84 protein-coding genes, 4 tRNA genes and 1 pseudogene are annotated in these 85,370 nt (G+C 66.8%); 40 read left to right on the forward strand and 49 right to left on the reverse strand.

Features of this window, described 5'->3' with window-relative positions; genetic code table 11:
• Both N5C88_RS24765 and N5C88_RS24770 read right to left on the reverse strand, forming a co-directional pair.
• A pseudogene (locus tag N5C88_RS24765) lies at positions 1-330 on the reverse strand (hypothetical protein); the annotation flags it as partial.
• Between the two features lie 24 nt (positions 331-354).
• Complete coding sequence (locus tag N5C88_RS24770; protein ID WP_118934123.1) at positions 355-1,143, reverse strand: 3-hydroxybutyrate dehydrogenase; 789 nt, start codon at positions 1,141-1,143, stop codon at positions 355-357.
• Between the two features lie 130 nt (positions 1,144-1,273).
• Between N5C88_RS24770 and N5C88_RS24775 the strand changes: the two genes are divergently transcribed.
• From N5C88_RS24775 to N5C88_RS24785, 3 genes are all read left to right on the forward strand, one after another.
• The gene (locus N5C88_RS24775; protein WP_059371955.1) at positions 1,274-2,164 is read left to right on the forward strand and encodes a LysR family transcriptional regulator; all 891 of its coding nucleotides are present in this window, start codon (positions 1,274-1,276) and stop codon (positions 2,162-2,164) included.
• 87 nt (positions 2,165-2,251) lie between these two features.
• Entirely contained in the window at positions 2,252-3,160 is a 909-nt protein-coding gene (locus N5C88_RS24780; protein ID WP_280016430.1) for an aldose 1-epimerase, read from the forward strand.
• A 75-nt stretch (positions 3,161-3,235) separates the two neighbouring features.
• Positions 3,236-3,592, forward strand: coding sequence for a hypothetical protein (locus N5C88_RS24785; RefSeq protein WP_054453246.1), 357 nt, complete (start codon positions 3,236-3,238; stop codon positions 3,590-3,592).
• A gap of 60 nt (positions 3,593-3,652) precedes the next feature.
• On the opposite strand, the gene N5C88_RS24790 is transcribed toward N5C88_RS24785, so the two are convergent.
• The 3 genes from N5C88_RS24790 to N5C88_RS24800 all read right to left on the reverse strand — a co-directional run bounded on the left by N5C88_RS24790 (position 3,653) and on the right by N5C88_RS24800 (position 5,874).
• Entirely contained in the window at positions 3,653-3,898 is a 246-nt protein-coding gene (locus N5C88_RS24790) for a hypothetical protein (RefSeq protein ID WP_280016431.1), read from the reverse strand.
• 152 nt (positions 3,899-4,050) lie between these two features.
• Complete coding sequence (locus N5C88_RS24795) at positions 4,051-5,064, reverse strand: zinc-binding alcohol dehydrogenase family protein (protein ID WP_059371962.1); 1,014 nt, start codon at positions 5,062-5,064, stop codon at positions 4,051-4,053.
• A gap of 15 nt (positions 5,065-5,079) precedes the next feature.
• On the reverse strand, positions 5,080-5,874 hold the full coding sequence (locus tag N5C88_RS24800; RefSeq protein WP_059371964.1) for an SDR family NAD(P)-dependent oxidoreductase: 795 nt from the start codon (positions 5,872-5,874) through the stop codon (positions 5,080-5,082).
• Between the two features lie 111 nt (positions 5,875-5,985).
• Here N5C88_RS24800 and N5C88_RS24805 point away from each other — a divergent pair, with 111 nt between their 5' ends.
• Positions 5,986-6,888: a LysR family transcriptional regulator gene (locus N5C88_RS24805; RefSeq protein WP_118934129.1), complete on the forward strand. Its 903-nt coding sequence runs from the start codon at positions 5,986-5,988 to the stop codon at positions 6,886-6,888.
• Between the two features lie 16 nt (positions 6,889-6,904).
• Here the strand turns inward: N5C88_RS24805 and N5C88_RS24810 are convergent, their stop codons facing one another.
• The gene (locus N5C88_RS24810; protein WP_280016433.1) at positions 6,905-7,411 is read right to left on the reverse strand and encodes a DUF6496 domain-containing protein; all 507 of its coding nucleotides are present in this window, start codon (positions 7,409-7,411) and stop codon (positions 6,905-6,907) included.
• Between the two features lie 188 nt (positions 7,412-7,599).
• Between N5C88_RS24810 and N5C88_RS24815 the strand changes: the two genes are divergently transcribed.
• Positions 7,600-7,815 carry a dodecin gene (locus tag N5C88_RS24815; protein WP_042794506.1) on the forward strand — a complete coding sequence of 72 codons (216 nt, stop codon included), beginning with the start codon at positions 7,600-7,602 and terminating at the stop codon, positions 7,813-7,815.
• Between the two features lie 868 nt (positions 7,816-8,683).
• Here the strand turns inward: N5C88_RS24815 and N5C88_RS24820 are convergent.
• Positions 8,684-9,238 (reverse strand): NAD(P)H-dependent oxidoreductase, encoded by a 555-nt coding sequence (locus N5C88_RS24820; protein ID WP_059371972.1) that lies wholly within the window; start codon positions 9,236-9,238, stop codon positions 8,684-8,686.
• 130 nt (positions 9,239-9,368) lie between these two features.
• Positions 9,369-9,743, reverse strand: a complete 375-nt coding sequence (gene hpxZ, locus N5C88_RS24825) for an oxalurate catabolism protein HpxZ (RefSeq protein WP_059371974.1) — start codon at positions 9,741-9,743, stop codon at positions 9,369-9,371.
• A gap of 213 nt (positions 9,744-9,956) precedes the next feature.
• Here hpxZ and N5C88_RS24830 point away from each other — a divergent pair, with 213 nt between their 5' ends.
• Complete coding sequence (locus N5C88_RS24830) at positions 9,957-10,496, forward strand: antibiotic biosynthesis monooxygenase (RefSeq protein ID WP_059371977.1); 540 nt, start codon at positions 9,957-9,959, stop codon at positions 10,494-10,496.
• Between the two features lie 20 nt (positions 10,497-10,516).
• Here N5C88_RS24830 and N5C88_RS24835 read toward each other — a convergent pair whose 3' ends face one another.
• From N5C88_RS24835 to N5C88_RS24860, 6 genes are read right to left on the reverse strand one after another with little or no spacing between them, the layout of a single operon-like run.
• On the reverse strand, positions 10,517-11,224 hold the full coding sequence (locus N5C88_RS24835; RefSeq protein ID WP_280016434.1) for a GntR family transcriptional regulator: 708 nt from the start codon (positions 11,222-11,224) through the stop codon (positions 10,517-10,519).
• 22 nt (positions 11,225-11,246) lie between these two features.
• Positions 11,247-12,635 carry an AtzE family amidohydrolase gene (locus N5C88_RS24840; RefSeq protein WP_280016435.1) on the reverse strand — a complete coding sequence of 463 codons (1,389 nt, stop codon included), beginning with the start codon at positions 12,633-12,635 and terminating at the stop codon, positions 11,247-11,249.
• Complete coding sequence (locus N5C88_RS24845) at positions 12,632-12,814, reverse strand: DUF4089 domain-containing protein (RefSeq protein WP_059371982.1); 183 nt, start codon at positions 12,812-12,814, stop codon at positions 12,632-12,634. The genes N5C88_RS24840 and N5C88_RS24845 overlap by 4 nt, the downstream gene beginning before the upstream one ends.
• A gap of 24 nt (positions 12,815-12,838) precedes the next feature.
• Positions 12,839-13,660, reverse strand: a complete 822-nt coding sequence (locus N5C88_RS24850) for an ABC transporter ATP-binding protein (protein WP_280016436.1) — start codon at positions 13,658-13,660, stop codon at positions 12,839-12,841.
• Positions 13,660-14,475 (reverse strand): ABC transporter permease, encoded by an 816-nt coding sequence (locus N5C88_RS24855; protein ID WP_059371988.1) that lies wholly within the window; start codon positions 14,473-14,475, stop codon positions 13,660-13,662. The genes N5C88_RS24850 and N5C88_RS24855 overlap by 1 nt, the downstream gene beginning before the upstream one ends.
• 3 nt (positions 14,476-14,478) lie before the next feature.
• Positions 14,479-15,486 (reverse strand): ABC transporter substrate-binding protein, encoded by a 1,008-nt coding sequence (locus tag N5C88_RS24860; protein ID WP_059371990.1) that lies wholly within the window; start codon positions 15,484-15,486, stop codon positions 14,479-14,481.
• A gap of 293 nt (positions 15,487-15,779) precedes the next feature.
• On the opposite strand from N5C88_RS24860, the gene N5C88_RS24865 reads away from it, so the two are divergent.
• The 3 genes from N5C88_RS24865 to N5C88_RS24875 all read left to right on the forward strand — a co-directional run bounded on the left by N5C88_RS24865 (position 15,780) and on the right by N5C88_RS24875 (position 18,854).
• Positions 15,780-16,691, forward strand: coding sequence for a LysR family transcriptional regulator (locus N5C88_RS24865; RefSeq protein ID WP_059372806.1), 912 nt, complete (start codon positions 15,780-15,782; stop codon positions 16,689-16,691).
• A 126-nt stretch (positions 16,692-16,817) separates the two neighbouring features.
• Complete coding sequence (locus N5C88_RS24870) at positions 16,818-17,489, forward strand: DUF4286 family protein (RefSeq protein ID WP_118934134.1); 672 nt, start codon at positions 16,818-16,820, stop codon at positions 17,487-17,489.
• Between the two features lie 45 nt (positions 17,490-17,534).
• Complete coding sequence (locus N5C88_RS24875) at positions 17,535-18,854, forward strand: MFS transporter (protein WP_118934136.1); 1,320 nt, start codon at positions 17,535-17,537, stop codon at positions 18,852-18,854.
• Positions 18,855-18,909: 55 nt separating this feature from the next.
• Here the strand turns inward: N5C88_RS24875 and N5C88_RS24880 are convergent, their stop codons facing one another.
• The 4 genes from N5C88_RS24880 to N5C88_RS24895 all read right to left on the reverse strand — a co-directional run bounded on the left by N5C88_RS24880 (position 18,910) and on the right by N5C88_RS24895 (position 22,791).
• Positions 18,910-19,905, reverse strand: a complete 996-nt coding sequence (locus N5C88_RS24880; protein ID WP_280016438.1) for an NAD(P)-dependent oxidoreductase — start codon at positions 19,903-19,905, stop codon at positions 18,910-18,912.
• 10 nt (positions 19,906-19,915) lie between these two features.
• Positions 19,916-20,875, reverse strand: a complete 960-nt coding sequence (locus tag N5C88_RS24885) for a tripartite tricarboxylate transporter substrate binding protein (RefSeq protein WP_059371999.1) — start codon at positions 20,873-20,875, stop codon at positions 19,916-19,918.
• 81 nt (positions 20,876-20,956) lie between these two features.
• Complete coding sequence (locus N5C88_RS24890; RefSeq protein ID WP_280016439.1) at positions 20,957-21,757, reverse strand: class II aldolase/adducin family protein; 801 nt, start codon at positions 21,755-21,757, stop codon at positions 20,957-20,959.
• Between the two features lie 107 nt (positions 21,758-21,864).
• Complete coding sequence (locus tag N5C88_RS24895) at positions 21,865-22,791, reverse strand: LysR family transcriptional regulator (protein WP_118934140.1); 927 nt, start codon at positions 22,789-22,791, stop codon at positions 21,865-21,867.
• A gap of 219 nt (positions 22,792-23,010) precedes the next feature.
• On the opposite strand from N5C88_RS24895, the gene N5C88_RS24900 reads away from it, so the two are divergent.
• The 5 genes from N5C88_RS24900 (at position 23,011) to N5C88_RS24920 (ending at position 28,992) form a co-directional block, all read left to right on the forward strand.
• The gene (locus N5C88_RS24900; protein ID WP_059372005.1) at positions 23,011-24,309 is read left to right on the forward strand and encodes an imelysin family protein; all 1,299 of its coding nucleotides are present in this window, start codon (positions 23,011-23,013) and stop codon (positions 24,307-24,309) included.
• Entirely contained in the window at positions 24,306-25,814 is a 1,509-nt protein-coding gene (locus N5C88_RS24905; protein ID WP_280016440.1) for a di-heme oxidoredictase family protein, read from the forward strand. Before N5C88_RS24900 ends, N5C88_RS24905 begins: the two co-directional genes overlap by 4 nt.
• Positions 25,814-26,902, forward strand: a complete 1,089-nt coding sequence (locus N5C88_RS24910; RefSeq protein ID WP_118934144.1) for an imelysin family protein — start codon at positions 25,814-25,816, stop codon at positions 26,900-26,902. Before N5C88_RS24905 ends, N5C88_RS24910 begins: the two co-directional genes overlap by 1 nt.
• Complete coding sequence (locus tag N5C88_RS24915; protein WP_280016456.1) at positions 26,892-28,007, forward strand: DUF1513 domain-containing protein; 1,116 nt, start codon at positions 26,892-26,894, stop codon at positions 28,005-28,007. The genes N5C88_RS24910 and N5C88_RS24915 overlap by 11 nt, the downstream gene beginning before the upstream one ends.
• A gap of 151 nt (positions 28,008-28,158) precedes the next feature.
• Positions 28,159-28,992 (forward strand): mechanosensitive ion channel domain-containing protein, encoded by an 834-nt coding sequence (locus tag N5C88_RS24920; RefSeq protein ID WP_280016441.1) that lies wholly within the window; start codon positions 28,159-28,161, stop codon positions 28,990-28,992.
• Positions 28,993-29,065: 73 nt separating this feature from the next.
• On the opposite strand, the gene N5C88_RS24925 is transcribed toward N5C88_RS24920, so the two are convergent.
• Positions 29,066-29,827, reverse strand: a complete 762-nt coding sequence (locus N5C88_RS24925; RefSeq protein WP_059372016.1) for an IclR family transcriptional regulator C-terminal domain-containing protein — start codon at positions 29,825-29,827, stop codon at positions 29,066-29,068.
• A gap of 159 nt (positions 29,828-29,986) precedes the next feature.
• On the opposite strand from N5C88_RS24925, the gene N5C88_RS24930 reads away from it, so the two are divergent.
• Complete coding sequence (locus N5C88_RS24930) at positions 29,987-30,976, forward strand: tripartite tricarboxylate transporter substrate binding protein (RefSeq protein WP_013395179.1); 990 nt, start codon at positions 29,987-29,989, stop codon at positions 30,974-30,976.
• A gap of 66 nt (positions 30,977-31,042) precedes the next feature.
• Here the strand turns inward: N5C88_RS24930 and N5C88_RS24935 are convergent, their stop codons facing one another.
• Positions 31,043-31,834, reverse strand: coding sequence for an RNA methyltransferase (locus N5C88_RS24935; RefSeq protein WP_118934149.1), 792 nt, complete (start codon positions 31,832-31,834; stop codon positions 31,043-31,045).
• A gap of 130 nt (positions 31,835-31,964) precedes the next feature.
• Here N5C88_RS24935 and N5C88_RS24940 point away from each other — a divergent pair, with 130 nt between their 5' ends.
• Complete coding sequence (locus tag N5C88_RS24940) at positions 31,965-32,750, forward strand: inositol monophosphatase family protein (protein WP_059372021.1); 786 nt, start codon at positions 31,965-31,967, stop codon at positions 32,748-32,750.
• A gap of 67 nt (positions 32,751-32,817) precedes the next feature.
• Here the strand turns inward: N5C88_RS24940 and N5C88_RS24945 are convergent, their stop codons facing one another.
• The 7 genes from N5C88_RS24945 to N5C88_RS24975 are packed head-to-tail and all read right to left on the reverse strand — an operon-like array spanning position 32,818 to position 41,547.
• Positions 32,818-33,816 (reverse strand): FAD:protein FMN transferase, encoded by a 999-nt coding sequence (locus tag N5C88_RS24945; RefSeq protein WP_280016442.1) that lies wholly within the window; start codon positions 33,814-33,816, stop codon positions 32,818-32,820.
• Between the two features lie 25 nt (positions 33,817-33,841).
• Positions 33,842-34,342 (reverse strand): nitrous oxide reductase accessory protein NosL, encoded by a 501-nt coding sequence (locus N5C88_RS24950; RefSeq protein ID WP_251881966.1) that lies wholly within the window; start codon positions 34,340-34,342, stop codon positions 33,842-33,844.
• Positions 34,339-35,169, reverse strand: coding sequence for an ABC transporter permease (locus N5C88_RS24955; protein ID WP_059372027.1), 831 nt, complete (start codon positions 35,167-35,169; stop codon positions 34,339-34,341). The genes N5C88_RS24950 and N5C88_RS24955 overlap by 4 nt, the downstream gene beginning before the upstream one ends.
• Positions 35,166-36,068 carry an ABC transporter ATP-binding protein gene (locus tag N5C88_RS24960; RefSeq protein ID WP_280016443.1) on the reverse strand — a complete coding sequence of 301 codons (903 nt, stop codon included), beginning with the start codon at positions 36,066-36,068 and terminating at the stop codon, positions 35,166-35,168. Before N5C88_RS24960 ends, N5C88_RS24955 begins: the two co-directional genes overlap by 4 nt.
• Positions 36,065-37,336, reverse strand: coding sequence for a nitrous oxide reductase family maturation protein NosD (locus N5C88_RS24965; RefSeq protein ID WP_251881971.1), 1,272 nt, complete (start codon positions 37,334-37,336; stop codon positions 36,065-36,067). Before N5C88_RS24965 ends, N5C88_RS24960 begins: the two co-directional genes overlap by 4 nt.
• A gap of 29 nt (positions 37,337-37,365) precedes the next feature.
• Positions 37,366-39,282 carry a TAT-dependent nitrous-oxide reductase gene (gene nosZ / locus N5C88_RS24970; RefSeq protein ID WP_059372033.1) on the reverse strand — a complete coding sequence of 639 codons (1,917 nt, stop codon included), beginning with the start codon at positions 39,280-39,282 and terminating at the stop codon, positions 37,366-37,368.
• Positions 39,283-39,336: 54 nt separating this feature from the next.
• Entirely contained in the window at positions 39,337-41,547 is a 2,211-nt protein-coding gene (locus tag N5C88_RS24975; RefSeq protein WP_280016444.1) for a NosR/NirI family protein, read from the reverse strand.
• Positions 41,548-41,880: 333 nt separating this feature from the next.
• Between N5C88_RS24975 and azu the strand changes: the two genes are divergently transcribed.
• The 3 genes from azu (at position 41,881) to N5C88_RS24990 (ending at position 44,991) form a co-directional block, all read left to right on the forward strand.
• Positions 41,881-42,330, forward strand: coding sequence for an azurin (azu, locus tag N5C88_RS24980; RefSeq protein WP_059372035.1), 450 nt, complete (start codon positions 41,881-41,883; stop codon positions 42,328-42,330).
• Positions 42,331-42,525: 195 nt separating this feature from the next.
• Positions 42,526-44,109 (forward strand): TerC family protein, encoded by a 1,584-nt coding sequence (locus N5C88_RS24985; protein WP_059372036.1) that lies wholly within the window; start codon positions 42,526-42,528, stop codon positions 44,107-44,109.
• Between the two features lie 18 nt (positions 44,110-44,127).
• Positions 44,128-44,991 carry an undecaprenyl-diphosphate phosphatase gene (locus N5C88_RS24990; protein WP_059372038.1) on the forward strand — a complete coding sequence of 288 codons (864 nt, stop codon included), beginning with the start codon at positions 44,128-44,130 and terminating at the stop codon, positions 44,989-44,991.
• Between the two features lie 87 nt (positions 44,992-45,078).
• Here N5C88_RS24990 and N5C88_RS24995 read toward each other — a convergent pair whose 3' ends face one another.
• The 3 genes from N5C88_RS24995 to N5C88_RS25005 all read right to left on the reverse strand — a co-directional run bounded on the left by N5C88_RS24995 (position 45,079) and on the right by N5C88_RS25005 (position 47,172).
• A complete protein-coding gene (locus tag N5C88_RS24995) occupies positions 45,079-45,852 on the reverse strand; it encodes a UDP-2,3-diacylglucosamine diphosphatase (protein WP_059372039.1) in 774 nt (257 codons plus the stop codon).
• The gene (locus tag N5C88_RS25000) at positions 45,845-46,354 is read right to left on the reverse strand and encodes a peptidylprolyl isomerase (protein ID WP_059372043.1); all 510 of its coding nucleotides are present in this window, start codon (positions 46,352-46,354) and stop codon (positions 45,845-45,847) included. Before N5C88_RS25000 ends, N5C88_RS24995 begins: the two co-directional genes overlap by 8 nt.
• A 134-nt stretch (positions 46,355-46,488) precedes the next feature.
• Positions 46,489-47,172, reverse strand: coding sequence for a tetratricopeptide repeat protein (locus N5C88_RS25005; RefSeq protein WP_059372045.1), 684 nt, complete (start codon positions 47,170-47,172; stop codon positions 46,489-46,491).
• A 351-nt stretch (positions 47,173-47,523) separates the two neighbouring features.
• Between N5C88_RS25005 and cysS the strand changes: the two genes are divergently transcribed.
• The 7 genes from cysS to mnmH all read left to right on the forward strand — a co-directional run bounded on the left by cysS (position 47,524) and on the right by mnmH (position 54,571).
• Positions 47,524-48,978 (forward strand): cysteine--tRNA ligase, encoded by a 1,455-nt coding sequence (gene cysS, locus N5C88_RS25010; protein WP_280016445.1) that lies wholly within the window; start codon positions 47,524-47,526, stop codon positions 48,976-48,978.
• A 20-nt stretch (positions 48,979-48,998) separates the two neighbouring features.
• Positions 48,999-49,643, forward strand: a complete 645-nt coding sequence (locus N5C88_RS25015; protein WP_059372813.1) for a DNA-3-methyladenine glycosylase — start codon at positions 48,999-49,001, stop codon at positions 49,641-49,643.
• 36 nt (positions 49,644-49,679) lie between these two features.
• Positions 49,680-50,645 (forward strand): acetyl-CoA carboxylase carboxyltransferase subunit alpha, encoded by a 966-nt coding sequence (locus N5C88_RS25020; protein WP_059372051.1) that lies wholly within the window; start codon positions 49,680-49,682, stop codon positions 50,643-50,645.
• A gap of 151 nt (positions 50,646-50,796) precedes the next feature.
• Positions 50,797-51,771, forward strand: a complete 975-nt coding sequence (gene tilS / locus N5C88_RS25025) for a tRNA lysidine(34) synthetase TilS (protein WP_280016457.1) — start codon at positions 50,797-50,799, stop codon at positions 51,769-51,771.
• A 141-nt stretch (positions 51,772-51,912) separates the two neighbouring features.
• A complete protein-coding gene (locus N5C88_RS25030; RefSeq protein ID WP_059372055.1) occupies positions 51,913-53,178 on the forward strand; it encodes an aspartate kinase in 1,266 nt (421 codons plus the stop codon).
• A gap of 86 nt (positions 53,179-53,264) precedes the next feature.
• Positions 53,265-53,357, forward strand: a tRNA-Ser gene (locus N5C88_RS25035).
• Positions 53,358-53,509: 152 nt separating this feature from the next.
• A complete protein-coding gene (mnmH, locus tag N5C88_RS25040; protein WP_280016446.1) occupies positions 53,510-54,571 on the forward strand; it encodes a tRNA 2-selenouridine(34) synthase MnmH in 1,062 nt (353 codons plus the stop codon).
• A gap of 7 nt (positions 54,572-54,578) precedes the next feature.
• On the opposite strand, the gene N5C88_RS25045 is transcribed toward mnmH, so the two are convergent.
• Both N5C88_RS25045 and N5C88_RS25050 read right to left on the reverse strand, forming a co-directional pair.
• Complete coding sequence (locus N5C88_RS25045; protein WP_059372063.1) at positions 54,579-55,541, reverse strand: tripartite tricarboxylate transporter substrate binding protein; 963 nt, start codon at positions 55,539-55,541, stop codon at positions 54,579-54,581.
• A 24-nt stretch (positions 55,542-55,565) separates the two neighbouring features.
• Positions 55,566-56,447 carry a TauD/TfdA family dioxygenase gene (locus N5C88_RS25050; protein WP_280016447.1) on the reverse strand — a complete coding sequence of 294 codons (882 nt, stop codon included), beginning with the start codon at positions 56,445-56,447 and terminating at the stop codon, positions 55,566-55,568.
• A 96-nt stretch (positions 56,448-56,543) separates the two neighbouring features.
• Between N5C88_RS25050 and N5C88_RS25055 the strand changes: the two genes are divergently transcribed.
• The 3 genes from N5C88_RS25055 (at position 56,544) to N5C88_RS25065 (ending at position 57,711) form a co-directional block, all read left to right on the forward strand.
• Complete coding sequence (locus tag N5C88_RS25055; protein WP_059372072.1) at positions 56,544-57,338, forward strand: IclR family transcriptional regulator C-terminal domain-containing protein; 795 nt, start codon at positions 56,544-56,546, stop codon at positions 57,336-57,338.
• A gap of 82 nt (positions 57,339-57,420) precedes the next feature.
• Positions 57,421-57,497 (forward strand) — tRNA-Arg (locus N5C88_RS25060).
• A gap of 137 nt (positions 57,498-57,634) precedes the next feature.
• Positions 57,635-57,711: transfer RNA gene (locus N5C88_RS25065), tRNA-Arg, on the forward strand.
• 80 nt (positions 57,712-57,791) lie between these two features.
• Here the strand turns inward: N5C88_RS25065 and N5C88_RS25070 are convergent.
• From N5C88_RS25070 to N5C88_RS25080, 3 genes are all read right to left on the reverse strand, one after another.
• A complete protein-coding gene (locus N5C88_RS25070; protein WP_059372074.1) occupies positions 57,792-58,568 on the reverse strand; it encodes a hypothetical protein in 777 nt (258 codons plus the stop codon).
• Between the two features lie 98 nt (positions 58,569-58,666).
• The gene (locus tag N5C88_RS25075; protein WP_118933683.1) at positions 58,667-60,109 is read right to left on the reverse strand and encodes a DUF1254 domain-containing protein; all 1,443 of its coding nucleotides are present in this window, start codon (positions 60,107-60,109) and stop codon (positions 58,667-58,669) included.
• Between the two features lie 81 nt (positions 60,110-60,190).
• Positions 60,191-60,880, reverse strand: coding sequence for a DUF3313 domain-containing protein (locus tag N5C88_RS25080; RefSeq protein ID WP_118933684.1), 690 nt, complete (start codon positions 60,878-60,880; stop codon positions 60,191-60,193).
• A 335-nt stretch (positions 60,881-61,215) separates the two neighbouring features.
• Between N5C88_RS25080 and N5C88_RS25085 the strand changes: the two genes are divergently transcribed.
• Positions 61,216-61,292: transfer RNA gene (locus N5C88_RS25085), tRNA-Arg, on the forward strand.
• 102 nt (positions 61,293-61,394) lie between these two features.
• Here N5C88_RS25085 and N5C88_RS25090 read toward each other — a convergent pair.
• The 4 genes from N5C88_RS25090 to N5C88_RS25105 all read right to left on the reverse strand — a co-directional run bounded on the left by N5C88_RS25090 (position 61,395) and on the right by N5C88_RS25105 (position 63,710).
• On the reverse strand, positions 61,395-61,625 hold the full coding sequence (locus N5C88_RS25090) for a DUF3079 domain-containing protein (RefSeq protein ID WP_251881982.1): 231 nt from the start codon (positions 61,623-61,625) through the stop codon (positions 61,395-61,397).
• A 212-nt stretch (positions 61,626-61,837) separates the two neighbouring features.
• Positions 61,838-62,065, reverse strand: coding sequence for a hypothetical protein (locus tag N5C88_RS25095; protein WP_054453154.1), 228 nt, complete (start codon positions 62,063-62,065; stop codon positions 61,838-61,840).
• A gap of 120 nt (positions 62,066-62,185) precedes the next feature.
• Positions 62,186-62,788 (reverse strand): helix-turn-helix transcriptional regulator, encoded by a 603-nt coding sequence (locus N5C88_RS25100; RefSeq protein WP_118933702.1) that lies wholly within the window; start codon positions 62,786-62,788, stop codon positions 62,186-62,188.
• A 109-nt stretch (positions 62,789-62,897) separates the two neighbouring features.
• Positions 62,898-63,710: an NAD-dependent deacylase gene (locus N5C88_RS25105; RefSeq protein ID WP_280016448.1), complete on the reverse strand. Its 813-nt coding sequence runs from the start codon at positions 63,708-63,710 to the stop codon at positions 62,898-62,900.
• Positions 63,711-63,877: 167 nt separating this feature from the next.
• Here N5C88_RS25105 and N5C88_RS25110 point away from each other — a divergent pair, with 167 nt between their 5' ends.
• Positions 63,878-64,504, forward strand: coding sequence for a cysteine dioxygenase (locus N5C88_RS25110; RefSeq protein ID WP_118933687.1), 627 nt, complete (start codon positions 63,878-63,880; stop codon positions 64,502-64,504).
• 61 nt (positions 64,505-64,565) lie between these two features.
• Positions 64,566-65,330, forward strand: coding sequence for an IclR family transcriptional regulator (locus tag N5C88_RS25115; RefSeq protein WP_118933688.1), 765 nt, complete (start codon positions 64,566-64,568; stop codon positions 65,328-65,330).
• Here the strand turns inward: N5C88_RS25115 and N5C88_RS25120 are convergent.
• Positions 65,239-66,879 (reverse strand): FAD/NAD(P)-binding protein, encoded by a 1,641-nt coding sequence (locus tag N5C88_RS25120; protein ID WP_280016449.1) that lies wholly within the window; start codon positions 66,877-66,879, stop codon positions 65,239-65,241. The genes N5C88_RS25115 and N5C88_RS25120 overlap by 92 nt on opposite strands.
• Positions 66,876-67,844 (reverse strand): tripartite tricarboxylate transporter substrate binding protein, encoded by a 969-nt coding sequence (locus N5C88_RS25125; RefSeq protein ID WP_280016450.1) that lies wholly within the window; start codon positions 67,842-67,844, stop codon positions 66,876-66,878. The genes N5C88_RS25120 and N5C88_RS25125 overlap by 4 nt, the downstream gene beginning before the upstream one ends.
• 284 nt (positions 67,845-68,128) lie before the next feature.
• Here N5C88_RS25125 and N5C88_RS25130 point away from each other — a divergent pair, with 284 nt between their 5' ends.
• The 5 genes from N5C88_RS25130 to N5C88_RS25150 are packed head-to-tail and all read left to right on the forward strand — an operon-like array spanning position 68,129 to position 73,115.
• Positions 68,129-69,298, forward strand: a complete 1,170-nt coding sequence (locus N5C88_RS25130; protein ID WP_059372117.1) for a CoA transferase — start codon at positions 68,129-68,131, stop codon at positions 69,296-69,298.
• Complete coding sequence (locus N5C88_RS25135; RefSeq protein WP_280016451.1) at positions 69,295-70,017, forward strand: enoyl-CoA hydratase/isomerase family protein; 723 nt, start codon at positions 69,295-69,297, stop codon at positions 70,015-70,017. Before N5C88_RS25130 ends, N5C88_RS25135 begins: the two co-directional genes overlap by 4 nt.
• 31 nt (positions 70,018-70,048) lie before the next feature.
• On the forward strand, positions 70,049-70,882 hold the full coding sequence (locus tag N5C88_RS25140) for a CoA transferase (protein ID WP_059372125.1): 834 nt from the start codon (positions 70,049-70,051) through the stop codon (positions 70,880-70,882).
• Positions 70,875-71,609 carry a CoA-transferase gene (locus N5C88_RS25145; RefSeq protein ID WP_059372127.1) on the forward strand — a complete coding sequence of 245 codons (735 nt, stop codon included), beginning with the start codon at positions 70,875-70,877 and terminating at the stop codon, positions 71,607-71,609. The genes N5C88_RS25140 and N5C88_RS25145 overlap by 8 nt, the downstream gene beginning before the upstream one ends.
• A 9-nt stretch (positions 71,610-71,618) precedes the next feature.
• A complete protein-coding gene (locus N5C88_RS25150) occupies positions 71,619-73,115 on the forward strand; it encodes a class I adenylate-forming enzyme family protein (RefSeq protein WP_280016452.1) in 1,497 nt (498 codons plus the stop codon).
• Between the two features lie 39 nt (positions 73,116-73,154).
• On the opposite strand, the gene N5C88_RS25155 is transcribed toward N5C88_RS25150, so the two are convergent.
• Positions 73,155-74,126: a tripartite tricarboxylate transporter substrate binding protein gene (locus N5C88_RS25155; protein WP_059372131.1), complete on the reverse strand. Its 972-nt coding sequence runs from the start codon at positions 74,124-74,126 to the stop codon at positions 73,155-73,157.
• 59 nt (positions 74,127-74,185) lie between these two features.
• The gene (locus tag N5C88_RS25160; protein ID WP_059372132.1) at positions 74,186-75,055 is read right to left on the reverse strand and encodes a fumarylacetoacetate hydrolase family protein; all 870 of its coding nucleotides are present in this window, start codon (positions 75,053-75,055) and stop codon (positions 74,186-74,188) included.
• A 188-nt stretch (positions 75,056-75,243) separates the two neighbouring features.
• On the opposite strand from N5C88_RS25160, the gene N5C88_RS25165 reads away from it, so the two are divergent.
• Positions 75,244-75,912 carry an FCD domain-containing protein gene (locus tag N5C88_RS25165; protein ID WP_280016453.1) on the forward strand — a complete coding sequence of 223 codons (669 nt, stop codon included), beginning with the start codon at positions 75,244-75,246 and terminating at the stop codon, positions 75,910-75,912.
• 75 nt (positions 75,913-75,987) lie between these two features.
• On the opposite strand, the gene N5C88_RS25170 is transcribed toward N5C88_RS25165, so the two are convergent.
• The 6 genes from N5C88_RS25170 to N5C88_RS25195 all read right to left on the reverse strand — a co-directional run bounded on the left by N5C88_RS25170 (position 75,988) and on the right by N5C88_RS25195 (position 83,211).
• Positions 75,988-76,878, reverse strand: coding sequence for a GntR family transcriptional regulator (locus N5C88_RS25170; RefSeq protein WP_059372136.1), 891 nt, complete (start codon positions 76,876-76,878; stop codon positions 75,988-75,990).
• Between the two features lie 5 nt (positions 76,879-76,883).
• Positions 76,884-77,936, reverse strand: coding sequence for a 4-hydroxythreonine-4-phosphate dehydrogenase PdxA (gene pdxA / locus N5C88_RS25175; protein WP_059372138.1), 1,053 nt, complete (start codon positions 77,934-77,936; stop codon positions 76,884-76,886).
• Positions 77,933-79,150: a D-threonate kinase gene (dtnK, locus tag N5C88_RS25180; RefSeq protein WP_280016454.1), complete on the reverse strand. Its 1,218-nt coding sequence runs from the start codon at positions 79,148-79,150 to the stop codon at positions 77,933-77,935. Before dtnK ends, pdxA begins: the two co-directional genes overlap by 4 nt.
• Positions 79,147-80,172 (reverse strand): 2-keto-3-deoxygluconate permease, encoded by a 1,026-nt coding sequence (locus N5C88_RS25185; protein WP_082400881.1) that lies wholly within the window; start codon positions 80,170-80,172, stop codon positions 79,147-79,149. The genes dtnK and N5C88_RS25185 overlap by 4 nt, the downstream gene beginning before the upstream one ends.
• 147 nt (positions 80,173-80,319) lie before the next feature.
• Positions 80,320-82,365, reverse strand: coding sequence for a TonB-dependent siderophore receptor (locus tag N5C88_RS25190; RefSeq protein WP_223283453.1), 2,046 nt, complete (start codon positions 82,363-82,365; stop codon positions 80,320-80,322).
• A 321-nt stretch (positions 82,366-82,686) separates the two neighbouring features.
• Positions 82,687-83,211, reverse strand: coding sequence for a MarR family winged helix-turn-helix transcriptional regulator (locus N5C88_RS25195; RefSeq protein ID WP_059372141.1), 525 nt, complete (start codon positions 83,209-83,211; stop codon positions 82,687-82,689).
• 166 nt (positions 83,212-83,377) lie between these two features.
• Here N5C88_RS25195 and N5C88_RS25200 point away from each other — a divergent pair, with 166 nt between their 5' ends.
• Both N5C88_RS25200 and N5C88_RS25205 read left to right on the forward strand, forming a co-directional pair.
• Positions 83,378-84,352: a Bug family tripartite tricarboxylate transporter substrate binding protein gene (locus N5C88_RS25200; protein ID WP_059372143.1), complete on the forward strand. Its 975-nt coding sequence runs from the start codon at positions 83,378-83,380 to the stop codon at positions 84,350-84,352.
• A gap of 10 nt (positions 84,353-84,362) precedes the next feature.
• A partial coding sequence (locus N5C88_RS25205; RefSeq protein WP_280016455.1) for a sulfatase-like hydrolase/transferase occupies positions 84,363-85,370 on the forward strand: 1,008 nt, incomplete at its 3' end.

Genomic DNA, 85,370 nt, shown 5'->3' on the forward strand with positions numbered 1-85,370 from the left:
ATTGCGGGTGGGGCCGGGCAAAGCCATCCAGTCGTTGAGCCTGCGCGCCGACAGCGCTTGGCGTGCGACCGGGTCCAGTCCGTCCAGCAGGCCCAGTTCCACGGCGGCCTGGACATCCAGCACCTGTTCGCCGATGGCGACGCCGATTCGTGGTGCGCCGCCATCGCGGCGGAACACGCCCATCGGCAGGTTCTGCACCGGGAAATCCGGATGGCCGTCGGCGCCGTCGACCCAGCTCTGGGCGGTGGGCGCGTGGGTGTGGTCCAGCATCGTGTACTCCTCGCGGGCATTGTCGGTATGGCTGCGCGCCGCTGCCCGGCCTGCGCGCATGTTCGTGAGGTCTTCGTCGCCGCTTCAGGCCGCGGTCGTGCCGCCGTCCATGGCCCAGGCCACGCCACGGACTTCGTCGGCGTCGGGCGAACAGAAGAACTCGCACAGCCCGGCGATCTGCTCCAGGGTGACGAACTTGCCCGAAGGCTGGCGCAGGCCCAACAGTTTGTTGGTGGCTGCGGCATTGTCCAGGCCGTCACGTTCGGCCAGTGCGTCGATCTGCTTCTGCACCAGCGGCGTGTGTACCCAGCCGGGGCAGATGGCGTTGCAGGTGATGGCGGTCTGCGCGGTTTCCAGCGCCACCGATTTGGTGAGGCCGATCAAGCCGTGCTTGGTGGCGTTGTAGCCGGTCTTGCCGGCGCGGCCGCGCAAGCCGCTGATGGATGCCATGTTGACGATGCGGCCCCAGTTGCGAGCGCGCATGGCAGGCAGTGCGGTGCGTATGGTGTGGAAGCTGGCGGACAGGTTGACCGCGATCATGTCGTCCCACTTGTCGACCGGAAAGGCTTCGATCTGGCTGACGTGCTGGATGCCGGCGTTGTTGACCAGGATGTCCAGCGCGCCGTAGGCCTGGTTCAACTCGGCCATCATGGCCTCGATCTCGGCCGGCTTGCGCAGGTCGCAGGGCTGGAAACGGACCGGCACGCCATAGGTATCGCGGAATTCGGCGCAGAGCGCGTCGGCCGCCGAAGCGTCGGCCAAGCCGTTGAGCACCAGGGTCGCGCCGGAGCGCGCCAGGCGCCGCGCTACCGCCAGGCCGATGCCGCTGGTCGAACCGGTTACCAGGGCCACCCGCCCCGAAAGATCAGCCATGCTTGTCTCCACGCTGTGTCGTTATGGAATGCGTGGCAGGTTAGGGCGTGGGGATTGAGTCGTCCAATTTATTATCGATGCATGATTTATATTCGTAGGATATTAATAACCGGCACCCTCAGAACCGCTCATGGAATTGCGCCATCTGCAGAGCTTCATGGTCCTCGCCACGGAGCTGAACTTCACGCGGGCCGCCTTGCGCCTGCACATCGCCCAACCGCCCTTGAGCCAGCGCATCCGCGAACTCGAAGACGAGCTGGGCGTGAAGCTGTTCGACCGCAGCACGCGCAAGGTGACGCTGACGGTGGCGGGCCGCGTGTTCCTGGACAGCATCCAGCCCATGTTCCGGCAGCTCGACGGCGCCGTGGAGGCTTGCCGCAAGGCTGGCCGGGGCGAGACCGGCAGCCTGCGGCTGGGCTATACCGGACGCGCCAGCCATGTGCGCCTGCCGGGGCTGGTGCGCGATTGCCGGCGCCATTACAGCGATATCGCGCTGGACATCCAGGGGCCGCTGCCCACGGGCGAGTTGCGCCTGAAGCTGCTGGACGGCACGCTGGATGCTGCGCTGTGCTTTCTGCCCCTGGAGGGCAAGCACATCGCGTCGCACGAGTTCATGCTCAGCGAGTTTTCCATTGCGCTGGCGGACGCGCATCCATTGGCCGCCAAGGCCGAATTGCGTGTCGCGGATCTGGCGCAAGAACCGTTCATCGCCTATCCCTCGGGCAAGGGCTTCCACTTGCGCGACGCCATGGATGCGATCTGCCTGGAGGCGGGTTTCCTGCCGCGCGTGCTGCGTGAAACGGAGGCTTCCCAAACCCTGCTGTGCCTGGTCGCGGCTGGCACCGGCGTGGCCATCATTCCGCGCGACATCGAATCCTTCAACATGGAGGGCGTGATGTTCCGCCCGTTGCCGGCGGACGCCCCTAAGCTGCAGCACGGCATTGCTTGGCTGGAGACCAACCAGAATCCGGCGTTAGGGCGTCTGTTGGCGTTGTGCGGCGTCGGGGGCGTGGCGGGATAGGGGGCCTGTCCGCGCTTGCTCCCGGCCGTCCGCAAACGGCACAATCGCAGCGCGCGGCCCTGTTTCCGCCGCCGGAGTCTCTTATCCATGCAGGTTCTATCCGTCCCGGCCACGCTGGACGCCAGCGAGCGCATCACCATCACCAGCGGCCCGCACCAGGCCGAATTCGCGCCGGGCGGCGGCGGCCGCCTGACCCGGTTGTCCACCGGCGCGCATGACTGGATCGTGCCCCTGACCGACACGCAGTGGCCCGCCGGACGCTGGCCGCGGGCGGGCTCCTATCCGCTGGCGCCTTACTCCAACCGCATCCGCGACGGCGTGTTCACCTTCAACGGCGCCAGGCACGCATTGCAGTCCGTACCCGGCCGGCCCCATGCGATCCATGGCGCAGGCCTGTATCAGCCGTGGCGCGTGCGCAGCCACAGTCCGGACAGCGTCGACCTGGTGCTGGAGCAGCCCGCCGGCGTGCTGGGCTGGCCCTGGCCCTTCGAATGCGTGCAGCGCTATCAGCTGGACGCGCGCGGCCTGAGCGTGGCGCTTGCCATCGTCAATCTCGGCGACACGCCCATGCCTTGCGGCCTGGGCCTGCATCCCTATTTCACGGCCGAGCGGGTCACGCTGCATGCGCGCCGCGAGTGGGCGGCGGACGCCGACGGCCTGCCCACCGGCAGCAAGGCCGTTCATGTGCGCGAACTGCGGCGTTCGGCCAGCGGCTGCGATACCTATCTGTCGCAGTGGGAAGGGCGAGCCACCCTGCATTGGCCCGACGGGCATCAGTTGTCGCTGCACGCCGACCCGGCGTTTGCGCATCTGGTGGTCTACACGGCGGGCGGTTCGGATTTTCTGTGCGTCGAGCCGGTCACCAACGTGGCCGATGCGTTCAACCTTGCGGCGGCGGGCGAAGCCCGTACCGGCATGCGGGCGCTCGAGCCCGGCGCGCGCTTTGCCGCGACCGCGCTGTTCGGCCTGGAGCCGCCGCGGGCTGCGCGTTCCTGATGCCTGCAAGCGGCGCTTTGAAAGCGCCGCCGCCTGCGGCGATAATCCGGGCAAACCAAGTCCAGGAGTCCTTCGATGAAAAAGCTCAGCACCGAACAATTGCAGGCTGCGGCCGAGACGCTGCGCCGCGTGCAGGCGAGGCTGGCGCGCGCCGGCAACTTGCCGCTTGAGCCCACCCTCTATGCCTGCGCGCAAGGATTCCGCCGCAATGTGCCCGACTATCTGTGGTCGTGGCTGTCAGGCCTGCTGGCGCCGCACAAAAGCCTGGGCGCGTGGATGGATGCGCACCAGCCTGGCTGGCGCACGGGCAAGACGCCCGCCGCGGTGGTCTACGCGCGCAGCGAAAACGGCTGGCTGGAATGGCTGATCGCCGAGCTGGAAGCCGAGATCAATGATCCCCACGCCCGCGCCAAGCGGGAAGGGCGCGCCTAGAACGGGCGCATTGCCGGCGCATCATGTGTCGCAGTTCGGACCGGATGCCGGCCCCACGCCTCAGGCCCGCTCGGCTCGCGAGCGGCGCACCAGAAGGAATAGCGCTTCCAAGACGGCGGCCGCCAGCAGGGCGGCCAGCACCGAACCCAGTACCTGCAAGTCCCATAGGCGCGGCGGACCCACGCGGAACTGCACGGTGTCGAAGACCAGTCCGGCCGTGATGCCGGCGACGATGGCGGCCTTCCATCCTTGCAAGGGAGCCAGCCGCAGCATCAGCAGGGTGAAGGCCACCATCCCCCAGAGCATGGGTTCAAGCGCCTGATTGAGAATGTGGTCGAGCAGAAGAGACTCCCGATGGTGTCGCGCATGCGTTTGCGCGCAGTCGAGTTTGTACTGCTTTCTGCCTGCAATTGCGAGACGCCCCGCCGCCGCGAGCGGCGAGGCATGGCCTACGCGCCTTAGAACCCTTCCAGCACGATCTTGCCCTGCGCCTTGCCGCTTTCAATGAAGGCGTGCGCCCGGCGCAGGTTTTCGGCGTTGATCTTGCCGTAGTGCGCGCCCAGGGTGGTGCGCAGGGCGCCTTCGTCGATCAGGCGGGCGGCCTGGTTCAGCAGTTCATGCTGCGCGATCATGTCGGGCGTGCCGTGCAGCGGACGCGCGAACATGAACTCCCAATGCAGCGAGGCCGACTTGGACTTGAGCAGGCGCACGTCGATGGCTGCGGGATCGTCGATCAGGGCGATCTTGCCTTGCGGCGCAATCGCTTCGGCCATCTGCGCGAAATGCTGGTCGGTCTGTGTCAGGCCGGCGATGTGGCTGACGTGTCCGAAGCCGATGCGCTTGAGTTCGGCGGCCAGCGGCTGGCTGTGGTCGATCACGTGATGCGCGCCCAGTTCCCGCACCCAGGCCTGGGTTTGCGGGCGCGAGGCGGTGCCGATCACCGTGAGTCCGGTCAACTGGCGCGCCAACTGCACCAGAATGGATCCCACGCCGCCCGCGGCGCCGATGACCAGCAGGCTGCCTTGGCTGGGGGCGGCGTTGTCCAGCACGCGCAGGCGGTCGAACAGCAGCTCCCAGGCGGTGATGGTGGTCAGCGGCAGCGCCGCGGCCTGGGCGTAGTCCAGGCTGGCCGGCATGCGGCCGACGATGCGCTCGTCCACCACGTGCAGCTCGCTGTTGGCGCCGGGGCGGTTCAGCGCGCCCGCATACCAGACGCGGTCGCCCGGCTTGAACAGGCTGGTCTTTGCACCCGCTGCGCGCACCACGCCGGCGGCGTCCCAGCCTATGACTTCGGGCTGGCCGTCTTTGGGCTTGCGATTGGCGCGGATCTTCACATCCACCGGGTTGACCGAAATGGCGCGGACCTCGACCAGCAGGTCGTGGTCGCCGGGCACCGGGTCGGCGATGTCGATGTCCTGCAGCGCCTCCGGGTGATCGGCGGGCAGGTTCTTGAAATAGGCGATGGCTTTCATGGTTGCTTGCCGGGATCAGATGATGGAACGCACCACGCCGCCGTCCACGCGCAGCGCCGCGCCGTTGGTGGCGGCGGCTTGCGTCGAGCTCGCGTAGACGACCATGTTGGCCACTTCTTCCACGGTGGCCAGGCGGCGCAGCAGCGAAGTGGGACGGTGCTGGGCGATGAAGTCGCGCTCCATCTGGTCCTGCGTGACGCCTTGTTCCTTGGCCATTTCGGCAAAGAAGTCCGACACGCCTTCCGAGCGCGTGGGGCCGGGCAGCACCGCGTTGACGGTGACGCCGGTGCCGGCGGTCAACTCGGCCAATCCGCGCGACACGCCCAGCAGGGCCGTCTTGCTGACGCCGTAGTGGATCATCTCCGCGGGGATCTGGACCCCGGATTCGCTGGATATGAACACGATGCGGCCCCAGCCGGCGGCCAGCATGCGCGGCAGGTAGTAGCGCGACAGGCGCACGCCGCTCATGACGTTGATGTCCAGCATGTACTGCCAGTCGTCGTCCGTGATTTCAGTGAAGGACTTGGGGGCGAAGTAGCCGGCGTTGTTGATCAGGATGTCGACGTCGGGATGGGCGGCCGAGATCGAGGCCGCGCCGTCGGCGGTGGCGAGATCGGCCTGCACGGTGCTCACGCGCGCGGCGGGAAACTGCTGGGCAAGCGAAGCGGCCGCCTGCGCCAGCTTGTCGGCGTTGCGGCCGTGCAGCACGACTTCGGCGCCGGCCTCGGCCAGGCCCGCGGCTATGGCCAGGCCGATGCCGCCGGACGATCCGGTGACCAGGGCCTTCTTGCCGTTCAGTTCGATTTTCATGGGGGACTCCTTGCGTGTCGGGGAATGGAGCCATGATTACCCAGTCCAAACCAGCGAAAAAGCGGCTAGCATCGCAGTCAGTTTCAATAATTTTTTGAAAATGAGGCCGGCATGGTGCGGTTCGAGGATCTGAGGATATTCATGGCGGCGGCGGACCAGGGCAGCTTTTCCGCCGCCGCGCGCGAGCTGGACCTGACGCCAGCGGTCGCCAGCGCCGCGCTCAAGCGGCTCGAGCAGGTCCTGGACGCGCGCCTCTTCGTGCGCACGACGCGCAGCCTCAGGCTGACGAGCGACGGCGCACGCTATCTGGAACATGCCCGCGCGGCGCTGTCGGCGCTGGACGCGGGCAGGAACGCCGTGGCGCGCAACAAGACGGAGATCTCCGGCACGCTGTCCTTGTCGATCCCGTCCGACCTGGGCCGGCACGTGCTGCTGCCATGGCTGGATGAGTTCCAGGAACGGCATCCACGCGTCAACTTCCAGGTGCGCATCAGCGACCGCCTGGCCGACCTGTACCGGCAGCCGGTGGATCTTGCGGTGCGTTATGGCACTCCGAACGACTCTGGACTGGTGGCCCTGCCGCTATCCGAGCACAACCGCCGCGTGGTGTGCGCCTCGCCCGCATACCTTGCGCGCCATGGCGTGCCGCAGGTGCCCGATGACCTGCGCCGCCACAACTGCCTGTCCTTCGTGCTGGGCGAAACCCTGCACGACCGCTGGGCCTTCCGGCACGAAGGCGCCGCGCTCACCATACCGGTCAAGGGCGACCGCGTCGGCGATGACGGCGAACTCGTGCGCCGTTGGGCCCTGGCTGGCCATGGCCTGGCCTACAAGTCGCGCTTTGACGTGCTGGCCGACCTGCGGGCGGGCAGGCTCATCGAAGTCCTGGCCGACTACACCAGCGAACCGTCGCCGCTATACCTGCTGTGCGTGCACCGCATGCTGCTGTCGCCGGCGGTAAAGCGGCTGCGCGAGTTCCTGCACGAACGCTTCAAGGCGTTCGAGGCGGGCTAGCCGGCCTTTGTGCGCTTCAATGCGCGTGGCTGGCCCGTTGGTTTGCCGCGCGCGTGCGGGCGGCTTTCTTCGCGGCTGCGGAACGGCCTGCGGCGCCCTTGGTGGCGGCAGCCTTCTTGGCCGCGGCCGAGCGGGCGGCGGCGCTGCGCTTGGAGGCCGATGCGCTGGCCTGCCGCGACAACGCGGTGCGTGTAGCGGGCTTGGCGCTTTCCTTCTTCAGGGCGGTGGTGGTGGCCTTGGCGCGTGTGGCGGACTTGGCATGCCCATCATGGGCTGCGTCGCTGTCCTGCTTTGCGCGGCGCTTGGTCGCCGCGCTGGCCTTCTTCGGCGCGGGCAGGGCCACGCCGGCGCGGCGCGCCTTGGACAGTCCGATCGCGATGGCCTGCTTGGTGGATCTCACGCCATGCTTGCCTTCGCGCACGTGTTCGATTTCCTCGCGCACGAATTCTCCGGCCTGCGTGGAAGCGGATTTTCCTTGCCGTTTGTCGTGCGCCGCTCGTTCCAGGGTTTTTCGTTCAGGCATGACGACACCTCCTTGCTTGCGTTGCGAAAACGCGCTCCGCCGCGCCGAGGCCGGTGCGACGGAACTCGTAACACCACTCTAGCGCCGTGGGCGTATGCTGTGTGTTCGAATGGATTGCCGGTCGTAAGCGCCGGAACACCGCCGCCAGACCGACGATGCACGACTCACCCCCTTAGCGGAGACGAGCTATGTCGAATCATGTCTACAAGCAAATCGAACTGGTGGGTTCATCCACCAAGTCCACCGACGACGCCATCAGCCAGGCCATCGCGCGCGCTTCCGAGACGCTGCGCAACCTCGATTGGTTCGAAGTGACCGAAGTGCGCGGCCACATCAAGGACGGCAAGGTGGCGTACTGGCAGGTCGGCTTGAAGATAGGCATGCGGCTGGAAGGGAACGAGTGAGTCCGCTTGCTGCTTCTTTATTGAGCACCCCTTCCAAGTGATTGTCGGATAAGGATTTTTCCCGCTTGTTATCCGACTGTTCAGAGGCTTGTCCACATTCGGTGGGGACAAGCTTGCTTGCCTTGCGCCTGCCGTCATCGCGATCCGCGTTGGCATCGTGAACCCGCCGGCATTGAGCTTTTCTTGAGCGGCTGCTTCAAGTGCTTGGTGCATAAGGCTTTTTGCATGCTGCCCTCATACTGTCCTCAGGCTTATCCACATTTGGCGGGGACAACCTGGGCGCTTCGATACGGCGTTTGAGCCATTCTTGACCACCCCTTGCAGGCGCTTGATATGCAAGGGAATTTTCGACCTGCCCTCATACTGTCCTCATGCTTCTCCACAGAACGCGGGGACAAATCCACATTTCGGCGCGGCTGCCGCGCAAGTCCGCGCGGTCATCCTGGTTTCAGTGGATAAGTGCGTCAAAATTCATCCAAAAGGATGATTGCGCAATTTTTGACCGGCCCTCGCAAGTGCTTGGCGGGACAGGGGAATTTCACTATGCCCCAAGGCTGTCCTCAACCTTCTCCACAGTTGGCGGGGATAAGTGAATGCCCCCACGCCGCGCACGCTGCGCGTGCTTGCTGCCCCCCCGAGGGGGCTGGCCCGCCTTGGGGCGGCCCGGCGGCGGGCCGGCGCTCGAGCTGCGCTGGCTGCGCTGGCTGCGCACAATGGCCGCCGCATTCTCCGGTCGAGGAAGGATGCGGGATTCATGGGAGGTCGCACGCAAAAAAAAGCCCCCCGACGTATCGGGAGGCTGGATCGCCCGGAGGTAGACGGGCGATCTCTGCCGGCCGGGAGGAGCCCGCGCCGGCAGCGGCGGCGATCAGGGGTTGAACTTCTTGATCCAGTCCACGTAGCGGTCCACCCAGCCTTGCAGGAACTTGCGGGTGCCTTCGTTGGTGATGTTGTACTGGTCGTCGACCAGGCCTTCGGTGTATTGCAGGAAGACTTCCGGCGTGGTCAGGGCGTTGGCGCCCTCGGCGGCCAGGATGTTGCGTAGGTGCTGCTGCATCAACGCGGTGCCGGCGGCGCTGGGCGAAGTGCCGACGATGCCGACGGCCTTGCCGGTCCAGGAGTTCTGGCCCCAGGGACGCGAACCCCAGTCGATGGCGTTCTTGATGGCGGCGGGCACGGAGCGGTTGTGCTCGGGCGACACGAACAGGATGCCCTGGGCGTCGGCGATCTGCTGCTTGAGCTTGGCGGCGGGGGCGGGCAGGTTGTTCTCGTTGTCCTGGTTGTAGAGCGGCACGTCGCCCAGGCTCACGTATTCGAACTTGAAGTCCGCGGGCACCAGCTTTTCCAGCGCGCGGGCCAGCCGCAGGTTGAACGAGGCAGCGCGCAGGCTTCCGACGAAAACGGCAATCTTGTAGGTGCTCATGGGGCGCAGGCTCCAAGGGGTGGACGGGATTGTCAGTGTAGACCTGTACGCAAGCCCGCTCAATCACGATCGCGGATATGTTTATTCATGATCATGACGCGCTGATGTCGGCGGCGCGCGGGTTGGCGCGTCAGCTCATCAGGCTGACATGGGCAGCGACCACGCGCCATCCTTCAGGCGTGCGCATCCAGGTTTGGCTTTGCCGGCCGATGCGGTCGCTGCCGTCGCGCTGGAATTCCAGATTGGCCGTTGCGAAATCCTGGCCATAGGTGGTGACGACCGCGCGCAATACGCGCCGGGCCAGCCCTTGCGGTGAACGCGCCGCGCGGAAGGCGCGGATGGCATCGTAGCCGTAGAGATTTTCGCCCGCGCCATAGCGCAGCGTGTGAGGGCTGTTCCAGAACAGCGCATCCAGAACCTCCACCTGGTTGTTCACCAGGGCGGTTTCGTAGCGGTCCAGGGCGGCGGTGACTTCCGCCACGACGTCGGGCAGATTGATATCCATGCGTGCTGCTCCAGTTGGCACCGTTATGGTGCGAAATCTAGGGGTAATCACCAATATGGTGTGTCCTGCGGTGCGGCGGCTCCGTCCCGTGAGCGGCGGTTTCTCGACCTCGTCGGGAGGAGCGCGGCGTGGCGATCCTGGCATGCCGCTTGCTAGGGTAAATACTGCATAGATGCTGCATAACAAGCTGCGCGCCGTCCCAGGAGTTCCGCCATGTCCAGTTCCGCCGTTTCCGCCCCGGTCACCATGTTGGTCACCCGGCACATCACCCCCGAACGCTATGGCGATTTCCTGTCCTGGATGCGCCAGGGGGAAATCCTCGCGGCAGGTTTCCCGGGCTTTCTCGGGTCCGGCGTGCTGCAACCCGCGGAAGGCGGCGACCAGTACCAGATCGTCCTGCGTTTTGCCGACGCGGCCAGCCTCGCCCGCTGGGAAAACTCCCTGCCGCGGCGCATGTGGCTGGAACGCGGCGCGTCGCTGGTGCGCGCCAGCCACGAGCGCCGCGTCAGCGGCACGGACGACTGGTTCGCGCCCAGAACCAGCGCGCCGCCGCGCTGGAAGCAGGCCGTCAGCATCTGGCTGGCCTACTTTCCGGTGCTGCTCGTTTTCTCCGTGTTGGCTAGCGAACCGCTGAGCCTCTTGCCGGTTTTCTGGCGTGTGCTGATCACCAGCGTAGCGCTCACGCCGGTGATGGTGTTCATCTGCATGCCCCTGGTGGCGCGCATGCTGCATCGCTGGCTGCGGGCGGGCTGAAGCAGGCAGGCGCGGCCGGTTCAGGCCGCGCGCGCGCCGCGGGAGGAATACAGCCGGTGCAGCGTGATCTTGCGCACCGCGGCCTGGCTGCCCTGGATATGCGCGTGCAGCAGCGCCACCGAGCGCGCCGCATCGCCGGCCAGCGCGGCTTCGAGTATGGCCGCGTGCTCTTCGTAGGTCTTGCCGATGCGCTCGGGCAGGGTAAAGTCCAGCCGCCGCACGATGCGGATGCGTTCGGTGGCTGCGCGGTGCACGCGGGCGATCTCCGGATTGCCAGCGGCGGTCACCAGATCGATGTGAAAGCGCTCGTCCAGATTCGCCAGCCGCTCGCAGTCGCCCGAACGTTCGCTTGGGTCCGCCAGCCAGATATCGGCCAGCGGGCGCAGCGCGCGCTGCCGCTCGGCGGCGCTGGCCGATGCGCACAGCGATTGCACCGCGGCTGCTTCCAGCACGCTGCGCAGTTCGTAGAAGTGGTCCAGCGTGTTGAAGTCCAGCGGCTTGACCAGCCAGCCATTGCGTTGCCGCACCTCCAGATAGCCTTCCCGCTCCAGGCGGAACAGGGCCTCGCGCACGGGCGTGCGGCTGACCTGCAGGCGGTCGGCGATCTCGGTTTCGGTGAAGCGGTCGCCCGGCGCCAGCCGGAAGTCCAGGATGTCGCGCTTCAGCGTGCCGTAGGCGGTGTCGGCGAGCGTGCGCGGTATGTCGATGACGGCGAAGGCGGTTTCCATGTGGTGGCCTCGGAGCGGTGGTTCAAAGGGGGCGCAGGCGGGCAATGCCGGCCTGCTGCAGCGCGTGCGCGGCGCGCAGGCAATCGGCTTCGCGCCATGGCGCGCCGATCAACTGCACGCCCAACGGCAGGTGATCGTCCTGTCCGGTTTCGGGCCAGACCGGCGCGGCGCAGACGGGCAGGCCGATGCATGACACCGGCTGCGTCAAGAGCCCCATGCTGGCGCGCGCCGGCAGCCGCTGGCCGGCCAACGTCAGCCAGTCCGAACCGATGGGCGTGGCCGGCACTGGCGTGGCAGGGGCGATCAGCACGTCGTAGTGTTCGAACAGCGTCAGCGCTTCGCGATAGACGCGGTGGCGGATGCGCTGCGCCTGCTGCGCCCACGCCGCGGGCACGAGGCTGCCTGCGACCAGCCGGTCGCGCGACAGCGGTTCGTAGTAGTCGTAGTGCGTGACGAGCCTGCGGCGATGCAGGGCGCCGCCTTCCGCCGCCGTGATGACGAAGGCCGCGGCGCGAGCTTGGGCGGCTCCCGCCAGTTCGACCACGGCCGTGGCGTCCAGCGCACGCGCCGCGATCTCGACGGCGCGGCGGGCCTGCGGTCCGGCCCATTCCGAAAAGTAGCCGCCCAGCACCGCCACCCGTAGTCCGCGCATGCCCGCGTTCAGCGCCGGCAACGCGGCTTCGGCGGGACGCCCGGCGCAGGCCACGTCCCCGGCGTCCGCGCCCTGCAGCGCGTCGTAGGCGGCGGCAAGGTCGCTGGCGCTGGCCGCGAACGGTCCCAGGTGGTCGAGGCTGCCGACGAACGGAAATGAGCCGGCGCGCGACAAGCGGCCGAAGGTAGGTTTCAGGCCGAACACGCCGCACAGCGATGCCGGCACGCGGATCGAACCGTTGGTGTCCGAGCCCAGCGTCAGCGGCACCAGGCCGCCCGCGACCGCGGCGGCGCTGCCGCCGGAAGAGCCGCCCGCGATGCGGGTGGTGTCGTGCGGGTTGCGGCAGGCGCCGTAGTGGCTGTTTTCCGTGGTGAAGCCGTAGGCGTGTTCGTCCATGTTCAGTGCGCCGACCAGCACCGCGCCGGCCTCGCGCATGCGCTCGACCAGCCTGGCGTCGCGCCGCGCGGGCGGGTTGGAGGCGTTGACCCGCGCGCCGGCCAGGGTGACTTCGTCGGCGATGTCGAACAGGTTCTTGACCGCATACGGCACGCCCGCCAGCGGCGGCAGCGGCTCGCCGCGGGCGCGGCGCGCGTCGATGGCCGCCGCTTCCTGCCGCGCTCGGCTTTCGGTGACGGCGGTAAAGCAGTTGTAGCGCGCGTCGCGTTCGCGCACGCGCGCCAGCGTGGCGTCCAGCACGGCCATGGCGCTGCGTTCGCCGGCGCGGACCTGGCGCGCGATATCCTGCGCGGGGCCGCTCACGGACGGAACACCGCGGCCGATTCCAGCTCCACGGCCAGCGGCTCGTCGACGAAGCCGGCCGCGATGTCCTGGATGCGCGCGAATTGCTGCGCGACGTCGGCCACCGTCTGCTCGCGCAAGGCATAGCCGGCCAGCGCCAGGGCGCTGCGTACGTATTGGTCGATGGTTTCCTGGGTCATGGCGGACTCTCCGGTACGGGTGATTTACTTGCGCACTTCGCGCTGGAAGATTTCCAGGCTGAGTTTCTTCATTTCGATGAAGCTGGGCTCCGATAGCGTCGCCACCGTGCGCGGACGCGCGTCGCGGTAATCCAGGATCTCGGCGACCCGGGTGGGCCGCTTGGTCAGCAGCAGCACCTGGTCGGCCAGGTACACGGCTTCCTCCAGGTCATGCGACACCAGCAGCATGGTGGTGCCGGTCTGCATGAAGACCTCCTGCAGCTTTTCGCGGATGAACAGCGTCATCTCGAAGTCCAGGGCGGAGAAGGGTTCGTCCAGGAACAGCACCTCGGGGCCAGGCGCCAGCGCGCGCATGATCGATGCGGTCTGCTGCTGTCCGCCGGACAGTTCGTAGGGGTAGCGGTTCAGGTCGAACTTGACGTCGAACGAGGCCACCAGCTCTGCGACCCGCGCATCCACCTCGGCCTTGCTGCGGCCTTCCAGGCGCAGCGGATAGGCGATGTTGTCGATGGTGCGCAGCCACGGGAACATGGCTTCGCGGTAGTTCTGGAAGACGTAGCCGATCTTGGTCTGCGCCAGCGACTTGCCGTCGAACAGGATCTCGCCCGAGTCGATGGGAACCAGGCCCGCGATCATGTTGATCAGCGTGGACTTGCCACAGCCGTTGGGACCGAAGACCGAGACGATCTTGCCCTTGGGAATGTCCAGGTTGAAGTCCTCGTACAACGGCCAGCCGGCGAAGTACTTGGTCAGCCCGCGTATGGTGATGTGGGTGCCCAGCGGACCGGGCTCGAACGGGGCGGCGGCGGGGCCGGGGGCGATGATGGGATTGAGGACGGTGGACATCAGCGGCCGCTCCAGTGGACCACGCGCTTTTCCAGCACGAGAAAAAGTATGTTCAACACATAGCCGAGCGCGCCGGCGGCAAGAATGGCCGCGTACATGTCGCGCACGTTCAGCACCTGCTGCGCGTTGATGATGCGATTGCCCAGGCCGCTGTCCGAACCGATGAACATCTCGGCCACGATCACGATGACCAGCGCCATCGACACGCCGCTGCGCAGGCCCACGAAGGTGGGCTGCAGGCTTTCCCAGATCAGCACGTCCTTGAAGATGCGCCAGCGCGACGCGCCCATCACGCGCGCCGCCATGACCCGCTGCTTGCGGGCGTTGATGACGCCATAGGCGCTGTTGAACAGGATCACCAGCACCGCCGCGAAGGCAGCAATGGCGATCTTGTTCATGTCGGTAACGCCGAAGATCATCAGGAACAGCGGGATCAGCGCGGAAGAGGGCGTGGAGCGGAAGAAGTCGATCAGAAACTCCACGCTGCGATACGCCTTTTCGTTGCTGCCCAGCAGCACGCCCAGCGGCACGCCGATCACGCCCGCGATGAGGAAGGCCTGCAGTGTGCGGTTCAGCGACGCCAGGAAGTCCGCCAGCAGCGGGCCGCCCGCCATGCCCTTGACCAGCGCCGCAAGCGCCGCGCTGGGCGTGGGCAGCAGCACGGGGCTGACCAGTTGCAGGCGCACCACCAGGTCCCACACCACGAAGAGCGCCAGCGGGCCGATCAGCGGCAGCAGGCGGCTTGTGTCGAATTTGCGTGGGGGCCGCGCTGTCGCGGCCGGGCCGGCCGTGGTTGTTGCAGTGGTTGCGGTCATGGCTCAGCCCTTGTAGAGCATGGTCGAGACATCGACCTTCTGGGCGAAGACGCCCTTGTCGGCGAACAGGTCGAAGAACTTCTGGAAGTGCTGGATATCGCCGGGCGTGAACTCGTTGTAGAGGGTGTAGGCGGCCAGCGGCACTTCCTCGGTCATCGGACCTTCGATGGCGGTGTAGCCCTTCAGGTAGGGACGCGCCTCTTCCGGCTTGCTGCGGATCAGTTCGATGCCGCGCGCATAGGCGGCGATGAATTTCCTGCTTTCCTCGGGATGCTTCTTCAGGAAGGCGGTGGTCAGCGATGCCGACCCGCCGAACCACGGCGCCATCGGATCGCCCAGCACGTACTTGGAGATGACGCCGGACTCCAGCACGCGGGTGGTGCCATTCAGCCTGCCTACCGTGCCCGTGGGCTCCAGCGTGTAGCAGGCGTCCAACTGGCCGGCGGCGACCGCGGCGACGTGCTGGCTTATCGCCAGCTCGACCACGGTCGCCCCGGTTGCGCCGGCGCGCTCCAGCACTGCTTTGGCCAGCGTGGCGTTCTGGATGCCGGGTCCAGATCCGACCTTTTTCCCCTTGAGGTCTGCGATGGATTTGATGGGACTGTCTTTCGCGACGATGAACTCGTCCAGCACGTGCTTGGCGTTGCTGGGATTGGACGCAAAAATCTTGAACAGGCCGGGCGAAGCGATCTCGCCGATGGCCAGATTGGCCGAGCCGGTGCCGTTGGCGCTGCCGTCCGCGCGGCCGGCCAGCATGGCTTCCATGACCTGCTGCGCGCCCGCGAATTTCAGCGGCTCGACGTTCAGCCCGGCCTCCTTGAAATAGCCTTTTTCCAGCGCCGCGTAGAACGGCAGGCCGGCCGCCACGGGCCAGAAGCCGATGCGGATCACGGGTCCCGCTTGCGCCCGAACCAGCGCCGGCGCGGCCAGCGTCGCGGCGCCCAGCGCGGCGCCCTGGATCAGCCGGCGGCGGGTGGCGTTGAAGGCATGGGGCGCGTTGCGGTAGATCATGGAGGAACTCCTGGTGTGCAAGGAAAGTGGCGCTTGTAGACAAGCTGGCATACCAGGCATCAAGCAAGAGCCGTGCCAACTTCTTCCGGGGCGGCATGCGCCCAGTGCGCCTGGCGGGCCGGCCTCGCGCTGGTGCCTCGCCTGAACCACATTGGTGCACGGCGCACCAATGAAGGGGACGTAACCGGCCCCCGTGTCGCGCTGCGCGCGATGGCGGTAGCATGTGGGCGGATCGGAGCGTGCCGCTCCGGACTTGTGAACCCTTGCGCGACGCCTGGCCGCGTCATACCGAGATGAATACGCGTTTTGTCGAAGCCTTTCTGTGGTCGGCGCGCCTGGGCAGTTTCCGGGCGGCGAGCGACCGCCTGCACATCACCCAGGCCGCCGTGGCCAATCGCATCGCCTCGCTGGAAGAGGACATAGGCGCGCGCCTGTTCGAGCGCGACGCCAAGGAGCTCAGGCTGACGGCCACCGGCACCCGGCTGCTGGACTATGGCGAACGGCTGCTGGAGATCCGCCAGCAGATCCTGTCGCTGGGCAAGGGCGGCGACGAGGTCTTCGGCCTGGTGCGTATCGGCGCCATCGAAACCGTGGTGCACACCTGGCTGATCGGCTTCCTGACCAATCTGCGCTCCACCTACCCGGGCATCGAGGTCCAGCTCACCTCCGAGACCACGCGCGCGCTGCACCGCGGCCTGCGCGAAGGCGCGCTGGACATCGCGCTGCAGACGGACCTGCTGAACGACAGCGGCATCATCAGCAACGCCTGCCTGCCCATGGAGATGGGCTGGGTCGGGCCGGCCGGCGACGAGGAGGCGCTGAGCGCGCAGCAACTGCTGAGCGAACCGGTGCTGACCATGAGCCCGGGATCGCAGCCTCACGAAGCGCTCAAGGCCCTGTACCGCGAAGTCGGCATGCCGCAAGGCAAGGTGCACTGCGTCAGCTCGATCTCCGCGCTGGCGCGGCTGGTGCGCAGCGGCTTTGGCCGGGCGCTGGTGCCGCTGCCGCCCATCTACGAATACGTGGCGCGCGGCGAGGTACAGATCATCCGCTGCGACATTCCGGTGCCGCCCCAGCTGCTGGTGGTGAGCTATCTGGAAAGCGCCGGCTCGGACGCGATCCGGCTGGTGGCCGAACTTGCCAGCCGCGCGTCGGACCAGTTCACGTCCTCGGTCGCTGCGCCGCGATTGGGTTCGGCGCAATAGTGTTATCCCTAGGGCGTCTTTCAGTAATTTTATTGCCGCGCAGAAGAATTACTCGTTTGTCCCGGGGCAACCGGCCGGCTGAAGATGGAGCCTTCCGTAATCGAAGGAATTTCCTGTCTTCCGCCCATGAGCACGCACACCGAATCCTCCCTCCCGCCGCACGGCCTGCTGTTCGTCGCCACTGACGCCGACCCCGCCCACGAAGCCGATTTCAACCGCTGGTACGACCGCGAGCACGTGGAAGAGCGCGTGCGCATTCCCGGCTTCCTGTCGGGCGCGCGCTACCTGTCGCGGGAAGGCGGCCGCAAGTATCTGGGCCTGTACCGCACCGAATCGCTGGCCGCCTTCACCACGGCGGACTATCGCAAGGCGTTCGAGCGCCAGACCGTATGGTCGGTGACCAACCTGGACCGCATGCGCGACCCGATGCGCCGCGTGTGCGCCGTGCGGGCCGTGACGGGCTTTGGCTCCGGCAGCGAGATCGCGGTCCTGCCTCTGCCGGCGACGAATGACAGCGAAGCGCTGGTGGCCCGGGCGCAGGCGCTGGGCGCTGAACTGGCGCAGGCGGACGGCTTCGTGCAGTCCTATCTGCTGGTGCCGGACGCGGGGCTCAGCACGCCGCTGCCGCGCGAGTCCGCCGACAACCGCGTGCTGGCGCCGCTGTTCGTGGTGGAAGCGAGTTCCGCGGCCGCCGCGCGCGTCCTGCGCGATCGGGCTTGCAGCGCATTCGATACCGATCCGTCACAGGCCTGGCTGCTGGAACTGGGCTGGAAACTGACGGCAGCCGACCTGCGCTGAGCCCATCGCGGCCAGTCACCAAACATCCAATTCAAGGGGAATCCCATGGCTGAAGAAACGCTATATGGCGCCGCGCCGGTGAAGACCGCGGCCGCGCCCAACAAGATGCGCAGGCTGGCCCTGGCCAGCTCGGTCGGCACCACGCTGGAGTGGTACGACTTCACCATCTACAACCTGATGGCGGCGTTGGTCTTCAATTCCATCTTCTTTCCGTCCTTCGACCCGCTGACGGGCACCATCCTGGCCTTCTCCACCTATGCCGTGGGCTATGTGTCGCGGCCGCTGGGCGGCTTCGTCTTCGGCCATCTGGGCGACCGGCTGGGGCGCAAGTTCGTCCTGGTCGCCACCCTGGTCATCATGGGCGTGTCCACCGGCCTGATGGGGCTGTTGCCGACCTACGCGTCCTGGGGTGTATGGGCGCCCGTGGCGCTGGTGGCCCTGCGCTTCGTGCAGGGCGTGGCCCTGGGCGGCGAATGGGCCGGCGCGGTGCTGCTGTCGATGGAGCACGGCAAGCCCGACCAGCGCGGGCGCAACGCCTCGTTCACGCAGATCGGTCCGTCCTGCGGCACGCTGATAGGCACGGGCTTCATCGCCGTGGTCTCGGCCTTTCTGAGCCCCGAGGACTTCCAGGCCTGGGGCTGGCGCGTGCCCTTCGTCTCCAGCGTGGCGCTGGTGCTGTTCGGCCTGTGGCTGCGCCGCGGCGTGGAGGAGACGCCCGTGTTCCTGGAAATGGAACAGAAGCGTGAAACCGCCGCCACGCCCATCAAGGAAGTGCTGGGCCAGTACTGGCGGCAGTTGCTGGTCGCGGGCGGCTCGCGCATCGGCTCCGACGTGCTCTATGCGCTGGTGGTCGTGTTCACGCTGACCTACGTCACCACGGTGCTGCACCTGTCGCGGCCCATGGCGCTCACCGCAACCATGCTGGGCGCCGCGCTGAATGCGATTGCGGTGCCGTTGTGCGGGCATCTGTCGGACAAGATCGGCCGCCGTCCGGTGTACCTGGCGGGCGCGGTGCTGGGCATGATCTGGGCCTTCGTTTTCTTCGTGCTGATGGACACCGCGCATCCCATCGCCATCTGCGCGGCCGTCGTGGTGGGCCTGCTGATCCACGCGCTGATGTACGGCCCGCAGGCCGCCTTCATCACCGAGCAGTTCCCGGGCCGCGTGCGCTATGCGGGTTCCTCGCTGGCCTACACGCTGGCCGGCATCGTCGGCGGCGGCTTCGCGCCGCTGATCATCGCCAGCCTGTTCAAGTCCTGGAATTCGACCTTCGCCATATCGCTGTACGTGGCGGCGGCTCTGGTCGTGACGGCGGTGGCGGTGCTGGCCGCCAGGGAAACGGCCAAGTCTCCGTTGCAGCGCTGAGGCGCGGCGCATGCCTGTCGCCGTCCGGCCTCGCGGCCGGGCGGCGACAGGCCATTCAGGCGATGCTGCGATTGGCCAGCGGCTCGCCGGCCAGCCAGCGGTTGAGGTTGTCGACGAACAGGGTCCGCACGCGCGCGGCATTGCCGTCCGAGAACCCGGCGCTGTGCGGCGTGACGATGACGTTGGGCAGGTCCCACAGCGCGGAATCCGGCGGTAGCGGCTCGTGCTGGAACACGTCCAGGAAGGCGCCGCCCAGGCGGCCGGCACGCAGCGCCGCGATCAGTTCGGGCTCATCGATCACGTGGCCGCGGGCCACGTTGACCACCATCGCATGCGCGGGCAGCGCGGCGAGCGCAGCGCGGCCGATCAGGTTGCGCGTGGCGGACGTGAGCGGGCAGGCCAATACCAGCCAGTCGGCCGCAGGCAGCAGGGACGGCAGTTCGCCGTAACCCACGGTGTGGCGGGCCTGCGGCACGGGCGCGCCGCTATGGCGCGCGACCGATATCTTCAGGCCGAGCGCGGCCAGCAGCGCGCCGATACGCTGTCCTATCCCGCCCCATCCCACCACCACGGCATGCTGGCCGGCCAGGTCCCTGGGCGTGCGCTCGTCCAGCAGCGGCCGCCAGGCGCGGTCGCGCTGATCGGCGGCCAGCAGCGGCAGGCGGCGCGCCAGCGCCAGCACGCCGGCGACGGCGCTCTGGGCTACCACCGGGTCGCTGGCGCCTTGCGAGGTCGTGACCGCGACGCCACGCGCGTGCAGGCGCTGGTAGATCTCGCGGTCGGCGCCGGCCGAGTGCACATGCACCCAGCGCAGCGCCGGCGCGTTCCGCATGGCCTCGTAGTACAGGGCGGTCGATGGCTGGATCTCGAACTTGGTCGAATGCCCCGTGATGTCGCGCGAGACGAACGCAGTCTCGGCCATCATGGGCTGGCCCGCAACGGGGTGGACCAGCGCATAGCGGCCCGCTGCCGGGCTGCGGTCCAGCGCCAGGCGCAGCGGCGCGGCTTCGGCGGGCGAGCACAGGATGCGGATGTCGGAGCCTTGCGTCATGGCGGCGGGTTCAATGGGCTTCGGGGGCGAACTTGCGCACCAGCAGCGCCCACTTGTCATGTTCGCGCTTGATGAAGGCGCCGAATTGCGCGGGCGTGCCGCCTACCGGTTCGGCGCCTTCGCGCAGCATCTGTTCATTGAGCCCCGGCAGTGCCGCGTTGACCTCGCGGTTGACGACGTCCACCACCTGCTGCGGCGTGCCCTTGGGCGCGAAGAAGCCGAACCAGGAACCCGCGTCAAACCCGGGGTAGCCGGATTCGGCGATGGTGGGCAGCTCGGGCAGGGTGGCGGAACGCTGCGACGTGCTGACCGCCAGCGCGCGCAGCTTGCCGGAACGGATGTGCCCGATCACGGAAGGGATGGTGGCGAACATGAAGTCGATGCGCCCGGCCAGCAGGTCGTTGACCGCGTCCGCGCCCTTGTACGGCACGTGCGTGGCGTTGACGCCCAGCTCGTCCATCAGCATGTAGCTGGACAGGTGGGAGGACGTGCCGACTCCAGTGGAACTGTAGTTGAGCTGGCGCGCGGTCTTGACGTACTTCAGGAATCCCTGGATGTCCTTGGCGGGCGAAGCCGGCGGCACTACCAGCACGTTGGGCACCGTGGCGATCTGCACCATGGGCACCAGATCGGTCAGCGGGCTATAGGGTAGCTTGTTCAGCGAGGGGTTGACGGCGATGGGCCCCACGGAGTTGACGATGAGCGTGTGGCCGTCGGCCGCCGCGCGCACGACGTACTCCGTGCCGATGTTGCCGCCCGCGCCCGGTTTGTTCTCGACCACGAAAGGCTGGCCCAGCTTTTGGGTCAGGGTATTGGTGACGCTGCGGGTGAGGGTGTCGGTGGTGCCGCCGGGCGAGAACGCCACGATGACCTTCACCGGCCGGTCGGGATAGTCCGCGGCCGCGGGCGGCGCCAGCGTACAGGCGCCAGCCAGCGCTGCGGAAGCGAGCAGGGCTCGTGCAGTGTTCATGATGTCTCCTCGCGTGGGCGTAGTGGTGTTTTCGATGGTGCCGTGCCGCCACGCCGGCCGGCGCCTGTTGAACCGAAAAACTCAGTCGCGGTAGCTCGGGTCCTGCCGGTCCAGCTTGCGCAGCAAGGCGGGCCACTCCATCACTCCATAGGGCCGGCGCGTGCCGGGCTGGTAGTTGTTCCAGGTTTCCTGCAAAACCGGCGCGGCCACGGCCTGCAGCGGCGATCCCGTCGCCATGGCCGCCAGCTGCGAACGGCAGGCCAGTTCCAGGCGGTGCATCCAGTTGAAGGCTTCGCCCACGCTGCGTCCCACGGTAAGGGCGCCGTGGTTGCGCAGGATGAGCGCTTCGCCCTGACCCAGGTCGGCCAGCAGCGAGGCCTGTTCCTCGACACCCAGCACAACGCCCTGGTAGTCGTGATAGCCGATCTTCAGGAAGCGCATGGCGGTCTGGGTCAGCGGCAGCAGCCCGCATTCCAGCGAGGACACGGCCATCGAGGCCCAGCTGTGGGTGTGGATCACGCAGTCCACTTCGTGGCGATGGGCGTGGACCGCGCTGTGGATGACATAGCCGGCCTTGTTGATGCCGTAGTCCAATTCGCCGAAGTCGGGCCGGGCCAGGATGGTGCCGTCCAGGTCCACCTTGATCAGGCTGGACGCCGTGATCTCCTCGTACATCATGCCGTAGGGGTTGATCAGGAAGGCGTTGTCTTCGCCGGGCACGCGCGCCGAGATGTGGTTGGCCATCATGTCGGCCATGCCGTAGATCTCGACCAGGCGGTAGCAGGCCGCCAGGTCGACGCGCGCCTTCCATTCCGCCTCGGTGCAATGCGGACGCATCGAGGCAATACGCAGGCGTCCCTCGGCGTGAGTGTCAGTGGTCATCGGAATTCGTGAAGCTCCATTGCCGCCGCACCATGCCGCAGCATCCATGCCTGGCAATTTATCGGCGGGATGGAGGCGGGCCTAGCCCCGGCCCAGGCATGGGGGCATCACGAATCGAGAAGGGTTGCCCCCGGCCAGCCGCCGTTGCGCACCAGGGCGCGCATCACGTCCAGCAGCACCACCCGCGCGGCCAGTGCCGCCGGCGAAAGTTCCTCGTCGTTGATGCAATACACCAGGTTGCGGCGGAACAGGAAGGGATCGTCGATGGGGTGCATGCTCAGCAGTCCGGACTCCACCCGGGCCACCGCCGCGCCGGGCTGGATGGTGGCCAGCGCGTTGGCCTGCACCAGATCCATCAGCGTGGTCAGGCCGTCGACCTCGACGCCGATCCAGGGTTCGACGCCGGCCCGTTCGAAGGCGGCCTCGACCCAGGCCCGCAGGCCGTGGGCCTTGCTGGTCACGGCTTGCGGCAGGCTGCCCAGTTGCGCCATGGTGATGGGCTCGCCGTCGGGCAGGGCGACCATGCCGCGGCGCGCCAGCAGGAACAGCCGTTCGTCCAGCACCGGGATGGCGCTGCGGCCCTGGCTGCTGTCGTTCTGGAACAGCACGGCCAGGTCGAGGCGCCGCCCCGTCAGCAGTTCGCCCAGGTTGCCCGACAAGCCCTCGACCAGATGCAGCCGCACGTTCGGATAGCGTTCGGCCATGGCCGCGTAGAAGGGCCTGGCCAGCACCGATGCGGTGGTCGGTGCGAAGCCGACGCTGACCATGCCGGCCAGCCGCGCCTCGCGCGCGGCCGTCACTGCGTTTTCCGCGTGCCGCAAGGTCAGTTGCGCCTGCCGCAGGAATGCCGTGCCCGCCGGCGTCGGCACCACGCCAGTGGGCGTGCGCACCAGCAGCCGCGTGGCCAGCTCGCTTTCCAGACGGCTGATCTGCTGGCTGAGCGCCGAGGCGACCACCTCCAGCTCGCGCGCGGCGCGGCCGATGCTGCCCAGTTCAGCGACGCGGACGAAGTAGCGGAGTTGGCGGAGTTCCATGGCGCATGACGGGAGGGGAGTAGGGGATAGTAGTCGCAGCGGCGCGCGCATGCGGCCTTGCCGCCTCCGGGAAAACGGGGCTGGCGGTTCAAAGAAATGTCAGGTATCTGACTTTATTCTGAATGACAAACGAAAATTGTTTACACTCTCATCCTCAAAATTCGAGGTTGAGCGGACCGCCGTGGGGGCGGGTGCCGTTCGAGTTACGGGAGAAAGTCGATGCGCAAGTTGCTGTTGGGAGCGGTTTTGGCCGCTGCGGTGTTCGGGGGGACGGCCCAGGCTGCGGCCGAGCCCAAGGCCGTGGTCGCCACGTATTCGGATCTGGCGCTGGCTGGCTACGAAGACTCGCTGACTTCCGCCCGGGCCCTGCGCACCGCCATCGACGCCCTGATCGCCAAGCCCAGCGCCGACACGCTGAAGGCCGCGCGCGAGGCCTGGCTGGCGGCGCGCGTGCCTTACCAGCAGACCGAGGCCTACCGCTTCGGCAACCCCATCGTCGACGACTGGGAAGGCCGCGTGAACGCCTGGCCGCTGGACGAAGGCCTGATCGACTACGTCGACGCGTCCTATGGCACGGAAAACGACGAGAACGCCTACTACGCGGTCAACGTCATCGCCAATTCCAAGATCTCGGTGGGCGGCAAGACCGTCGACGTCAGCAAGATCACGCCCCAGCTGCTGTCTGAAGTGCTGCACGAAGCCGACGGCAACGAAGCCAACGTGGCCACGGGCTACCACGCCATCGAATTCCTGCTGTGGGGCCAGGACCTGAACGGCACCGGCCCCGCGCCCGCCGACCGCAAGGGCACGCCGCAGGAACGCCACGCCGGCAACCGTCCGCACACCGATTTCGATCCCAAGCAGTGCACGGGCGGCCATTGCGAGCGCCGCGTGCAGTTCCTGAAGGCCGTGACCGACCTGCTGGTGACGGACCTGGAAGAGATGGTCGGCAACTGGAAGAAGGACGGCGCCGCGCGCAAGGCCGTCGAAGAAGATCCCAAGGCGGGCCTGATCGCCATGCTGACCGGGCTGGGCAGCCTGTCCTACGGCGAGCTGGCCGGCGAACGCATGAAGCTGGGCCTGATGCTGCATGATCCCGAAGAAGAGCATGACTGCTTCTCGGACAACACGCACAACTCGCACTATTACGACCAGATCGGCATTCGCAACGTCTACCTGGGCAGCTACACCCGTATCGACGGCAAGACCGTCTCGGGCGCCAGCCTGTCGGAACTGGTGAAGGCCCGCGATCCCAAGCTGGACGCCGAAGTGCGCGCCAAGCTGGACGCCACCGTGGCCGCCATGCAGGCGATGAAGACGCGCGCCGAAACGGTCGAAACCTACGACCAGATGATTTCGGACGGCAACAAGGAAGGCAATGCCGTGGTGCAGGCCGCCATCGACCGCCTGGTCGACCAGACCCGCAGCCTGGAGCGCGTGATCGCCTTGCTGGACCTGGGCAAGGTCGCCATCGAAGGTTCCGACAGCCTGGACAAACCTGACGCCGTATTCAAGTGAAACTCGTTTTAGCCGCCGTACTGGCGGCGTCGGCCCATGCCGGCGCCGCCGCCGCTCCGACCGGGCGTGACGACCTCACGCCCGAAGACCTGAAGCGCGTGACCGCCATCACCGCGCCCACGCGCGATTTCTCGAAGGTCGAGACCTTCGAGACCATGCAGGCGGGCGCCGCCACCACCAACAAGCTCATCAACGCCGACATTTTTTCGCAGCCGTCGGCCAACATGAGCTTTGAGGGGCGCCAGGAATTCCAGGTCGGCAACGGCCTGTTCCGCAAGGACTGGGTCTCGGCGCCGGCTTCCACGCAAGCCTCGGACGGCCTGGGGCCGCTGTTCAATGCGCGTTCCTGCCAGGCCTGTCATACCAAGGACGGACGCGGCACGGTGCCGGGCTTCGATCCTTTGGAACGTACCGACGCGGTGGCGCTGTTGCTGCGCCTGGCGGTGCCGCAGGGCGCCGATCGCGGTCACCCCAAGCTCGCGCCGGGCGAGATCGCGGCCTTGCCCGAACCCGTTTACGGCGTGCAGCTGCAGAACTTCGCGGTCGCGGGCCTGCCCGCCGAAGGCCGCATGGAGATCGAGTACCAGCCGGTCCCGGTCGCGCTCAACGGCGGTGAAACCGTCACGCTGATGAAGCCCGCCTACCGCATCGAGAATCTCGGCTATGGCCCGATGCGCGCGGACACGCAGGTCTCGCCGCGCCTGGCGCCGCCCATGATAGGCCTGGGCCTGCTGGAATCCATCCACGAGACCGACATCCTGGCCAACGTGGGCGCGGACAAGCGCGACGGCATCGTCGGCAAGGCCAACTGGGTCACCGACGTGCGCACCGGCGCGCGTGTGCTGGGGCGCTTCAACCTGAAGGCCGGCCAACCCACGGTCGAGCAGCAGAGCGCCGCGGCGTTCTCCAACGACATGGGGCTGTCCACGCCCTTGTTTCCCCAGCATTCCGGCGACTGCACGCCCTCGCAGAAGCAGTGCCTCGACATGCCGCACGGCGCGCAGCCGCGCTTCGGCCCCGAGGAAGTGCCGGCAAAGCTGATGGACTTCGTCACCATCTATTCCACCAACCTTGCCGTGCCGCAGCGCCGAGACGCCGACGATGCGCGGGTGTTGGCCGGCAAGAAGCTGTTTTACGAAGCCAATTGCGTCGCCTGCCACGTGCCCAAGTACGTCACCAGCCGCAACGCCAAGCAGCCCGAGCACCGCTTCCAGCTGATCTGGCCCTACACCGACATGCTGGTGCACGACATGGGCGACGATCTGGCCGACGGCGTGTCGGACGGCCTGGCCAACGGCCGCGAATGGCGCACGCCGCCGCTGTGGGGCATAGGCCTGACCAAGACCGTGAACCCCAATGCCACCTGGCTGCATGACGGACGCGCGCGCACCTTGCTGGAGGCCGTGCTGTGGCATGGCGGCGAGGCCAAGCCCGCGCGCGACCGCGTGGTGGCGATGACGCCGGAAGAACGCGCCGATCTCATCCGTTTCCTGGAGTCGCTGTGATGGCTGCAATAGCCCCGCGTGTATTGAAACTGGCCGCGGCTGCGGCGCTGGGCGGCATTACGTCCTGGGCCGCGCAGGCCGCGCCGCCCGCGGATCTTGGCGAGCGTCTGGCGCGCGATTACGCGCGGCCGGCGGTAGCGAAAATGGCGGACGCGGCCTCGGCGCTGGACGGCGCCTTGGGCGGCTGGTGCGCGCAGCCCGGCGCGGCCAGCGCGGCGCGCGTCAAGCAGGCGTTCGAGGACCTGGCGCTGGCCTGGTCGGGCGTCGAGTTCCTGCGCTTTGGCCCTCTGGTGCAGGCCAACCGCTACGAGCGCCTGGCCTTCTGGCCCGATACGCGCGGCGTGATGCCGAAGCAGGTGCAGGCGCTGATCGCCGCGCAGGACGGCGCCTTGCTCGTGCCCGGCGCCCTGGCGGGACGCAGCGTGGCCGTGCAGGGGCTGCCCGCGTTGGAATACGTGCTGTACGGCGAGCCGGCCTTGCTGCGGCAGGATGGCGGGCAGGTCGACGCCTACGCCTGCGATTACGCCCGGGCGGTGGCCGCCAACGTCAGGCAGATCACGCGCGATGTAGCCCAGGCCTGGAGCGCCGAGGGCGATTTCGGCCGGCAGTTCGCGCAACCCAAGGCGGGCAACGACCTGTACCGCGATCAACAGGAAATCGCGGCCGAGGCCATGAAGTCCCTATCCACCGGGCTGCAGTTTGCGCGCGACGTGAAGATCCTGCCCGTGCTGGGCGATACGCCGGAAGCGGCGCGGCCCAAGCGCGCTGCATTCTGGCGCAGCCAGTTGTCCACGCGCCTGCTGGCGGCCAATCTGGACGGGCTGCAGGCTTTCTATCAGGCGGGGGCCTATGCGCTGCCCAAGGGCGACGCCTGGATGGCCGAGTCCGTGCGCGGTGAACTGGCGAGCGCGGCGCGCGTGCTGCTGGACGTGCCGCAGCCGCTGGAGCAGGCGCTGGCGCAGGAAGAAGGGCGCCAACAACTGACTTTGGCGGCGTTGACCCTCAAGAACGCCAAGGCCATCGTTGACGAGAATCTGGCGCCGGCCCTGGGCGTCACGATCGGCTTCAATGCGCTCGATGGTGATTGACCGGCGCCGCTTCCTGTCGCTCGCGGCCGCGCTGGGCCTGGCCCCGGCGGCTGCGTTGGCGGCTGCGCCCAAGGACGGCGACGTCCTGTACCTGAGCGCGCGCAAGCGCGGCGGGCGCGACGAAACCGCGCTGCTGGATGAAGCGGGACACGATCGGCTGGTGGTGCCGATGCCCGCGCGCGGCCACAGCTTCGCCATCGATGCCGCGGGGGAACGCGCGGTCGTCTTCGGCCGCCAGCCGGGCTTCTTCGCGCTGGCGTTTTCGCTGCGCGGGGGCGAGCCCCAGGCCTTGCCCATGCACGAAGAGCGCCACTTCTTCGGCCATGGCGCCTACGTGGACGGCGGCCGGCTGCTGGCCGCCACCGAGAACGATTTTGTAGCGGGCCGGGGCGTGCTGGGGCTGTACGACGCCTCGCCCGGCGGCGCGTACCGCCGCATCGGCGAATTCGACAGCGGCGGCATCGGTCCGCACGAGGTCGTGCTGATGCCCGACGGCAAGACGCTATGCGTCGCCAATGGCGGCATCCTCACGCATCCCGACTACGGCAAGCTGGAACTCAACCTGGACACGATGCGGCCCTCGCTGGCCTATATCGACGCGGCCAGCGGCGAGCTGCTGGAGAGAGTGGAGCTGGAGCCCGCTTTGCATCGCCTGTCCATCCGCCACCTCGCGCTGGCTGCCGACGGCTGCGTCTGGTTCGGCTGCCAGTACATGGGTCCGGCCGCGGACCGGCCGGCGCTGGTGGGTCGGCACAGGCGCGGCGCGCAGCTGGAACTGTTCGAAGGGCCAGCGCCGGCCTTGCGCCAGATGCGCAACTACGTCGGCTCGGTGGCCGTGGATACCGCGGGCGGCGTGGTCGCGACGTCCAGCCCGGTAGGCGGACAGGTGATCTACTGGGACGCGGCCAGCGGCCGTTGCCTGGGCACGACCGAACTGGCCGACGGCTGCGGCGTGGCGCCGGCCGCCGGAGACGGCTTCCTGCTGAGCAGCGGCCTGGGAGCGATGCTGCGCATCGACGCGTCCGGCAAGGAGCAGCCCGTGCTGGCGCCGTCGCGCGAGGTGTCCTGGGACAATCATTTCCGCAAGATCCCGGCGCGGGTCTGATCCCGTTTGCTTACAAAGCTTGACACAACGGGGCCGCGATGCGGCCCTTATCGCAAGCGCCATCTGATAAAGTTTTCGGCTGCTTTTTTCAGGCCGCCAGGCGCCCGTTGCCGGGACGCTGCGCGGCCTCAACTTTTCCGCAGGAGTATCCATGGAAGAAGCCTTGAAAGAATTTAACGCCTGGGCTCCCAAGCTGGTCGACCTGGGCCTCAATCTGGCGGTTGCGCTGCTGATCCTCGTCATCGGCTGGTGGGTGTCATCGCTGCTGGGCAGCTGGGTGCGCCGCGCCGCGACGCGTTCCAAGAAGATCGATCCCACCATCGTGCCCATGTTCTACAGCACGGTGGTCTGGACGGTGCGCATCTTCACCGTGATTGCGGTGCTGGCGCGTTTCGGGGTGCAGACGGCCAGCCTGATCGCGGTGCTGGGCGCCGCCGGCCTGGCCGTGGGTCTGGCCTTGCAAGGCACGCTGCAGAATATCGCCGCCGGCATCATGCTGCTGATCCTGCGCCCGATACGCGCGGGCGAATACGTGGCGCTGAGCACCGGCGTGGACGGCACGGTGGAAGAGGTCGGTCTCTTCCTGACGCGCCTGATCCAGGTCGACGGCATTCATCTGACCCTGCCCAACAGCACGGTGTGGAACGCCACCATCACCAACTACAGCCGCAACAAGACGCGTCGCCTGGATATCCCGGTGCCGGTGCGCTATGGCGACAACCTGGAAGTCGTGGTGGCCAAGCTGCGCGCGATCGTCGATGCGCGTCCGGAAACGCTGAAGGATCCTGAACCGCTGGTGAAGGTGGTCGACTACAAGGAAAACGGCGTCGTCGTGAACGTGCGGGTATGGACCGAGTCTGCCAAGTACTGGGACCTGCGCTGGGGCCTGTACCAGGACATCCGCAAGTCGCTGGAAGATGCGGGCTTCCAGCCGCCGATCCCCATGCGCGAGATCCAGAACGCCAAGCCGGGCGCCGCGGCCTGAAGCAGGCCGGTCTGCACTGGAATGACAATGGGCGCCCGATGGGCGCCCATTTTTTTGCTGGCGGCAGCAGACCTCAGGCCTGCATCGACAGGCGCGCGAGTTCGTTCTTGATCCAGCCGGCGATTTCGCGCTGGCGTTGCGCAGGCATGCGGTCGATGATGGCCGTGACGCTGACCGCCAGGATCGGCGCGCCCTGGGCATCCAGCAGCGCGCAGCCTACGCCCAGCGCGCCGCGCACCGCGTGGTTGCCCACCACGGAATAGCCGCGGGCGCGGGTGTTTTCGATCAGGCGGTACATCTCTTGCGGTGTCATGCCGCCATATTCGTCCAGCCGGCCCGAGTTGCGCTCGACGATGCCGCGCGCAACGTCGTCGGGCAGGGCGGCCAGCAGGGCCATGCCGCCCGACCCCACGCCCAGCGGCTGGCGCTTGCCGGCGTAGGTGGCCAGGATCTGCACCGGATAGCTGCCGATCTCGCGATGCAGGCTGATGGAATCGTCATCTTCGCGCACGACCAGGAAGACCGCGTCGCCAGTGCGGTCGGCCAGGCGCCGCAGCACGGGCAGCAACTGGCGCACGCGCGGATCGCGCGAGCGCGTGTCCGGGTCCACCGCCAGCTGGGCGCGGTATTTCTTGGTGCCGGTCACGGCCAGCACCAGTCCGGCGTCCAGCAAGGCGGCCAGCAGACGGTAGATGGTGGGGCGCTGTATGCCCGTGAGGCGGGCGATATCGGTCACGCTCAGGCCATCGGGACCCTGGTCGCGCAGGGCGGCCAGGACGGCCAGCCCGCGCCGCAATGTGCGTGGACCCGCGGCCGCGGCGTCGCTATCTTGCATGAAAATCTCTGAAAACTCGGGTTATTACGGAATATTCAAGGGAAAACCACTGTCCGTGCTGTGGACTCTACCTTGATGCAGTGCATGTGTATAGCTCAGAATGCTGCATCGAACAATTCAAATCGTCCACTTGATGGACAGTACCTGCACGGAGACTCTATGACTACAGGTCAAAAGCCTGGACTGCGGCGTATCGCCGCCACCCTTCTGGCTACCGCCGCAAGCGCATTCGCAATGGGCTCGGCCCATGCCGCCTACCCTGACAAGCCCGTCCGCATCGTGGTCGGTTTTTCCGCCGGCGGCACTACTGACGTGATCGCCCGCATCATGGCCAAGGAACTGACCGAAAGCCTCGGCCAGTCCTTCGTGGTCGAGAACAAGCCCGGCGCCGGCAGCAACATCGCTACCGACCAGGTAAAGCGCGCAGACCCCGACGGCTACACGCTGCTGTTCGTGGCCGTGACCAGCGCCATCAACCAGACGCTGTACAAGAACGTCAATTTCGACCTGACCAAGGATTTCACGCCGGTGGCGCTGGGCGCCAAGGTGCCGAACATCCTGGTGGTGAACCCGCAAGTGCCCGTGAAGTCGGTGCAGGAGCTGGTGGACTACGCCAAGAAGAATCCCGGCAAGCTGGCGTTCGCTTCGTCCGGTAGCGGCACGTCCATCCACATGGCGGGCGAGCTTTTCAAGATGCAGACCGGCATCGACGTGCTGCACGTGCCGTACAAGGGCAGCGCGCCTGCCGTGACCGACCTCATCGGCGGCCAGGTGCAGTTCATGTTCGACAACATGCCGTCGGCCTGGCCCCACGTGCAATCGGGCAAGCTGCGCGCCCTGGCCGTGACCACCACGGAACGCTCCAAGAGCGCGCCTGACGTGCCGACCATGAAGGAATCCGGTTTCGCCAACTTCGACGTGTCGTCGTGGTTCGGCCTGATCGCGCCCGCCGGCACGCCGCCGGAAGTCGTGAACAAGCTCAACGCGGCCATGGTCAAGGCGCTGGACAAGCCCGAAGTGCAGCTCAGCTTCGAGAAGCTGGGCGCCGTGGGCGTGAAGACGACGCCGGCCGAATTCGGCCAGTTCATCAAGTCGGAAGTGGAAGGCTGGGCCCCGGTGGTCAAGGCCTCGGGCGCCAAGGTGGACTGATTTTCGATTTCCGGGCGGCAAGCCGCCCGGCAAACCTTGCTGGGGGACAGGCGTAAGCCTGCGCCCCTATTTTTTTGCCCCGCCGTTGCGGCGCGCCGTGGCCAGCATGGCGGTGCATACGCCGCGCATCATGTCCACCTCGTCGCGGCTCAGCGCAAGGCGGGAGTACAGGTGCCGCATGCGCGGCATCAGCTTCTTGGGGTGGGCCGGGTCCAGGAACTGCACGCCGACCAGCGCTTCTTCCCAGTGCGCCAGGAAGGCCTGCACCGCCTCGCTGGAAGCCGGCGCCGCGCCGCGGGGCGCCTCTTGCGCGGTGGAGGCCGGCAGCAGCGCCGCGCCCTGGTCCACCAGCAGCGCGTAGCGCAGCTCCCAGGCGGCCAACTGCAGGGCCTGGGCCACGTTCAGCGAGCTGTACTCGGGGTTGGCGGGGATATGGCAGATGCGCTGGCACAGGGCGATCTGGGCGTTGGTGAGCCCCGCGCGTTCGGTGCCCAGCACCACGGCCGCGACGCCCTCGGCCGTCTCGCCCAGGTGGGCGCGGGCCAGTTCGGCCGCCTGGCGGATGTCGCAGGGCGGGGGGCCCAGGTCGCGCACCCTGGCGGTCAGCGCGAAAGCCATGGTGACCGGCGCCAGCGCTTCTTCCAGGGATGCGTAAATGCGGGCATTTTCCAGCACGTCCAGCGCGCCGCTGGCAAGCGCCACGGCCTCCGGCTGGCTTGTTACATCTGGAAATTTAGGCTCGACCAGGACCAGTTCGGAGAAGCCCATGGTCTTGATGGCGCGGGCCGCCGAACCCACGTTTCCGGGGTGGCTGGGGTTCACCATAACGAAGCGAACACGTGAAAATGCTTGAGTCATTTAAAATGGCACGTTTGGCTTAGTGCCTTCCTGGTTTTTTGGGTCGATTTCCCCCTGTCGGGGAACGGCGGACCGGGGGGCGGCAAGCGGCCTATCATCAAGCCAACTCATCGCATTCGTACGGAATTTTATGCACCCGATGCTCAACATCGCCATCAAGGCGGCCCGGCGTGCCGGCACCATTATCAACCGTGCCAGCATGGATTTGGAACGACTCAGCGTGGCTCGCAAGGGGCCGCGGGATTATGTCACGGAAGTCGATCGCGCCGCCGAGGAGTCCATCGTCGAGACGCTGCGCGCGGCTTACCCGGACCACGCCGTGCTGGGCGAGGAATTCGGCCTGCAAGGCCCCGACCAGGCCGAATTCCAGTGGATCATCGATCCCCTGGACGGCACCACGAACTTCATCCACGGCCTGCCCAACTACGCCGTGTCCATCGCCCTGACGCAGCGCGGCCAGGTTACGCAGGCGGTCATCTATGACCCGAGCCGCAACGAACTGTTCACGGCCAGCCGTGGCAGCGGTACCTTCCTGAACGACCGCCGCGTGCGCGTCTCGGGCCGTACCCGCTACCACGAAGCGCTGCTGGGCGCGCACTGGCCCAACTCCGGCGATCCGGAACAAGGCTCCGCGCGTTTCCGCCAGATGGCCGAAGGCAGCACCGGCGTGCGCCGCCTGGGCTCCACCGTGCTGGACCTGGCCTACGTGGCCTGCGGCCGCCTGGACGGCTTCTGCGGCGTGGGCCTGAAGGCCTGGGACCTGGCCGCGGGCAGCCTGATGGTGCTGGAAGCCGGCGGCCTGGTCGCCGACTTCGACGGCGAACAAGGCTGGATGGACAGCGGCAACGTGCTGGCCGCCAGCCCCAAGATCTTCACGCAGATGCTGTCTTCGCTGAATCCGCCTTCGGCGGCTTGAGGCGGAACGCTGCCGCCAGAATGAAAAAACCGGCCATTGGCCGGTTTTTTCATGTGCGGGCGTAGGCTCAGCCAGCCTGCCCCTGCAATACCAACTGCCCATCCTCCATCACAAACCACGCACGCAGCCCCAGCTCCCGCACCACCGCCTGCGTCGTTTCCAGCGGCATGTGCGAGAAAGCCGTCGACAGGGCATCGGCCATGGTGGCGGAAGGCGCCATGACGGACACGCTCTGGTAGCGCGGCCGCGCGCGGCCGGTGCGGGGATCGAACAGATGCGTGTACCGGCCCGCCGGGTCGATGGCGGTGCCATAGCCGCCGGAAGTCGCCAGGGCCTGGTTCGTCATGCTTGCGCTTGCCAGCAGGCGCGCCGGGTCGCGCGGATCGGCGATGCCGACCTTCCACGCTTGCGGGCTAGCGCGGCTGTCCAGCCCCTGTATTTCGCCCATGTCCACCAGCGCCCGCTCCAGCCCGCCGCGCCTGAGCAGGTCGGTGACGCGGTCGGTGATGTAGCCCTGGGCAATGCCGTTGAGCGTGATGCTCATGCCGGGCCGCAGCAGTTCGATGCGGCTGCCATCCAGCATCACGTCGGCGTGGGATACGCGCGACAGCGCCTGCGCGATGGCCTGGGGCGGGGGACCGTCAGCAGCAGCGTCCGGCTGCGAGAAGTGTTCGGCATATAGCTGCCACAAGGGCTGCACGGTGGGATCGAACATGCCTGAGGTCAGTTCGCTGTAGCGCCGGCTTTCGCTCAGGAGCCGCAGCAGGTCGGCCGGCGGACTGTCCAGGAAGCCCTGGCGGTTCAAGACAGAGAGGGCGCTGTCGTCGCGATACAGGCTGAAGATGGCTTCCAGTCGCCGCAGTTCCTGCAAGGACTGGGCGATCAGGCGCTGGGCCGTGCCGGTGTCGGGATGGTAGAGGCGCAGCTCGGCGTCGGCGCCCAGCGCCGTGCCTTGCCAGGTGGCGGGTGCGATCGAGGCGGCGGCGCGGCGCGCGGCGACGGGCGTCAGCGCCAGCGCGCTGGCTGCGGCGGCGATGCCGATGAAACGGCGGCGGGTAGGGTTCATGGCGATAGGCCTGTAGAGGCGCGGACTATTGGGCGAAGACATAGCTTTCCGGCACGTCGGCAAAGGTGACGACGCGGCCGCCGTGGGTATCGGCGAAAGCCTGGGCATGATCGCGCCGGGAGAAGGGGATGGCGTCTTCGGCGCCCATGCCGCCGATATAGCGGCCTTCGATGACGTAGTAAGCCTGCCGCGCGTCGATCCAGGCGGACGGGTCCGGCGCGCCGCCCGCGCCCGCGGTGGACATGTCGTTGACGTAGATGGCGCTGATGCCCTTGGGTTCTTCGGGCAGCAGGGTGTAGGCGAAGACCTGCTTGATCGAAGAGAACCAGACCGGCGCGGCCTGTCCCTTGACGAATATCTGCCCCTTGGGGCCGTTGTGCTCGTTGAGCGCCATGCCGCAGTAATGGCCGACGGACTCCGTCGTCACGGCCTGCGGCGGGGGCGCGGTTTCTGGCGCGGCGCCGCTGCCGCAGGCCGCGGTCAGCAGCAAGGTGGAGACAGCCAGGAGGAGTCGCAGGCGTTTCATAGCGGTTTGTTCCTGAAGGCCGCAGTCGCCAGCAGGAACGGCACGGCGATCCACAGCAGCAGCGCGGCGACCAGCGCGGCGAGCGGCAGGCTGGCCTGGTCGCTCACGCCCGCCATGCCGGCATACAGCGAAATATTCTCGAAGCCCGTCAGGTTGAGCAGGCGGTATACGTCGGACGGGTTGAGCAGCAGCAGCGCGTTGAGCAGGCCGGGGCTGACGTGGCGGCCCTGGTCGGCCGCCAGCACGCCCAGCAGCGCCATGTCGTAGATCACCACGAAGAACAGCCAGACGCCGACGGCGATGCCGGCCGCGGTGGCGCGTTCGCGCACCAGGGAGCTGATCAGATAGCCCATGGCGAGAAAGCTCGCGCCCAGCAGCACGCTGGCGCCAATCAAGAGGGCGAACGGCTGCCATGCGCTGGCGTCCAGGCCGCCGTAGGCCCATTGCAGTGCCAGGCCTGCCGAACCGTAGCCCGCGCCCGTGGCCAGCGCCAGGATGGCCAGGTGGCCGATGAATTTGCCGATCAGCACCTGCCCGCGCGACACCGGATAGCTCAGCAGCAGCGCCATCGTGCCACGGTCGACTTCGCCGACCACGGCGTCATAGGCCAGCAGCATGGCGATGAGCGGCACCAGGAAGATGGACAGGCTGGACAGGCTGACTACCGTGACGGTCAGCGGTTCGGCCTTGACCGTGCCCGTGGGCGAGCTGCCCAAAAGACCCAGCGCCAGCGCCAGCGCGGCCAGCAGCAGGGCGGTCGCCAGCACCCAGCGATTGCGCAGGCCATCGCGGATTTCCTTGCCGATGATGGTGCATACCGCGTTCATACGTCTTCCCGTTCAAGCAGATGTGCATAGATGTCGTCCAGGCCCGGGACCTGGATGTCGAGGTCGGCGATGGCCGGCGACAGCGCGCCGATGCCGCGGATCGCTTCGACCTTGCCGCTCTCGGGGCAGGCGAGTTCAAAGCGTCCGGCATCAAGGCGGCGCCAATCGCCGCTGGGAGGCGGCGCGCTGGCATCGGCAAAGGTCAGGCGGATGCGGATGGGCAGCCCGGTGGAGCGCCGCAGCGCCGACATGGCGCCGTCGGCGATCTTTTTTCCGGCCTTCATCACGACGATGCGGTCGGCATGTCCGGCCAGCTCGGACAGGGCGTGCGTGCTCAGCAGTATCGTGGCGCCGGCCGCGCGCAGTTCGTGGACGATGTCGTAGAACATCAGGCGCGAGGCGGGGTCCAGGCCCGTGGTGGGCTCGTCGAACAGCAGCACGCGGGGTTGGCCCAGCAGCGCCTGGGCCAGCGCCAGGCGCTGCCGCATGCCCTTGGAATAGCCGCCCACGCGGCGGTGCGCGGCGCCGGCGATGCCGACCTTCTCCAGCAGCGCGGCGTTGCCCGACAGCGGCTGGCGCTTGAGCCTGGCGTAGAACGCCAGGGTTTCCTCGCCGGTCATCGACGGATGCAGCGCCACGGTCTCGGGCAGGTAGCCGATCCGGCCGCGCAGGCGCGCCGCGGCGGGGCTGTGGGCGTCCTGGCCGAAGATCGCGACGCGGCCGCGGGTGGGGCGTATCAGGCCCAGAATGAGCTTGATCATCGTGCTCTTGCCGGCGCCATTGTGTCCGGCAAGCGCGACGCATTCGCCTTCGCGCAGCTGCAGGTCCAGGCCGTCGATGGCCCGCTGCGAGCCATAGTGCTTGCTGACGCCGGTAAGCGCCACCAGGTCGGTGCTCATGGGGATTCCTTGGTGCTTGCGGTGGCCGGGGGCTGCATCAACGGGGCGCTGTCGATCACGCCGCCGGGCAGGATGGCGGGAAACTGCGATTGCGCCCAGCGCACGATGGAAATCGACGGGCTGTTCAGCAGGATGCGGGCCGCCGGCGCGCGCCACAGCAGCTGGTCGACCACGTCGTTGGGCCGGTAGGCGGTGTCGGCGATGCCGTCGCCGTCCAGGTCGAAGGCGGTGTTGTCGCTCCAGTAATTGCCGCGTCCGTCCACCGACCAGTCCAGCGTCCGGGTGCCCACGTACTTCACCTGATTGCGGTTGTTGATGAAGGCGTTGCCCGAGATCCGGTTGCCTTCGGACCCGGCGGTGAAATGCACGCCGATGTCGCAGTTGGAGAAACGGTTGTCCAGGAAGGTATTGCGGTTGGCGTTGTAGATGAACACGCATTTCCCGGCGCGGTCCACCGTGTTGTTGGCGATGGTGGAATGGTTGGCGTAGTTCAGCATCAGGCCCTGCTCATGGCTGTCCAGCGCGACGTTGTCGCGCACCACCAGCCGGTGCGAATACATGATGGCGTAGGCGATGTCGGTGCCGGTCGAAACGTTGCCGCTAATCTCGCTGTCGTTGGTGTACATGTAGTGCACCGCATAGCGCAGGTCGTGGAAGCGGTTGCCGCTGAACGTGTTGAGCTTGCTGGTGTTGACGAAGATGCCGTCGCGGCCGGCGGATATGTCGTTGTCCAGCACGCGTGTGCCGGGGGTGTTCCAAAGCGTCACGCCGTTGCCTCTCTCGGCCACGCGCAGCTCCTTGTTGCCCACGATGCGGTTGCCGCGGACGGTGGCGTCGGCCGGCCCCCAGACGTGCACGCCCACGAGGTTGTCCAGGACGTCGTTGCGCTCCACCAGTGCGCGGTGCGCCTCGCGGTCCAGGAAGATGCCGGCGTCCATGTCGGACAGGCTCAGGCCGGAACGCGTGACTGTCAGGTTGCGCAGCGACACGTCCGCGGCCGTGACCCAGACGGTGCGCCCCTGGCGCGTGCCGGCGATGATGGCAGAGCGGTCGGGCGGACCCTCCAGCGTCAACGGCTTGTCGATGACGATGCCGCCGGCGTAGGAGCCGGGCGCCAGCCGCAGCAGGTCGCCGGCCGCGGCGGAAGCGATCGCCGCCGCCAGGTCGGCGCCCGCGGCGATCTCCAGGGTCGCCGCGGGCGCCGCGCCCGGCAGCGCCAGCCCGGCGGCCGCCAGCAGCGCGGCGCCGACGGCCCTGCTTGCGCTCATCCCAAGGATTGCGGCGAGCTTCATATGCGCTACGCGGTCTTCTTGGGATGGACGACCATCTGGCCGGACATCTCCATGTGCAGCGCGTGGCAGAACCACTGGCAGTAGTACCAGTACACGCCCGGCCGGTCCGCCGTGAAGGTGACCGAGGAGGTGGCCTGCGGCCCGATCTCCATGGCGATGCCGTGGCCTTCGAGCGTGAAGCCGTGCGTCAGGTCTTCGATCACTTCCATGTTCGTGACAACCACCGTGACCTCGTCGCCCTGGTTGACCTCGAACTTCTTGAGGCTGAACATGGGCGCGACCGCCATCATGTACACGCGCACCTTGTTGCCGTCGCGCACGACCTTGGCCGCGTCGTCCAGCGAAACGCCGTCCTTCTTGGCCATCTGGCGGGCGTCTTCCCACATCGGGTCGTCGCGCTTCCAGACGCTCACGGGATGGACCTTGGAGCGGTGCACCAGGCACATGTCGTGCGGTTCGGCGAAGCTGGGGCCGTCATGCACCAGCTTCATCTCATCGCCGGAGATGTCGATCAACTGGTCGTTCTCGGGCTTGAGCGGGCCGACGTTCAGGAAGCGGTCCTTCGAGAACTTGTTCAGCGACACCAGCCATTTGCCGTCGGCTTCGCGGGTCTCGCCCATGGTCGAGTGGTTGTGGCCGGGCTGGTAGTGCACGTCCAGCTTCTGGATGATGGGATCGACCTTTTCGCCCTTGTAGGCGCGCTTGGCCTTATCGATGTTCCACTTGACCATCTGGCTGTCGATGAACAGCGTGGTGTAGGCGTTGCCGCGGCCGTCGAACGCCGTGTGCAGCGGTCCCAGGCCCAGCTGGGGTTCGGCCACCACGCAGTCGCGCGGCTTGATCTTGTCGTCGAACAGATCGTCCAGCGTGCGCACGTCCAGCACCGTGACGGTGGGCGACAGTTTGCCGTTGAGCACCAGGTGGATGCCGTCGGGCGCGGCGTTGCAGCCGTGCGGCGAGTTCGGCACCGGGATGTAGCGGGTGTACTTGGAACCATGGCGTCCGTCGACCACAGGCACGCCGCCCATCATCTTGAAGTCGCCATTCTTGACGGCTTCCTCGATGCGCTTGATGTTGAACACCACGACCCAGTCCTGCTCGTTGGCCGAGGCTTCCTCCACGGTGACGCCCTTCTCCGAGTTGTAGCAGGTGGAGAACGAGTACTTGCCCTGGTAGTCGGCGTCACCGTTGTCCAGGTTGCCGTCGACCAGCACCTGCCAGGCGACCTTCATGGTGTCGCCGTCCAGGGCGGTGTAGATGGCGAAGAAGTTCTTCTTGGGATCGTCCGTCACCTTGCCGTCGTTGGGCAGCGGGATGATGTGCTCGCCATTGGCGAAGACGTAGCCCGTGCGCGGGTAGCGCTGCGGCCGCAGGCCGTGCACGCCGGAGACGTTGGGCAGTTCGGTGATCTTGTCGGTCTTCATCACATCCAGACGGATGCGGGCGACGCGGTTGTTGGCCTTGTCGTTGATGTACAGGTAGCGGCCGTCGTAGGTGCGGTCGGTGAAGGACAGATGGGGGTGATGCGCATCGCCGTTGATGAAGACGCCGCCCTTGTCCTTCAGGTACTCGCGGGTTTCGGGCGTGAGGCCCTCGGTCAGGATCTTGCGGCTTTCGTTGGTGCGGCCCCAGCCGGTGGCGCTGCAATGGTTGAAGACGGGGATGCGCACCAGTTCGCGCATGGAGGGCAGCCCCAGCACGCGCACCTCGCCCGACTGGCCGCTGGAGTTGAAGGCATAGTATTCGTCCAGCTCGCCGGGCGCGACGTGGCCCAGCACGCCATTGGCGCCGCCCTTCGCATCCTTGCCGTGGGCGGTGGTGATCTGTGCGCCCGCCACCAGGCCGGCGGCGCCCGTGATGGCTGCGGTGCCGAGGAAGCTGCGGCGGGTGAGGCCGGCCTTGTCGGGATTCTTGTCTGACATGGATAACTCCTTGGTAGGAACGGCGCCCCGGGCGCCGCGGTGCGGAAAGCGGGATCAGGCGCCAGGTTCGCTATTCGGATTCGGCGCGCGGTGCATGACAATGACCTGCTCGGCGGGTTCGGCCGCGGGCGTGCGGCGGCGCTCCCGCTTGGCCTTCTTCTGGATCAGGTGCGGACATTTCTGCTCGTGGTGGTAGAGCATCTGGCAGTGCAGGCACTGGATGCACTCGTTCGGATTGATCTCGCCGGTGGGGTCGATCGCCTGCACCGGACATTCAAGGTTGCAGCGTTGACAGGGATTGCCGCAGTCGCGGTAGCGGCGCAGCCAGTTGAAGATGCGCAACCGCGCAGGGATCGCCAGCGCGGCCCCCAGCGGACAGAGATAGCGGCAGAAGAAGCGCTCCACGAACAGGCCGGCCGCCAGCAGCGCCACGGCGAACGCGACGAAGGGCCAGTAGCGCATGAAGCGCAGGATGATCGCGGTCTTGAAGGGTTCGACCTCGGACAGCTGCTCGGCCAGCGCCAGGTCGTACAGCGAAAATCCGAATAGCAGCAGGAAGATCACGTACTTCAGGGTCGACAGGCGCTGGTTCACGCCATGGCTGATCTTGAGCTGGCGCACACCCAGGCGGCGGGCGATGCGGTTGCTGAGTTCCTGCAGCGCGCCGAAGGGGCATAGCCAGCCGCAGAAGGCGCCCCGGTTCCAGAACACCATGGAGATGGCCGTGGCGCACCACAGGATGAACACCAGCGGGTCCATCAGGAAGTACTCCCAGCGGAAGTCGCTGCGCATTGCCGAAAAGAAAGTCAGCACGTTGACCACGGAAAGCTGGGCCTGGCCGTACCAGCCGATCCAGAACAGCGCGAACGCCAGGAACGCCATCCGCAGGCGGTCATGCAGCAGCGGACGGCTGGCGAGCTGGTCCTGGAAGAAGAAGACGCCCACCAGCACCAGCAGCGCCACCGTCAGCACGGCGACCTGGCCGGCCTTGCCGCGCCAGATCTGTTTCCATAGCGCGGGTGCGGCGTCTTCTTGCTGCGCAGCCTGGGCCGGGGCGGCTTGAGCGGCAGCCGGCGAGGGCGCGGCGGATGCCTGCGCGCCTGCCACCGGCCGGGTATAGGCCGCCGGCAGTTCATAGCTCAGATCGAAGGTCACGAAGGCCTTGTCGCTGACGCTGAGCACGCGCTGTACCATCAGCTGCAGGCGCCAGGGCGCGACCGGATCCAGCGCGGCGTCCTCGGGCACGACGAACAGGGCTACCTCGCGGAACGCGGGCGCGCCCTGCGCGGCCACGTCGGCCAGGCGCTGGTGGTTGCGGTCGCGGAAACGGAAGCTGCTTTCGTCCTGGATGATCTCGATGCGGTCGAAGATGCCGCCGCGCACGTAGCCCGAACCCTTGAACGAGTAGGCGCCGTTGCCGGCCACCAGCACGGCCTGCTGGCCGGGCTTGAGCCTTTCCTTCAGGCGCTGCCATTCCGTGTCGCCCAGCAGGCTGCGGCCGATGGCGGGCACGCTGACCAGCGCGGCGTACAGGTCGATGAAGCCGTCCGCGTCGGCGCTGCCTTCCGTATTGGCCGCGGCGTCGTTCCGTCCCGATGCGCGGAATGCCTGGTTCACGTCCTCCGGGCTCAGCCGCAGGTTGCGCACCGCGCCTGCATCCAGCAGATCCTGCCAGGATTGGACGGCATCGCGCGCATCGTCCACGACGCGGGCGGCAACGGGCGCGGCCTGCGGCGCCGCTGCGGCGGTCTTGTCGATGCCGTGGGCGCGGGCCACGGCGATGGCCGAGCGCGTGATGCTGTCGCCGATCACCATCAGGGTGACGGTCGCGCCGCTGATGATGTCCACCGGCGGCGGGGCGCCATGGCGGGGAGGGGAGTCGACGAAGTTCAGCCCCACATAGCCGCTGATGAAATGGTCGACCTTGGATTGCGGAATGCCGATGAGCACGATGGGTTCGTGGTGTTCCACCAGCCGGGCGCCCACGATGCGTCCATCGTTCGCCAGGCCGACCAGCACGTCGATGGGCTTGCTGGAGTAGCCGCGGGTGTTGACGACGTCGGAAGTCAGATAGACCACGCCCAGTTGGCGCGTGCCCGCATAGACCTTGGCAACCATGGGCTTGCCGGCGGGAGGATCGGCGCGGTCGGCGCCGGGGAAGATCTGTCCGATGGGGATGCCGCCCAGGAAGTCCGGCAGGCGCTGGGCCTGGGCGGCGCTGAAGACCTGCGCGCACAGCAGCAAGACTAGAAAGACTGCATGCACGAACCACTGGTACCGACTGAACCCGCGCCCCGCCGCTTTACTGCCTCGCATTTTCGTACTCTGCTGATTGTGTTTGTTTGCAGGCATCCTAAGAATGCTCGGCATCGGTCGTATTGCGGTTTGTCAATCGGCGTTCGCGCGCGGACCGCTGGCGGGCAATACCCGCATGCGGCGTAGGGGATATCCCCGTTTTGGAGGGGTTGAACGAGGCGCTATTGATGCCGGTCAATAGCGCGCTTTGCGCTGCGCCATAGACTTGTGCGTGGCGGCAGCGACGCGAGGCATGTGCCTCACGCGTGTCGGAAGAGCCGCCAACGTTTACGGAGAATCTCCATGCTGGCAAAAGCCACCCTCGCCATCGCTCTGTCCGCAGCCAGCCTGCCCGCGTTGGCCGCTCAGTGCGAAGCAACCATAGAAAGCAACGACGCCATGCAGTACAACCTGAAGGAAATGGTCGTCGACAAAAGCTGCAAGCAATTCACCGTTCACCTCAAGCACGTCGGCAAAATGCCCAAGGTCGCCATGGGCCACAACTGGGTGCTGACCAAGGAGGCCGACAAGACGGCCGTGGCCACTGACGGCATGAACGCCGGCCTGCCGCAGGACTACGTCAAGGCGGGCGACACCCGCGTCATCGCCCACACCAAGGTCATCGGCGGCGGCGAGTCGGATTCGGTTACGTTTGACGTCTCCAAGCTCACCCCGGGCGAGGCTTATGCCTACTTCTGCTCATTCCCGGGTCACTGGGCCATGATGAAGGGCACGCTCAAGCTCAGCGACTGATCGGCTGTCCCGGATGTGAAAACCGGCTGGGAGCCGGTTTTTTTTCGTCCGTTCCGACTGCGGCGCCAGACCTCGGATGTCCTGGTTCTACAGGCCTAAACCGCCTGCGTCTCAGGCATAAGGACGGGGTTCGTCACCGGCGTGTCACGGATTTTCCATGTACGATTACCGGTCGTGTAACTTCTGGAGCTCCTGATGGAGTGGCTGCTGGACCCTACTGCGTGGGTCGGCTTGCTTACCCTGGTCATCCTTGAGATCGTCCTGGGGATCGATAACCTGATTTTCATCGCCATCCTGGCGGACAAGCTGCCCCCTGCGCAACGCGACCGCGCGCGCATCATGGGCCTGAGCCTGGCGCTCATCATGCGTCTTGGCCTTTTGTCGGTCATGTCATGGCTGGTCACGCTGACCGCCCCTCTGTTTTCCATCGGCCCGCTGTCGTTCTCGGGCCGCGACCTGATCCTGATGATCGGCGGCCTGTTCCTGCTGTTCAAAGGCACCATGGAACTGCACGAGCGCCTGGAGGGCTCCCAGCACGGCGGCTCATCGGGGCCGCGCGTGTACGCCAGCTTCTGGGTGATCGTCACGCAGATCGTGGTGCTGGACGCGGTGTTCTCGCTGGACTCGGTCATCACCGCCGTCGGCATGGTGGACCATCTGGCCATCATGATGATCGCCGTGGTCATCGCCATCGGCATCATGCTGCTGGCGTCCAAGCCGCTGACGCGCTTCGTCAACGCCCACCCCACGGTGGTGGTGCTGTGCCTGGGCTTCCTGCTCATGATCGGCTTTTCGCTGCTGGCCGAAGCCTTCGGCTTCAAGGTGCCCAAGGGCTACCTGTACGCGGCCATCGGCTTCTCGGTCGCCATCGAGGCGCTCAACCAGGTGGCGCGCCGCAACCTGCTCAAGCTGGATGCGCGCCGGCCGATGCGCGAGCGTACCGCTTCCGCCGTGCTGCGCATGTTGGGCAAGCGCCCGCCCGCCGACGAACCCGACCTGCCCAGCGCGAACGGTCCGGCCATCCCGGCTTTCGGGGTCGAGGAGCGCAATATGGTCAGCGGCGTGCTGACGCTGGCCGAGCGGTCGATCCGTTCGATCATGACGCCGCGCACGGATGTGTCGTGGATCAATATCGACGACGACCCGGAAACCATCCGCCGCCAGCTGACCGAGGCGCCGCACAGCTTTTTCCCCGTTTGCCGGGGTTCCCTGGACGAGGTGCTGGGCATCGGCCGCGCCAAGGACCTGGTGGCCGACCTGATCACCGAGGGCAGGGTACGCCGCAACCGTCTGCGCGACCCCATCATCGTGCACGAGTCCATCGGCATCCTGCGCCTGATGGACACGCTCAAGCGTTCGCGCGGCCAACTGGTGCTGGTGGCCGACGAGTTCGGCGCCATCGAGGGCCTGGTGACGCCGATCGACGTCTTCGAGGCGATCGCCGGCGAGTTCCCCGACGAGGACGAACTGCCCGACATCGTCGCCGACGGCGAGAACACCTGGAAAATCGACGGCGCGGCCGACCTGCACCATGTCGAGCAAGTGCTGGAAACCGAGGGCCTGGTCGACGACGCCCAGGATTTTTCAACCCTGGCGGGGTACCTGCTGTCGCGCTTCGGGCACCTGCCCAAGCCGGGCGACGTCTGCGAGTACGAAATCCACCACGAGCATTTCCGCTTTGAAGTCCTGGAAATGGACGGCCGCCGCATCGCGCTGGTGCGCGTCGAAAAGCGGCCGCAGGAAATGCTTGCGGACGACGAATCCCTAGCCAACGACTAACTGGACCGACCTGCCATCGTGACCGAAAACACCCTATACCTGATCAAAGCTTTCGTCCTGGGCATCATCGAGGGCCTGACGGAATTCATTCCCGTGTCCAGCACCGGCCACCTCATCCTGGTGGGCGACTGGATCAATTTCGAATCCAGCCAGGGCAAGGTGTTCGAGGTGGTGATCCAGCTGGGTTCCATCCTGGCGGTGATGTGGGTGTTCCGCGCCCGCCTCCTGACGCTGATCCGCGGCACCCTGACCGGCGTGCCCAGCGAGGTGGCCTTCACCCGCAACCTGATCATCGCCTTCCTGCCGGCCGCCGTCATCGGGGCGATCTTCATCAAGGCCATCAAGAGCGTCTTCTACCACCCGGCCGTGGTGGTCGTGACCCTGGTGCTGGGCGGCCTGATCATGCTGTACGTGGAGCGCAAGACGCACCATACGCCGGGCGACATGCCGGGCGCGGCCGACGATACCGCCTCGGATGAGCGCGCCACGGCCCGCACGCTGGAGCAGATCTCCTGGAAGCAGGCGCTGGGCGTGGGCGTGGCGCAATGCCTGGCGATGATCCCGGGCACCTCGCGTTCGGGCGCCACCATCATCGGCGGCATGATCGCCGGGATCCAGCGCAAGACGGCCACCGAGTTCTCGTTCTTCCTGGCGATGCCCACGATGTTGGGCGCGGCGGTCTACGACATGTACAAGAACATGGATCTGCTCACGCAGCACGATCTGGCGGGCATTGCCGTGGGCTTCGTGGCCGCGTTCCTGAGCGCGATGGTGGTGGTGCGCGCCGTGCTGCGCTTCGTCGCCAACCATACCTATCGCGTGTTCGCCTGGTACCGGATCATCTTCGGCGGCGTCGTCGCAGCCTGGATCTTCACGCGCTGATGGCACGGCCGGCATGGCGCCGGCTGCAGCAATGACAAGGGCCGCTTGCGCGGCCCTTGCTGTTTTCCGTGGCGGCGCGCCCGAGGGCTACGCTTCCGTTTCCAGGTCGTAGAACTGCAGGCCGTCCTGGTCGATGACCAGCCAGCCGCCGCGGGCGGGCGAGACATGGTCGCAGTCCCAGTCGGGCAGGACCCAGCGCTCGCGCTTCTTGCCGTCCACTTCCAGCACGTGGCGGGCGGGGCGATGGGTATGGCCATGCACCAGCACGCGCACGCCGGTTTCGCGGAAGACGGATTCAATGGCGGCGGCGTTGACGTCCATGATCTCCATGGACTTCATCTGGTTGGCAGCCTGGCTTTCGCCGCGGGCCTGCTGCGCCATCGCCAGGCGTTCGGGGATCGTCTTGGCCAGGAATTCGGCCTGCCAGCGCGGATCGCGGACCATCTTGCGGAACTGCTGGTAGGCGGCATCGTCCGTACAGAACTCGTCGCCGTGGGTCAGCAGGATTTGCCCATAGTCTGTTTCCAGCAGCGCCGGTTCGGGCAGCAGCTTGGCGCCCAGGGCCTGGGCCAGTTCTTCCCCGATGAGGAAGTCGCGGTTGCCGCGGCCCAGCCAGACCGGAATCCGGCTGGCGGTGTCGCGCAGCGCCGTCAGCGCCGTGGCCAGCCACGGCGGCGCGGCGCGGATCACATCGTCGCCGATCCAGGCATCGAAGATGTCGCCCGGCAGCAGCAGGGCGCCGGCTTCCTCCCGCGCGGCCTCCAGGAAGGCCAGGAAGGCCTCCGAGGTGGCCGGCGTGGCCGGCCCCAGATGCAGGTCGGACGCCAGCCAGATGGGGCCGGACAGCGTGATCTTATTCAAGAACTTCGGCCTTCTCGATGATCACGTCGTCGTTCGGCACGTTCTGGTGGAAGCCCTTGTTGCCGGTCTTCACGCCCTTGATCTTGTCGACCACGTCCGTGCCTTCGGTCACGGTGCCGAACACGGCATAGCCCCAGCCGTTGGGCGTGGGCGCGGTGAAGTTCAGGAAGTCGTTGTTGGACACGTTGATGAAGAACTGCGCCGTGGCCGAGTGCGGATCGCTGGTGCGGGCCATGGCCAGGGTGTACTTGTCGTTCTTCAGGCCGTTGTTGGCCTCGTTTTCGATGGGGGCATGGGTCTGCTTCTGCTTCATGCCGGGCTCAAAGCCGCCGCCCTGGATCATGAAGCCATCGATCACGCGATGGAACACCGTGCCGTTGTAGAAACCTTCCTTGACGTAGGTCAGGAAGTTTTCGACGGTCTTGGGAGCCTTGGCGGCATCCAGGGTGATGACCATGTCGCCTTGGTTCGTTTGAAGCTTGACGCGGGGGTTGGTGCTCATGGCTTTTGTGCCTTCAGAGGTGGAGGTGGATGAATTGGCCGCAGGGGCGGCGCTGACGAGCGCTGGGGCGAATGCAGCCAGCGCGAACGAGCACGCCGTCAGGCGCAGCAGGTGTAGGGGGGAGTAGCGGGACATCATTTGCCGTGTTTATCCTTCAGCATGGTTTCGACTTCTCGGACCTTTTCCTGCATGCCGGGCACGCCGTCGGCGGCGGCCTTCTTGTAGGTGTTCAAGGCCTGCAGAAGCTGCAGATCGCCCATATTGGCGCGGGCGGCGGCATAGTTGGGGTCGGCGCGCAGGGCCATCGACAGGGCGTCCTGTGCGCGGTCGAGTTCGCCGCGCCCTGCATATAGAGCGCCCAGGTTGTTCCAAGGTTCCGGCAGCTCCGGAAAGCGGTTGGTCATCTCGGTGTAGACGTCGATGGCTTCGCTGGTGCGGTTTAGGGCCGCCAGCGCGCGGGCGTGCTGGAACATCAGCTGCACGTCGGTGCCGCGCTGGTCCTTGATCTGCTCCTGGCGCTTTTCGATCATGGCAAGCGCTTCCGCGTTGTCGCCGTGGTTCAGCAGGCGCTCGATGTGCGTCGTGATCTGCGAGGCCGAGGGCGTCAGGCGGGTGTCGACGCTGGGCTTGGCGGCTTCCAGCAGCTTGGCCAGGCTATCCCAGCCGCCCTCGGGCGGGATGGGATCCAGGGTGGTGCGGTTGGCGTTGGGGTTGGTTCCACCGCCGCCGGCCATCGACTGGGCCAGAGAGGCTCCAACCGGCGCGCCCGCAAGGGCCAGGGCGAGCAGGGCGACGCGAAAGCGCGGCTTGATAGTCACTTGGGCATCCGTTAAAAGTCTTGGCAGGCCGACGCTTACGCGCGCGACCGGGCCGCTTGCTATACTTGACGACCGCCATTTTAGCCCCGGTTGAGTTTTGGCTCGACATCGGGGACGAAGCCCCAGGATATCGTTGATGGAATGCGGGCTCGAAATGCGGGTTCGGAACGGCCGGCGCCAGTGAGATTATGGCCCGAAGCCGAGATCGGGATCGAAACCGCGGGATCGAAATCGCAGGATCGAAATCGGCGGGATCGACATCCGACCCGGCGGCACGCGCCGAAGGTATTTTCCTTCGGCAGCAACTTTCCGCAACCGCCACGGAAAACTTAGATAAAGCCTATAAGCGCCATGCTGCAAATCTACAACACGTTGTCGCGTACCAAAGAACCGTTCAAGCCGGCCCAGGCTGGTCAGGTGCGCATGTACGTGTGTGGCATGACCGTCTATGACTTTTGCCATCTGGGCCACGCCCGCATGCTGGTGTCGTTCGACATCGTGCAGCGCTGGCTGCGCGCCAGCGGCCTGGCGGTCGATTATGTGCGCAATATCACGGACATCGACGACAAGATCATCCGCCGCGCCGTCGAGACCGGCCGCCGCATCGGCGAAGTCACCGAGTTCTACATCGACGCCATGCACGCCGACGAGCGCGCGCTGGGCGTCCAGACGCCGGACCGCGAACCGCGCGCGACCGAGTACGTCGGCGAGATGCTGGACATCATCGGCAAGCTCGAGCAGAACGGCCTGGCCTACCAGGCCGACGATGGCGACGTGAACTACGCCGTGCGCGGCTTTCCCGGCTACGGCAAGCTGTCCGGCAAGACGCTGGACGACCTGCGCGCCGGCGAGCGCGTGGCGGTGGGTTCGGCCAAGCGCGATCCGCTGGATTTCGTGCTGTGGAAGTCCGCCAAGGCGGACGAGCCGGCCGACACCAAGTGGGAATCGCCGTATGGCCTGGGCCGTCCGGGCTGGCACATCGAGTGCTCGGCCATGAGCAAGTCGCTGCTGGGCCTGCCGCTGGACATCCACGGCGGCGGTCCGGACCTGAAGTTCCCGCACCATGAAAACGAGATCGCCCAGACCGAGGGTGCTTTCGGCGGCGTGCTGGCCAACATCTGGATGCATTGCGGCCCGCTCATGGTCGACTCGGACAAGATGTCCAAGTCCCTGGGCAATTTCCGCACCATCCGCCAGACCATCGCCCGGCAAGAGCCGACCGCCGACCAGGCCGTCTATGACGTCAACCCGCGCGAAGCGGAAATGGTGCGTTTCTTCATTGTGCGCAACCATTACCGCAGCCCGCAGAACTACACGCCGGACAATCTGATCGACGCGCAGAACGCGCTCGACCGCCTGTACCAGGCGCTGCAGAACGTGCCTGCCGACACCCAGGGCATCGATTGGAACGAGCCGCAGGCCCAGGCCTTCAAGGCGGCCATGGATGACGACTTCAACAGCTCGGGCGCGGTCGCGGCCTTGTTCGAGCTGGCCTCCGACGCCAACCGCAACAAGAGCGCGCGCAGCGCCGGCCAGTTGAAGGCGCTGGCGTCCCTGTTGGGCCTGCTGCAGCAGGATCCCGCAGCCTATTTCCAATCGCCCACCCGTTATTCGGCGGCAGCCATGGAGCAGGGCGAGCGCCGCGCGCTGGACGCCGAGGCGATCCAGTCCCTGATCGACGCGCGTGCGGCCGCCAAGGCGGCCCGCAACTTCGCCGAAGCCGATCGCATCCGCGTGGAGCTGCGCGAAGCCGGCATCGAACTCGACGACAAGCCGGGCGGCGTGACGCAATGGCGTCGCGCTTGAACCCGCAGGACCCGCCCGCCATGTCCACCGCCGACCTCGACATTCCCAAGCCCGAGTATTGGGAAGCCGCCGTAGCCCATCTGATGCGGCGCGACCGCATCCTGAAGAAGGTCATCCCCCAGCATCCCGAAGTCTGGCTGACTTCGCGCGGCACGCCATTCGTGACGCTGGCGCGGGCGATCATCGGGCAGCAGGTGTCCAGCAAGGCGGCCGACACCGTCTGGACCCAGTTCATCGAGGCCGTGGGCAAGCGCCCCACGCCCGTCGCCGTGCTGCGCGTCGGCCTGGAAGGCTTGCGCGCGGCCGGGCTGTCGCAGCGCAAGGCCGAGTACGTGCTGGACCTGGCCGTGCATTTCGGCGAGCGCCGGGTCCATCCCGAGAAATGGGCGGCAATGGACGACGAAGCCGTCATTTCCGAATTGACCGCCATCCGGGGCATAGGCCGCTGGACGGCGGAGATGTTTTTGATTTTCAATCTGCAGCGGCCTGATGTTCTGCCGCTGGATGATCCTGGGTTGCTCAAGGCAATCTCGCTACACTATTTCAGCGGCGAGCCTGTCTCTCGCTTCGAGGCTCGCGAAGTCTCGTTGGCGTGGCAACCCTGGCGTACCGTGGCCACCTGGTATCTGTGGCGCAGTCTGGATCCGACTCCGGTCCAATACTGACGCAAGCCAGGCAGCCCATCTACGGAACCACACTACATGCGCAATACATTTCTGGAATTCGAACAACCGCTCGCCGAGCTTGAGAACAAGATCGAGCAGCTGCGCTACGTGCAGGCCGATTCGGCCGTAGACATCTCCGACGAGATCGGACGTCTGCAGCAGAAGAGCCAGACCTTGGCCAAGGAAATCTACGCCAAGCTCACGCCCTGGCAGACGGCCCTGGTCGCCCGCCATCCCCAGCGCCCCTACACGCTGGACTACGTGCGCGAAATGTTCACTGACTTCCATGAACTGCACGGCGACCGCATGTACGCCGACGACCAGTCCATCATCGGTGGCCTGGCGCGCTTCAACGGCACGCCCTGCATGGTCATCGGCCACCAGAAGGGACGCGACACCAAGGAACGCGCCGCCCGCAATTTTGGCATGCCGCGTCCGGAAGGCTATCGCAAGGCCCTGCGCCTGATGCGCCTGGCCGAGAAGTTCGGCATTCCCGTGTTCACGTTCGTGGACACTCCGGGCGCCTATCCCGGCATCGGCGCCGAAGAGCGCGGCCAGTCCGAAGCCATCGGCCACAACCTCTATGCCATGGCCGAGCTCAAGGTCCCCGTGATCTGCACCATCATCGGCGAAGGCGGCTCGGGCGGCGCCCTGGCCATCGCCGTGGGCAATGCCGTGCTGATGCTGCAATACGCGACCTACGCCGTGATTTCCCCGGAAGGCTGCGCCTCGATCCTGTGGCGCAGCGCCGACAAGGCGCCTGAAGCCGCCGAGGCCCTGGCCATCATCGCGCCGCGCCTGAAGGACCTGGGCCTGGTGGACCGCGTGGTCAACGAACCCGTGGGCGGCGCCCATCGCGATCCGCGCGTCATGGCCCGCCTGCTGCGCCGCGCGCTGGGCGACGCCCTGCGCCAGCTCCAGGGCATGACGCCCGAGCAGCTCGTGGAGCAGCGCGTCCAGCGCCTGTTGTCCTACGGCGCCTACCAGGAAGTGCGCGCCTGAAGCAGGCAGGGCGCCGGCGTGCCTGCCGGCGCCGCGGCCTAGCGCCACGCGCCATCCCGCCATGAACGCCCGCCCAGCGTCCGATACTCCGCATCGGGCCGTGGCGGGCGTAGTTCATTCCCTTCCCGTGTCGGCCGAGCTGGCCGCGGCCTTGCGCCGCGCCTTGCAGGCCTTGCCCGAACGTCCGGCGCGCATCGCCGTGGCGTTGAGCGGCGGCGCCGATTCGGCCATGCTGGCCGTGCACGCGGCCGCCGTGGCGCGCGAGCTGGGCATGGATCTGGCGCTGTTCCATGTGCACCACGGCTTGCAGGACGCGGCCGACGCATGGACGCAGCATGCGCGTGCGCTGGCGGACATGCTCGCGCTGCCTCTGTCGGTCGCGCGCGTGCAGGTGGCGCAGGCGGCGGGCAAGGGCATCGAGGCGGCCGCGCGCGACGCCCGCTACGCGGCGCTGGCGCAATTGGCGCAAGAGCAGGGCGTGACGCATATCCTGTTGGCCCATCATCGCAACGACCAGGCGGAAACGGTCCTGCTGCGTCTGCTGCGCGGCACCGGGCTGGTTGGCATGGCTGCCATGGCGCCGCTGTCCCGGCGCGATGGACTGGTCTACCTGCGACCCTGGCTGGAAATCGGCCGCGAGGCGATCCTGCATGCGGCGGACGCGGTGGCGCGAGCCAGCGGCTGGCGTCCGGTGCAGGACCCCACCAACACCGATCCCCACTACACCCGCGCCGCCCTGCGCGAATTGCTGGCGCCGGCGCTCGATGCCCGCTGGCCCGGGTGGCGCGCCATCGTCGCGCGCCATGCGCGGCACATGGGCGAGGCGGCCGAGATCCTGGACGAGGTGGCGCGCGACGACTTCGCCACGCTCGATCCTTCCGCGGACGGCGCCAGCTTTTCGCTGCAGGCGTGGCGCGGGCTGTCCGAGGCGCGCCAGGCGCACGTGCTGCGCCATTGGCTGGAACGCAATGGCGCCCGCATGCCGACGGATGCCAGGATGCGCGATCTGCTGCGGCAGCTGCGCGGGCTGCATAGCCTGGGCCATGACCGCCAGTTGCGGGTGGAGCAGGCCGGCCACGTCATCCGCTGCCACCGGGGCAGGGTCTGGGTCGAACCCCGGGAATAGGCGGATCAGCGCCGCCGATGTCCCCAAAAAATCGCGGCGTGGACAGAATTTTGCACAAGCTGCGCAAATTTTTACCGCCGCGCTAGAATATACGGCTTTGCCCGTCAACCTTTTGCGGCGGGTTCCCAGCCAGAGTACGAGATGTCCCTGATCGTTCACAAATATGGCGGTACTTCGATGGGCTCGGTCGAGCGCATCAAGAACGTGGCGCGTCGCGTCGCGAAGTGGCACGCTGCCGGCCACCAGGTTGTCGTTGTTCCGTCGGCGATGGCGGGCGAGACCAATCGCCTGCTCGGCTTGGCGCGCGAGATTACGCCGCAGCCCGACAGCCGCGAGCTCGACATGATCGCCGCCACCGGCGAACAGGCCAGCAGCGGTCTGCTGGCCATCGCGCTGCAGGCCGAAGGCGTGCCGGCGCGCAGCTATGCCGGTTGGCAAGTGCCCGTGCGCACCGATTCGTCGTTCACCAAGGCGCGCATCACGTCGATCGACGACGAGCGCATCCGCGGCGATCTGGACGCCGGCCGCGTGGTCATCGTTACGGGCTTCCAGGGCGTCGACCCGGAAGGCCACATCACCACGCTGGGCCGCGGCGGTTCCGATACCTCGGCCGTGGCCGTGGCGGCCGCCATCAAGGCCGACGAGTGCCTGATCTACACCGACGTGGACGGCGTCTATACGACCGATCCGCGCGTGGTGCCCGAAGCGCGCCGCATGGCCGTCGTTTCCTTCGAGGAAATGCTGGAAATGGCATCGCTGGGTTCCAAGGTCCTGCAGATCCGTTCGGTTGAATTCGCCGGCAAATACCGTGTGCCGGTCCGGGTCCTGTCCTCGCTGACCGACCCGCTTATCCCGCTCGCAGAAGAAATGGTCTCGGGCACGCTGATTACTTTTGAGGAAGACGAAAAAATGGAAGCCGCCGTTGTCTCCGGCATCGCCTTCAGCCGCGACGAAGCCAAAATCACCTTGCTGGCCGTTCCGGACAAGCCCGGCATCGCCTTCTCCATCCTGGGTCCGGTCGCCGCCGCCAACATCGACGTCGATATGATCGTGCAGAACCAGTCCGTGGCTGGCACGACCGACTTCTCGTTCACGGTCAACCGCAACGAGTTCGCCCGCGCCGTCGATCTGCTCAAGCGCGAAGTCATCCCCGCCGTGGGCGCGCGTGAACTGTCCACCGACGAGAAGGTCGCCAAGGTCTCCATCGTCGGCATCGGCATGCGCTCGCACGTGGGCGTGGCCAGCCTGATGTTCCAGACGCTTTCGCAAGAAGGCATCAACATCCAGATGATCAGCACCAGCGAGATCAAGACCTCGGTGATCATCGACGACAAGTACATGGAACTGGGCGTGCGCGCGCTGCACAAGGCCTTCGGCCTGGACCAGGCGCCTGCCGAAAAGGCTTGATTCAAGACTCCGGCACGATTTTTTTTCAATAAGTGCCCGATAACGGGCAAGAGTGAAAAAAGTCGTGCTAGAATCTCGTTCTCTTCGGAGATGTGCCCGAGAGGCTGAAGGGGCTCCCCTGCTAAGGGAGTATGTGGCTAAAAACTGCATCGTGGGTTCGAATCCCACCATCTCCGCCAGATTCTCTCCGATCTGGCTTCGGTCAGCACCGGAGATAAAAAACCCGCAATCACGCAAGTGATTGCGGGTTTTTTCATGGGCGCCAAGCGCGCTCGTGAGCGAGCCTGCGTCGCGTGAGAAAATTCCCGATTCCCTTTGTGGCGCAGATCCCTTGAAGCACCTGCTTGCTCCCCTTGACCGGCTGCACGACTTCGATGAAGTCATCGACGTGCGCACGCCGCTCGAATTCGCCGATGACCACATTCCCGGCGCGATCAACGCGCCTGTGCTGAGCAATGAAGAGCGCGTGGTGGTGGGCACGCTGTACAAGCAGGTCTCGCCCTTCGAGGCTTCGCGCGTCGGCGCGGCGCTGGTGGCGCGCAACATCGCCGCGCATCTGGACACGACCTTCGCCGACCGGCGCCAGGGTTGGCGGCCGTTGATCTATTGCTGGCGCGGCGGCACGCGCTCCGGCTCCATGACGACGATGTTCAACATGATAGGGTGGCGCGCGCGGCAACTGGACGGCGGCTACAAGACCTATCGCCAGGCCACGCTGGACGCGCTGGATAGCCTGCCGGCGGGTTTGCGCTACATCGTGCTGGCCGGGCCCACCGGCAGCGGCAAGACGCGCTTGTTGAGCGCGTTGGAGCAGGCCGGCGCGCAGACGCTGGACCTGGAGCGACTGGCCGCGCATCGCGGGTCATTGCTGGGCGCCTGGGCTGGTGTCGCGCAGCCCTCGCAAAAGGGCTTCGACACGCGGCTGGCGCAGCGCCTGCGCGCGTTCGACGCGTCGCGACCTGTGTTCGTTGAGGCGGAGAGCCGCAAGATCGGCGCGGTCGCCTTGCCCGCCGCGTTATTGGCTGCTGTGCACGCCAGTCCGTGTGTCGAGGTCCGCTCCAGCCGCGAGGATCGCGCTGCCTTTCTGCGGCAGGATTACGCGCATCTGTTCGACGATCCCGAATCGCTCAAGGCGCAGTTGCAACGCATGATAGGCCTGCACAGCCGCGAGCGCGTGAACGGCTGGCTGGCCTTGGTCGACAGCGGCGCGCGCGCCGAGCTGGCGCAGGAGCTCATAGACCGGCACTACGATCCGGCCTATGCGCGCAGCTGCCACGCGCACTTCACGCAATTGCCGCAGGCGCTGCGGCTTGAGTTCCGGCCCAATGATGGCGACGTGGTGGAGCAGGCAAGGGCGCTGCTGGCGCGGCTGGATGGGGCGGGCAGCGCCTGAGCCGCGTTCAATCGATGCGCACGCCGGTCATGTCGACCAGCTTGCGCCAGTTCTTGACCTCGTCTTCCTGGTAGGTCTTGAGATCCGCAGGGCCGCCTCCGGCTGGCGTCATTCCGATCTGCGAGGAGAGTTGCCGCAGTTCGGCGGTGGCAAGCACCTGATTGACCTCGGCATTGATGCGCTCGACCACGGAAGCAGGCGTGCCGCGCGGCGCGAACATCGCGAACCACACCACCAGCTCATGCTGGTCCAGGCCGCTCTCGGCCACCGTTGGAATGTCGGCGGCGAAAGGGGCGCGCTGCGGCGTGGTCACGGCCAGGGCTCGGACTTTGCCCGCGGCGACCTGCGGCAATGAGGGGCCGACGTTCTCGAAGGCGTAGGAGATGCGTCCGCTCATGAGGTCGGTCATCATGCCGCCGACATTGCTGTAAAGCACGGTCGTCACGTCGATGCCCGCCATGCGCTTGAGCAGTTCCACCCAGACTCGCGCGGTGGTGTTGCTGGCGCCGAAATTGATCGCGCCGGGTTGCGCCTTGGCTGCGGCGACCAGTTCCGGAAGCGTCTTTGCCTGCGCGCCGTTGTTGCCGATCAGGATCATGGGCAGGCGGCCCATCAACGCGACGGGCGCGAAGTCCTTGACCGGGTCATAAGGCAAATGCTGGTAGAGGCTGGCGTTGGCCGCCATCGGACCGTTGGTGCCCATCAGCAGCGTATAGCCGTCGGGCGCGCTGCGGGCCACATACGCGGCACCTATGCCGCCGCCGGCGCCGGGCTTGTTTTCCACCGTGACGGGTTGGCCCAGCCTTTCGCTCAGGCCTTTGGCGACGCCGCGCGCCAGCGTGTCGGTTGCCGAGCCGGCGCCGAATGGAACCACCATATTGATCGGCTTGTCGGGGAATGCGGCGCTGGCGTTCAAACAGGCGGCCGCCATGGCGAACGCCGCGGCCAGTTGCTTCATCGTGTTGGACATTTTGGGGATCTCGCTGGTGTGGGTTCAGGCGACGGTCGGGCCGATGTCCTGCACCGTTGCGCGGCGCATCGAGCGGCGGTACTTCTCGTCGAAGCCGGCGCCGCGGTGCATGGTGCAGCGGTTGTCCCAAAGAACCAGGTCGTTGGCGCGCCAGCGGTGCCGGTAGACGAATTGCGGCTGGGTGGCGAAAGCCATGAGCTCGTCTATCAGTTCGCGGCTGGCGTCGTCGTCCATCCCTTCTATGCCGCTGATATGCGATGCGATGTACAGGGAGCGGCGTCCGGTGGCGACGTGCTGGCGCACCAATACCTGTCGCACCGGCGGTTGGAGTTCGCGCCACGCGGGTGGCACCGATCCCACGTCGAAGTCGGTCAGGCCGCGAGAGTGGAAGTAGTCGTGCACCGCAATCAGCGGGGACAGGCGTTGTTGTCGCGCTTCGTCCAGGGCATCCCATGCCGCCCGCATGTCGGCGAATTCGGTGGCGCCGCCGACGGGCGGAATTTCCTGGGCGGACAGCAAGGACACGCTGGCGGGTGTGCGCTTGAAGGAGCTGTCGGTATGCCAGAGCTGGTTGCTGAGGTTGATCAGGCGGCGGACGTCGCCCTGATCGAGAATGCCGCCGCGTTCATCGAGGTTGGATATGTCGGAGAGTTCGGCATGGTTCAGCCTGCGGGGACGATGGGCGTTGTAAACCGACGCGCCTACCGACGTTTCCAGGGGGCCGAAATGGCGCGCGATGGCCATCTGCCCGGCTTCGTCTAGCGGCTGGTCTGGCACCACGAGCACTGCAAATTGATCCAGGGCATCGCGCAACGCCTCGATGTCGTCTGCCGGCAAGGCAGTCCGTAAGTCGATGTTGGCCACTTCGGCGACAAAGCCGGCGTGGACGGGGGTGATTTCCATCATTCGATTCCTCCGATGGCATGCCATCTACGCAAATGCACCGACTGGCGTGCTATTATTTTTCGACTATCGAAAAATATTTCTTATATCGAAATAATCATGCCCAATAATCCGAGCGAACGAACCTGGGGTTTACCCAAGGGCAGCGATCAGTTCGTCGAGGCCTTCGCGCGCGGCCTGGCCGTCATCAGAGCGTTCGGGCCTGGCCATCAGGCGCTGACGCTGAGCGAAGTGGCGGAACGCGCGAACCTGACGCCGGCGGGCGCCAGGCGGCTGCTGTACACGCTGGTGACGCTCGGCTATGCGCGCAACGACGAGCGCAAGTTCAGCCTGGCGCCGGCTGTGCTTGAGTTGGGCTATGCCTACCTGTCGTCGCTGTCCTGGCGCGATATCGCGCGGTATGCGGTCGAGGAGTTCATGCGCGAGACGGGCGAAATCTGCACGGTGTCGGTGATGGACGGCGCAGACGTGGTCTATGTGGCACGCGCGGAAATGCCGAGCCCGCTTTCACGGCGTCTGGGCGTGGGCGAACGCCTGCCCACGCATGCCACGTCGAGCGGACATGTGCTGTTGGCGGGCGTAAGCGTCGAGGAGCGCGAAGCCTTCATTGCCAAGGCCCCATTCGCGCGGCATACGCAATACACCTTGGTCGAGGCCGCGCCTTTGCGTCAGGCAGTTGATGACGCGGCAAGGACGGGATACGCATTGGCCAGCGAACACCTGGAACTGGGCATTTGCGGGTTGGCGGTGCCGATCAAGGACGAGAGGGGGCGGGTGGTGGCTGCCTTGACGACCAGCCTGAACCTGGCAAGGCACGAGCGCGACGAGATTGTCGGCAAGTTCCTGCCGCAACTGCGCGACACCGCGGATCAGATCAGCAAGGCATTGGCGTGAATCATCATGCTTTGGATAGCCACTCGACTTGCGCGCTTCATGAAATAACGCTATTATTCAAGGCTTGCTTTTAAACGCAAATGCGCCCGTAGCTCAGCTGGATAGAGTACCTGGCTACGAACCAGGGGGTCGTAGGTTCGAATCCTGCCGGGCGCGCCAAGTTTGATTCCGCATTGGTTTTAATCAACCGGTGTTGAGTTGAACAACGAGACTGAATGTCCCGTCTGAATTGCAAAAGCAGCAAGAGTAGTAAAAACGGCAAGATTTTTCTGATATAATTTTGCCTCTTTGCCGGAGCGCCCGTAGCTCAGCTGGATAGAGTACCTGGCTACGAACCAGGGGGTCGTAGGTTCGAATCCTGCCGGGCGCGCCAAGTTCACTTGGCCAATACAGCAAAGAAAATGGAAAGGCCTTTGATCTTCGATCGAAGGCCTTTTTGTTTTGCGCCGCCATCTAGAAGCGGATCGTCAGGCCCGCCATGGGTCCTTGCAGCACCGCGTCGAACTTGAAGCCGCCGCTGCTGTAGTCCACGCCCAGTGCGCGATAGCCTATCGCCGCCGAGACATTCTTGCTGAAGTTGTAGCCGAGGCCCAGGCCCACATCCCAATCCGCCTCGGCGCCGCCCGCGCCGATCAGGCCCCAGCCGGTGATGTAGTACTTCGAACTCAGCATGTAGTTTCCGCGCACGCCCACCAGGCCGTCGACCCACGTGGCGCCGTCGCTGCGCGTTCTGCCATCCAGGTGCGCGCCCTTGAGCGTGATGTCGGTGTCGACCGACCAGACGCGCAGGCCTGCGACAACGTCGAGTTGATGCGGTGAGTTTTCCAGCAAGGAATAACCGACCCCGAGCAGTCCCGCGAACGTGGAGGCTTTCACGTCCGCGCTGGAGGCCAGGATGCCGCGCGGCGTATCTCCCTGCGTGCCGATCTTGGTGTAGATCAGGTCGCCGAACACGCTGTAGCGTCCTTTGCGCGCATCGCCGATGAGCATGGCGCCGAAGTCGAGGTTGTCGAACAATTTGTCGAAGCCCGCGTGGATATCGATGACGGGCGACCGTGATTGGGATGTCTTGCCGGACAGGCCGGCAGCCCAGAAGTAGGGCGTGACCGAGAATTGCCATTCGTTCGAAGGCAGGGTCCCCGCTGCGGGAGCAGGCTCCGCTTCGGCGCCCAGCGCGGTCCCGGCTTGCAGCAGTCCGCAGACCAGGCAGCCCGTGATTTTCTTTTTCATTGCAAACCCTCCCCAAACTGCAGGCGTGACGAAGCGCATCCATCACGCCTGCGGTGAGCGCAAAGCCGGCCAGGGGCCGGTGCGACGCAACCCAGGTGTCAGGTGACCCGCCTTACCGGAGGGATGGTCCAGGAGCCGTCGATGATGGACGGGTTGCTTTCGTTGGGCCAGTAAAGACGCATCATCAGGATGAATGGGCCCTTGGGCGCAGGCAGCCAGTTCGACTCCATGTCGGCGCCGGGCGATTCATGCTGTATGAGCAGGTCGATCGAGCCGTCGGGCTTGGCCTTCAGGGGCTGGCGCGCGCTGATCGAGTAGCGGTTCAGCGGGTTGTCGACGAAGAAGTAGCGCGCGTCATACATCGTCAGCGACCAGAAGCCGGAGACTGGCGGCGTAAGCCCTTTCTTGAAGGTCAGCACGTACTTCTCCGAGCCGTTGTAGGTGCGTCTGACGGCGCCGGTGTCTGACTTCAGGGAAGTGGGATAAATGGCGTCCTGCGGGCGGTTGGCGCCCAGGCCGATCGCGGTGATCAGGGCGCGCTGGACGTAGTTGGTGCCGTAGATGCCCGTCTTGGTCGTGTAGCCCCAGCCATCGACGTCCTGGATGTCGCCGCCGCTGGACTTGAAGTGCGTCATGATGCGTCCGAAGCCCACCTGCGGGACCCGCTTCGCGATGTCGGGGTCGAGCTGGCTCTTGTCGAAGTCCTGCCCCGGCACGATGCCTATCGCGGCCATCTTCGCGACGATGGCTGCGTCGGCGGCGTTGGGCGGATTGCGCTTGAGCAACTGCGCGAACAAGGTGAAGTACTCGACCGCGTCCATGTTGTTGACCTGCTCGCGTACCGCGGTCTTCATGTCTATGGCGGGGTCGACCTTGCCCGCGGGCGGGGTCCAGTCCTTGCCCCAAGCGCTCAAGGGACAGAGCTTCACTTCGTCCTGCAGCTTGTGCACTTGCGCATAGTCTTCCGGCGTGCCGGTGCAGTAGATGCGGCCCAGCAGCCAGACGATGCTGGTGGGGGATTTGTACTGGACCATGCCTTGCGGAATCGAGCCCTCCCATCCGGGGCCGCTGACCATGAAGGTTTGCGCTCCCGTGCCGGTGGTGCGCTTGCCGGGCACGTCGAACACCGTCGTCCAGCCGTCCAGCATCGGAAACAGGGCATAGCGTCCGTTCATGTCGGGCAGGCTGACGACCCAGGGCTCGTCGCCGACATCAAAGAAAGAAGTGGTGTAGAGCGTGTCGGCGTTAGGCGCGGTCACGTCGCGGAACTTGGCGTCGGGGTACTGGCGCAGCTTGATGAGATTCCCCATTGGCGCCCGCGTGCCCTTGGGTTCCGCGACGTTGGTGATGACTCTTCTGGTCATCTCCATGGTCACCAGGGGGTAGGCGTAGATGTAGACATCGGTTGCCAAGCCGAACTGCTCGTCGCCTTCGGGCAGATCGGCGATCAGACCATCGGCGGCCCGGGCGACTGCGCCCAGGGCGCTGGTGGCGAGCAGAGCAAGGCCACCTGCGTTCAATGTGCGGCGTGTTAGCTTCATGGGATCACTCCAACGGACTCATGGGTTGAAAAGCACGAAGTGCCGCGGCACAGGCCAGGCCGTGCCGCGTGATGCCTTGCTCTAGCGTGGTCGGACGTACTTGCCGATTTCCCGGGCCGCGCCGGCGGTCCATTCATCGATCAGGGGTTGCAGCTTGGACAGGCGAACGCCGCCCGCGCCTTGGGTGGCGTTGGCGACTTTCTCGCCCGTGCCGCCCCGCACTGACGCATATAGCAATTCGTCCGACATGCTGTCCGTGACCCGGGACTCGATGGCGACGCTGGCGTTGCGCGCCATGCCTCCTTCCAGGGCGGCGCGGGCTTCGGTCATTACCAACGCGACGGGGATGTATTGATAGGCCCGCAGCGCCTGCTCCGAGGTTCCCACCGCGGTGATGGCGATGCGTATATGGGCGACGCCAGGCCCGGCGCGATCGACCAGCCTCACCTGTTCGCCGACCTTGCGCCGCAGCGTTTCGTCGACCGCTACGCGTATCTCTGTGAGGGTTTCCATGGAAACGTCCGCGGTTGGCCGAGGTTCCGGGTAATACTCGATGGGATCGAGCCAGACTGCCGTATAGCGCGATGGGTTGAAGTCGGGATTCAGGTAGACCAGGCGGGTCCCGCCATCGGGGGCGGGGGCCTGGTGCAGCATCGAGTAATCCGGCAGAAAACCGGACTCTGTCGTTTTGGGAGCGGTGGAACAGCCTGTGGCCAGGATCGCGGCAGCGAGGCTCAGAACAAGCGCGCCCGAGGAATTCTTGATGTCCATGCAAGTTCCTTCTGACAGACAGGGGGCAGGAGAGCCCCGACTGCAGGCGTCGGCGAGAGGTCCCGTGCAAGAGCTGCTTTCCGCTCGTGGGCGCATTTTTTGACCTATATGCACAGGAAACCAATTATTTTTCCAAGCGTGAAATTTCGCAACGCGGACGAGTGAACCGGGTTTTCTGAACTATTCCCTTTGTGCGCGTTTTGTGGAAGGAATCGCGTGGCCGAGGTGGGGCACGCGGCCCGGGATCGCGATTCGGGCGCAGCGCGGGTGCGGGCTTCGGGCGGCCTGATTTGCGCACCCTTTATTTTTCATGGTATAAACACGCCTCTTTCGGAGCGCCCGTAGCTCAGCTGGATAGAGTACCTGGCTACGAACCAGGGGGTCGTAGGTTCGAATCCTGCCGGGCGCGCCAAGCTTCTTGCTTGGATGAAATCGAAAGAAAACGGAAAGGCCTTTGATCTTCGATCGAAGGCCTTTTTGTCTTGCGGCGCGGATTGCGCCGGTGCGTCGCGCTTCAGTGCGTCGGGGCTGGCTCCGCGGCTCGGACCTGGTCCCGGGTCTTGTCATCTTCGTCGTCGAATCCCCAGTCTCCGACCGTGTACCAATCGTCTCCCAGCGTCTCTGCGGGGTGCATGGTGCGGCCGGAGCCGTTGCCGCAGGCCATCGAGTCGGTGGCGCAATAGCGGTCGCAGCCCCAGCATATGCGTTCGGGGTGCTTCGGGTGCAAGGGAAACTTCTTGGCCATGCTGGATGCCTGCTGACGGAGGACGCCGCGACGGCAGCGCCATTCTTTTCAGATATGTGTCCAGCGTACTGCCGGGCGCGCGCGGAATTCCTTGATCTGGCGCAAGCGCCACGCCCGCGGCCCGACGCGCGCAGTGTCGCGCGTCGGGCCGCGGCTTTGAGGAATGCGGGAGGAGAGAGCGCCGCCCGGCCAGGCGCGGCGGCCCCGTGCGCCTAGTGGCGTCGTCGGTCCACCGCCGTCAAGGAGGTGCCGCTCTTGAGCAGCTGGTAGGTCTGTCCGCCCAGCCACGCGACTTTTTCGCCTGTGCTGGTGCGGCATACGCAATGCGTCTTCGGATCGAAGCGCGAGGTACCCAGCGCGGAATACGCGTCGGGGTCCGAGACGAAGCGTTCAATGCGGTAGAGCGTGCCGTCCGGCGCGGTGGCGAGGACGTCGGTCAATCGTCTTGCGGTGCCGAGCATATGCGATACCTCCATGCGCGGGCCATTGGATATACGGCGCCAAAGTCGTTCGGGCATTTCAGTATGCCAGGGCGGGAAGCTTGATGTTCCCGCGTCAGGCTAGTGAAGGTGCCCTCCAAACAATGAATCGTCGAGCTGGTCGGGAGTGACGCCCAGGGCTTCGGATACGCGGTCCAGGATAACCTGCCTGGGCCGCGGGCGCGGCCGTTCCAGTTCGATATAGATGGAGTGGTCCACTCCTAGCCGTGCAGCCATATCAGCGGTGCTGATATTGAGATGCTCGCGCCAGGCGCGTATCAGGCTCCAGTCGTTGCCGGTTTTTAGATTGACGACAGCTAATGGTAAATGACTCTGCCCCTGCGCGGGTGTTCTGCGCGGGGCGGATTTTCTGCGGGGGTCGTGCAGGCTGCTCTTGGCGGCAGCGCTCTTGCGGGAATCGGCCCGAGGCGTGGTGGTGGCGGCTTCGGCGGTGAAAATGGCGCCGCCATTCAATTGGCGATATTGGTTGTCGCCGATCCAGTGCAGGGCTTCGCCGTTGTCGAGCATGCACTCGCAGTCCAGGTGATAGTTGCTGGGCATGCTCTCGAGTTGGGCGATGGTTTCCGCGGTCGTGGCGTGGCGCACCACACGGTGCAAGACACCGTCCGGCGAGCGCACAAAGACGTCGGGAAGTCTCCAGGAAAACGGAATGATAATCTCCACGGCCAAACCTATCCCGCCAATGTATCCCGGGGTGCGGGTGGTGGGATTTGGGGTTTCCCCTCGCCTGACTTGAGTCGATGATTGTGCGCCACATCAGCCCCCGACATCTTCACGAATCTTCACTGCGCGCAGGGCTGTAATCGGTGGGGCCGAAGCCCGCGTCCGCAAGCAACCTGGGCATGATCGCTGCGGCCGCGCCGCGCACGTTGTGGTGTGCGTGCGCGTCCAGCGGCGTGGCGGCCGGATTGATCTGCGCCACGGTTGCGCCGTGGCGCAGTGCGCGTTGCGGCAGTTCTGCCGCGGGGTAGACCAGCGCCGATGTGCCTATGCTCAGCAGCAGGTCGCATTGCTCGACGGCCCGCATGGCTTTGTCCCACTCATCATGCGGCAGGCTTTCTCCGAACCACACGACGCCGGGCCGTACCGGCGCACCGCAATGCGTGCACGCTGGCGGATCGATGCGCCTTCCTTGCCCGGGTTCGTCGGGGAACGCCTGCGCAAAGGCATGAGCGGCGCCGCAGGCCGAGCAGCGCGGCGCGTGCAGGCTGCCGTGCAGGTGCGCGACATGGAGGCTGCCGGCGCGTTCATGCAGATCGTCGACGTTCTGCGTGACCACGAGCAGCTCGGGCACGTGCCGCGCCAGTTCCGCGATGGCGCGATGCGCGGCGTTCGGCGCGGCGCGCAGGGCCTGCGCGCGGCGCCATTCGTACCAGCCCCAAACGAGGTCGGGGTGGGAGCGGAACGCTTCGGGCGTGGCGAGAGCCTGTGCGTCGAAGCGCGACCACAGGCCTGTCAGCGCATCTCGGAAGGTGGCGATGCCGCTTTCGGCGGAGACGCCGGCGCCCGTGAAGACGACGACGCGCCGCGCCTGGCGCAGCGTCTGCGCCAGCGTGGGGGGAATATCGTGATGCGTGTTTTTCATTTTCAATCTTGAAGCCAGTCCGATACGCTGTACGCGCGGGCCTGGGCCTGTCAAGAAAAGCCAGGCGCGATTACCCGGGCGGAAGCAGGGGCAAGGATGCGTGTCCATCCTGAATCGTGGATACTGTTTTTTCAATCTGGGATTTCCAGAGTTCACGGAGAGACGCAATGCCCGAATCTCAAGGCGGCCTGGACAGGCTGCGCCGCTTCATCGCCGCCGCGACCCGGCTGGCCACGCCCACGGGCCTGGCGCAGACGCCGGAGCTGCAGGCCGCATTCACAGACCTGGTGCGCCATGACGATTGGCTGCCCGAGGCCTGTACCGCGCCCCATCCTCAGTACTACCAGCAATATCTGCTGCACTGCGATCCGCTGGAGCGCTTTTCGCTGGTGAGTTTCGTGTGGGGGCCGGGCCAGTTCACGCCGGTGCATGATCACGAGGTCTGGGGTTATGTGGGCATGCTGCGCGGGGCGGAGGTCAACCAGCGCTATGTTCGCGGCGAGGACGGCAGCGTTACGCCGGCGGGCGCCCCGACCACCTTGCAGCCGGGCGACGTGGAGCGCCTGTCGCCGGCCGAAGGCGACATCCACCGCGTGTCCAACGCCCACGCCGACCGCGTATCGATCAGCGTGCATCTCTACGGCGGCAACATCGGCGCCGTGTCGCGCCACGTATATGACCCGGCGACGGGGCAGGCCAAGCCTTTCGTGTCCGGCTATTCATCGCCCAGCCTGCCCAACCTGTGGGACCGCTCGGAAGCCGTGCGCGCGGCCATTGCCGGGGGCGCACGCTAGGGTCTGTTCGCGCGCGGCGTCCCATGCTATTTTCTTGTCCTAAATATTAGGAAAATAAACAATGGACAAGACGCTGCTCAAAGGTCTGATGGTGCTGGAGGCGGTGACCGACGTGGATAATCCGCCGCGCACCATCGACGCGCTCGCCGCCCGCGTCGGGCTGACCCGCAGCAACACGCACCGCACCTTGCAGACGCTGATCCATGCGGGCTACGTGACCAAGGACGATGACGGCGGCGGCTATCGCGGCGCGGTACGGCTGTTCGAGCTGGCGGCGCGTCAGCTGGCCCAGCTGGACGTGCGCAAGCTGGCCGCGCCCTACATGCGCACGCTGGCCGACCAGACCGGCGAAACCGTGCACCTGTCGGTGCTCGACGGCTTCGACGTGGTCTACGTGGACAAGATCGACAGCCCCCAGCCCATACGCGCCTATTCCATGGTGGGCGGACGCGCGCCGGCCTATGCCGTCGCCACCGGCAAGGCCTTGCTCGCCTACCAGGCGGAAGGCTATGTCGAGCGCTATGCCGACAAGCTCGTGCGCCACACGTCCTCGACCATCGTGTCCATGCCGCTTTTGAAGGACGAACTGCGCAAGATCGCCCGCACCGGCTACGCGGTCAACCGGGGCGAATGGCGCGAAGGCGTGGGCGGGCTGGCCGTGACCTTGTTCAACAGCCTGGACCAGCCTGTGGCCGCGATAGGCATCTCCGGCCCGCTGGACCGCCTGAGCGCCGCTAGGATGAAGCAGCTGGCGCCGGACGTGGCTGCCTGTGCCCAGTCCATCTCGCAAGGGATGGGCTATCGCCGGGGCTATCTGGATCAGTAGCGGACCGCGCCAGCGCCGCGCCGATGCGCTGCGCCTGGCCGCGAGCCAGCCGCGCATTCACGTCCATGGACGTGGTCCAGAAATACGTGCCGCCCGCCAAGCTGCCCAGCACCGAGATATCCGGCTCGATCCCGCCTGCGGCGTTCTTGAGGCATCCCGTGGCATAGTCCAGCGCCAGGCCGCCATGGGGATCGGGCTGCGCGTGGCCCTCGCGCAATAGCGCGGACACCAGCGGATCTTGCGTGCTTGCGGTGTCCACCGAGAAGCTGGTGGCATTGATCAGATAGCGGCTGGCGTGGGTGGACACGGCGCCCGCCGCGTCGCGCAAGCGCGTGTGGAACAGGCCGCTGGCGCTGTCGTGGCGGCTGTCCAGATAACCGCCGCTGACCTGCAACTGGCCGTTCTGGAGCAGGGCTTGCAGCTTCAGCGCGTTGCGCATCGGAAAGGTGGCGCGCCGCGCCATCCATAGCGAACGCCATTGCGACTGGAAGCGGCCGCGTTCGGCGTCCGGCATGAGATGCCAGATCAGGTCCACGGCGGCATTGGTTGCGGCCGCCACCGCCTGCCAGGGGCGCGCGGCTTGTTCGGACCGCCGTATCTCGTCGTCCAGCGCGGCGCGGGCCTCGCCGTCCAGCCCGAACACGTCTGCGGCTGCCAGACTGCCGTCCAGCGCCTGCACTTCTTCCCGCAGCGCCGCGGCAATGACCTCGAGCGAGAGGGCCCCGCCGTGCGTGGCGGCCAGGCGCGCAACGCCCTCCGGACTCAAGCGGCGCAGTGCGTCCGGAGCGCGATTGTGCGGACTGCGCACCGACGGCAGCCGGCCATTGCGCGACGCGCACAGGATGGGGCCGCGATGCGCCGCTTGCCGCAAGGCTGCGATGGCGTCCACGGCGCTCAGGCTGGTGCCGATGATGCAGACCGGGGCGTCGGCGGCGATACCGCGCGTCAGCGCCTGGACCGGGTAAGGGCTGTTGAAGTAGCCGGGCGCATCGCGCAATTCCGGAAAGGCCTGCGAGGGCAGGTTGCCGTTGCACAGCACGGCGTAACGCGCCAGGCAGGGCTGACCCGATTCCGGTTCGACCCGCGCGCCGCAGCCAGGCAGCGGCGCCACGCGTCGGACACGGCTGCGCACGTGTGTGAGCGTGACGCCCTGTGCGCGCGCGAGCTCGCAAGCTCGCGCATAGACTGCGCGCATGTAGGCGCCGAACAATGGCCGCGGCAGGAAGTCCGCCGGCGCTATCGAGTCCGCGCCTTGCGCGCGCAGCCAGGCGGGATCCTGGGCGCGCAGCCAGTCCACGAAATCCATCCTGTGGTCGGCCCGCGCCGACATGTTGCCGGCGGGGATATTGAGCAGGTTGCTGGGCAGATCTTCCTGGTAGGCCTCGCCCGCGCCCGGCTCGGCCTGCGGCTCGAACAGCGCGATCGTCAGCGCCCGGCCGCCGCCCGGTTCCAGGGACAGCAGGAATTGATACAGGAAGCTGACGGCCACCGAGCCGCCGCCGACGATGGCCAGGTCCGCCGCGGGCGGTGTCGTGCCGGGCGCCGTCATTTGGCCGCCGACAAACGCACGACGTCGGCCCAGCGGGCGACTTCCTGTTTGAGCACGCGGCTGGTGTCGGCAGGAGTGGTGGCCACGGCGTCGGCGCCCAGCTTCTGCGCGGCTTGCTGCACGGAAGCCATGGCAGCCGCCTTCTGCATGCCGGCCGAGAGCTTGTCCACCACGGCGGGCGGCGTGCCCGCGGGAGCCAGCAGCGCGTAGGTGGTCGCGACCGAGTAGTCCTTTACGCCCTGCTCGGCGAGCGTGGGGAGGTCCGGCAGCGCCGTGGCGCGCGTGGCGGTGGTGACGCCGAGCAGACGGATCTTGCCGGTTGCGACCTGCGGCAGCAGCGCCGGCAGCGTTTCGATCACCATGTCGATCTGGCCACCCAGCAGATCGGTGATGGCGGGCCCGCTGCCACGGTACGGCACATGCATGAGCCGCGTGCCGGTCACGACCTGGAAGAGTTCGCCCGCCATGTGTTGGGACGTGCCGGGGCCGGCCGAGCCGAAGGTGATGGTGCCGGGCTTGCTCTTGGCCAGGGCGATCAGCTCCTGCACGTTCTTCGCGGGAATCTTGCTGCTGTTCACCGCCACGGCCATGGGCATGCTGGTCGCCATGGACACGCCGACGAAGGCGGTGCCGAAGTCGTAGCCGGGCTTGTCCGGCATGGCCGCGTGGATCGCGTGGCTGCCCACGGCGCCCATCAGCAGGGTGTAGCCGTCGGCGGCCGACTTGGCCACATACTCCGCGCCGATTTCGCCGCCCGCACCCGCCTTGTTTTCCACCACCACGCTCTGCCCCAGGTAGTCGCCCAGGTGCTGCGCGTAGATGCGCGCGGCCGCGTCCGTCGCGCCGCCGGGCGGGAAGGGGACCACCATGCGCACGGGTTTCGCCGGCCAGTTGTCGGCCGCGGCCGCGCCGCCTGCCAAAGCCAGCACCATGCCTGTCAGGGCAATGCGCCACATTTTCTTCATGGAAGTCTCCTTGGTGTTGGTGCGGGCCGTCATATGCCGCGTCGCGGCCCTTTATAAAAATCCTACAATATAGGATTCGAGTTTCAATAAATGGTTTACTTAGAATTCCACACGGTGCTATGCTGGTCAACAATTAAGCACGCTACTTAGGGAATGCACTAGGATTCGCGCTAAAAATCGCAAACACACGCTAGAGATGGGCTGGATGATGCCAGTCTTGAAGGCCAACTCTTATAATGTTTTCTTTGTCCCAAATATTGAATTTTCATAACGAGAGGTCAGACATGACACCCAGTTCGGCGCTGGCCGGCATCACGGTGCTGGAGATTTGCAATGTTGCGGCGGGGCCTTTTTGCGGCATGCTGTTGGCGGACATGGGCGCCGACGTAATCAAGATCGAGAACCCCGAAGGCGGCGATACGCTGCGCAGCTGGCCGCCCATTTCCGACGGCTACAGCGAGAACTTCGCGTCCCTCAACCGCAACAAGCGTTCGGTGACGTTGAACCTGAAGGACCCCGGCGACCTGGCTCTGGCGCGCGAACTCGCGCTGTCCGCCGACGTGCTGATCGAGAACAACCGGCCGGGCGTGATGGACCGCCTGGGCCTGGGCTATGCGCAGCTGCGCGAGGCCAATCCCAGACTGGTCTATTGCTCGATCTCGGCCTACGGCCAGTCGGGGCCCCGTTCGCAGGAAGGCGGCTTCGACCTGACCATCCAGGCCATGAGCGGCATCATGAGCGTGACCGGCGAAGCGGGCGGCGAACCCGTGAAGTGCGGCGTGCCGGTGGCGGACTTTTCGGCCGGCCTGTACGGCGCCTTCGCCATTGCGTCGGCCTTGCGCGCGGCCCAGGCCAGCGGGCAGGGTACGCATATCGACGTACCCATGCTGGGCGCCACCCTGGGCATCGCGGCTCTGCAGACTTCGGAGTTCTTCGGCAGCGGCAAGGATCCCGTCAAGCTGGGATCGGCCCATCCGCGCAATGCGCCCTACCAGGCGTTCCGCTGCAAGGGCGGCTACTTCGGCATGGCGGCGGGCAACCAGGCCTTGTGGAAGGGCGTATGCGCAACGGTAGGCCGCGAGGATCTGTTGGCCGACCCGCGCTTCACCGACACCAGCGCCCGCGCCCGCAACCAGACAGCGCTGCGCGAGATCCTGGAAGCGATCTTCGAAGCCGAGGACGCGCAGACCTGGCTGGCGCGTTTCCGTGCGGCCGGCGTGCCGTGCGCGCCCATCAACACCTATTCAGAGGTGCTGGCCGACCCGCAGGTTGAGCACATGGGCTGGGTGCAGCCCGTGGACCTGCCCAACGGCGTGCGCACGCGCACGTTCGGCCTGCCGGTGCGCTTCGACGGCCAGACCACGGCCTTGCGCCGCCGTCCGCCCGCCCTGGGCGAACACAACGATGAAGTACTGGGCGCGCTGCGCGCCGCCAGGAAGGGGACGGCGGCATGAGCGAGGTCCTGCGCATCGACAAACAGGGCGCGGCGCACGTGTTGACGCTGGCGCGGCCCGACAAGATGAATGCGCTGTCGGCGCCGCTGGTGGAGGCGCTGATTGCCGCATTGGATGCGGCCGAGGCTGGCGGCGCCCAGCTCATCGTCTTGAAGGGCGAGGGCAGGAACTTCAGCGCGGGCTTCGACTTCGGCGGCTGGCAGGAGCAGAGCGAAGGCGATCTGCTGCTGCGCTTCGTGCGCATCGAGATGCTGCTGCAGCGGCTGGCGGCCTCGCCGTGCCTCACGCTGGGGCTGGCGCATGGCCGTAACTTCGGCGCGGGCGTGGACTTGTTCGGCGCTTGCAAGTGGCGGGTCAGCGCGTCCGACGCCACGTTCCGCATGCCTGGGCTGAAGTTTGGCCTGGTGTTGGGGACGCGCCGTTACGCAGCCTTGGTCGGCGCCGAGCGGGCGCGCGCGGTGCTGGAGCAGGCGGCCACATTCAGCGCAGAAGAAGCCTTGCGCGACGGCTTCGCGAGCCGCCTTGCCGACGTGCAGGACTGGCCGGCCGTCGAGCGCGAGGCGCTGGACGCCGCATCTGCTCTCAGCTGCGCGAGCCGCGTCCAGCTGTATGCGGCGCTGTCCTCGGAGGCGCCGGATATCGATCTTGCCCGCCTGGTGCGTTCTGCCGCACTGCCGGGCCTGAAGGACCGGGTAGCGGCCTATCTGCAGGCGCGTTGATCGAAGAAGAACACGCAGGGAAGGAGACATCATGGCATCGGGTTTCAATCAGAAGAACAAGCAGTGCTCGCTGGCGGAGCTGGCGGCGCTGGTGCCCAACGGCGCGTCGATCGCATTGGGCGGCAGCTTCCTGCACCGCGGACCGTTCGCCTTCGTGCGCGAACTGATCCGGCAGGGCCGGCGCGACCTGGAACTGGTCAAGCAGTCGCCGGGCTACGACGTGGACATCCTGTGCCGCGCGGGCGTGCTGCGCCGCGTGCGCGCGGGCATCGTCGCCATGGAAGGGAACTTCGGCCTGGCGCCCTGGTACCGCAAGGCGGTCGAGCGGCGCGAGATCGAGCTGGAAGAACACGCCTGCGCCAGCCTCACGGCCGGCCTGCGGGCGGCGGCGTTTGGCGTGCCGTTCCAGCCTTGCGGCGGCCTGCATGGTAGCGGCCTGCCGGAGCTGAACGGCTGGAAGTGCCTGGACGATCCGTATGGCAGCGGGCAGAAGACCTGGGTGGTGCCGGCGATCCGGCCGGACTTCGCCGTGATTCATGCTTCGGAGGTGGACGCGCTGGGCAATGTGCGCGTGCACGGCACGGCGCATTGGGACCGCATCATGTCGCGCGCCGCGGGCAGCGTGCTGGTGGTGGCCGAGAAGGTGGTCGACAGCGCGGTGTTCGAGGCCAATCCGGAATCCACGCTGGTGCCGTTCTTCATGGTGCAGGCCTATGCCGTCGCGCCGCAGGGCGCATGGCCGGGATCCTGCTGGCCGGACTACGCCATCGATTATCCGGCGGTGGAAGCGTACATGGACAAACACAGCGATCTGCAGGCGCACCTGGCTGCGGCGCCCGAAGCGCGGGAGGTGCAGCATGGCTGAGCAATGGTCGGGCTTTTCGTACATCGTCACCAATCTGGCGCGCTTCATCCGGCCGGACGAGATCACTTTCAGCGGCGTGAATTCCACCCTGCCGATGCTGGCCTGCCTGCTGGCCAAGCGCGCCTACGATTGGGACTTCGTCTACATCAACGTCGCCGGCGGCGTGAACCCGCTGCCCTCGCATGTGCCGATCTCCAGTTCCGATCCGGTGCTGGCCGAGCACACCGCGTCGATCTTCTCCAACGAAGACTTCTACGATCTGTGCACGCGCGGCCGCATGGACCTGACCTTCCTGGGCGCGGCGCAGATCGACGGCGAAGGCTGCGCCAACAATTCCTGCATCGGCGACTGGCACGAACCCAAGGTGCGCTTGCCGGGCGGCGGGGGCGGCGCGGTGATGCTGCCCACCGCCAGGCGCGCCTGCACCTGGCGCACCGAGCACTCGCGGCGCACCTTCGTGCCCAAGCTGGACTTCATGACGTCCTGGGGCGGATTCCATGGCGTGGTCACGCCGATCGCCGTGTTCGTCAAGCGCGACGGGCGGCTGGCTTTGCAGTCATGGCACCCGGAATCCAGCCTGTCTGAAGTGCGCGAGCGCACGGGTTTCGAATTCGACGCCAGCGGCGCCGAGCCGTCCGCGCTGCCGACGGCGGCCGAGATGCGCGCCTTGCGCGAGCTGGATCCCGATGGGCAGTTTGAACGCGACGCCGCCGTCGCGCTGCGCTAGGAGCTTGCCATGACGCTTGCCGACGCCACCTTGGTGGCTGCCTTCGCGCGCCTGTGGGCCCTGCCGCAATGGGCCGAACGGCCGGCTATCCTGACCGCGGACGGCATGCTGACGTATGCCGGCCTGCGCCAGGAGGTCGGGCGCATCGCGGGCGGCCTGCGCGCCGCCGGAGTGCGGCGCGGCAGTCATGTGGCCATCGCGATGGAGCGGTCGCAGGCCCAGGTGCTGGCGATCCTGGGCGTGATGGCGGCGGGCGCCTGCCCATGTCCGTTGGAGCCGCGCCTGTCGGATGCCGAGACTGCCAGGCGCGTGGCGGCGGTGGGGCTGGGCTGGATACTGCACGATGCGGCGAACGCGGCGACGGCCCGTGCCAGCGGCTTGGCGCCGCAACGCCTGCTGGACGCCGCTGCCGTGGCCCAAGGCCCGCTGGACTGGACGGGCAGCGGCGAGGCCGCGCCCGGCGACGCGGGCCTGCTGCTGTTCACCTCCGGCAGCACCGGCAATCCCAAGGGCGTGCTGTTGAGCCACCGCGGGCTGGCGAACAACGCGCGCGGGGTGCTGGCGCACACCGGCTTGACGCCGGCAGACCGGCTCTTGCACGTGATGCCGCTGCATCACACCAATGCGCTCAACAACCAGATTTTCGCGCCGCTGCTGGCGGGGGCCTGCGTGGCGCTGGCGGGGCGCTTCCGGGCCGAAGACATGCCGGGCTTGCTGCGTGAGTTCCGGCCCAGCCTGATCACGGGCGTGCCGACCATGTACGCGCGCATGCTGGAACTGGAGTTCGATCCGGCCAGCCTGGCTGCGTTGCGCTTTGCGCGCTGCGGCTCGGCGCCGATCACCGAAGCGCTGCACCGGCGCATCGAAGCCTTCCTGGGCTGCCCGCTGGTGGTGTCCTATGGCCTGTCGGAAGCCACTTGCACCTCGACCATGAACCCGCCTGCCGCGCGCCGCGTGGGGTCTGTGGGTACCGTGCTGGCCGGCCAGAGCGTGACCTTGCGCCTGCCGGACGGCAGCGAGGCCGCGCCGGGCGGCGAAGGCGAGATCTGCATCGCGGGCGACAGCCTGATGCTGGGCTATGTGGGCGTGGACAGCGCCGACACCGGCGCGCCGCAGCTGTTGCGCACTGGGGACCTGGGGCGTTTCGACGAGCAGGGCTATCTGAGCATCACCGGCCGCATCAAGGACGTGATCATCCGCGGCGGCGAGAACATCTCGCCAGCGCTGATCGAGGGGGTGGTGACGGGCCTGCCGGGCGTGGCCGCCTGCTGCGTGGTGGGCGCGCCCGACGAGGACCTGGGCGAAGTGCCGGTGATCTTCGTGCAGCGCGCGGGCGCGGCCGCGCCGGATGCGTCCGCCATACAGGCGGAGGTGCTGGCGCGCCTGGGCCGCATCTACGTGCCGCGCGAGGTGTTGTGGATCGAGCGCCTGCCCGAGAACGCGGTGGGCAAGGTCGACCGCAAGGCGCTGGCGCGGCAGCTTGCGCCCGCCAGCCTGCGTTCATGAACCGGCGGGACGCCCCGGAATCCCGGGCGTCCCGTTGGGCTATTCGACCTTGCCGATCCGGTTGACCGCGACCTCCAGCGAGGCCGAGTCCTTCTTCCAGTACTCGTCGAAGGCCGGCGCGTCCAGGTATTGCACCGGACTGCCGGTGCCGGCGATGCGGGCCTGGACCTCGGGGTTGGTGGCGACGTCCTTGACTGCCTGGCGCAGCTTCTCCACGACGGCCGGCGGCGTGCCGGCCAGGGCGAATACGCCCGACCACTGCACGAAGCTGATGTCATAGCCTTGCGATTTGAAGGACGGCACGTCCGGCAGGCTGTCGAGCTTGCCGTCGCCCCAATGCGCCAGCGCCTTGACGCGCCCCGCCTGGATCAGCTGCATGACGCTGGACGGCCCGGTGGCAAGGGCATCGACCTGGCCGCCCACCAGCGCCTGCACCGCGGGGCCGGCGCCGGTGAAGGGCACGTGCATCATCTTGATGCCAGCGGCGTTCTGCAGCATTTCCATCGGCACGTGCATGGTGCCGTAGATGCCGGAAGAGCCGTAGCTGAACTTGCCGGACTGCTTCTTCGCCGCGTCGACGAATTCCTGCAGCGTCTTGTACGGCGCGTCGGCGCGCACCACCAGCACGGTCGGATCGGCGGTGATGCGCGCGATCGGCACGAACTGGTCCAGCTGATAGGCCGGCTTGCGTTCCAGCAGGCGGTCGGCTGCGGGCAGGATGGAAATCGACGACAGGCTCATCAGCAGCGTATAGCCGTCGGGCTTGGCGCGGCCGGCCTGGCCGATGCCGATGGCGCCGCCCGCGCCGCCCTTGTTTTCGATGACGACGGCCTGGCCCAGCTTGTCGCCCATGGCCTGGGCCAGCGGCCGCGCGATCGTGTCGGCGACGCCGCCAGGCGGGAAGGGCACCACCATGGTCACGGGGCGTTCAGGGTAGCCGGCGGCCAGCGCATTCGCGGCTCCCAGCCATAGCAAGGCAGCCGCGGCCGCCCGGTAGCAACGCAGATTCATGTCTCACTCCTTGTGCTTCTTATTGCCGAGCCGCCCCGTGTTCATTCCGGGGCTTGTCCTCAGACGAAGCGGTTTTCTATGTGGCCGATGCCGTCGATCTCCACCCGCACCACGTCGCCGTGCTTGAGGAATTGCGGCGGGTTCAGGCCCTGGCCGACGCCGGCCGGCGTGCCGGTGGCGATGACGTCGCCCGGATACAGCGTGATGCCGCGCGAGCAGGTTTCGATCAGCGTGGGGATGTCGAAGATCAGGTCTTCGGTGTTGCCGTCCTGGCGCAGCTCGCCGTTGACCCAGCAGCGCACGCGCGTCTTCTGGCCGTCCAGCTCGTCGGCCGTCACCAGCCAGGGGCCCATGGGGCAGAAGGTGTCGAAGGACTTGCCCAGGTCCCACTGCTGATGGCGCATCTGCACGTCGCGCGCGGTAACGTCGTTGACCACCGTGTAGCCGATCACGTGGCTCATGGCCTCGGCGCGGGAAATGTTGCGGCCGCCCTTGCCGATCACCACCGCCAGCTCGGCTTCGTAGTCGATCTTGTCGGAGACGCCCACGGGCAGATGCACGTCGGCCCAGGGGCCGACCACGGTCTGCGGCACCTTGGTGAACACGATGGGCCAGGATTCGGGATTGGCGTCGTTGTCCTTGAAGACGGAGTCGCGCAGTTCCTTGGCATGGGCGTGGTAGTTGCGGCCCACGCAGAACAGGTTGCGCCGCTGCGCTGGCAGGGGCGCCTCATGCTCGACCTGGTCCCAGCGGTAGGACGAGCCGACCTTGGCCGGCAGGGCGCGGCCCTCGGCCAGCCATTCCACGGCGGTCAGCGCGCCCGCGGCCGCGAGTTCGCGCGGGAAGTCCAGGGCGGTCACGCTGCCACCGTCGTCGGACACCACGCCGATGCGGCGCTCGCCCTGGATCCGGAATACTGCAATCTTCATGCTTGCTCCCTGAGCGGTCCGGCCGCTCTTGTTTAATACCAAAAAATACCAATTTGGCGAATATCAAGGCCCAATTTCGGGAGAGGATATACCAAATAAACCAACTTTCCTAACGGAATCTCCAGGTTTTTCTTGGTTTATTGGTCTGTTTTGGTATCATCTGGCCGCTAGCTATTCTGGGACGGTCCATGGACAAAGCTTCCGCCTTGCGCGCGGTCATCATCGAGAATCTGCAATCCGGCGCCTGGCCTGCTGGCCATCGCCTGCCCACGGAACGCGCCCTGAGCGAACAATTCGGCATCAGCCGTTCAACGGTGCGCCGCACCCTGGCCGACTTGAAGAACGAAGGCCTGATTTCGCAGCGCGTGGGCAGCGGCACCTACGCCAATCCATCCTCGACGCTGGCGCAAACGGAAGGGCTGCTGCGCACCGAAGTGCTGTCCACCAGCCCGGCCGAACTGATGGCGGCGCGGCTGGTGCTGGAGCCGGCCATCGCGGCCCTGGTGGTGCAGCATGGCAGCCCTGCCGATTTCGCCGCGATGCAGGACGCCTGCGCGCGCGCAGAGGCCGCCGACAGCTTCGAAGCGTTCGAGATCTGGGACGCCAAATTGCACGAATTGATGGCGACGGCCACGCACAATCTCTTCATCGAAAAAGTGTTCGCGCTGATGACGGCGGCGCGCTCGCAAGCGACCTGGGGCGCCTTGAAGCGCAGGAGCCTGACGCCCGAGCGGCGCCAGGCCTATCAGGTGGAGCATCGCGAGATCGTTGATGCGCTGCATGACCGGGACGCGGAACGGGCCATGGAGGCCGTGCGGCGGCATCTGCTGCACGTGAGGGACAACCTGCTGGGCTAGGGGCTGCCGCGTCCGCAGGCTGCGGCGCGGCCGGGGCATGACGGGTGCAAGATCGGCCGCCGCGGGAAGCCCGCCTCAGGGCTGCGCGCGCAGCCTGGCCAGTTCGGCGGCAAGCTCGGCCACCAGGGCTTGGGCGCGCGCCAGCGGGTCGTGGCCCTCGGGCGAGGGCTCTGCGGGCGCGTCGGGCGTCTGCAGCCGTGGCTGCACGCTTTCATGGCCCATGCTGACGTCCACGTCGAACACCAGTTGCTCGGCGCGGTGCCAGGTGGTGAACCACTCCAGGGGGCGGCCATGCTGGTCCATGCCTTGGCCTTGCAGCATGAGCAACGGCGTGCCGGCTTGCGTGTCCAGCAGTTCCGCCAGCGTCTTGTCGGCCGCCACCGCCCGGATCTGGTTGCGCCCGGCGCCGGGGCGCAGGCCGAAGCGCCGTGTCAGCACGCCGTGCAGGGATGCGTCGGCGAGGTCTTCGGCGCGCAGGCCGGGTACCGCGCCGGCGGGCAGCCATGTGCGCACATAGGCCAGCGGCGCATCGGCCACATGGCGCAGGCGTTCCAGCATCAGCAATTGCGTGGTGCCGAAGAAGGCCGCCACATCGGCGGGCGGCTCGGCGCGCGCGAACGCCAGCACGCGGGTTTGCAAGGCCACGCCGGACTGCGCGAACTGCTCGTACAGGCCGGTGGATCGCTGCACCAGCCGGCGGTGTTCCTGGGGCGCCGCCACGGTGGCAGGACGCCCGGTTTCGCGCTGGATCAGGCCTTCGGTGGCCAGGGCCGCCAGCGCCTGGCGCACCACGCTGCGCGCTACGCCGAAGCGTTCGCACAGCGCGGCCTCGCTGGGCAGCACGGCGCCGGCCGCGAGCTTGTTCGTGCGGATGTATCCGCGCAGCAGGGTCGCCACCTGGGCGTGCAGCGGGATATCGCCGGAGCGATCAAGTACGGGCAATGCGTCGTGCGTGGCGGGCGCCATGGGAATCAACCTCCGGTTTGTGCCCGCGCAGTTTCCCACACATGCGTCCAGCCCGGGGCCAGATGCGCGGCGCGCTCGGCGGCCAGGATCAGGCTGTCTTCGCGGGCGATGCCGCGGCCGGCGATGTCGAAGGCGGTGCCGTGGTCCACGGACACGCGCACGACCGGCAGGCCCACGGTGATGTTGACGCCGTCGTCGCCGTAGACCGCCTTGAAGGGCGCGTGGCCCTGGTCGTGGTAACAGGCGATCACGAACTTCCACTTGCCGCGCACGGCTTGCGGGAACAGCGCGTCGGCCGGAATCGGGCCCGCGGCCAGGATGCCGGCGGCATTGGCTTCGGCCACCGCGGGCGCCAGGATGTCGGCGTCTTCGGTGCCGAAGATGCCGTTTTCGCCGGCATGCGGATTCAGGCCCGACACCGCCACCGGCTGGTCGCCGCGGCCCAGCGCCTTGGCGAAGGAACCGGCCAGGCGCAGCACCGCGCGCATGCGCGCCGGGGTCAGGTCTTCGATGGCCTGGCGCAGCGACACGTGGGTGGTGGCGTGGAAAATGTAGAGGTCGCCGGCCGACAGCACCAGCGAGAAGGTCTTGACGCCGAACTCGTGCGCCAGCAGTTCGGTATGCCCGGGCCACTTGTGGCCGGCCGCGTGCATGGCGGCCTTGTTCAGCGGGGCGGTGACGATGCCGTCAACCTCGCCGGCGCGCGCCAGGGCGCAGGCCGTGGTGACAAAGCGCACCGAGCCGTCGCCCGCGTCCGCGCTGATCTCGCCCAGCTTCACATGGGCCAGCGACGGGCCTGCCTGCAGCACTTCGATGGTGCCGGGCGTGTTGGCGCAGTCGGCGGCGCGGTCCAGCTTGCGCACGATGGCGGGGTCGCCGCCCAGGCTGCGCACGGCGTTGGCCATCACGTCCACGTCGCCGACCACCAGCAGGCGGGCCTTCTGGCGCAGTTCGTCATGGCCCATCAGCATCTTGGCCGTGATTTCCGGCCCGATGCCCGCCACGTCGCCCAGGGTTACGGCCAGCAGGGGCAGCTTGCCCGGTTGGGGTTGTGTCATCGCTTGAATCTCCTGTCGCGGATCGCGCGCACCGCGCGAACCAGTACATCTTCGGTGCCAAAGCCGCCGGCCTTGGTCACCACGGGCAGGCCGGCGGCCGTGCCTCCGGTCAGCGTGCCCAGGGGCACGCCGCCCATCACTTCATCCACCAGCGAAATGCCGCGGGCGCCCAGCGCCACCAGCACGCTGCGCGCCCCGTCACCGCCCGTGGCGACCACGCCGGCCGCGTTGGCGCTGGCGATCAATTGCGCGGCCAGGCCGCCCAGGCGTTCCGCGACGGTCTCGGAATCCAGGCCGTCCAGCTGGCCTTCGGGCGCCAGCAGCAGCACCGTGCCGGCTTGCGCCGGCGATTGGCCATGCGCTTGCAGCAGCGGCTGGCTCCAGGCCTGCCATGCGGCGTCGTCGGCCAATTGAGCCAGCGAGGGTGTCCAGGTGTCGGCGCCCGAGGCTTGCAGGGCGGCGGCTTGCGCGCGCGCCGCGCTGTGCTGCGAGGTCACCACCACCACGACCGGCGCGGTCTGGTCGGCGCCGGCCCAAACCCGAGCCAGCGGCACGGCCAGGCCGCCCGCGCCCACGGGCAGGGCGTGCACACCCAACAAGCCGATGGCGCGCGCCAGGCGCTCCAGGTCGGCTTCGGTAACCGCGTCGACCACCACGGTGTTGCCGGCCGCGCGGATGCGGGCCGCCAGCGCTTGCGGCGTGTCGCCTTGCTGCGCCGCCACATGGGCGCAACCCAGCAGGGTGGGGATATGGCTTTCGGTCACCGGCGTGACCGGATCGGTGGCCGCCGAGGTCTCGGTGACCGGGTTGCCGTTGACGTAGAGCACGCCTTGTTCGACGGTGCGGCCGGTGGCCGGGAAGGCCGGACAGATCACCGCAATGGTGTCCGGACCCCAAGCCTCGCGCGCCGCGTCGATCTCGGCCTTGAAGGCGCCGCGCAAGGTGGAGTCCACCTTCTTGTACAGGCGCGTGACGCCGGCCGCACGCAGGCGGCGCACGTTCTGCCAGACGGCCTCGGCCGCGTCGGCGGCCGACAGGGGACGGCTGTTGGTCGTGACTGCCAGCACTTCCACGCCGGCGGCGCCGGAACCCGACAGCGCCTCGTCGGCGCCGCCGATGGACAGATGGGTGTTCCAGCCGGCGCGCACGAACTGCACCGCCGTGTCGCCCGAACCGGTCAGGTCATCGGCGACGATGGCGATGGCGGGATTCAAAGCGCCTCTCCGCGCGCTTCACGCAGGGCGGGGGCGACCGTGGGGTCGGCGTCCTCGGACTTGAGCTCGCCCGCGCGCTTGAGGAAATACGAGGCCAGCATGGGCGCCAGGATCGAGCTGATCAGCACGCAGGCGGCGACCTGGGCGGTGGCGGTCGACACGTATTGCTGGAAGTTGGGATCGGCGGCCGCTACCACTGCAGGGGTGGCAATGGCGTTGCCGGCGGTGGTGCCAGCGGCGAAGCCCAGGCCGCTCTTGCCGCCGCGGCGCAGGATGTAGCGATAGCCCAGATAGACCAGGCCGCCGGTGATGGGGCTGATGATCAGGCCCAGGATCAGGCCGCTGACGCCGCCGGAAACCACGGCGCCCAGGTTGATGCCGGTGCCCAGGGCGAAGGCGAAGAACGGGATGACGATGTTGGGCACGGGCTTGAGCACGTCGCGCCACTTGGGGTCCAGGTTGCCGACCACCACGCCGAGCAGGAACGGCACCAGCGCCGCCACCAGGGCGATCATGGGGATGTCGGCCAGGCCCGAGGCGCCCAGGAACAGCAGGCTGAAGAAGGGGCCGTCATTGACCGCGCTGGCCACATAGGCGCCGCGGTCGCGGGCATCGCCGTACTGGCCGGTATAGGCCAGCCACAGGCCGCCGTTGCTGTTGTCGAAGGCGGCCAGCAGCGCCAGGATGGACACGCCCAGCACGCCGTCCAGGCCGACGTAGCTGCCCAGAATGATGATGAGGGTGGCGGGCACCAGGGTCTTCATCAACAGGATGGTGCCGGCGGTGGCCAGGATCGGGCCACCGGTGCGCGCATTGACCTGCGTGCCGGTGGCGAAGATCAGCAGCGCGATCAGGGGCAGGGCGCTATTCTTGAACAGCGCCGTGGTGAAGCCGCCGATCGCCAACGCGTCGGGAGCGAAGGTGCCGATCAAGGAACCCAGGATCAGCGGCACCAGCATCAATCCTCCGGGGATTTTCTGCATCGTGCCAAAAAAGGGCGAGCGGGAAGTTTCGGTCGACACTATCGGAGTCTCCAAGACGGTTTTTATGGGTTGCAGACGTTCGAGCGCGCGTCTGTCACACGGTTGATCAGGGATGAAAAACCGTAGTGTACACCTGTACGTACAGCATGTACGTACAGGTTGCCGGACCCGGAGGCAGTTCCGATTTTAGAAGCGGTAGGCGCCGCTCAGCATGACGGTGCGGCGTGCGCCATAGAAGCAGTCGCCGCGATCCAGGCAGACCACCTCATAAGTGCGGTCCGCGATGTTGTTCACGTTCAGCGCATAGCGCCAGGGACCGTTGTCGTAGCTGAGCATGGCGTCGAACAGCGTGACCGCCGGCGTTTCCGGAGCGCCGCCGTCGCGGAAGGCCGACAGGTAGCGCACGCCCGCGCCCACCGCGAAGCCGGGCTGGCCGGCCAGCGCGAAGCGGTACTTGCCCCACATGGAGGCCATGTGCTTGGGCTGGGCCTCAAGCTGCGGGTCCAGGTCGGTGTAGATGTAGTTGGCGATGACGTCCAGTTCCTTGGTGACGCGGCCGCGCAGCTCCAGCTCCACGCCGCGCGTGCGGGTCTTGCCGGCCTGGATCTGGTTGTTCGGATTGTCCGGGTCGTTGGTCTGGCGGTTCTTCTCGCGCAGGTCGTAGGCGGCCGCGGTGAATTCGATGTCGGCGTCCTTCGGCATGTACTTGATGCCGGCCTCCACCTGCTTGCCGCGCATGGGTTTCCAGCGCTGGTTGTAGAAGTCGGCGCCGGCGATGGGCGTGAACGACTCGCTGTAGCTGAGATAGGGCGACCAGCCGTTGTCCGCGGCATACATCAGGCCGAAGCGCTTGGTGGTGGCCATGTCGGTTTCCCGGTCCTGGCCTTCGGTGGTGCTGTCGGCTCGGTCGCGGCGGATGCCGGCGAGGAAGATCCAGTTCTTGTCGAACTTGATCTGGTCCTGCGCGTAGAAGCCGATCTGCTGCTGATTGATCTTGGGGGTGTCCGACAGTTCGTACTCGGGCGCGTTGCCGTATACGGGGTGGTACAGGTTCAACGGCGAACCCGCGCCGCTGGCCGTCTGGCTGGTCTCGCGGTAGCGCGAATAGTCCATGCCGAAGATCACCGTGTGTTCCGTGCGGCCCCAGTTCAGCTTGCCTTCCAGGTTCTGGTCCGCCAGCAGCGTGCGCATGCGCGGCTTGTTGACATAGAAAATGCGGTCGACGGTGGTCTGTTCCGGATCGATGTAGGAATCGCCCCGGCGCGCGCCGTAGACGTTGGGATAGAGCGTCTTGTAGTCGACGCTGCTGACCGTATTGCGGAAGTTCTGGCGCACTTTCCAGGTGTCGTTGAATTGATGCTCGAACAGCCAGCCCACGCTGAACTGCTCGGTGTCATAGGCGTCGAAACCGGGCTCGCTGGCGAAGCGCCGGGTGGGGATGCGGCCGTTGGGATTTTCCTGCACCGAGCCGCTCCACGGCAGGAAGGACTGCGTGGTGCCCGCGCGGTCCTTCTGCCAGGTGGCCTGCAGCGTCAGCGAGGTGGCCGCGCTGGGGCGCCAGGTGAGGGACGGCGCCAGCATCAGCCGGTCGTCCGGCGCGTATTGAACTTGGGTATCGCTGTCGCGTCCCACGGCGATGACGCGGTACAGCCATTGGCCGTCCTCGCTGGCCGGGCCCGTGAGGTCGGCCTGGATCTCGCGCCGGTTGTGGTTGCCCAGCACCACGCCGATTTCGCGTTGCGTTTCCTCCAGCGGGCGCTTGCTGACCAGGTTGACGATGCCGCCCGTGCTGCCCTGTCCGTACAGCATGGAGGAGGGGCCGCGCAGCACTTCCACGCGCTCCATCGCATAGACCTCGGTGCGCGGGTTGTTGAAGCTGAAATACTGGCGCAGGCCGTCCAGGTACTGCACCGGCTCCACGCCGCGGATGCGCACGTAGTCGGCGCGGTTGTCCACGCCATAGGCGTTGGGGCGCACGCCTGCCGCGTAGTTCATGGTGTCCTGGATGTTCTGCGCGCCCTGGTCCACGATCTGTTCACGCGGGATCACGGTGATGGCCTGCGGCGTTTCGGACAAGGGCGTGTCGGTCTTGGTCGCGGTGGCGCTGCGCGTGGCGACATAGCCTTCTACCGGGCCGGTCGCGGTTTCGCCGGTGCCGGTGACCTGCACGGCGGGCAGGATGGTGGCCGGCTCGCCGGATGCGGCGGGCTGGGCCTGCGCTGCGCCGCCCATGCAGGCGGCAAGCGCGGCGGCGACAGGCAACAGGACCAGCGGCCGCGCGCGCCGGGCGGCGGGATCAGGGTGGTGTTTCAACGGATTTCCCCCTCGGCCTGAATTCGGCCGATTTTGGATGCAAATGACAACGATAACTATTATTAATTTACTGCATCGAGAATGTCAGGAAATCCGCGGCCCGCAGATGTAAAAAAGCCGTGCAAAGCTTGCCGGGCGGTAAGGCCAACGACGAAAAGCGCCGTCCTATCAGTCGCTTGGCGACGTTTGGGGCAGGGGCGCGGGAGCCGCGCGCCTGTTGGCGAGGCGCTACAGAACGGCTCAGGCGTGGCGCGGCCGGCGGGTGCCGCCGTCGCGTCGGCTGGCCTTTTCCGAGACGATGTTGCCCTCGGCCATGCGGCGGCCGCGCTGTTCGATGCGGCCCAGAAGGTCGCGCAGCAAGGCGACCTCGTCGGCGCTCAGGTCCTGCACCAGCAGGTCGTTCAGGTGCGAGACTTCGGGCAGCAAGGCGTCGTACAGGGTGCAGCCTTCTACCGTGGCTTCCACACGCACCACGCGGCGGTCGGCGCTGTCGTGCAGGCGGCGCAGCCAGCCTTTTTCGCATAGCGCGCCCAGGGTGCGCGAGGTACGCGCCAGATCCAGTTTTGCAGCGGCCGCCAGTTCAGCCGAACTCATGATGCCGCCCTCGATGGCACAGGCCAGCACTCGCCATTCGCGCCGCGTGATGCCGAAGCGTCCTTCGCACAGGCGCAGGAATACCGGATTCGATTGCGACCATGCCTGGTACAGCCGGTACATCAGCATGTCCGAAAGCTGGCGTTGTCCGGACGCGGGATCGGTCGGCATGGCTTTTCCTCCTGGTGGCGTTGCAGTTCGCGCTGCATATCGTTATGGGAAGTCCTGGATTAGATCAACAAACATGCGCGTTGCTAAATTCAATTTCCCTATTTGGGTATCGGCCAGGCAGTGACAACCATCATCGACAGCGGGCCGCTGTCTCCAGGAGTTGACCATGCGTAAATGGATATCGGGCGCTGCCGCGGCGGCAATACTTGCGGGGGCCGCGCCGCTGGCCGGTGCGCAGCAGGCCCCGCTGGACGGGACCTTGACGGTGGTGGTGGGCTATCCGCCAGGCGGTAGTTCGGACCGCATTGCGCGGCTGGTCGCGGACCGGCTCAAGGACCGGGTGGGCGTACCCGTGGTGGTCGAAAACAGGACCGGAGCGGGTGGCCGCATCGCGGCGCAAGCCCTGCATGCGGCGCCGGCCGGCCAGAACGTGCTGATGCTGGCGAACCCGGCCGTGATGGTGGTGGCGCCGCTGGTCTATGCCCAACCCGGCTATGACGCGCAGCGCGACTTCAAGCCCGTGTCGCTGGTCAGCAGCTACAAGTTCGCGATGGCGGTGGCGGCGAATTCGCCGATCCAGGACCTGGCCGGCCTGCGGCAGTGGCTGAAGGCGAACCCGAAGCAGTTCGCCGTGGGCGTGCCGGCCACCGGCAGCCTGCCGCACTTCTTCGCGCTGATGCTGGGGCGCGAAATCGGCCTGGAGCCCGAAGTCGTGGGCTACCGCGGATCGAGTCCGCTGATCTCCGAGCTGATAGGCGGCATCCTGCCGCAAGGCATAGACACGCTGGATACGTTGCTGCCGCAGCACCGCGCCGGCAAGATCCGCATCCTCGCCGTGTCTGGCGAGGCGCGCGATACCGAACTCAAGGACGTGCCCACCTTCAAGGAAGGCGGGGTGAACCTCGCGGCCGACGGCTGGAACGCCTTCTTCGCGCCGGCAGCGATGCCGCAGGCCAAGGCCGACAGACTGGGCGCGGAAATCGCGGCGGTGTTGCGCGAGCCCGCCATGCAGGAGGCCGTGCGTGCCGCGTACCTGGAGCCGGTGTCGCTGGACGCGCGCGGCACGGCCGACGCCCTGGCCGCCTACCGCAAGCAGTGGGAGCCCGTGGTGCGCGCATCCGGCTTCACGGCCACGCAATAGGAGGGCGGCGATGAGCGATGTACAGAACGTGCTGTTCATCATGGCCGACCAGCTGCGGGCGGACCACCTGAGCTGTTATGGCCATCCCTACCTGCAGACGCCCAGCCTGGATGCGCTGGCGGCGCGCGGCGTGCGCTTTGACCGCGCCTTCGTGAACTCGGGCGTGTGCGGACCTTCGCGCATGAGCTACTACACCGGCCGCTATCCCTCCAGCCATGGCGCCACCTGGAACCGCGTGCCGCTGTCGGTCAACGAAATCACGCTGGGCGAATACCTGGCGGGGCAGGGCCGCGAACTGGCGCTGGCCGGCAAGACCCACATCATCCCCGACAAGGCCGGCATGGAGCGGCTGTCGATCGATGGTTCCTCGGAGCTGGGCGCGCTGCTAGGACGCGGCGGCTTCACCGAACTGGACCGCTACGACGGCCACCACACGCCGGGCGACGAAAGCGGCTATCCCGCCTTTCTTCGGCGCCACGGCTACGACAGCGCAGACCCCTGGACCGATTACGTGATCGCCGCGGTGGACGCAGCGGGCCAGGCGGTCAGCGGCTGGAACATGCGCAATGCGCACTTGCCCGCGCGCGTGGCCGAGCCGCATTCCGAGACCGCCTACATGACGGACCAGGCGCTGGATTTCATGAAGCGGCGCGGCAGCCAGCCCTGGGTGCTGCACCTGAGCTATGTGAAGCCGCATTGGCCCTACATGGCGCCGGATCCCTACCACAAGCGCTACACCCCGGACCAATGCCTGCCGGTGCGGCGCAACCGGGAAGAACTGGAGAACGCGCATCCGGTGGTGGCGGCCTACCGGCAGCACGAAGAGAGCGTCAGCTTTTCCTCGGACGAGTGCGTGCGCGTGGTGCGCCCGGCCTACCAGGGCCTGATCCGGCAACTGGACGATCATCTGGGCCGGCTGTTCGACTACATGGAAGGCGCGGGCCTGATGAAGAACACGCTCATCGTGTTCACCGCGGACCACGGCGATTTCCTTGGCGACCATTGGCTGGGCGAAAAG

It is taken from the genome of Achromobacter sp. GD03932, from assembly GCF_029839485.1.
GTDB lineage: Bacteria > Pseudomonadota > Gammaproteobacteria > Burkholderiales > Burkholderiaceae_B > Achromobacter > Achromobacter bronchisepticus_A.

Coding starts and splice junctions, on each gene's coding strand:
- N5C88_RS24770 (WP_118934123.1), bottom strand. CDS start 1,143: ATGGCTGATCTTTCGGGGCGGGTGGCCCTGGTAACCGGTTCGACCAGC.
- N5C88_RS24775 (WP_059371955.1), top strand. CDS start 1,274: ATGGAATTGCGCCATCTGCAGAGCTTCATGGTCCTCGCCACGGAGCTG.
- N5C88_RS24780 (WP_280016430.1), top strand. CDS start 2,252: ATGCAGGTTCTATCCGTCCCGGCCACGCTGGACGCCAGCGAGCGCATC.
- N5C88_RS24785 (WP_054453246.1), top strand. CDS start 3,236: ATGAAAAAGCTCAGCACCGAACAATTGCAGGCTGCGGCCGAGACGCTG.
- N5C88_RS24790 (WP_280016431.1), bottom strand. CDS start 3,898: ATGCTCTGGGGGATGGTGGCCTTCACCCTGCTGATGCTGCGGCTGGCT.
- N5C88_RS24795 (WP_059371962.1), bottom strand. CDS start 5,064: ATGAAAGCCATCGCCTATTTCAAGAACCTGCCCGCCGATCACCCGGAG.
- N5C88_RS24800 (WP_059371964.1), bottom strand. CDS start 5,874: ATGAAAATCGAACTGAACGGCAAGAAGGCCCTGGTCACCGGATCGTCC.
- N5C88_RS24805 (WP_118934129.1), top strand. CDS start 5,986: ATGGTGCGGTTCGAGGATCTGAGGATATTCATGGCGGCGGCGGACCAG.
- N5C88_RS24810 (WP_280016433.1), bottom strand. CDS start 7,411: ATGCCTGAACGAAAAACCCTGGAACGAGCGGCGCACGACAAACGGCAA.
- N5C88_RS24815 (WP_042794506.1), top strand. CDS start 7,600: ATGTCGAATCATGTCTACAAGCAAATCGAACTGGTGGGTTCATCCACC.
- N5C88_RS24820 (WP_059371972.1), bottom strand. CDS start 9,238: ATGAGCACCTACAAGATTGCCGTTTTCGTCGGAAGCCTGCGCGCTGCC.
- hpxZ (WP_059371974.1), bottom strand. CDS start 9,743: ATGGATATCAATCTGCCCGACGTCGTGGCGGAAGTCACCGCCGCCCTG.
- N5C88_RS24830 (WP_059371977.1), top strand. CDS start 9,957: ATGTCCAGTTCCGCCGTTTCCGCCCCGGTCACCATGTTGGTCACCCGG.
- N5C88_RS24835 (WP_280016434.1), bottom strand. CDS start 11,224: ATGGAAACCGCCTTCGCCGTCATCGACATACCGCGCACGCTCGCCGAC.
- N5C88_RS24845 (WP_059371982.1), bottom strand. CDS start 12,814: ATGACCCAGGAAACCATCGACCAATACGTACGCAGCGCCCTGGCGCTG.
- N5C88_RS24850 (WP_280016436.1), bottom strand. CDS start 13,660: ATGTCCACCGTCCTCAATCCCATCATCGCCCCCGGCCCCGCCGCCGCC.
- N5C88_RS24855 (WP_059371988.1), bottom strand. CDS start 14,475: ATGACCGCAACCACTGCAACAACCACGGCCGGCCCGGCCGCGACAGCG.
- N5C88_RS24860 (WP_059371990.1), bottom strand. CDS start 15,486: ATGATCTACCGCAACGCGCCCCATGCCTTCAACGCCACCCGCCGCCGG.
- N5C88_RS24865 (WP_059372806.1), top strand. CDS start 15,780: ATGAATACGCGTTTTGTCGAAGCCTTTCTGTGGTCGGCGCGCCTGGGC.
- N5C88_RS24870 (WP_118934134.1), top strand. CDS start 16,818: ATGAGCACGCACACCGAATCCTCCCTCCCGCCGCACGGCCTGCTGTTC.
- N5C88_RS24875 (WP_118934136.1), top strand. CDS start 17,535: ATGGCTGAAGAAACGCTATATGGCGCCGCGCCGGTGAAGACCGCGGCC.
- N5C88_RS24880 (WP_280016438.1), bottom strand. CDS start 19,905: ATGACGCAAGGCTCCGACATCCGCATCCTGTGCTCGCCCGCCGAAGCC.
- N5C88_RS24885 (WP_059371999.1), bottom strand. CDS start 20,875: ATGAACACTGCACGAGCCCTGCTCGCTTCCGCAGCGCTGGCTGGCGCC.
- N5C88_RS24890 (WP_280016439.1), bottom strand. CDS start 21,757: ATGACCACTGACACTCACGCCGAGGGACGCCTGCGTATTGCCTCGATG.
- N5C88_RS24895 (WP_118934140.1), bottom strand. CDS start 22,791: ATGGAACTCCGCCAACTCCGCTACTTCGTCCGCGTCGCTGAACTGGGC.
- N5C88_RS24900 (WP_059372005.1), top strand. CDS start 23,011: ATGCGCAAGTTGCTGTTGGGAGCGGTTTTGGCCGCTGCGGTGTTCGGG.
- N5C88_RS24910 (WP_118934144.1), top strand. CDS start 25,814: ATGGCTGCAATAGCCCCGCGTGTATTGAAACTGGCCGCGGCTGCGGCG.
- N5C88_RS24915 (WP_280016456.1), top strand. CDS start 26,892: ATGGTGATTGACCGGCGCCGCTTCCTGTCGCTCGCGGCCGCGCTGGGC.
- N5C88_RS24920 (WP_280016441.1), top strand. CDS start 28,159: ATGGAAGAAGCCTTGAAAGAATTTAACGCCTGGGCTCCCAAGCTGGTC.
- N5C88_RS24925 (WP_059372016.1), bottom strand. CDS start 29,827: ATGCAAGATAGCGACGCCGCGGCCGCGGGTCCACGCACATTGCGGCGC.
- N5C88_RS24930 (WP_013395179.1), top strand. CDS start 29,987: ATGACTACAGGTCAAAAGCCTGGACTGCGGCGTATCGCCGCCACCCTT.
- N5C88_RS24935 (WP_118934149.1), bottom strand. CDS start 31,834: ATGACTCAAGCATTTTCACGTGTTCGCTTCGTTATGGTGAACCCCAGC.
- N5C88_RS24940 (WP_059372021.1), top strand. CDS start 31,965: ATGCACCCGATGCTCAACATCGCCATCAAGGCGGCCCGGCGTGCCGGC.
- N5C88_RS24945 (WP_280016442.1), bottom strand. CDS start 33,816: ATGAACCCTACCCGCCGCCGTTTCATCGGCATCGCCGCCGCAGCCAGC.
- N5C88_RS24950 (WP_251881966.1), bottom strand. CDS start 34,342: ATGAAACGCCTGCGACTCCTCCTGGCTGTCTCCACCTTGCTGCTGACC.
- N5C88_RS24955 (WP_059372027.1), bottom strand. CDS start 35,169: ATGAACGCGGTATGCACCATCATCGGCAAGGAAATCCGCGATGGCCTG.
- N5C88_RS24960 (WP_280016443.1), bottom strand. CDS start 36,068: ATGAGCACCGACCTGGTGGCGCTTACCGGCGTCAGCAAGCACTATGGC.
- N5C88_RS24965 (WP_251881971.1), bottom strand. CDS start 37,336: ATGAGCGCAAGCAGGGCCGTCGGCGCCGCGCTGCTGGCGGCCGCCGGG.
- nosZ (WP_059372033.1), bottom strand. CDS start 39,282: ATGTCAGACAAGAATCCCGACAAGGCCGGCCTCACCCGCCGCAGCTTC.
- azu (WP_059372035.1), top strand. CDS start 41,881: ATGCTGGCAAAAGCCACCCTCGCCATCGCTCTGTCCGCAGCCAGCCTG.
- N5C88_RS24985 (WP_059372036.1), top strand. CDS start 42,526: ATGGAGTGGCTGCTGGACCCTACTGCGTGGGTCGGCTTGCTTACCCTG.
- N5C88_RS25000 (WP_059372043.1), bottom strand. CDS start 46,354: ATGAGCACCAACCCCCGCGTCAAGCTTCAAACGAACCAAGGCGACATG.
- cysS (WP_280016445.1), top strand. CDS start 47,524: ATGCTGCAAATCTACAACACGTTGTCGCGTACCAAAGAACCGTTCAAG.
- N5C88_RS25015 (WP_059372813.1), top strand. CDS start 48,999: ATGTCCACCGCCGACCTCGACATTCCCAAGCCCGAGTATTGGGAAGCC.
- N5C88_RS25020 (WP_059372051.1), top strand. CDS start 49,680: ATGCGCAATACATTTCTGGAATTCGAACAACCGCTCGCCGAGCTTGAG.
- N5C88_RS25030 (WP_059372055.1), top strand. CDS start 51,913: ATGTCCCTGATCGTTCACAAATATGGCGGTACTTCGATGGGCTCGGTC.
- N5C88_RS25045 (WP_059372063.1), bottom strand. CDS start 55,541: ATGTCCAACACGATGAAGCAACTGGCCGCGGCGTTCGCCATGGCGGCC.
- N5C88_RS25050 (WP_280016447.1), bottom strand. CDS start 56,447: ATGATGGAAATCACCCCCGTCCACGCCGGCTTTGTCGCCGAAGTGGCC.
- N5C88_RS25055 (WP_059372072.1), top strand. CDS start 56,544: ATGCCCAATAATCCGAGCGAACGAACCTGGGGTTTACCCAAGGGCAGC.
- N5C88_RS25070 (WP_059372074.1), bottom strand. CDS start 58,568: ATGAAAAAGAAAATCACGGGCTGCCTGGTCTGCGGACTGCTGCAAGCC.
- N5C88_RS25075 (WP_118933683.1), bottom strand. CDS start 60,109: ATGAAGCTAACACGCCGCACATTGAACGCAGGTGGCCTTGCTCTGCTC.
- N5C88_RS25080 (WP_118933684.1), bottom strand. CDS start 60,880: ATGGACATCAAGAATTCCTCGGGCGCGCTTGTTCTGAGCCTCGCTGCC.
- N5C88_RS25090 (WP_251881982.1), bottom strand. CDS start 61,625: ATGGCCAAGAAGTTTCCCTTGCACCCGAAGCACCCCGAACGCATATGC.
- N5C88_RS25105 (WP_280016448.1), bottom strand. CDS start 63,710: ATGAAAAACACGCATCACGATATTCCCCCCACGCTGGCGCAGACGCTG.
- N5C88_RS25110 (WP_118933687.1), top strand. CDS start 63,878: ATGCCCGAATCTCAAGGCGGCCTGGACAGGCTGCGCCGCTTCATCGCC.
- N5C88_RS25115 (WP_118933688.1), top strand. CDS start 64,566: ATGGACAAGACGCTGCTCAAAGGTCTGATGGTGCTGGAGGCGGTGACC.
- N5C88_RS25120 (WP_280016449.1), bottom strand. CDS start 66,879: ATGACGGCGCCCGGCACGACACCGCCCGCGGCGGACCTGGCCATCGTC.
- N5C88_RS25125 (WP_280016450.1), bottom strand. CDS start 67,844: ATGAAGAAAATGTGGCGCATTGCCCTGACAGGCATGGTGCTGGCTTTG.
- N5C88_RS25130 (WP_059372117.1), top strand. CDS start 68,129: ATGACACCCAGTTCGGCGCTGGCCGGCATCACGGTGCTGGAGATTTGC.
- N5C88_RS25135 (WP_280016451.1), top strand. CDS start 69,295: ATGAGCGAGGTCCTGCGCATCGACAAACAGGGCGCGGCGCACGTGTTG.
- N5C88_RS25140 (WP_059372125.1), top strand. CDS start 70,049: ATGGCATCGGGTTTCAATCAGAAGAACAAGCAGTGCTCGCTGGCGGAG.
- N5C88_RS25145 (WP_059372127.1), top strand. CDS start 70,875: ATGGCTGAGCAATGGTCGGGCTTTTCGTACATCGTCACCAATCTGGCG.
- N5C88_RS25150 (WP_280016452.1), top strand. CDS start 71,619: ATGACGCTTGCCGACGCCACCTTGGTGGCTGCCTTCGCGCGCCTGTGG.
- N5C88_RS25155 (WP_059372131.1), bottom strand. CDS start 74,126: ATGAATCTGCGTTGCTACCGGGCGGCCGCGGCTGCCTTGCTATGGCTG.
- N5C88_RS25160 (WP_059372132.1), bottom strand. CDS start 75,055: ATGAAGATTGCAGTATTCCGGATCCAGGGCGAGCGCCGCATCGGCGTG.
- N5C88_RS25165 (WP_280016453.1), top strand. CDS start 75,244: ATGGACAAAGCTTCCGCCTTGCGCGCGGTCATCATCGAGAATCTGCAA.
- N5C88_RS25170 (WP_059372136.1), bottom strand. CDS start 76,878: ATGGCGCCCGCCACGCACGACGCATTGCCCGTACTTGATCGCTCCGGC.
- pdxA (WP_059372138.1), bottom strand. CDS start 77,936: ATGACACAACCCCAACCGGGCAAGCTGCCCCTGCTGGCCGTAACCCTG.
- N5C88_RS25190 (WP_223283453.1), bottom strand. CDS start 82,365: ATGGGCGGCGCAGCGCAGGCCCAGCCCGCCGCATCCGGCGAGCCGGCC.
- N5C88_RS25195 (WP_059372141.1), bottom strand. CDS start 83,211: ATGCCGACCGATCCCGCGTCCGGACAACGCCAGCTTTCGGACATGCTG.
- N5C88_RS25200 (WP_059372143.1), top strand. CDS start 83,378: ATGCGTAAATGGATATCGGGCGCTGCCGCGGCGGCAATACTTGCGGGG.